The sequence below is a fragment of the Arenimonas terrae genome (assembly GCF_006265115.1).
GTDB lineage: Bacteria > Pseudomonadota > Gammaproteobacteria > Xanthomonadales > Xanthomonadaceae > Arenimonas > Arenimonas terrae.
This window is the reverse complement of record NZ_SMDR01000001.1, coordinates 281745-395201: the sequence shown is the minus strand read 5'-3', so window position 1 is coordinate 395201 and position 113457 is coordinate 281745. Positions and strand designations below refer to the sequence as shown.

The 113457-nt window shown below is 69.0% G+C and carries 106 protein-coding genes, 1 other RNA gene and 1 pseudogene (1 of these 108 cut by a window edge); 59 read left to right on the top strand and 49 right to left on the bottom strand.

Features of this window, described 5'->3' with window-relative positions:
- The 3 genes from E1B00_RS01870 to dapB form a co-directional block, all read right to left on the bottom strand.
- On the bottom strand, positions 1-36 hold the 5' end (the start) of the coding sequence (locus tag E1B00_RS01870) for an alpha/beta hydrolase family protein (protein WP_139445055.1). 1881 nt of this gene lie to the left of the window's left edge; 36 of the gene's 1917 nt are visible here — the first part of the coding sequence; its start codon is at positions 34-36; its stop codon lies beyond the left edge, outside the window.
- A gap of 20 nt (positions 37-56) precedes the next feature.
- Positions 57-1184, bottom strand: coding sequence for a glutamine-hydrolyzing carbamoyl-phosphate synthase small subunit (gene carA / locus E1B00_RS01865; protein WP_139445052.1), 1128 nt, complete (start codon positions 1182-1184; stop codon positions 57-59).
- 153 nt (positions 1185-1337) lie between these two features.
- Positions 1338-2075, bottom strand: a complete 738-nt coding sequence (gene dapB, locus E1B00_RS01860; RefSeq protein WP_139445051.1) for a 4-hydroxy-tetrahydrodipicolinate reductase — start codon at positions 2073-2075, stop codon at positions 1338-1340.
- 79 nt (positions 2076-2154) lie between these two features.
- Here dapB and E1B00_RS01855 point away from each other — a divergent pair, with 79 nt between their 5' ends.
- The 3 genes from E1B00_RS01855 to E1B00_RS01845 are packed head-to-tail and all read left to right on the top strand — an operon-like array spanning position 2155 to position 5377.
- Entirely contained in the window at positions 2155-3987 is a 1833-nt protein-coding gene (locus E1B00_RS01855; protein WP_176693083.1) for a CHASE2 domain-containing protein, read from the top strand.
- Between the two features lie 17 nt (positions 3988-4004).
- A complete protein-coding gene (locus tag E1B00_RS01850; RefSeq protein ID WP_139445047.1) occupies positions 4005-4538 on the top strand; it encodes an SH3 domain-containing protein in 534 nt (177 codons plus the stop codon).
- Entirely contained in the window at positions 4535-5377 is an 843-nt protein-coding gene (locus E1B00_RS01845; RefSeq protein ID WP_139445045.1) for a M48 family metalloprotease, read from the top strand. The genes E1B00_RS01850 and E1B00_RS01845 overlap by 4 nt, the downstream gene beginning before the upstream one ends.
- Before the next feature lie 77 nt (positions 5378-5454).
- Here E1B00_RS01845 and dnaJ read toward each other — a convergent pair whose 3' ends face one another.
- The 4 genes from dnaJ to hrcA all read right to left on the bottom strand — a co-directional run bounded on the left by dnaJ (position 5455) and on the right by hrcA (position 10353).
- Complete coding sequence (gene dnaJ / locus E1B00_RS01840; RefSeq protein ID WP_139445043.1) at positions 5455-6579, bottom strand: molecular chaperone DnaJ; 1125 nt, start codon at positions 6577-6579, stop codon at positions 5455-5457.
- Positions 6580-6684: 105 nt separating this feature from the next.
- Positions 6685-8607 (bottom strand): molecular chaperone DnaK, encoded by a 1923-nt coding sequence (gene dnaK / locus E1B00_RS01835; RefSeq protein WP_139445042.1) that lies wholly within the window; start codon positions 8605-8607, stop codon positions 6685-6687.
- 129 nt (positions 8608-8736) lie between these two features.
- The gene (gene grpE, locus E1B00_RS01830; protein WP_139445040.1) at positions 8737-9258 is read right to left on the bottom strand and encodes a nucleotide exchange factor GrpE; all 522 of its coding nucleotides are present in this window, start codon (positions 9256-9258) and stop codon (positions 8737-8739) included.
- A gap of 45 nt (positions 9259-9303) precedes the next feature.
- Positions 9304-10353 carry a heat-inducible transcriptional repressor HrcA gene (gene hrcA / locus E1B00_RS01825; RefSeq protein WP_139445038.1) on the bottom strand — a complete coding sequence of 350 codons (1050 nt, stop codon included), beginning with the start codon at positions 10351-10353 and terminating at the stop codon, positions 9304-9306.
- Between the two features lie 131 nt (positions 10354-10484).
- Between hrcA and recN the strand changes: the two genes are divergently transcribed.
- Positions 10485-12158, top strand: a complete 1674-nt coding sequence (gene recN / locus E1B00_RS01820; protein ID WP_139445036.1) for a DNA repair protein RecN — start codon at positions 10485-10487, stop codon at positions 12156-12158.
- 12 nt (positions 12159-12170) lie between these two features.
- Here the strand turns inward: recN and fur are convergent, their stop codons facing one another.
- Positions 12171-12578, bottom strand: a complete 408-nt coding sequence (fur, locus tag E1B00_RS01815) for a ferric iron uptake transcriptional regulator (RefSeq protein ID WP_139445034.1) — start codon at positions 12576-12578, stop codon at positions 12171-12173.
- 91 nt (positions 12579-12669) lie between these two features.
- On the opposite strand from fur, the gene E1B00_RS01810 reads away from it, so the two are divergent.
- Positions 12670-13068 (top strand): outer membrane protein assembly factor BamE, encoded by a 399-nt coding sequence (locus E1B00_RS01810; protein WP_139445032.1) that lies wholly within the window; start codon positions 12670-12672, stop codon positions 13066-13068.
- Here the strand turns inward: E1B00_RS01810 and E1B00_RS01805 are convergent.
- Together E1B00_RS01805 and E1B00_RS01800 are read right to left on the bottom strand one after the other, a co-directional pair.
- Entirely contained in the window at positions 13055-13354 is a 300-nt protein-coding gene (locus E1B00_RS01805) for an RnfH family protein (RefSeq protein WP_139445031.1), read from the bottom strand. The two genes, E1B00_RS01810 and E1B00_RS01805, sit on opposite strands and share 14 nt — an antisense overlap.
- 1 nt (position 13355) lies before the next feature.
- Positions 13356-13781, bottom strand: a complete 426-nt coding sequence (locus E1B00_RS01800; RefSeq protein ID WP_139445029.1) for a type II toxin-antitoxin system RatA family toxin — start codon at positions 13779-13781, stop codon at positions 13356-13358.
- Between the two features lie 68 nt (positions 13782-13849).
- Between E1B00_RS01800 and smpB the strand changes: the two genes are divergently transcribed.
- On the top strand, positions 13850-14362 hold the full coding sequence (smpB, locus tag E1B00_RS01795) for an SsrA-binding protein SmpB (RefSeq protein WP_139445027.1): 513 nt from the start codon (positions 13850-13852) through the stop codon (positions 14360-14362).
- Between the two features lie 325 nt (positions 14363-14687).
- Positions 14688-15039: a transfer-messenger RNA gene (gene ssrA / locus E1B00_RS01790) on the top strand.
- Between the two features lie 55 nt (positions 15040-15094).
- Here the strand turns inward: ssrA and msrB are convergent.
- The 10 genes from msrB to E1B00_RS01740 all read right to left on the bottom strand — a co-directional run bounded on the left by msrB (position 15095) and on the right by E1B00_RS01740 (position 25329).
- The gene (gene msrB / locus E1B00_RS01785; RefSeq protein ID WP_139445025.1) at positions 15095-15541 is read right to left on the bottom strand and encodes a peptide-methionine (R)-S-oxide reductase MsrB; all 447 of its coding nucleotides are present in this window, start codon (positions 15539-15541) and stop codon (positions 15095-15097) included.
- An 87-nt stretch (positions 15542-15628) separates the two neighbouring features.
- Positions 15629-16111, bottom strand: a complete 483-nt coding sequence (locus E1B00_RS01780; protein ID WP_139445023.1) for a hypothetical protein — start codon at positions 16109-16111, stop codon at positions 15629-15631.
- A 77-nt stretch (positions 16112-16188) separates the two neighbouring features.
- Positions 16189-17547 carry an NAD-dependent succinate-semialdehyde dehydrogenase gene (locus tag E1B00_RS01775; RefSeq protein WP_139445021.1) on the bottom strand — a complete coding sequence of 453 codons (1359 nt, stop codon included), beginning with the start codon at positions 17545-17547 and terminating at the stop codon, positions 16189-16191.
- Between the two features lie 3 nt (positions 17548-17550).
- A complete protein-coding gene (locus tag E1B00_RS01770; RefSeq protein WP_246048447.1) occupies positions 17551-18396 on the bottom strand; it encodes an ABC transporter permease subunit in 846 nt (281 codons plus the stop codon).
- A complete protein-coding gene (locus E1B00_RS01765) occupies positions 18393-19301 on the bottom strand; it encodes an ABC transporter permease subunit (protein WP_425456464.1) in 909 nt (302 codons plus the stop codon). Before E1B00_RS01765 ends, E1B00_RS01770 begins: the two co-directional genes overlap by 4 nt.
- A gap of 5 nt (positions 19302-19306) precedes the next feature.
- Positions 19307-20455, bottom strand: a complete 1149-nt coding sequence (locus E1B00_RS01760; protein ID WP_139447632.1) for an ABC transporter ATP-binding protein — start codon at positions 20453-20455, stop codon at positions 19307-19309.
- Positions 20456-20509: 54 nt separating this feature from the next.
- The gene (locus E1B00_RS01755; protein WP_139445019.1) at positions 20510-21646 is read right to left on the bottom strand and encodes an extracellular solute-binding protein; all 1137 of its coding nucleotides are present in this window, start codon (positions 21644-21646) and stop codon (positions 20510-20512) included.
- 118 nt (positions 21647-21764) lie between these two features.
- Positions 21765-23135 (bottom strand): aspartate aminotransferase family protein, encoded by a 1371-nt coding sequence (locus E1B00_RS01750; RefSeq protein ID WP_139445018.1) that lies wholly within the window; start codon positions 23133-23135, stop codon positions 21765-21767.
- Between the two features lie 36 nt (positions 23136-23171).
- Entirely contained in the window at positions 23172-24557 is a 1386-nt protein-coding gene (locus tag E1B00_RS01745; protein WP_139445016.1) for a glutamine synthetase family protein, read from the bottom strand.
- 1 nt (position 24558) lies between these two features.
- Positions 24559-25329: a gamma-glutamyl-gamma-aminobutyrate hydrolase family protein gene (locus E1B00_RS01740; protein ID WP_139445014.1), complete on the bottom strand. Its 771-nt coding sequence runs from the start codon at positions 25327-25329 to the stop codon at positions 24559-24561.
- A gap of 237 nt (positions 25330-25566) precedes the next feature.
- Here E1B00_RS01740 and E1B00_RS01735 point away from each other — a divergent pair, with 237 nt between their 5' ends.
- The 9 genes from E1B00_RS01735 to E1B00_RS01695 all read left to right on the top strand — a co-directional run bounded on the left by E1B00_RS01735 (position 25567) and on the right by E1B00_RS01695 (position 32721).
- Positions 25567-26934, top strand: a complete 1368-nt coding sequence (locus E1B00_RS01735; RefSeq protein WP_139445012.1) for a glutamine synthetase family protein — start codon at positions 25567-25569, stop codon at positions 26932-26934.
- Position 26935: 1 nt separating this feature from the next.
- The gene (locus E1B00_RS01730; RefSeq protein ID WP_139445010.1) at positions 26936-28225 is read left to right on the top strand and encodes an NAD(P)/FAD-dependent oxidoreductase; all 1290 of its coding nucleotides are present in this window, start codon (positions 26936-26938) and stop codon (positions 28223-28225) included.
- A 110-nt stretch (positions 28226-28335) separates the two neighbouring features.
- Positions 28336-28710: an ArsR/SmtB family transcription factor gene (locus E1B00_RS01725; protein WP_139445008.1), complete on the top strand. Its 375-nt coding sequence runs from the start codon at positions 28336-28338 to the stop codon at positions 28708-28710.
- Positions 28694-29179, top strand: a complete 486-nt coding sequence (locus tag E1B00_RS01720; RefSeq protein WP_139445006.1) for an SRPBCC family protein — start codon at positions 28694-28696, stop codon at positions 29177-29179. The genes E1B00_RS01725 and E1B00_RS01720 overlap by 17 nt, the downstream gene beginning before the upstream one ends.
- 12 nt (positions 29180-29191) lie before the next feature.
- The gene (locus E1B00_RS01715; protein ID WP_139445004.1) at positions 29192-29659 is read left to right on the top strand and encodes a VOC family protein; all 468 of its coding nucleotides are present in this window, start codon (positions 29192-29194) and stop codon (positions 29657-29659) included.
- Between the two features lie 98 nt (positions 29660-29757).
- A complete protein-coding gene (locus E1B00_RS01710) occupies positions 29758-30279 on the top strand; it encodes an SRPBCC domain-containing protein (protein WP_139445001.1) in 522 nt (173 codons plus the stop codon).
- A 21-nt stretch (positions 30280-30300) separates the two neighbouring features.
- On the top strand, positions 30301-30774 hold the full coding sequence (locus tag E1B00_RS01705) for an SRPBCC family protein (RefSeq protein ID WP_139444999.1): 474 nt from the start codon (positions 30301-30303) through the stop codon (positions 30772-30774).
- Positions 30767-32305 (top strand): MFS transporter, encoded by a 1539-nt coding sequence (locus tag E1B00_RS01700; protein WP_139444997.1) that lies wholly within the window; start codon positions 30767-30769, stop codon positions 32303-32305. Before E1B00_RS01705 ends, E1B00_RS01700 begins: the two co-directional genes overlap by 8 nt.
- The gene (locus E1B00_RS01695; RefSeq protein WP_139444996.1) at positions 32302-32721 is read left to right on the top strand and encodes a GFA family protein; all 420 of its coding nucleotides are present in this window, start codon (positions 32302-32304) and stop codon (positions 32719-32721) included. Before E1B00_RS01700 ends, E1B00_RS01695 begins: the two co-directional genes overlap by 4 nt.
- A 16-nt stretch (positions 32722-32737) precedes the next feature.
- Here E1B00_RS01695 and E1B00_RS01690 read toward each other — a convergent pair whose 3' ends face one another.
- On the bottom strand, positions 32738-34240 hold the full coding sequence (locus tag E1B00_RS01690) for an aldehyde dehydrogenase (RefSeq protein ID WP_139444994.1): 1503 nt from the start codon (positions 34238-34240) through the stop codon (positions 32738-32740).
- 10 nt (positions 34241-34250) lie between these two features.
- Complete coding sequence (locus E1B00_RS01685; RefSeq protein ID WP_139444992.1) at positions 34251-34796, bottom strand: cupin domain-containing protein; 546 nt, start codon at positions 34794-34796, stop codon at positions 34251-34253.
- Between the two features lie 137 nt (positions 34797-34933).
- Between E1B00_RS01685 and aptA the strand changes: the two genes are divergently transcribed.
- The 5 genes from aptA to speB all read left to right on the top strand — a co-directional run bounded on the left by aptA (position 34934) and on the right by speB (position 40624).
- Positions 34934-36301 (top strand): omega-aminotransferase AptA, encoded by a 1368-nt coding sequence (aptA, locus tag E1B00_RS01680; protein WP_139444990.1) that lies wholly within the window; start codon positions 34934-34936, stop codon positions 36299-36301.
- Positions 36302-36352: 51 nt separating this feature from the next.
- Complete coding sequence (ald, locus tag E1B00_RS01675; protein WP_139444988.1) at positions 36353-37468, top strand: alanine dehydrogenase; 1116 nt, start codon at positions 36353-36355, stop codon at positions 37466-37468.
- A 52-nt stretch (positions 37469-37520) separates the two neighbouring features.
- Positions 37521-39032, top strand: coding sequence for a CoA-acylating methylmalonate-semialdehyde dehydrogenase (locus tag E1B00_RS01670; RefSeq protein WP_139444987.1), 1512 nt, complete (start codon positions 37521-37523; stop codon positions 39030-39032).
- An 8-nt stretch (positions 39033-39040) separates the two neighbouring features.
- Complete coding sequence (locus tag E1B00_RS01665) at positions 39041-39565, top strand: YqhG/Tai3 family protein (RefSeq protein ID WP_139444985.1); 525 nt, start codon at positions 39041-39043, stop codon at positions 39563-39565.
- 84 nt (positions 39566-39649) lie between these two features.
- Positions 39650-40624, top strand: a complete 975-nt coding sequence (gene speB, locus E1B00_RS01660) for an agmatinase (protein WP_139444983.1) — start codon at positions 39650-39652, stop codon at positions 40622-40624.
- A gap of 69 nt (positions 40625-40693) precedes the next feature.
- On the opposite strand, the gene gstA is transcribed toward speB, so the two are convergent.
- From gstA to E1B00_RS01590, 14 genes are all read right to left on the bottom strand, one after another.
- On the bottom strand, positions 40694-41308 hold the full coding sequence (gstA, locus tag E1B00_RS01655) for a glutathione transferase GstA (protein ID WP_139444981.1): 615 nt from the start codon (positions 41306-41308) through the stop codon (positions 40694-40696).
- Between the two features lie 81 nt (positions 41309-41389).
- Positions 41390-42016 carry a peptide-methionine (S)-S-oxide reductase MsrA gene (gene msrA / locus E1B00_RS01650; protein WP_139444979.1) on the bottom strand — a complete coding sequence of 209 codons (627 nt, stop codon included), beginning with the start codon at positions 42014-42016 and terminating at the stop codon, positions 41390-41392.
- A gap of 97 nt (positions 42017-42113) precedes the next feature.
- The gene (locus E1B00_RS01645) at positions 42114-43031 is read right to left on the bottom strand and encodes a rhodanese-like domain-containing protein (protein WP_139444978.1); all 918 of its coding nucleotides are present in this window, start codon (positions 43029-43031) and stop codon (positions 42114-42116) included.
- A gap of 96 nt (positions 43032-43127) precedes the next feature.
- Positions 43128-43451, bottom strand: coding sequence for a low molecular weight protein tyrosine phosphatase family protein (locus E1B00_RS01640; protein ID WP_139444976.1), 324 nt, complete (start codon positions 43449-43451; stop codon positions 43128-43130).
- A 16-nt stretch (positions 43452-43467) separates the two neighbouring features.
- Positions 43468-44925 carry a WS/DGAT/MGAT family O-acyltransferase gene (locus E1B00_RS01635; RefSeq protein ID WP_139444974.1) on the bottom strand — a complete coding sequence of 486 codons (1458 nt, stop codon included), beginning with the start codon at positions 44923-44925 and terminating at the stop codon, positions 43468-43470.
- Positions 44926-44973: 48 nt separating this feature from the next.
- The gene (locus E1B00_RS01630; RefSeq protein ID WP_139444972.1) at positions 44974-46422 is read right to left on the bottom strand and encodes a cryptochrome/photolyase family protein; all 1449 of its coding nucleotides are present in this window, start codon (positions 46420-46422) and stop codon (positions 44974-44976) included.
- 7 nt (positions 46423-46429) lie between these two features.
- The gene (locus E1B00_RS01625; RefSeq protein ID WP_139444969.1) at positions 46430-47170 is read right to left on the bottom strand and encodes an SDR family NAD(P)-dependent oxidoreductase; all 741 of its coding nucleotides are present in this window, start codon (positions 47168-47170) and stop codon (positions 46430-46432) included.
- Between the two features lie 32 nt (positions 47171-47202).
- Positions 47203-48774: a cryptochrome/photolyase family protein gene (locus E1B00_RS01620; protein WP_139444967.1), complete on the bottom strand. Its 1572-nt coding sequence runs from the start codon at positions 48772-48774 to the stop codon at positions 47203-47205.
- Positions 48775-48851: 77 nt separating this feature from the next.
- On the bottom strand, positions 48852-50027 hold the full coding sequence (gene alr / locus E1B00_RS01615; protein WP_139444966.1) for an alanine racemase: 1176 nt from the start codon (positions 50025-50027) through the stop codon (positions 48852-48854).
- A gap of 131 nt (positions 50028-50158) precedes the next feature.
- Positions 50159-51547, bottom strand: a complete 1389-nt coding sequence (locus E1B00_RS01610) for a replicative DNA helicase (RefSeq protein WP_139444964.1) — start codon at positions 51545-51547, stop codon at positions 50159-50161.
- Between the two features lie 692 nt (positions 51548-52239).
- A complete protein-coding gene (gene rplI / locus E1B00_RS01605; RefSeq protein WP_139444961.1) occupies positions 52240-52689 on the bottom strand; it encodes a 50S ribosomal protein L9 in 450 nt (149 codons plus the stop codon).
- 61 nt (positions 52690-52750) lie between these two features.
- Positions 52751-52981: a 30S ribosomal protein S18 gene (rpsR, locus tag E1B00_RS01600; RefSeq protein WP_026816203.1), complete on the bottom strand. Its 231-nt coding sequence runs from the start codon at positions 52979-52981 to the stop codon at positions 52751-52753.
- A 14-nt stretch (positions 52982-52995) separates the two neighbouring features.
- On the bottom strand, positions 52996-53391 hold the full coding sequence (gene rpsF, locus E1B00_RS01595) for a 30S ribosomal protein S6 (protein ID WP_139444959.1): 396 nt from the start codon (positions 53389-53391) through the stop codon (positions 52996-52998).
- A gap of 276 nt (positions 53392-53667) precedes the next feature.
- On the bottom strand, positions 53668-53997 hold the full coding sequence (locus tag E1B00_RS01590; RefSeq protein WP_139444957.1) for a HesB/IscA family protein: 330 nt from the start codon (positions 53995-53997) through the stop codon (positions 53668-53670).
- A gap of 121 nt (positions 53998-54118) precedes the next feature.
- On the opposite strand from E1B00_RS01590, the gene asnS reads away from it, so the two are divergent.
- The 13 genes from asnS to E1B00_RS01525 all read left to right on the top strand — a co-directional run bounded on the left by asnS (position 54119) and on the right by E1B00_RS01525 (position 67503).
- Complete coding sequence (gene asnS / locus E1B00_RS01585) at positions 54119-55516, top strand: asparagine--tRNA ligase (protein WP_139444955.1); 1398 nt, start codon at positions 54119-54121, stop codon at positions 55514-55516.
- 4 nt (positions 55517-55520) lie between these two features.
- Positions 55521-55817 carry a hypothetical protein gene (locus tag E1B00_RS01580; RefSeq protein ID WP_139444953.1) on the top strand — a complete coding sequence of 99 codons (297 nt, stop codon included), beginning with the start codon at positions 55521-55523 and terminating at the stop codon, positions 55815-55817.
- Between the two features lie 10 nt (positions 55818-55827).
- The gene (locus tag E1B00_RS01575; protein ID WP_139444951.1) at positions 55828-56172 is read left to right on the top strand and encodes a hypothetical protein; all 345 of its coding nucleotides are present in this window, start codon (positions 55828-55830) and stop codon (positions 56170-56172) included.
- Position 56173: 1 nt separating this feature from the next.
- A complete protein-coding gene (locus E1B00_RS01570) occupies positions 56174-56809 on the top strand; it encodes an FMN-binding negative transcriptional regulator (protein ID WP_139444949.1) in 636 nt (211 codons plus the stop codon).
- A 4-nt stretch (positions 56810-56813) separates the two neighbouring features.
- Entirely contained in the window at positions 56814-57602 is a 789-nt protein-coding gene (locus E1B00_RS01565) for an SDR family oxidoreductase (RefSeq protein WP_139444947.1), read from the top strand.
- A gap of 9 nt (positions 57603-57611) precedes the next feature.
- Positions 57612-57902 (top strand): PilZ domain-containing protein, encoded by a 291-nt coding sequence (locus tag E1B00_RS01560; protein ID WP_139444945.1) that lies wholly within the window; start codon positions 57612-57614, stop codon positions 57900-57902.
- A 40-nt stretch (positions 57903-57942) separates the two neighbouring features.
- The gene (gene nei / locus E1B00_RS01555; protein ID WP_139444944.1) at positions 57943-58755 is read left to right on the top strand and encodes an endonuclease VIII; all 813 of its coding nucleotides are present in this window, start codon (positions 57943-57945) and stop codon (positions 58753-58755) included.
- Positions 58756-58808: 53 nt separating this feature from the next.
- Positions 58809-60254, top strand: a complete 1446-nt coding sequence (locus tag E1B00_RS01550) for an aldehyde dehydrogenase (RefSeq protein ID WP_139444942.1) — start codon at positions 58809-58811, stop codon at positions 60252-60254.
- 4 nt (positions 60255-60258) lie between these two features.
- On the top strand, positions 60259-60921 hold the full coding sequence (gene can / locus E1B00_RS01545) for a carbonate dehydratase (protein ID WP_139444939.1): 663 nt from the start codon (positions 60259-60261) through the stop codon (positions 60919-60921).
- Positions 60918-61349, top strand: a complete 432-nt coding sequence (locus E1B00_RS01540; protein ID WP_176693066.1) for a RidA family protein — start codon at positions 60918-60920, stop codon at positions 61347-61349. The genes can and E1B00_RS01540 overlap by 4 nt, the downstream gene beginning before the upstream one ends.
- Position 61350: 1 nt before the next feature.
- Positions 61351-61872: a 3-hydroxyanthranilate 3,4-dioxygenase gene (locus tag E1B00_RS01535; RefSeq protein WP_139444936.1), complete on the top strand. Its 522-nt coding sequence runs from the start codon at positions 61351-61353 to the stop codon at positions 61870-61872.
- A gap of 242 nt (positions 61873-62114) precedes the next feature.
- On the top strand, positions 62115-67091 hold the full coding sequence (locus E1B00_RS01530) for an RHS repeat-associated core domain-containing protein (protein WP_139444935.1): 4977 nt from the start codon (positions 62115-62117) through the stop codon (positions 67089-67091).
- A 208-nt stretch (positions 67092-67299) separates the two neighbouring features.
- Complete coding sequence (locus tag E1B00_RS01525; protein WP_139444933.1) at positions 67300-67503, top strand: hypothetical protein; 204 nt, start codon at positions 67300-67302, stop codon at positions 67501-67503.
- Positions 67504-67532: 29 nt separating this feature from the next.
- Here the strand turns inward: E1B00_RS01525 and E1B00_RS01520 are convergent, their stop codons facing one another.
- Both E1B00_RS01520 and E1B00_RS01515 read right to left on the bottom strand, forming a co-directional pair.
- Positions 67533-67817, bottom strand: a complete 285-nt coding sequence (locus E1B00_RS01520; protein ID WP_139444931.1) for a CrcB family protein — start codon at positions 67815-67817, stop codon at positions 67533-67535.
- Positions 67818-67898: 81 nt separating this feature from the next.
- On the bottom strand, positions 67899-68447 hold the full coding sequence (locus E1B00_RS01515) for a hypothetical protein (RefSeq protein ID WP_139444929.1): 549 nt from the start codon (positions 68445-68447) through the stop codon (positions 67899-67901).
- A gap of 85 nt (positions 68448-68532) precedes the next feature.
- Here E1B00_RS01515 and E1B00_RS01510 point away from each other — a divergent pair, with 85 nt between their 5' ends.
- From E1B00_RS01510 to E1B00_RS01470, 9 genes are all read left to right on the top strand, one after another.
- Positions 68533-69540 (top strand): amidohydrolase family protein, encoded by a 1008-nt coding sequence (locus tag E1B00_RS01510; RefSeq protein WP_139444926.1) that lies wholly within the window; start codon positions 68533-68535, stop codon positions 69538-69540.
- Positions 69537-70805, top strand: coding sequence for a kynureninase (gene kynU / locus E1B00_RS01505; protein WP_139444924.1), 1269 nt, complete (start codon positions 69537-69539; stop codon positions 70803-70805). The genes E1B00_RS01510 and kynU overlap by 4 nt, the downstream gene beginning before the upstream one ends.
- Positions 70806-70807: 2 nt before the next feature.
- Positions 70808-71815 (top strand): GGDEF domain-containing protein, encoded by a 1008-nt coding sequence (locus tag E1B00_RS01500; RefSeq protein ID WP_139444921.1) that lies wholly within the window; start codon positions 70808-70810, stop codon positions 71813-71815.
- A gap of 21 nt (positions 71816-71836) precedes the next feature.
- The gene (locus E1B00_RS01495) at positions 71837-73204 is read left to right on the top strand and encodes an FAD-dependent oxidoreductase (RefSeq protein ID WP_139444919.1); all 1368 of its coding nucleotides are present in this window, start codon (positions 71837-71839) and stop codon (positions 73202-73204) included.
- Positions 73205-73310: 106 nt separating this feature from the next.
- Positions 73311-74750 carry an exodeoxyribonuclease I gene (gene sbcB, locus E1B00_RS01490; protein WP_139444917.1) on the top strand — a complete coding sequence of 480 codons (1440 nt, stop codon included), beginning with the start codon at positions 73311-73313 and terminating at the stop codon, positions 74748-74750.
- On the top strand, positions 74747-75430 hold the full coding sequence (locus E1B00_RS01485) for a DUF2461 domain-containing protein (protein WP_139444914.1): 684 nt from the start codon (positions 74747-74749) through the stop codon (positions 75428-75430). The genes sbcB and E1B00_RS01485 overlap by 4 nt, the downstream gene beginning before the upstream one ends.
- 309 nt (positions 75431-75739) lie before the next feature.
- The gene (locus E1B00_RS01480) at positions 75740-76594 is read left to right on the top strand and encodes an alpha/beta hydrolase family protein (protein ID WP_139444911.1); all 855 of its coding nucleotides are present in this window, start codon (positions 75740-75742) and stop codon (positions 76592-76594) included.
- A 3-nt stretch (positions 76595-76597) separates the two neighbouring features.
- Positions 76598-77842, top strand: a complete 1245-nt coding sequence (locus tag E1B00_RS01475) for a DUF4785 domain-containing protein (RefSeq protein WP_139444908.1) — start codon at positions 76598-76600, stop codon at positions 77840-77842.
- A gap of 75 nt (positions 77843-77917) precedes the next feature.
- Complete coding sequence (locus tag E1B00_RS01470) at positions 77918-79054, top strand: MFS transporter (RefSeq protein WP_176693081.1); 1137 nt, start codon at positions 77918-77920, stop codon at positions 79052-79054.
- An 83-nt stretch (positions 79055-79137) separates the two neighbouring features.
- Here E1B00_RS01470 and E1B00_RS01465 read toward each other — a convergent pair whose 3' ends face one another.
- The 4 genes from E1B00_RS01465 to E1B00_RS01450 form a co-directional block, all read right to left on the bottom strand.
- A complete protein-coding gene (locus E1B00_RS01465) occupies positions 79138-80064 on the bottom strand; it encodes a 5'-nucleotidase (protein WP_139444905.1) in 927 nt (308 codons plus the stop codon).
- A 43-nt stretch (positions 80065-80107) separates the two neighbouring features.
- The gene (locus E1B00_RS01460; RefSeq protein ID WP_139447630.1) at positions 80108-80878 is read right to left on the bottom strand and encodes an NAD kinase; all 771 of its coding nucleotides are present in this window, start codon (positions 80876-80878) and stop codon (positions 80108-80110) included.
- A 155-nt stretch (positions 80879-81033) separates the two neighbouring features.
- Positions 81034-85947 (bottom strand): NAD-glutamate dehydrogenase, encoded by a 4914-nt coding sequence (locus E1B00_RS01455; protein WP_139444903.1) that lies wholly within the window; start codon positions 85945-85947, stop codon positions 81034-81036.
- Between the two features lie 132 nt (positions 85948-86079).
- A complete protein-coding gene (locus E1B00_RS01450) occupies positions 86080-87243 on the bottom strand; it encodes an acyl-CoA dehydrogenase family protein (protein ID WP_342774270.1) in 1164 nt (387 codons plus the stop codon).
- Positions 87244-87387: 144 nt separating this feature from the next.
- Between E1B00_RS01450 and E1B00_RS01445 the strand changes: the two are divergent.
- Both E1B00_RS01445 and metH read left to right on the top strand, forming a co-directional pair.
- A pseudogene (locus E1B00_RS01445) lies at positions 87388-88314 on the top strand (ArsR/SmtB family transcription factor); the annotation flags it as partial.
- On the top strand, positions 88314-92072 hold the full coding sequence (gene metH, locus E1B00_RS01440; protein ID WP_220396222.1) for a methionine synthase: 3759 nt from the start codon (positions 88314-88316) through the stop codon (positions 92070-92072). The pseudogene E1B00_RS01445 and the gene metH, both read left to right, overlap by 1 nt.
- Before the next feature lie 69 nt (positions 92073-92141).
- Here metH and E1B00_RS01435 read toward each other — a convergent pair whose 3' ends face one another.
- The 5 genes from E1B00_RS01435 to E1B00_RS01415 all read right to left on the bottom strand — a co-directional run bounded on the left by E1B00_RS01435 (position 92142) and on the right by E1B00_RS01415 (position 96161).
- The gene (locus E1B00_RS01435) at positions 92142-92885 is read right to left on the bottom strand and encodes a DUF2058 domain-containing protein (protein WP_139444896.1); all 744 of its coding nucleotides are present in this window, start codon (positions 92883-92885) and stop codon (positions 92142-92144) included.
- Between the two features lie 16 nt (positions 92886-92901).
- Positions 92902-93150: a SlyX family protein gene (locus E1B00_RS01430; protein ID WP_139444894.1), complete on the bottom strand. Its 249-nt coding sequence runs from the start codon at positions 93148-93150 to the stop codon at positions 92902-92904.
- A 13-nt stretch (positions 93151-93163) separates the two neighbouring features.
- Entirely contained in the window at positions 93164-94504 is a 1341-nt protein-coding gene (locus tag E1B00_RS01425) for a UDP-glucose dehydrogenase family protein (protein WP_139444891.1), read from the bottom strand.
- A gap of 87 nt (positions 94505-94591) precedes the next feature.
- Positions 94592-95392: a BamJ family beta-barrel-assembly machinery protein gene (bamJ, locus tag E1B00_RS01420; protein ID WP_139444889.1), complete on the bottom strand. Its 801-nt coding sequence runs from the start codon at positions 95390-95392 to the stop codon at positions 94592-94594.
- 196 nt (positions 95393-95588) lie between these two features.
- Positions 95589-96161, bottom strand: a complete 573-nt coding sequence (locus E1B00_RS01415; RefSeq protein WP_139444887.1) for a glutathione peroxidase — start codon at positions 96159-96161, stop codon at positions 95589-95591.
- 139 nt (positions 96162-96300) lie between these two features.
- Between E1B00_RS01415 and E1B00_RS01410 the strand changes: the two genes are divergently transcribed.
- The 6 genes from E1B00_RS01410 (at position 96301) to E1B00_RS01385 (ending at position 100192) form a co-directional block, all read left to right on the top strand.
- Positions 96301-96564, top strand: coding sequence for a hypothetical protein (locus E1B00_RS01410; protein ID WP_139444885.1), 264 nt, complete (start codon positions 96301-96303; stop codon positions 96562-96564).
- A gap of 1 nt (position 96565) precedes the next feature.
- Positions 96566-96934 (top strand): GntR family transcriptional regulator, encoded by a 369-nt coding sequence (locus E1B00_RS01405; protein ID WP_139444883.1) that lies wholly within the window; start codon positions 96566-96568, stop codon positions 96932-96934.
- Positions 96931-97788 carry an ABC transporter ATP-binding protein gene (locus E1B00_RS01400; RefSeq protein WP_139444881.1) on the top strand — a complete coding sequence of 286 codons (858 nt, stop codon included), beginning with the start codon at positions 96931-96933 and terminating at the stop codon, positions 97786-97788. Before E1B00_RS01405 ends, E1B00_RS01400 begins: the two co-directional genes overlap by 4 nt.
- On the top strand, positions 97785-98774 hold the full coding sequence (locus tag E1B00_RS01395) for a hypothetical protein (RefSeq protein ID WP_139444879.1): 990 nt from the start codon (positions 97785-97787) through the stop codon (positions 98772-98774). Before E1B00_RS01400 ends, E1B00_RS01395 begins: the two co-directional genes overlap by 4 nt.
- 78 nt (positions 98775-98852) lie before the next feature.
- Positions 98853-99437: a YggN family protein gene (locus E1B00_RS01390; RefSeq protein ID WP_139444877.1), complete on the top strand. Its 585-nt coding sequence runs from the start codon at positions 98853-98855 to the stop codon at positions 99435-99437.
- Positions 99434-100192, top strand: a complete 759-nt coding sequence (locus E1B00_RS01385) for a DUF4097 family beta strand repeat-containing protein (RefSeq protein ID WP_139444876.1) — start codon at positions 99434-99436, stop codon at positions 100190-100192. Before E1B00_RS01390 ends, E1B00_RS01385 begins: the two co-directional genes overlap by 4 nt.
- Positions 100193-100198: 6 nt before the next feature.
- On the opposite strand, the gene E1B00_RS01380 is transcribed toward E1B00_RS01385, so the two are convergent.
- A complete protein-coding gene (locus E1B00_RS01380) occupies positions 100199-101605 on the bottom strand; it encodes a class II fumarate hydratase (RefSeq protein ID WP_139444875.1) in 1407 nt (468 codons plus the stop codon).
- A gap of 146 nt (positions 101606-101751) precedes the next feature.
- On the opposite strand from E1B00_RS01380, the gene purB reads away from it, so the two are divergent.
- From purB to pilH, 8 genes are all read left to right on the top strand, one after another.
- A complete protein-coding gene (purB, locus tag E1B00_RS01375) occupies positions 101752-103119 on the top strand; it encodes an adenylosuccinate lyase (RefSeq protein ID WP_139444874.1) in 1368 nt (455 codons plus the stop codon).
- Between the two features lie 7 nt (positions 103120-103126).
- Positions 103127-104317, top strand: a complete 1191-nt coding sequence (locus E1B00_RS01370) for a cupin domain-containing protein (RefSeq protein ID WP_139444873.1) — start codon at positions 103127-103129, stop codon at positions 104315-104317.
- A gap of 3 nt (positions 104318-104320) precedes the next feature.
- Positions 104321-105280, top strand: coding sequence for a GNAT family N-acetyltransferase (locus E1B00_RS01365; RefSeq protein WP_139444872.1), 960 nt, complete (start codon positions 104321-104323; stop codon positions 105278-105280).
- Between the two features lie 206 nt (positions 105281-105486).
- Positions 105487-108312 (top strand): 2-oxoglutarate dehydrogenase E1 component, encoded by a 2826-nt coding sequence (locus E1B00_RS01360; protein WP_139444871.1) that lies wholly within the window; start codon positions 105487-105489, stop codon positions 108310-108312.
- 28 nt (positions 108313-108340) lie between these two features.
- Positions 108341-109516, top strand: a complete 1176-nt coding sequence (gene sucB, locus E1B00_RS01355) for a dihydrolipoyllysine-residue succinyltransferase (protein ID WP_139444870.1) — start codon at positions 108341-108343, stop codon at positions 109514-109516.
- 14 nt (positions 109517-109530) lie between these two features.
- Positions 109531-110955 carry a dihydrolipoyl dehydrogenase gene (gene lpdA / locus E1B00_RS01350; RefSeq protein WP_139444869.1) on the top strand — a complete coding sequence of 475 codons (1425 nt, stop codon included), beginning with the start codon at positions 109531-109533 and terminating at the stop codon, positions 110953-110955.
- Positions 110956-111028: 73 nt separating this feature from the next.
- The gene (locus E1B00_RS01345) at positions 111029-112021 is read left to right on the top strand and encodes a YhdH/YhfP family quinone oxidoreductase (protein WP_139444868.1); all 993 of its coding nucleotides are present in this window, start codon (positions 111029-111031) and stop codon (positions 112019-112021) included.
- A 62-nt stretch (positions 112022-112083) separates the two neighbouring features.
- Positions 112084-112452: a twitching motility response regulator PilH gene (gene pilH / locus E1B00_RS01340; RefSeq protein ID WP_139444867.1), complete on the top strand. Its 369-nt coding sequence runs from the start codon at positions 112084-112086 to the stop codon at positions 112450-112452.
- A 59-nt stretch (positions 112453-112511) separates the two neighbouring features.
- Here the strand turns inward: pilH and E1B00_RS01335 are convergent, their stop codons facing one another.
- Positions 112512-113399 (bottom strand): DnaJ C-terminal domain-containing protein, encoded by an 888-nt coding sequence (locus E1B00_RS01335; protein WP_139444866.1) that lies wholly within the window; start codon positions 113397-113399, stop codon positions 112512-112514.
- Positions 113400-113457: the final 58 nt, after the last annotated feature.

Here is a 113457-nt window from a genome sequence, read left to right as displayed (position 1 = left end):
GCTCATTGCAAGGGCAAAACGGCGCAGCATCTTCATTGTCTACCTTCCCCAAGGTTTCAGTTTTTTTCAGACATCATCGTTATGAACTTGTCGAACAGGCCCGAGACGTCGTGCGGGCCCGGACTGGCTTCCGGGTGGCCCTGGAAGCTGTAAGCGGGGGCATCGGCCAGCTCGATGCCCTGGTTGGAACCGTCGAACAGCGAACGGTGCGTGACCCGCACGTTGCCCGGCAGCGTGGTTTCGTCCACGGCAAAACCGTGGTTCTGGCTGGTGATCATCACGCGCCTGCTGCCCAGGTCGATCACCGGGTGGTTGGCGCCGTGGTGGCCGAACTTCATCTTCAGGGTCTTCGCGCCGGCCGCCAGGCCGAGCAGCTGGTGGCCCAGGCAGATGCCGAACACCGGGATCTTCGCCGCCAGGAACTCGCGGATGGCGGCGATCGCGTAGTCGCAGGGCTCCGGGTCGCCCGGGCCGTTGGACAGGAACACGCCGTCGGGCTTTTCCGCCAGCACCTGGGCGGCCGGGGTCTGCGCCGGCACCACGGTGATGCGGCAGCCGCGTTCGGCCAGCATGCGCAGGATGTTGCGCTTGACGCCGAAGTCGTAGGCCACGACGTGGAAACGGGCGTCGGCGCGGCGGAACTGGTTGCGGTCCAGGTCGAGCTCGCCCTCGGTCCAGCTGTAGCGCTCGCGCGTGCAGACTTCCTTGGCCAGGTCCATGCCCTTGAGGCCCGGGAACTTGCGCGCGGCCTCGATGGCGTGTTCGGCGTCGAGGCCCTCGCCCGCCACCAGGCAGCCGTTCTGGGCGCCGCGGTCGCGCAGCAGGCGGGTGAGCTTGCGGGTGTCGATGCCGGCGATCGCGACCACGCCACGCGCGGCCAGCCATTCCGGCAGGGCCACCTGGCTGCGCCAGTTGCTGGGGCGGCGCGGCACGTCGCGCACGATCAGGCCGGCGGCCCAGACGCGCTCGGCTTCGTCGTCCTGGGCGGTCATGCCGGTATTGCCGATGTGCGGATAGGTCAGGGTGACCATCTGGCGGGCGTAGGACGGGTCGGTCAGGACCTCCTGGTAGCCGGTCATGGCGGTGTTGAACACCACCTCGCCGACGCTCGTTCCGGGCGCGCCGACGGAAACGCCCTCGAACACGGTGCCGTCTTCGAGCGCGAGGATTGCGGGTTGGGTCACGGAGAATCGCCTTGCTATGGGGGAACCCGGTTCGCTGGGTGTGCGAGCACCCGCGGACAGGTCGAAACCGTGTCCGTACGGGAGGGGGTTCAGGCGAGCCGGAATTTTAGCGGCACGGGGGGCAAAAGGGAAACGCGGCGGAGAAATCCGGCCTCAGCGCGCGGATCCGCCCAGCAGCAGCGCACCCAGGCCGACCCGCCCCGGCCCGCGCCCGGCCATGCGCAGCGCGGCTTCCAGCGCACCACGGGCGAAAATGTCCCGGTTCGTGGCCCGGTGCACCAGCTCCAGGCGCTCGCCGGGGCCGGCCAGCTGCACCGTGTGTTCACCGACGATGTCGCCGGTACGCAGGCTGGCGTAGTGCGGCGCCCTGCCCCGGCCGGCCTCGACGGCTGCACCCAGGTGCAGGGCCGTGCCCGAGGGCGCGTCCTTCTTGTGGATGTGGTGGGCCTCGACGATGTCGGCGTCCCAGCCCGGCAGCGCCGCCGCCGCCTGGCGAACCAGCTCGGTCAGCACGGCGACGCCCAGGCTGAAGTTCGGCGCCCAGAGCACGGCGATCCGGGCCGCGGCGGCATCGAGGGCCGAATACTGGCCGCCGGACAGGCCGGTGGTGCCGCTCACCAGGGCCGCTCCGCGCTCGCGGCACAGGGCCAGCAGCGGGTCGAAGGCTTCGGGAAGGCTGAAGTCCACCGCGACGTCGAAGGCCGGCACCTCGGCCAGCCGGCTGGCGGGAAGCACCGGAACGGCGCCGGCTTCGGCCAGCGCCGCGCCGCGCGCGCTGACTGCGGCCACCACGACCAGGTCGCCGCGTTCGGCGGCCAGGCGCAGCAGGGCGCGCCCCATGCGGCCGCTGGCGCCGTGGATCAGGACTCGGGCAGGAGCAGACGTATTCATCGCCCGGACGCTATCGGAAACCGCCCCGGCCTGGCAAACCGCTAGACTCCGTCAGGAACCCGACCACAGCATCGGCCGCATGCCCAGATCGCCACGCACGCCCCTGCGACTGCCCCTGCTCGCCCTGCTGCTGGCGGCGCTGGCCCTGCACTTCTCCGGCCTGCTCGACCGCGCCGACGATGCGCTCGCCGACCGCATGCTGTCCCGCCACGCGCAGTCGCGCACGCCGCCGGCCGACATCGTGCTGGTGGCCATCGACCAGAAGAGCCTAGAGGACCTGAACGAGATCGCGGGCTCGTGGCCATGGCCGCGCGCGATCCACGGCGAGCTGCTCGACGGCCTGGCGCGCTGGCGGCCGAAAGCCGTCGCCTTCGACGTTATGTTCAACGAATCAGACGCCTTCCGCCCCGACAGCGACGCGGTGTTCCGCGAGATCGTCAAGGGCCAGGACAACCTTTTTTTCGCTTCCCTCCGAATGCCCGACGGCAACGCCTTCCCGCTGGACCAGCTGCCGCCGCGCTTCGGCGCCGAACGCGGCGCGAACGCTGCGCCGGGCGCCGGCGCACCACTGCTGCTGCCGCAGGTGCTGGCGCCAGAGAGCTGGCAGGGCGGCCTGATCAACTTCGAGGCCGATGCCGACGGCAGCGGCCGCCACTACCGGCTGTTCGCCGAGACCGGCGGCTGGCGCCTGCCTTACATGGGCGCCAGCATCGCCCGCGCCGGGGGCGCCGCGCTGCCGCCGGACCCGCGGATCCGCCTGAACTGGTTCGGCGCCGCGCCCCGCACGATCTCCTTCAGCGACCTGCTCGACGACCTGGGCCAGCGCGAGCCGAAGATCGCGCCGACGCTGGCCGACAGCATCCTCATCGTCGGCGCCACCGCGCCGGGCCTGAACGACATGCGGCCGACGCCGCTGGGCAAACTGACGCCCGGCGTGTACGTGATCACGACCGCCATCGCCAACCTGCGCGCCGGCGACTGGCTGCGCGACCTGCCCCTGCGCTGGCCGCTGGCGGCCCTGCTGGCGGCGGGCCTGGTCGCCGGATTCCTGCGCCGCAAGCGCAGCCCGCTGGTGATCGGCCTGTGGCTGGCCGCGGTCAGCCTGGCCTGCCTGGCCGGCGCCTATGGCGCCTACGGCTACCAGCTGCATGCGCCGGTCGGCGGGGCGCTGATGCTGGCCTGGCTCGGTTTCGGCCTGCTGACGATCGAGGCGCACCGGCAGGAACGGCGCGAGCGCGAGGCGACCATCGGCATATTCGGCCGCTTCCTGGACCCGCGCGTGGTCGAGGGCCTGGTCGAGACCGGCGAACTGAGCCGCGAGCGCAAGCCCGAGGCGCGCCAGATCTCGATCCTGTTCTCCGACATCCGCGGCTTCACCACCCTGTCGGAAACGCGCACGCCCGAGGCGGTGGTGGACCTGCTCAACCGCTACTTCACCCGCCAGGTGGACGTGATCTTCCGCAACGGCGGCACGCTAGACAAGTTCATCGGCGACGCCATCATGGCGTTCTGGAACGCGCCCACCGACACGCCCGGACACGCCGAACAGGCGGTGGCCGCGGCGGTCGAGATGACGCTGGCGCTGGACGCCTTCAAGCGCGACCTCGCCGCCCGCGGCGAGGGCCTGGGCGACTTCGACGTCGGCATCGGCGTGCATACCGGGCCGGCCGTGGTCGGATTCCTGGGCAGCGATTCGCGCATGGAATACACCGCCATCGGCGACACCGTGAACCTGGCCAGCCGCATCGAGGGCACCACCAAGGGCGTGGCGCGGGTGCTGGTCTCGGACGCGACGCGCGCCGCCTGCGGCGAGACCGGCCGCTTCCGCTTCGTCCACCGCGGCCAGTTCCACGTCAAGGGACGCGAACAGCCGGTGGACCTCTACGAACCCATGCTCCATTCCGCTTCGTGACACAGGAGGACGAAACGATGCAATCGAATCCCAGGACTCCACGCCCGCACGTGCTGGCGCTGGCGCTCGCTGGCGCGCTGGCCACCGGCGCGGTGCTGGCCGAGACCGGCACCGTGCTCAAGGACTCGCCGGTGCTCAAGGAACCGATGGGTTCGGCCGAGGTGCTGGCCCAGCTCAGCGCCCGCGAAACCGTCGAGATCACCGCCCGCCAGGGCGCGTGGGCCGGCGTCACCACGCCGGCCGGCGTCGCCGGCTGGACGCGCGTGCTGAACCTGCGCACCGGCTCCGGCCTGCCCGGCAATGACGGCGGCGGTTCGCTGGTGGCGGCCTTCCGCACCGGTTCGAGCAGCAACGCGGTCAGCACCGGCGTAAAAGGCCTCTCGGCCGACCAGCTGATGAACGCCTCGGCCAACACCGCCGAAGTCGCCCTGCTCGACAGCTTCGCGGCCAATCCCGGCCAGGCGCAGCAGTTCGCCGCGCAGGCGCCGCTGTCGGCGCAGAAGGTGAATTACCTGGAAGAAGGCCGCGGCGGCCGGAGGAGGCAGCGATGAAAACGTCCACCCAACTGCTGGCCGCGGCACTGGTGCTCGCACTAGCCGCCCCCGCGCACGCCTTCGGGCGCCTGGGCGAGGCCGAGAATCTGTTCAAGTTCGGCAAGAAGGCCGCCGACGCGAGCCAGGAAATCACCCAGGACGAAGAGATCCAGCTCGGCCGCGGCATCGCCGCCAACGTGCTGGGTGCCGCGCCCCTGGTCAAGGACGAGGCCCTGCAGCGCTATGTCAACCAGGTCGGCTTCTGGCTGGCGCTGCAGACCGAGCGCCCCGACCTGCCCTGGCGCTTCGGCGTGGTCGAGAGCACCGACGTCAACGCCTTCGCCCTGCCCGGCGGCACGGTGCTGATCACGATGGGCCTGTACGAACGCCTTCGCGACGAGAGCGAACTGGCCGGCGTGCTCGGCCACGAGATCGCCCACGTCGTGCAGAAGCACCAGGTGAAGGCGATCAAGGGCGCGATGGGCCGCGATTTCGCCACCGAGATCGCCGGCGAGGCCGCGGGACGCAGCGACAACGTCCTGGTGCAGCGGTTCGGCAGCAAGGCCTTCTCGGTCGGCACCCAGGTGCTGGCGCGCGGCATCGACAAGAACGACGAGTACCAGGCCGACCAGCATGGCGTGGTGATCGCCGCGCGCGGCGGCTACAACCCGTTTGGCCTGGTCGGCGTGCTGCAGACGCTCGACAGCGCCGCGCCGAACGACCGTGCGATGGGCCTGCTGTTCTCCACCCATCCGACCCCGTCCAGCCGCATCGAACGCCTGGGCGGCACGATGGGCGAGAAGCTCGACGCCTATGCCGGCAATGCGCCGGCGCGGCCGCTGTACCGGCCGAAGTAGGCCCGAACGCTGCGCGGAAAAGGAAACGCCCGGCGCGAGCCGGGCGTTTTCATTTGCCGGGACCGTGTCGGGACGATTCAGGAGGTCATGCGGTCCCAGAACGCCTTCACGCTGTCGAGGAAGCCGCTGGAGCGCGGCGAATGGCGGGCGCCGTGCTCGCCGTCGAAGGTCGCCTCGAATTCCTTGAGCAGCTCGCGCTGGCGCGCGGTCAGGTTGACCGGGGTTTCCACCACGACCCGGCACAGCAGGTCGCCCGGGGCATGCGCGCGCACCGATTTGACGCCCTTGCCGCGCAGCCGGAACAGCTTGCCGGTCTGGGTCTCCAGCGGCACCTTGATCAGGGCCTCGCCACCCAGCGTGGGCACGACGATGTCGGCACCCAGCGCGGCCTGGGAGAAACGCACCGGCACCTCGCAGTACAGGTCGTTGCCGTCGCGCTGGAACACCGCGTGCTCGCGCACGCTCACCTCGACGTACAGGTCGCCGGCCGGCGCGCCCGGCGGACCGGCCTCGCCTTCGCCGGAGAGGCGGATGCGGTCGCCGTTGTCGACGCCCGCGGGGATCTTCACCTGCAGCACCTTCTCTTCTTCCACCCGGCCGTTGCCGTGGCAGCTCTTGCAGGGCCTGGCGATGGTCTGGCCGCGTCCGCCGCAGGCCGGGCAGGCCTGCTGCACCGCGAAGATGCCGCGCTGCATGCGCACCTGGCCGCGGCCGGCGCAGGTCTTGCAGGTCTCGACCTTGCCGTCCTCGGCGCCGCTGCCGCCGCAGGGCTTGCAGGCCACCAGGGTCGGCACGTCGATGCGCTTCTCGACGCCGAACACCGCTTCTTCCAGATCCAACTCGACCACGTAGCGCAGGTCGGCGCCCCGGCGTGGCGCACGCTGGCGGCCGCCGCCGAAGATGTCGCCGAAGATGTCGCCGAAGATGTCGTTGACGTCGCCGAAGCCGGGGCCGCCGTTGCCGCCGCCCATGCCGTGCTCGAAGGCGGCGTGGCCGTGCTGGTCGTACATGCGGCGCTTGCCGCCGTCCGACAGCACTTCGTAGGCCTCCTTGGCCTCCTTGAAGCTGGCCTCGGCAGCCTTGTCGCCCGGATTCCGGTCCGGGTGGTGCTTCTGGGCGGCGCGCCGATAGGCTTTCTTCAGCTCGTCCTCGGTCGCGCTGCGCGACACGCCCAGCACTTCGTAATAGTCACGCTTGCTCATCTGAAATCCGGGTTGCCCTGCAACAAAACGCCCGCGCCGACCGGGATCTCCGGCCCGACGCGGGCAGCCGTCCCGTCCGCGCGCTGCGCGGACGGGCTTTGCTCATCACGACTTGCGGTCGTCGTCCTTGACCTCGGTGAACTCGGCGTCGACCACGTCGTCGGCCTTGCCCGACGGACCCGGCTGGCCCGGGTCCTGCGGACCCTGGTTCGCCGCCGCGGCCGCCGCGTACAGCGACTGCGCCGCCTGCTGCAGGGCTTCGGTGCGCGCTTCGATCTGCGCCTTGTCGTCGCCCTTCATGGCAGTGTCGAGCTCGGACAGCGCGGTCTCGATCGCCGCCAGCTGCTCGCCCGGCACCTTGCTGCCGTGCTCCTTCACCGCCGTGCGGGTGGCGTGCAGCAGGCCGTCGGCGGCGTTGCGCGCAGTCACCAGCTCGTGGAACTTCTTGTCCTCCTCGCGGTGCGCCTCGGCGTCCCGCACCATCTGCGCGATCTCCTCCTCGCTCAGGCCCGAACCGGCCTTGATCTCGACCTTCTGCTCCTTGCCGGTCTTCTTGTCCTTGGCCGACACGTGCAGGATGCCGTTGGCGTCGATGTCGAACGACACCTCGACCTGCGGCATGCCGCGCGGCGCAGCGTCGATGCCGCTGAGGTCGAACTTGGCCAGCGACTTGTTGAAGCGGGCCTGCTCGCGCTCGCCCTGCAGCACGTGCACGGTCACCGCGGACTGGTTGTCCTCGGCGGTCGAGAAGGTCTGCGAGGCCTTGGTCGGGATGGTGGTGTTCTTCTCGATGATCTTGGTCATCACGCCGCCCAGGGTCTCGATGCCCAGGCTCAGCGGGGTGACGTCGAGCAGCAGCACGTCCTTGACGGTGCCGCCGAGCACGCCGCCCTGGATCGCGGCGCCGATGGCGACGGCCTCGTCCGGGTTGACGTCCTTGCGGGCTTCCTTGCCGAAGAACTCGGCCACGGCCGCCTGCACCTTGGGCATGCGGGTCTGGCCGCCGACCAGGATCACGTCGCCGATGTCGCTGGCGCGCAGGCCGGCGTCGTTCAGCGCCACGCGGCACGGCTCGATGGTCTTGCGGATCAGGTCGTCCACCAGCGCCTCGAGCTTGGCCCGGGTCAGCTTGATGTTCAGGTGCTTCGGACCCGAGGCGTCGGCCGTCACGTACGGCAGGTTCACTTCGGTCTGCTGGTTCGAGGACAGCTCGATCTTGGCGCGCTCGGCGGCGTCCTTCAGGCGCTGCAGGGCCAGCGGGTCCTTGCGCAGGTCGATGCCCTGCTCCTTCTGGAACTCCTCGACGAGGTAGTCGATGACGCGCTTGTCGAAGTCTTCGCCGCCCAGGAAGGTGTCGCCGTTGGTGGCCAGCACTTCGAACTGCTTCTCGCCGTCGATCTCGGCGATCTCGATGATCGAGACGTCGAAGGTGCCGCCGCCCAGGTCGTACACGGCCAGCTTGCGGTCGCCGCCCTTCTTGTCCATGCCGTAGGCCAGCGCGGCCGCGGTCGGCTCGTTGATGATGCGCTTGACGTCCAAGCCGGCGATGCGGCCGGCGTCCTTGGTGGCCTGGCGCTGGCTGTCGTTGAAGTAGGCCGGCACGGTAATGACGGCTTCGGTGACCGTCTCGCCCAGGTAGGCTTCGGCGGTCTTCTTCATCTTCTCGAGCACGCGCGCGGAGATTTCCTGCGGCGCCATCTTCTTGCCGTCGCTGGTCGCGACCCAGGCGTCGCCGTTGTCGTGTGCGACGATGCCGTAAGGCACCAGGTCGAGGTCCTTCTTCACTTCGGCGTCGGTGAACTTGCGGCCGATCAGGCGCTTCACCGCGTAGAAGGTGTTCTTGGGGTTGGTGACGGCCTGGCGCTTGGCCGACGCGCCGACGATGACTTCGCCGTCCTTGGTGAAGGCGACGATGGAGGGCGTGGTGCGGTCGCCCTCGGAGTTTTCGATGACCTTGGCCACGCCGCCTTCCATGACGGACACGCAGCTGTTGGTGGTGCCCAGGTCGATGCCGATGATCTTGCCCATGGTGTTACTCCCTCAGTCTCTGAATTCGTGGATGGCGGCGCGGGCCGCGGCTGGTTTCAAAATGGGGGCCACAGCGTTGCGTTCAAGGGCTTGCGTGGCGCCCCTCGGGCCGGGGTGCGGCCCGGCCGGTCAACCGGCGGCGACCACCACCAGCGCGGGGCGCAGCAGGCGGTCGTTGAGCACATAGCCCTTCTGGAATACCTGGACCACGGTGTTGGGCGCGGCGTCGGGGGCGGCGATCTGGCTGACCGCCTGGTGCCAGGCCGGGTCGAAGTCCTCGCCCTGCGGGTTGAGCTGGCGCAGGCCGTTGTCTTCGCCGACCTTGAGCAGCTGGCGCAGGGTCAGCTCCAGACCGTCCTTGAGCGGGCCGGACTCTGCGCCGGCGGCGGCCAGGCCGGCGTCCAGGCTGTCGAGCACGGGCAGCAGCTGCGAGAGCAGCTTCTCGTTGGCGAAACGGCGGGCCTGGTCGACGTCGCGGGCCAGGCGCTTGCGCTGGTTGTCGAGCTCGGCGCGTTCGCGCAGGGCTTCTTCGCGCAGGCTGCCCAGCGCGTTGCGAAGCTGTTCGAGCTCGGCGCCGAGGTCGCCCGTGGATTCGGGGGCGAGGTCGTCGGCGGGCGCCTGGGCGCCCGGGAGGGGATCGTCGCGATGCATGGGTTTTTCCGGTGTGGGCCCCGCGTCCTGCGGGGGTCGGTGGGCTTATGGGGCCGGGGCGTCGGGATTCAAGGCGGCGCCGAGCAGGTCGGCCGTGGCCTGGACCATCGGGATGACCCGGTCATAGGCCATGCGCGTGGGGCCGATCACGCCCAGCACGCCCAGCACCCGGCCGTTGGCACCGTAGGGCGCGGTGACCACCGTGCAGGCGTCCAGCGGCGCCAGGCCGGTTTCTTCCCCGATGAAGACCCGTACGCCCTGGGCGTGCAGGGTGCGCTCGAGCAGCTGGAGGATCTCGCGCTTGCGGGAAAATGCCTCGAAAAGCTCGCGCAGCCGCTCCAGGTCCGACAGCTCCTGCACGCCCATCAGCCGGGTCTGGCCGGCCAGCAGCATGTCGTCCTGGCTGCCGGGCGCGCCGCCCAGGGCCTGTTCGGACAGCTCGACCGCGGCCGAGAGCAGCCGGTCCATTTCGCTGCGGGTCTCGCGCAGGTCTCGCAGCAGGGTGGCGCGGATCTCGTGCAGGGGCCGGCCGGCGAAATGGGCGTTGAGGTAGTTAGCAGTCTGTTCCAGCTCGGACGGCGTGTAGGGCCGGCGCGGCGTGATGATGCGGTTCTGGACCTCGTTGTCGGTGAACACCAGGATCACCAGCACCCGGTTGCCGTCCAGGGCCACGAAATCGATATGGCGGAAGGCGAACTGGCCGCGCTGGGGCACGGTGACCACGCCGACGAACTGGCTCATCGCCGACAGGATCTCGCTGGTGTTCGACAGCAGGGCCTGGGTGCCGGCACCGGCCGGCAGCTGGGCGCGCAACTGGCTCACTTCGGCGTCCTGCAGCGGCTTCATCTGCAGCAGGCTGTCGACGAAGACGCGGTATCCCTGGGCGGTCGGCACCCGGCCGGCCGAAGTGTGCGGGGCCGACACCAGGCCGATCTCCTCGAGGTCGGACATGATGTTGCGGATGGTCGCCGGGCTCACGTCCAGGCCCGAACTGCGGGCCAGCGTGCGCGAACCCACCGGCCCGCCGTCCCGGATGTGCTGGGAGATGAGCGTGCGCAGCAGGCGCCGGGCGCGGGGGTCGAGGCTGAGGTCCATGTTCCCTTGATAAGGCCGGCCAGGGTCCGGCGCAAGCCGGCATTGTCCTACGTCCGGCCTGGCCGTGGTCGGCTGGTGGGGCGACGGGGGGCAGCGAAACCTTGGCCCTTTCAGGCAAAATCGCCCGGCCCATGATCAGCCTGCTCAGCCTCAAGGATTTCGCCGTCGTCTCCGCTGCCGAACTGGCCTTCGGGCCGGGCATGACCGTGGTTTCCGGCGAAACCGGCGCCGGCAAGTCGCTGCTGGTGGACGCCCTGATGTGGCTGACCGGCGCGCGCGCCGACGCCGGCATCGTCCGCCACGGCGCCGAGCGGGCCGAACTGGCCGCCGAATTCGGACTCGCCGACGCCCCCGCCGCCCTGGCCTGGCTGCGCGAAAACGAGATGGACGACGGCAGCGACTGCCAGCTGCGCCGCGTCATCCGCGCCGACGGTGGCTCCAAGGCCTGGATAAATGGCCGCCCCGCCACCCTGGCCCAGCTCTCCGAGCTGGGCGCCCTGCTCGTCGAGATCCACGGCCAGCACGAACACCAGGCCCTGCTCGACCGCGGCCAGCAGCTCGCCCTGCTCGACGCCTTCGGCCGCCACGACCCGCTGCTGGCGGAGGTGCGCGAACACGCCCGCCGCTGGGCCGAACTCGACCGCGAGCTGGGCGACCTGGCCCGCGCCGGCGACGTCGGCGAACGTGTGGCCTGGCTGCAGCACCAGGTCGACGAACTGGCCCGCGAGAACCTCGACCCCGCCGACCTCGACCAGCTGCAGGCCGCGCACCGCCGCCAGGCCAATGCCGCCGGCCTGCTGCAGGGCTGCGAATCCGCCCTCGCCCGCCTCGCCGGCGACGACGGACTGTCGCTGTCGCGCGCCCTGCACCAGGTCAGCGCCGACCTGGCGCGCCTGAGCAGCGACGAACCGCGCCTGGCCGAAGTCGTGGCCCTGCTCGAATCGGCCGACATCCAGCTGGCGGAAGCCGGCGCCGGCCTCGAGCGCATCCGCGACGACTTCGACCTCGACCCCACGCGCCTGCAGCAGCTCGAAGACCGCCTGGCCCGCCTGCACGAACTCGCCCGCAAGCACCGCCTGCCGATCGAAGGCCTGGCCGGCCGCCGCGACGCCCTGCAGGCCGAGCTCGAGGGCCTGGCCGACGCCAGCGGCCGGGCCGAACGCCTGGGCCGCGAGCGCCAGCAGGCCGCCGCCGACTGGGCCGCCGCCGCCGCGAAGCTGTCGAAATCCCGCGCTACCGCCGCCGCGAAGCTGGGCCAGGCGGTCGCCGCATTGATGGCCGAACTGGGCATGGGCGGCGGCGTGTTCAGCGTCCTGCTCGATCCCCAGGATTCGACCCGGCCCCTGCCCCAGGGCGCCGAGCGCTGCGAGTTCCAGGTCTCCGCCAACCCCGGCCAACCGCCCCGCCCCTTGCGCAAGGTCGCCTCGGGCGGCGAACTGGCGCGCATCAGCCTGGCCATCGAAGTGGCCGCGCTGGGCCTGGACGCGGTGCCGACCATGGTCTTCGACGAAGTCGACACCGGCATCGGCGGCGCCGTGGCCGAGGTGGTCGGCCAGAAGCTGCGGGCGCTGGGCGCCGAACGCCAGGTGCTGTGCGTGACCCACCTGCCCCAGGTCGCGGCCCAGGGCCACCATCATTTCCAGGTCAGCAAGGCCGTGGCCGGCGCCAGCACGCACAGCGCGGTGACGCCGCTGGACGACAAGGCGCGCGTCGAGGAGCTGGCCCGCATGCTGGGCGGCGTCGAGATCACCCGCGAAGTGCGGGCCAACGCGAAACAGATGCTGTCCCGCGCCCAGGCCGGCTGAGCCGGCGCTGCGTTATTTCTTCTTCTTGGGCCGCACGTAGAGCACCAGCGAGTGCTCTTCGATCACGTAGCCGTGTTTGGCGGCGATCTCGGTCTGCAGCCGCTCGATCTCGGGGCTGGTGAACTCGATGACCTTGCCCGACTCCACATCCACCATGTGGTCGTGGTGCACGCCGCGGTCGAGTTCGTAGACGGCCTGGCCGCCCTCGAAGTTGTGCTTGAGCACCAGCCCCGCCGCCTCGAACTGGGTCAGGACGCGGTAGACGGTGGCCAGGCCGATGTCGTCGCCCTTGTCCAGCAGGTGCCGGTAGATGTCCTCGGCCGTCAGGTGCCGGGGGCTGGACGACTCGAGCACGTCGAGGATGCGGATGCGGGGATGCGTGACCTTGAGGCCGGCCTTGCGCAGGTCCTGCGATTCCATGGGATCTCCTGAATGCTTTCCGTCGCGGCCGACTGGCGGCTGCGGGCGGTAGTGTATCATCGGCCCGACTTCGATCCGGATCACCACCGCAATGCGCAAGGCCTTCACGCTCGCCCTCGCCGCCCTCCTGATGACCGGTTGCGGCATCGTCTACCGGCAGCCCGTGTTCCAGGGCAACCTGCTGGAATCCAAGAACGTCGAGCAGCTCAAGGAAGGCATGAGCCGCCAGCAGGTGTTCAGCCTGCTCGGTTCGCCGCCGGTGGCCGATCCCTTCCACCAGAACCGCTGGGACTACGTCGCCACCGAGCGCCGCCGGGTCGGCAAGACCGAGATCAAGACCCTGACCCTGCACTTCGAAGGCGATGCGCTGGCGCGCTGGGAAGGCGAATATTTCCCGGAGGCCGACAAGGCCCTGTCGGCGGAAATGCGCCGCTTCGGCAACCTCGCCCGCGACAAGGACAAGCCGCGCGTGCGGCCTAGCGGCGGCTGAGTTTCGCCGCGGTCTGGGCGCGCTTCCGGCGCGCCTGTTTCGGATCGGCCAGCAAAGGCCGCAGGATTTCCACCCGGTCGCCGTCATGCAGCGGCGTCTGTGGCGTCGCGGCGTTGCCGAACACCGCCAGCCGCGCCGGGTCCACCACCAGCCCCGGCACCCGTTCCGGCATGTCCGCGGCGGCCAGCGCATCGGCCACCGTGGCGCCCGCCGGCAGTTCGACGGTCACCCGGAAGCAGCGCTCCGGCAGCGCGTAGACCACGTCGATGCGCAGCGGCGCGGCCATTTCAGGCCCGGTCCGCCTCGCGGCAGAAGTCGTCCACCATCTTGTCGGCCAGGCCCTGGAAGCCGATCGCCAGGGCCGTGCCCAGCACCGCGCCCGCCACGTCGAAGTCCAGGGTCAACGAGACCTTGCAGGCGTCCTCGGCCAGGCTGTGGAAATGCCAGGCGCCGGTGAACTTGCGGAACGGCCCCTCGACCAGCTTGAGTTCGATCGAGGTCGGCGCCACCAGGGTGTTGCGGGTGGTGAAGCTGGTGCGCAGGCCGGCGACGGTGAGGTCGAGCCGGGCCAGCATGTGGGTGTCGGACTCTTCCAGCACGGCGGAGTCTTCGCACCACGAAAAACGCGCCGGATAACTGGCGACGTCGTTGACCAGGGTGTACATGCGCAGGGCCGAGTGCCGGACCAGCGCGTGTCGGTGGATGCTCGTCATCGGGCTCCGTCTGCCTGCCCTCCCCCAGCCGGCCCGCGATGGGCGACAATGCCCGCCAAGGAAGGAACATGTCCAAGAAGAACGACGCCAAGAATACCGGAAGCGGCAAGGACAAGGCGGCCAACAAGACCATCGCCCTGAACCGCAGCGCGCGCCACGACTACAGCCTCGAGACCCGCTACGAGGCGGGCATCGCCCTGCAGGGCTGGGAACTCAAGTCCATCCGCGCCGGCCGCATGAACATGGGCGACGCCTACGCGCTGGTGAAAGCCGGCGAGATCTTCCTGTTCGGCGCCCAGATCACCCCGCTCAGCCAGGCCTCTACCCACGTGGTGGCCGACGACCGCCGCACGCGCAAGCTGCTGATGCACCGGCACGAGATTGACAAGCTGGTCGGCAAGGTCGAGCGCGACGGCTATACCCTGATCCCGACCGCGGTGTACTGGAAGGGCAACAAGGTCAAGCTCGAGATCGCGCTGGCCAAGGGCAAGCAGAGCCACGACAAGCGCCAGGCCAGCAAGGACCGCGACTGGCAGCGCGAAAAAGAGCGCACCATGCGCCGGCACAATAAAAATGCGTAGTCGTTCGGCATTCGCCGAATGACTACCCCACCCTTCGCTATGCGAAGGGCGGGCACCGGCTCATCACTTCCGATCCCCGCGCCTTCGGCGCGCCCCCTTACCAAGGGGGAGTAGTTCCAGGGCATTCGCCCTGGAACTCCCACGATCCGCTGCGCGGATCGCGGGCCCCGGCTCATCACTTCCGATCCCCGCGCCTTCGGCGCGCCCCCTTACCAAGGGGGCTGTCCTCCAGATCGTTGGCGGGCATTCACCACCTGCCCTTGTGATGGCCTGGCAGCGGCCCCATACTCTCGGCGTCGGTTGATTCAACGATTTCCGCGTTTCCGGGGGTGTCCTGGCTTCGACGGGGGTTGCGAAGTCGACTGGTGCATGCCGAGGGGGCCGCTTTCCTCGTTAATCCAGCTGCAAACTTTAGTTGCCAACGACGACAACTACGCTCTCGCCGCTTAAGGCGTAAGCCCCGAACCCACTTGTGCCCGTGCTCGTGGATGTAGGGTCATTATCACGGAACAGCTGCCGGCGGCGACCCGCCAACCAGCAGTGAACTTAGCGGGTGTGTTTGCCGGTGCGCTTCGCACGTTGTGTTGCCGGCCGACGAGATCGAACAACGAGCTAAGCATGTAGTACCGGAGATGGAGTGCTCTCGGACGGGGGTTCAACTCCCCCCACCTCCACCAACCAACAACAACGCCACCCTCGGGTGGCGTTGTTGTTTGTGGCGTTTGCGGAGGGTCAGCCCTTCGACTTCTCCAGCGACAGCGCGTTGATGCAGTAGCGCAGGCCGGTGGGCGGCGGACCGTCGGGGAAGACGTGGCCCAGGTGCGCGTCGCAGGTGGCGCAGGTGGCTTCGATGCGGACCATGCCGTGGCTGCCGTCGTTGAGGTAGTTCACGACGTTGTCCTGCAGCGGCTGGGTGAAGGACGGCCAGCCGCTGTGCGACTCGAACTTGTGGCTGGCGTCGAACAGCGGCGTGCCGCAGCCGGCGCAGTCGTAGATGCCCGGCTCGAACAGTCCGCACATCTCGGAGCTGAAGGCCCGCTCGGTGCCGGCCTGGCGCATCACGCGGAACTGGTCCGGCGTCAGCTGTTCGCGCCACTGGGCTTCGCTCTTCTCGACGCGACGGTCGGGCGCGGCGTTGCCGCGGGCCGCGCGTTCGATGACCAGCTTCCAGGTGTGCATGCGGGTGGCTCCGTCGCGAAGGGATGGCCCTGATCTGGGGCCGCGGGCGCCGACCTGCAAGCCTGGCCGGGCCGGCCAGAACCCCGCTCAGTTGGCCGGCGTATCGCCGAGGTAGGCGGCGGCGCTGGCGGACGCGGCTTCGACGGCGGTATTGGCGGCCGCCAGCTTGGCCTGGTTGCCGGCGATCTCGGCTTCGACCGCGGCGATCTCGGCGCGGACCGCGGCCACCGCCTCGGAGGCCTTGTCGGCCAGGGCGCGGTCGGCATCCACCTGCTCGCGGGTCAGGCGGCCGCGGGCGGCGCCGGTTTCGCTGGCCTTGAGGCGCTTCTCGGCGTCCAGGCGGGCGGTGTCGGCCGCCTCCAGATTGGCGCGGGCGGCCACCAGCTTGGCCTGGCTGCTTTCCAGGGCGGTGCTCGCGTCCTGCACGGCCGACAGGGCCGCCTGCAGCTCGGCCACGGCCTTGGCGCGCTCTTCGGGCGTGCCCTGCTGGGCGGACGCGGGCATGGCGGCCGCGGCCAGGGCCATGGCCAACAGCCAGGCCATCGGGCGGTGGATCGGAAGATGGTCCATTCGGAAACTCCCCGGGGGGTGGGCGGATCGGGTTGGGCGGCCAGTCTAGCGGCTGGCGCGTCTTTCCGTCTCGGCGCTCAGTCCACGACCACGGTCTTGATGTTCATGAACTCGTGGATGCCGTGTTCGGCCAGCTCGCGGCCGAAGCCCGAGGTCTTGGTGCCGCCGAAGGGCAGGCGCACGTCGCTGCGCACGATGGTGTTGACGAAGCAGGCGCCGGCGGCGATCTGCCGGGCGACCTGGTCACCGCGCGCCTTGTCCCGGGTCCAGACGCTGGCGCCCAGGCCGAAGGCGGTGTCGTTGGCGACCCGGATGGCCTCGGCTTCGTCGCGGACGCGGATGATGCTCGCGACCGGCCCGAACAGCTCCTCGTGGTAGGCCGGCATGCCCGGCTTCACCCCGTCGAGGATCGAGGCCGGATAGACGGTCGCGCCCTGCCCCGGCGTGCAGCCCAGCAGCGGCGTCGCGCCCCTGGCGATGCTGGCCTGCACCTGCTTGTGCAGCTCGTCGCGCAGGTCGGCGCGGGCCATGGGGGCGATGCCGGTGCCGTCGGCGTTCGGGTCGCCCGGCTGCAGGCGGGCCGCCGCCGCGGCGAACCGCTCCACGAAGGCGTCGGCGATGGCTTCCACCACGATGAAACGTTTGGCGGCGATGCAGGTCTGGCCGGCGTTGCCGTAGCGCGACAGCACGGCCATGGTCACCGTGCGGTCCAGGTCCGCGTCTTCGAGCACCACGAAGGGGTCGCTGCCGCCCAGCTCCATCACGCATTTCTTCAGGTGCTGGCCGGCGGTGGCGGCCACCGAGCGGCCGGCGCGTTCGCTGCCGGTCAGGGTGACGGCCTTGATGCGCGGGTCGCCGATCACTTTGGCGGTCTGCTCGTTGTCGATGTGCAGCACGGCAAACACGCCGGCCGGAACACCCGCCTCCGCCAGCACGTCGGCGATGGCGTCGGCGCACTGCGGCACATTGGTCGCGTGCTTGAGCACGGCGACATTGCCGGCCATCAGGCCCGGCGCCAGGAAGCGGAACACCTGCCAGATCGGGAAATTCCACGGCATGATCGCCAGCACGCAGCCTATGGGCTCGTAGCGCACGTAGCTCTTCGCCGCCTCGGTCGGGATGACCTGGTCCTCGAGATAACGCGCCGCGTTGTCCGCGTAGTACTCGCAGGCCGCCGCCGATTTTTCGATTTCGCCCAGCGCCTCGCGCCGCAGCTTGCCCATGTCCTGGGTCATCAGGGTCGCAATGGACTCGCGGCGGGCGCGCAGCGACGCGGCGATCTTCCGCAGGTAGGCGCCCCGCCCGTCCACGCCCAGCGCGACCCAGGCCGGGAAGGCGGCGTCGGCCGCGGCCAGGGCCCGCTCGATGCCGGCGGCGTCGATCTTTTCATGCCGGCGGATCTCGCCGGTCCAGGGATCTCGGTTCTCGACCGTCATGTCTCAGCCCTTCTGCAGCGCCATCTGCATGTCGCGCTGGCGCTTCTTGTCCTCGCGGGTCATCACCCACCAGCCGATCAGGGCGGCGACCGACACCGCCAGGATCATCAGGGTGGCCAGCGCATTGATCTTCGGGCTCACGCCCAGGCGCACCGACGAGAACACCTTCATCGGCAGCGTGGTCGAAGACGGGCCCGAAACGAAGCTGGCGATCACCAGGTCGTCCAGCGACAGGGTGAAGGCCAGCAGCCAGCCGGAAATCAGGGCCGGGGCGATGATCGGCAGCGTGATCACGAAGAACACCTTCAGCCGGTTCGCGCCCAGGTCCATCGCCGCCTCTTCCAGCGAGCGGTCCAGCTCCTGCAGGCGCGAGGAGATCACCACGGTGACGAAGGCCATGCAGAAGGTGACGTGGGCGATCCAGATGGTCAGCATGCCGCGCTGCTCGCCGATGCCGATCACCGGCCCCAGGGACACGAACAGCAGCAGGATGGACAGGCCGGTGATCACCTCGGGCATCACCAGCGGCGCCGTGATCAGGCCGCCGAACAGGGTCTTGCCCGGGAACTGGCGGAACCGGGTCATGATCATCGCCGCCATCGTGCCCAGGATCACCGACGCGCAGGCGGTCCAGAACGCGACCTGGATGCTGACCCAGGCCGCCGCCATCATCTGCTGGTCGCGGAACAGCTCGCCGTACCACTTCACCGAGAAGCCCGACCACACGGTGACCAGGCGCGATTCGTTGAACGAATACACCATCAGGCTGAGGATGGGCGCGTACAGGAACACGAAGCCCAGCACCAGCATGGTGCGGGTGAAGCCGGAATTGCCGCGGCCCGCGCTCATGTCAGCTTCGACTCCATTTCCCTGGACTGGTAGCGGTGGAAGATCGTGATCGGCACGATCAGCAGCACCAGCATCACGATCGCCACCGCCGAGGCCACCGGCCAATCGCGGTTGTTGAAGAACTCCTGCCACAGCACCCGGCCGATCATCAGGGTGTCGGCGCCGCCCAGCATCTCCGGGATCACGAACTCGCCCACCACCGGGATCAGCACCAGCATGGCGCCGGCGATGATGCCGGCCTTGGACAGCGGCAGCGTAATGGTGAGGAAGGACTTCCAGGGCCGCGCGCCGAGGTCGTTGGCGGCCTCGAGCAGGCGGTGGTCGTGCTTGACCAGGTTCGAATACAGCGGCAGCACCATGAACGGCAGGTAGGCGTAGACGATACCGATGTAGACCGCCACCGGCGTGTGCAGTATCTGCAGCGGCTCGTCGATCAGGCCCAGTCCCATCAGGAAATTGTTGAGCAGGCCGTTGTTCTTGAGGATGCCGACCCAGGCGTAGATGCGGATCAGGAACGAGGTCCAGGACGGCAGGATCACGAGCATCAGGGCGATGTTGCGGTTGGCGGGCTCCATGCGTGCGATCGCATAGGCGATCGGGTAGCCCACCAGCAGGCACAGGAAGGTCGACACCACCGCGATCTTCAGCGAGCTCAGGTAGGCGTTGACGTAGAGGCTGTCGCGCAGCAGGAACAGGTAGTTGCCGGTGTTCAGGCTGACCTGCAGCTTGTCGCCGGCCCAGCTGAACAGGTCGGTATAGGGCGGCATGGCGATCGCGGCGCTGGCGAAGCTGATCTTGAGCGCGATGGCGAACGGGATGGCGAAGAACAGCAGCATCCACAGATAGGGCACCGCGATCACCAGCCAGCGCGGGCCGGGCAGGCGCTTGCGGATCGAGGTGGCCAGGCGCTTCACGAGGTCAGCACCACGCCGGCCTGGTCGCCCCAGCTCAGCCAGACGCTGTCGTTCCAGGTGAACTTCTCGCTGGCCCAGCGCTGGCTGTTGATCATGTTCGCCAGGATCTTGGTGCCGCCGGGCAGGCGCACGTGGAAGACCGAGTGGCTGCCGAAATAGGCGATCTCTTCGATGGTGCCGCGAACCTTGTTGTGCGGCTGCGCGGGCTCGTCCTTGTCGACGTGGATCTTCTCCGGGCGCAGCGCCAGCGCCACGTCCTGACCCTCGAAGCCGGTGACGCCGTGGCCCACGTAGGCCAGGCAGTCCAGGGCCGGGCTGGCGATGGTGATGAAGTCCTTCTCGTCGTCCTTGATCTTGCCCTCGATCAGGTTCACCGAGCCGATGAACTCGGCGGTGAAGCGGCAGTTGGGCTGTTCGTAGATCTCGTCGGGCGTGCCGACCTGGCGGATCCAGCCCGAGTCCATGATCGCGATGCGGTGGGCCATGGTCATGGCCTCTTCCTGGTCGTGGGTGACCATCACGCAGGTCACGCCCAGGCGTTCTACGATGTTCACGAGCTCGAGCTGCATCTGCGAGCGCAGCTTCTTGTCCAGCGCGCCCATCGGTTCGTCCAGCAGCAGCAGCTTCGGGCTCTTGGCCAGCGACCGCGCCAGCGCCACGCGCTGCTGCTGGCCGCCGGACAGCTGGTGCGGGCGGCGCTTGGCGTACTTGCCCATCTGCACGAGGCTGAGCATCTCCTCGACGCGGCGGGCGATGTCGGCCTTGGCCATGCCGTCCTGCTTGAGGCCGAAGGCGACGTTCTGCTCCACCGTCATGTGCGGGAACAGCGCGTAGGACTGGAACATCATGTTGATCGGCCGCTCGTAGGGCGGCAGCGCGACGATGTCCTGGCCGTCGAGGACGATCTTGCCCTTGGTCGGCCGCTCGAAGCCGGCCAGGCAGCGCAGCAGGGTCGACTTGCCGCAGCCGGAGGCGCCCAGCAGCGCGAAGATCTCGCCCTTGCGGATGTTCAGGCTGACGTCGTCCACGGCCACGAAACCGTCGAATTCCTTGCGCACCGCCTCGATGCGCAGGTAGTTGTCGGCGCCCAGCTTGTCATCCTTCTTGGGCGCGCCCGAAGCCGCGCCATTGCCCACTGCTGCCATCGTCATCGTCCAATGAGGAGGGGCGGACCGCGACGGCCCGCCCCTCGTGTGGTCTTACTGCCCCGTCTTGAGCGTGGTCCAGTGCCGGGTGAACAGGCGGTCGACCTCGGGCGGCAGCACCGCCAGGGTGAACAGGCCCTTCTTCGCGTCTTCGGTCGGGTAGATGCCCGGGTCCTCGAGGATGGCCTTGTCCACCATCGGCAGCGCCGCCTGGTTGGCGCTGGCGTAGGCGACGTAGTTCTGGATGCCGGCCATCACCTCGGGGCGCATCAGGTAGTCGAGGAACAGGTAGGCGTTGTCGATGTTCTTGGCGTCCTTGGGGATCGCCAGCATGTCGAACCACATCGGCGCGCCTTCCTTGGGAATGCTGTAGGCGATGTCGACGCCCTTGGCGGCTTCCTCGGCGCGGGCCTGGGCCTGGATGATGTCGCCCGACCAGCCCACGGCCACGCAGATGTCGCCGTTGGCCAGGTCGTTGATGTACTGCGAGGAATGGAAATAGGTGATGTGCGGGCGCAGCTGCTGCAGCCGGTCCACGCCCTTCTGGATCACCGCCTCGTCGAAGCTGTTGGGCTCCTCGCCCAGATAGCGCAGCACCGGCGGGATGATCTCGGACGGGGTGTCGAGGAAGGCCACGCCGCAGCCCTTGAGCTTGGCCAGGTTCTCCGGCTCGAGCACCAGGGCCCAGCTGTCCACCGGCGCGTCCTCGCCCAGGGCTTCCTTCACCTTCTCGACGTTGTAGCCGATGCCGGTGGTGCCCCAGAGGTAGGGGATGGAGTGCGCGTTGTCGGTGTCGTTCTGGGCCAGCAGGGCCATGAAGGCCGGGTCGAGGTTGCCGTAGTTCTTGAAGCGGGCCTTGTCCAGCGGCAGGAACACGCCGGCCTGGATCTGGCGCGAGAGGAAGGTCAGCGAGGGCACGACGATGTCGTAGCCGGTGTTGCCGGCCATGAGCTTGGCCTCGAGGACTTCGTTGGAGTCGAACACGTCGTAGGTGACCTTGATGCCGGTCTCCTTCTCGAAGTTCGCGATCGTGTCCTCGGCGATGTAGTCGGACCAGTTGTAGACGTTGAGCACCTTCGAGGCTTCCGCGGCCGGCGCGGGGTCGGCGGTGGCGGCCGGATCGGCGGCCTGTTCGCGGCCGCAGCCCGCGGCCAGCAGGGCGAGTAGCAAGGCAGACATCCTGAGCTTCATCGAACTTCCCCTTCGAGGTGGATGGATCAGTGTGAACCTGCGGTTTCCATCATACACAGCGGACCTGCTCTGACGAGCCCGCTCGGGCCAGCCTGCGCCCGGATTCCCGAGCCGTTGCTCAGCCGGTGGCGATGCCCAGCTCCTTCGCGGTCTGGTCCAGCGACTTCCAGGCCTTTTCGGCCAGTTCGTCGACCTGGGCGCGGCTGATCACCAGCGGCGGCGACAGCAGCATCGAGTCGTTGGTGGCGCGCAGGATCAAACCGTTCTTCAGGGCGATGTCACGGCACAGCTGCCCCACCCTGCCCCGCTCCGGGAAGAACTCCCGCGACGGCTTCCGGGGCACCAGCTCCAGCGCACCGACCATGCCGGCGATGCGGGCCTCGCCCACCAAAGGGTGCTCGCCCAGCGCTTTCCATTTCGCCGCGAGATAGGGGCCGGTATCGTCGCGGCAGGTGTCGACGATCTTCTCGTCCTGCAGGATGCGGATGTTCTCCAGCGCCACCGCCGCGCAGACCGGGTGGCCGGAATAGGTGTAGCCGTGCGCGAGTTCGCCACCCTTCTCGGCCAGCACCTTGGCCACGCGGTTGTTGAACATCACCGCGCCCAGCGGGATGTAGCCGCTGGTGATGCCCTTGGCCAGGGTCATGATGTCGGGCTGGAAGCCGAAGTACTGGCTGGCGAACCACTCGCCGGTGCGGCCGAAACCGCAGATCACCTCGTCGGCGACCAGCAGCACGTCGTACTTGCGGCAGATGCGCTCGATCTCCTTCCAGTAGTTCTTCGGCGGGATGTAGACGCCGATCGCGCCCATGATCGGTTCGCCGATGAAGGCGGCGACGCGGTCCGGGCCCAGCTCCAGGATCTTGTCCTCGAGCCGCTTGGCGCAGAGCAGGCCGTACTCCTCCTCGCCCATCTCGCCACCGTCGCCGAACCAGAACGGCGGGTCGATGTGGGCGATGTCGGGGATCGGCAGCCCGCCCTGCTTGTGCATGCCCTTCATGCCGCCCAGGCTGGCGCCGGCCACGGTGGAGCCGTGGTAGCCGTTGTGGCGGCCGATGAAGATGTTCTTCTGCGGCTTGTCCTGCACCGCCCAGAAGTGCCGCACCATGCGCAGGATGGTGTCGTTGGCCTCGGAGCCGGAGTTGGAGAAGAAGGCGTGGTCGAGGTCGCCCGGGCACAGCTCGGCCAGCTTGGCCGCCAGGTGCACGGTCGGCTCGGTGGTGCAGCCGAAGAAGGAGTTGTAATAGGCCAGCTGCGTCATCTGCTTCGAGGCCGCCTCGCCCAGCTCCTTGCGGCCGTAGCCGATGTTCACGCACCACAGGCCGGCGAAGGCGTCGAGCAGCTTGTTGCCCTCGGCGTCCCAGACGTAGCAGCCCTCGCCCCGGGTCAGGATGCGGGTGCCCTTCCTGGCCAGGGCGGCGTTGTCGTTGAACGGGTGCAGGTGGTGGGCGGCGTCGAGCTGCTGGAGCGTGGTGTGGGTGCTGTCCATGGAGAGTTCCGTAGTAGACGTTGGCAAGGTCGGGGGTCAGACGTTGAGCAGCAGGAACTCGCGCTCCCAGCTGCTGATCACCCGCAGGTAGGTCTGGTGTTCCTTTTCCTTCACCGAGGTGTAGGCCTTCACGAAGCGCTCGCCCAGCAGCTGGCGCAGCGGCTTGCACTTGCGCAGCAGGACGATGGCCTCTTCCAGCGAGCGCGGCAGGTCGTAGCCCTTGGCGTGGGCGCTGCCGGCCAGCGGCTGGGTGGGCTCGAGCTTTTCCTTGATACCCAGGTAGCCGCAGGCCAGGGTCGCCGCCAGGGCCAGGTAGGGATTGACGTCGGAGCCGGCGAAGCGGCTCTCGACGCGGGTGTTCTCCGGCGTGTCCAGCGGCACGCGCAGGCCGCAGGTGCGGTTGTCGTAGCCCCACTGCACGTTCTTGGGCGAGACCTCGCCGAAGGCCAGGCGCCGGTAGGAGTTCACGTTCGGCCCGAAGATCGCCATCGCCGCCGGCACGTACTTCTGCAGGCCGCCCAGGTAATGCATGAAGGTCTGGCTGTGCTGGCCCTTGCGGGCGCCGGCGAAGACGTTCCGGCCGGTCTCCGCGTCCACCAGGCTCTGGTGGATGTGCATCGAGCTGCCCGGTTCGTTCTCCATCGGCTTGGCCAGGAAGGTGGCGTAGATGCCGTGGCGCATCGCCGCCTCGCGCATCGTGCGCTTGAACAGGAAAACCTGGTCGGCGCGCGACATCGGGTCGGCGTGCTCGAAGTTCACTTCCAGCTGGGCGGCGCCGGACTCGTGGATCAGGGTGTCCACGTCCAGCTCCATCGCCTCGCAGTAGTCGTACATCAGGTCGAGGATGGGGTCGAACTCGTTCACCGCGTCGATCGAATACGACTGGCGCGCGGTTTCCGGGCGGCCGTTGCGGCCGGCCGGCGGCTGCAGCGGGAAGTCCGGGTCGGTGTTGCGCTGGACCAGGAAGAATTCCAGCTCCGGCGCGATCACCGGGTTCAGGCCCATGTCGGCATACAGCGCCAGCACGCGGTGCAGCACGTTGCGCGGCGCCAGTTCGTGGCGTTCGCCGGACTTGGTGAAGCAGTCGTGGATGATCTGCGCGGTCGGGTCGGTGGCCCAGGGCACCATGCGCACGGTGTCGGCGTCGGGCCGCAGCAGCATGTCCGAATCCGAGGGCGAGACCAGGTCGTCGTAGTTGTCGGGGTAATCGCCGGTGACCGTGGTGGCGAAGATGCCTTCGGGCAGCCGCGTGCCGTAGTCGTGCGAGAACTTCGCGGCCGGGATGATCTTGCCGCGGGCGTTGCCGGTGATGTCGGGCACCAGGCACTCGACCTCGGTGATGCGACGGTCCTTGAGCCAGCGTTTGAGCGTGCTCTCCTGCTGTTCTTCCGGCGTCTGTTTCGGTTCTTTCTTCTTGGACATGTCAGGCTCGCTGGTGGGCGCGTTCGCGGCAGGCGGCCGCGAAGGCCTGGAAGAGGCCCAGGTAGAAGGGATTTTCGGTGACCCTCCACTCCGGGTGCCACTGCACCGCCACCAGGAAGGGCCCGGGATCCTCGTCGCGCGCCGATTCGTAGCGCACGGCCTCGACCAGGCCGTCGGGCGCGGTCGCCTCCACCATCAGGTTGCGGCCGAGCTTCTTGAGCCCCTGCCCGTGCAGCGAATTGACCATTGCCTGCCGCGCCCCGGCGATGCGGGCGAGCACGCCGCCTTCGGCCAGTTCGACCGGGTGCGAGGGCGCGTACTGCACGCCCAGCGGGTCGTCGGTGTTCTCGCGGTGGTCGTCGAAGCCGGGAATGTCGTGCACCTTCTGGTGCAGGCTGCCGCCGAGCGCGACATTGACCTCCTGCAGGCCGCGGCAGATCGCCAGCACCGGCACGCGCATCTCGATCGCCAGCGGCACGATGCCCAGGGTGGTCGCGTCGCGCGCCGGGTCGTGCAGGTTGCCGGCATAGCTGGGGTCGCTGCCGTAGTGATGCGGTTCGATATTGCTGTAGGCGCCGGTGAGCAGCAGGCCGTCGAGGGATTGCAGCAGCGCGCGCAGGTCCAGCGGCGGCGCCAGCGAAGGGATCAGGACCGGCAGGCAGCCGGCCCCGTCCACCACCGCGCGTATGTATTTCTCGCCCACCGCCTGGAAGGGGTGATGCCCGATCTGTTTGCGATCCGAAGGCAGACCGACCAGCGGGGTTCGACGCATAGGCGCCTCGCGAGGAGATGCCCGACCTTACTCCGGGCGTTTGATTTTATCAACGCGGTTTGCGGTTTCTCGCACGGGTCGCTGGCCACCCGCGGGGCCCACAGGGCGCTTTGGAGCCCTTTCCGGCCGCACCCGGCCGGGACCCCGGAACGCCGGCGACTTTCGATGATGAGGATTTTTTACAGCCTCTTGCGGCCAGTGCTAGTATCCGGCGACCCCAGCGGATGCCCGTCCATCATGACCTCGTCTTCCCTTCCGGCTGCCGACGCCGCCGTGCTCGAACAGCTCCACGGCTGCGAACAGATCGACCTGCTGCTGCCGGACATGAACGGCCTGCTGCGCGGCAAGCGCATCACCCGCGACGCGCTGGAGAAGGTCTACAAGAACGGTGTCTGCCTGCCGATGTCCCTGATCGCCACCGACATCACCGGCAATACCGTGGAAGAGACCGGCCTGGGTTACGACATCGGCGACGAGGACCGCATCTGCCGCCCGGTGCCGGGCAGCCTGCGCCCCATCCCCTGGCAGCACAGGCCGATGGCCCAGCTGCTGCTGCAGATGGAGGACGGCAAGGGCGGCCTGTTCGCCGCCAATCCGCGCGAGGTGCTCAAGCGCATCGTCGCGCGCTTCGCCGAACGCGGCCTGACGCCCGTGGTGGCGGTCGAACTGGAGTTCTACCTGCTCGACGCCGAACTCACCCACGACGGCCGCCCGCAGACCTCGGTCAACCCGAGCACCGGCGAGCGCAACACCAATACGCAGGTCTACTACATGCAGGACCTGAACGACTACCAGCCCTTCACCGACGCGGTCGCCGACGCCTGTGCCGCCCAGCAGATCCCCGCCGACACGGCGGTGGCCGAATACGCGCCGGGCCAGTTCGAGATCAATCTCAAGCACCGCGCCGACGCGGTGGCCGCCTGCGACGACGCCCTGCTGCTGCGCCGCGTGATCAAGGCCACGGCCGAGGACCAGGGCATGATCGCCAGCTTCATGGCCAAGCCCTTCGTCGACCAGGCCGGCAGCGGCACCCACATCCACGTCAGCGTGCTCGACAAGAAGGGGAAGAACATCTTCGCCTGCACGCCGGAAACGCCTTCGGAAACCCTGCGCCACGCCGTGTCCGGCCTGCAGCGGGCCAGCCGCGACTGCATGCTGATGTTCGCGCCGCACGCCAACAGCTACCGGCGCTTCGTGCTCAATGCCTTCGTGCCGCTCAACGACGCCTGGGGCTTCAACAACCGCACCGTGGCCATGCGCATTCCGCACAGCGACCCGGAGAACATCCGCATCGAGCACCGCATCGCCGGCGCCGACGCCAACCCCTACCTGGTCACGGCCGCGGTGCTGGCCGGCATCCTGCAGGGGCTGGAGGACAAGGGCGACCCGGGCGCGCCGATCACCGGCAACGCCTACGAACAGACCGAACACCGCGAACTCTACTGGCGCGACACCATCCGCGATTTCCAGGCCAGCGATTTCGTCGCCCGGCACTTCGGCGAGTCGTTCCGCCACATCTACGGCCAGCAGAAGCTCAAGGAGCTGCGCAGCTTCAGCCGCGAAGTGACCACGCTGGAATACGCCTGGTACCTGCGGCAGGTCTGACATGAGCGTGCGCAACCCGTCCGCGCACGTCGACTCCTGGTACTCGCGCACCGCCGCGCCGGCGCCGGAACATCCGCGCCTGCAAGGCCGCGAGACTGCGGACGTGGTCGTTCTCGGCGCCGGACTGACCGGCCTGTCGGCCGCGCTGGAACTGGCGCAGGCCGGCCTGAAGGTGATCGTGCTCGAGGCCCGCCGCGTCGGCTGGGGCGCCTCGGGCCGCAACGGCGGCCAGGTGATCTTCGGCTACGGCTGCGACCAGTCGAAGATCGCCGCCCTCGTCGGCATCGAGGATTCGCGCCGCCTGTTCGACTGGTCGCTGGAGGGCGTGCGCCTGGTGCGCGAGCGCATCGCCGCCCACGGCATCGACGCGCACTGGCGCGACGGCCACGCGCACGCGGCGATCAAGCCGCGGCACATCGACGAACTCCGGGCCTGGCAGCGGGACCTCGCGGAAAACTACGGCTACGACGTCGCCTGGTGGGACCGCGAGCGCCTGCAGGCCGAGCTGCCCAGCCCGCGCTATATCGGCGCCCTGTACGACCCGCAGTCGGGCCACCTGCATCCGCTGAACTACACGCTGGGCCTGGCCCGCGCCGCGGTCGCCGCCGGCGTGCGCATCTTCGAGAACACCGAAGTCACCCGGCTCGATCGTGGCGCCAAGCCCATGCTGCGTTGCGCGCAGGGCGAAGTGCAGGCCGATTTCGTCGTGCTGGCCGGCAACGCCCTGGTGCATGGCATCGCGCCCGAACTCGACAGCCGGATCATGCCGGTCGGCACCTATGTCGGCGCCACCGAACCGCTGGGCGAAACCCGCGCCCGGGACCTGATCCGCAACGGCATGGCCGTGGCCGACATCAACTGGGCGCTCGATTATTTCCGACTCAGCGCCGACCACCGCCTGCTGTTCGGCGGCCGCGCGAGTTATTCCACCCTGCCCCCGCCCGACCTGCCCGGCACGATGACGCGGCGCATGACCCGCGTCTTCCCGCAGCTCAGGGGCGTGAAGTTCGAGGACGTCTGGGGCGGATACGTCGACATCAGCCTCAACCGGGCCCCGCACTGGGGACGCCTCGGCGACAACGTCTACTTTGCGCAGGGTTTCAGCGGCCACGGCGTCGCCGCCACCGGACTGGCCGGCCGCGTGATCGCCGAGGCCATCCGCGGCCAGGCCGGCCGCCTGGACGCCTACGCGAAGATCCCGCACCGCCCCTTCCCCGGCGGCCGCGCCCTGCGCACCCCGCTGCTGGTCGCGGCGATGGCCTGGTTCAAGCTGCGCGATGCGCTCTGGTAGGCCGGCAAGGCCGACGCCGCTGAATTGAATCGATAACTTCGACCCGCTTGACCCGCGGGTTCGACCGGCGTACAAAACCAATCAGTTAATTAGCTGACTGGTTAAGCTCCATGCCCGCCGACCGCCTCAGCGACACCTTCGCCGCCCTGGCCGACCCGACCCGCCGGGCCATCCTGGCGCGTCTGATCCAGGGCGAGACCTCGGTGACCGAGCTCGCCCAGCCCTTCCACATGAGCCTGCCGGCCGTGTCCAAGCACCTGAAGGTGCTGGAAAAGGCCGGCCTGGTCAGCCGAGGCCGCGAGGCCCAGTGGCGCCCGTGCAAGCTCGATGCCGGCCCGCTGAAGGACGTCACCGACTGGCTCGAGCCCTACCGGAAGCTCTGGGAAGCCCGCTTCGACCGGCTCGAGGCCTATCTGCAGAAAGTCCAGGCGGAAGAATCCGCCATCCCCAACCCGAAGGAGAAGCCCGATGGCGATCGCCCCTGACCTGATTGCGACGCCCGGCGTCGTCGACCTCAGCTTCCGGCGCCTGCTGCCGGCCCCGCGCGCCCGGGTCTGGGCGGCCTGGACGGAAGCGGCGCGGTTCGCGCAGTGGTTCGGCCCGCACGGCTCGCGGGTCGACCCCTGCGAAGTGGATGCGCGGGTGGGCGGCCGGCTGTTCTTCTGCCACCGCCATCTGGACTACCCCGACGTCTGGGTGCTCGGCGAATACACCGAGGTGGTTCCGATGGAGCGCCTGGTCTTCACGGTCGGGTTCGCCGATCCGGACGGCCAGCCGCGCCCCCGCGACAACTTCGCCGCACAAAGCCGCATCGAGGTCGTGCTGAGCGACCACGCCGCCGGCACCGAAATGCGCATCCGCCACACCGGCCTGAGCTCGGACCAGGGCGAAAGCATCGGCTGGCGCCAGAGCCTGGAGCGCCTGGAATCCCTTTTCCGCACCGACCCCGCCTGAAAGGAACGAACGATGGCCATCACCGCGATCCACCCCTACCTGAACTTCAACGGCAACTGCGAAGAAGCCTTCGCGCACTACGCCAAGGTGCTCGGCGCGACCAACACCGGCATCTTCCGCTACGGCGACGCGCCGCCGGAGCCCAACGAGCAGTCGCATTCCTCGCCCGAGGGCTGTAATCCGCAGCTGCCGCCCGGTTTCGAGAACAAGGTAATGAACACCGCGCTCCAGCTCGGCGAAATGTTGATCATGGGCAGCGACTGTCCGCCGTCGATGTGGAAGGATGGCGGACAGAACCACACCGTGTCGCTGCAGGTCACGGACGAAGCCGAAGCCGAGCGCCTGTTCGCCGGCCTGATGGAAGGCGCCAGCCAGATCCAGATGCCGATGGGCGAAACCTTCTGGGCCAAGCGTTTCGGCATGGGCGTGGACCGTTTCGGCACGCCGTGGATGGTCAACTGCAGCCGCGACATGGGCTGAGCCACTGGGCAGGACGCGGGGTCGGCCCGACCCCGCGGCGACGCGGGCTGGCGAATCCCGCCCGCCGACCGACGGAAACCGCCCCGGAGATTTCCCCGATGAACAAGCACACTGCCCTTCAGGTCGACCTTGCCGAGAAGCGGCTGACCCTGAGCCGCGATTTCGACGCGCCGCCCGCCGCGGTTTTCGCGGCCTGGACCGACCCGGCGGCGCTTGCCGCCTGGTGGGGCCCGCACGGTTTCCGCACGGAGGTGCGCGCCTGCGACGTGCGCCCGGGCGGGGCCTTCCACGTGGTGATGGTCGACGGCGAAGGCCGGCAGTACCCGGTGGTCGCCACGTTCGCCGAAGTATCGCCGCCGCACCGGCTGGTGATCATCGAGGACTGCGCCAGCATGGGCGAGGAATGGACGCGGCAGGTCGCGCCCGGCATCGTCGCGGCCGGCGGCCGGGTCGAATGCGTGTGGACCGTCGATTTCCAGGACCTCGGCGGCCGCACCCGACTGCTGCTCGACTTCTCCTGCCCGACCGCCGCGATGCGCGACAGCCTGGTGGAGATCGGCATGGTCGAAGGCTGGGGCGAATGTTTCGAGAAGCTCGACCGGCTGTTGGCCGCGCACTGAACAAAACACGGAGACAATGGCATGTCCGCCAGCCTCAAGCCCCCGGCGCTCGCGCACGACGATGAACTCATCATCGAACGCGAGTTCGACGCCCCGCGCGCGGCGGTGTTCAAGGCCTGGACCGATCCGGCGGCGCTGGCGCTGTGGTTCTGCCCCGAAGGCTGCGACGCGCCGTTCCAGCGTTTCGACCCCCGCGTGGGCGGCAGCTACCGGGTCTGCCTGCGCGGCAAGGAAAGCGGCACCGAGTGGTGGATGCAGGGCGAATTCCTGGAGATCGTGCCGCCCGAGCGCATCGTGCTGACCCACGTCTGGGACGATGTCGCCCGTCGCCCGGACGAGGATTCCGTGATCACCGTGCGCTTCGAAGACCTGGGCGGGCGCACGCGCATGCATTTCCACCAGGTTCGCTTTGTATCCGTGGCCGAACGCGACGACCATCGCGGCGGCTGGAACAGCTGCTTCAACCGTCTGCAGGGACTGCTCGACCATGACTGAACCCCACGTTGTCGGCCCCAAGGCCACCCGTCGCGAATGGATCGGCCTGGGCGTGCTGGCCCTGCCCTGCCTGATCTATTCGATGGACCTGACGGTTCTCTACCTGGCCATTCCGTCCATCGCCGCCGAGCTGCGGCCCAGCGCCGGGCAGATGCTCTGGATCGTCGACATCTACGGTTTCCTGCTCGCCGGCTTCCTGATCACGATGGGCACCCTGGGCGACCGCATCGGCCGCCGCAAGCTGCTGCTGATCGGCGCCGCCTGCTTCGGCGGCGCCTCGGTGCTGGCGGCCTTCTCCACCAGCGCCGAGATGCTGATCGCCAGCCGCGCCCTGCTGGGCATCACCGCCGCCACGCTGTCGCCGTCCACGCTGTCGCTGATCCGCAACATGTTCCTGGACGACAGGGAGCGCATGCAGGCGATCGGCATCTGGATCGCCGCCTTTTCCGCCGGCGGCATCCTGGGCCCGGTGATCGGCGGCGTGCTGCTGCAGTGGTTCTGGTGGGGGTCGGTGTTCCTGCTGGCGGTGCCGGTGATGCTGTTGCTGCTGATTGTCGGCCCCAAGCTGCTGCCGGAGTTCCGCGACGAGAGCGCCGGACGCATCGACTTCGCCAGCGCCCTGCTGTCGGTGGCTGCCGTACTAGCCGTCATCTACGGCATGAAGCGCCTGGCCGAACACGGCTTCACGGCGGCGCCGTTCGTGATCATCGCGGCCGGCCTGGCCATCGGCGGGCTGTTCGTGCGCCGGCAGCGGCGCCTGGCCGACCCCATGATCGACCTGTCGCTGTTCCGCGCCCCGGCCTTCGGCACCGCGCTGGGCTGCAACGTCCTCACCATCTTCATCGCCTTCGGCTTCTTCCTGTTCATCGCCCAGTATTTCCAGCTGGTGCTGGGCATGACGCCGCTGGAGGCCGGGCTGTGGACCGCGCCGTCCGGCGTCGTCTTCGTGGTGGGATCGATGCTGGCGCCGAAACTGGCGCAGCGCTGGCCGGTCGCGCGCGTCGTCGCCGGCGGCATGGCGGTGTCGACGCTCGGTTTCGGCCTGCTCACCCAGCTCGGCTCCCTGCCCTTCCCGCTGCTGATGCTGGGCTACACGCTGTTCTGCGCCGGCCTGGCGCCGATCGGCGCGCTGACCACCGACCTGGTGATGAATTCCGCGCCGCCCGAACGCGCCGGCGCGGCTTCGGGCATCTCCGAGACCAGCTTCGAGTTCGGCGGCGCGCTGGGCATCGCGGTGCTGGGAAGCGTCGTGATGGCCATGTACCGCAGCGGCATCGTCGACGCCGTGCCGCCCGGGCTGCCGGCCGACGCCGTCGCCGCGGCGCGCGACACCCTGGGCGGCGCGGTGGATGCGGCCCGCGCCCTGGGACCGAACGGCGACGCATTGCTGCTGGCCGCCCGCGACGTCTACGTCGCCACGCTGGAAAAAGCCGCCTGGATATGCGCGGGCCTCAGCCTGTTCGCCACCTTCCTGATCCTCGCCCTGGAAAAGCGCCTGTCCGACACGCTGCAACCGGAGCCCGCCGCATGAAGAAGACCTACCACGGCAGCTGCCACTGCGGCGATGTGCGCTACCGCGTGCAGCTGGACCTGGCGGCCGGGAGCCGCCGCTGCAACTGCCGCTTCTGCCTGAAGACGCATTTCTGGAAGGCCTTCGTGATGCCGGCCGACCTGGAGCTGCTGCAGGGCGCCGACCGGCGCACCGACTACCGCGGGCCGGAAAGCCAGTGGCCCGAGGGTCACGTGCACCACTGGTTCTGCCGGCGCTGCGGCGTGCGCTGTTTCACCGACGGGTTCCTGGTGGAATTCGGCGGCGACTTCCACTGCATCAACCTGTGCACGCTGGATGACGCCAGCGACGAAGAGCTGGCGGCCACGCCGATCCAGTACGAGGACGGCCGCTGCGACGCGCAGGAGCGCCGGCCGGCGATCACGTCCTTCCTTTGACCTAGCCGTCGCCGGCTCAGGGATCGAGGTTGATCCAGGTCGCCTTGACCTCGGTGTATTTCTCGAAGGCGTGCAGGGACTTGTCGCGGCCGTTGCCGCTCTGCTTGTAGCCGCCGAAGGGCGCGGTCATGTCGCCGCCGTCCCAGTAGTTGACCCAGACGCTGCCGGCCCGCAGTTTGCGCGCCACGCGGTGGGCACGGCTGATGTCCGAGGTGAACACGCCGGCGGCCAGGCCATAGTCGGAATCGTTGGCCATGCGCAGGGCCTCTTCCTCGGAATCGAAGGCGATCACGCTCAGCACCGGCCCGAAGATCTCCTCGCGGGCGATCGTGTGGCCGTGTTCGACGCCGTCGAAGATGGTCGGCGCGATGTAGCAGCCGCCCTCCACGGTCTGCAGGCGCTCGCCGCCGATCACCACCCGGCCGCCTTCGGCCCGGCCCTTGGCGATGTAGTCGAGCACGCGCACGGTCTGCGACTCGTCCACCATCGCGCCCATCGGCGCGCCGGGCTCCAGCGGATGTTTCGGTTGCATCTTCTTTCCGAACTCCGCGACCCTGGCCACGAACTGGTCCTTGATCCCGCGCTGCACGAACAGGCGCGAGGCCGCAGTGCAGACCTCGCCCTGGTTGTAGAAGATGCCGCTGGCCGCGGCCTGCGCGGCGCGGTCCAGGCTGGGCGCGTCGGCGAAGACCAGGTTCGGGCTCTTGCCGCCGCACTCCATGTAGGCGCGTTTCATGTTCGATTTGCCGGCGCAGACCAGCAGGTGCTTGCCGACCGCGGTCGAACCGGTGAAGACCAGGCCGTCCACGTCCATGTGCAGGGCCAGCGGTTCGCCGGCGTCCTTGCCGAAGCCGGGCAGCACGTTGAACACGCCGGCCGGCATGCCGGCCTCGATCGCCAGCTCGGCCAGGCGCAGCGCCGTCAACGGGGATTTTTCCGAAGGCTTGAGCACCACCGAGTTGCCCATCGCCAGCGCCGGCGCCAGCTTCCACACCGCCATCAGCAGCGGGAAGTTCCAGGGCACGATCGCCGCGACCACGCCCAGGGGCTCGCGCGTCACCAGGCCCAGTTCGTCCGGGCCGGTGGAGGCGACTTCGCCGTAGACCTTGTCGATGGCCTCGCCGGTCCAGGACATGCAGCGCACCGAGGCGGCCACGTCCACGTTCAGCGCGTCGCTGACCGGCTTGCCCATGTCCAGCGATTCGAGCAGGGCGAGCTCCTCGCCGTGCTCGTGGATCAGCTGGGCCAGTTTCACCAGCACCTTCTTGCGGTGCGTCGGCCGCGCGTTCGACCACTTGCCGGCGTCGAAGGCCTGGCGCGCCGCTTTCACCGCGCGGTCCACGTCCTCGGCGCCGCATTCGGCCACTTTCGCCAGCACGCGGCCGTCGATCGGGCTGAGGCAGTCGAAGGTCTTGCCGCTGGCGGCGTCGACGTACCTGCCGTCGATGAAGGCCTGGCGGCGGATGGTCAGGGCGGCGGCACGCTGCAGCCAGTCTTCGCGGGTCTTGGGCTTGGTCATGGCAGGGAACTCAGAAGGTGGGCGGCGTATTGGCGCTGACGAGGATGGCCTCGTCGCTGCCGACGTTGCGGAAGCGGTGCGGCTGGCGGCTTTCGAAGTAGTAGGCCTCGCCGGGGCCCAGCACACGCACCTGGTCGCCGACGGTGATCTCGACCCGGCCCTGCACGATCACCCCGCCCTCTTCGCCGTCGTGGCTGAGCATGGTCTCGCCGGTGTCGCTGCCGGGCGGCATCACCTCGCGCAGGATGCACATCTGCCGGTTGCGCCGGTGCTGGCCGACCAGGAAGTAGTGGATGTCGTTGTTGCCGACGTCGGGCTGTTCGCCGGACGGATAGAAGGGACTGTCGCCGGTGTCGGCCAGGTCCATGGTGAAGAAGTCGGCCAGCGAGATCGGGATGCCGTCGAGCACCTTCTTCAGCGACGAGATCGAGGGGCTGACCTTGTTCTGCTCGATCAGGGAGATGGTGGAGTTGGTCACGCCCACGCGTTTGGCCAGCTCGCGCTGGCTCAGGCCCTTGCTCTTGCGCACCGCCTGCAGCCTGACTCCGATGTCCAAGCGCCTACCTCAACAAAATGATGCGGGATATTTAACACCGCACCCCAGCCCGGTCAATTAAACCGGGCATTCCGGGCCGATTGTAAATTTTATTCAACGCTGATAGCGTTCCGGCCATCCCCTTGCGAGCCGCCGCCATGTCCGTTTCCGACCCGCACGCCAGCCTCGAATCCTATGCGGCCCAGGCGACCGCGGCGCCGGAGCAGACCGACGCCTTCTGGATGCCGTTCACCGCGAACCGGCAGTTCAAGAAGACCCCGCGCCTGCTCGCCAGCGCCGAGGGCATGTATTACCGCAGCACCGACGGCCGCGAGATCCTCGACGGCACCGGCGGCCTGTGGTGCGTCAACGCCGGCCATGCCCGGCCGCGCATCGTGCAGGCGATCCAGCAGCAGGCGGCGACGCTCGATTTCGCCCCGACCTTCCAGATGGGCCATCCCCTGCCCTTTGTGCTGGCCGAGCGCCTGGCGGGAATCGCCCCGGCCGGGCTGGACCATGTCTTTTTCACCAACTCCGGATCGGAGTCGGTCGATACCGCGCTGAAGATCGCCCTGGCCTACCACCGCGTGCGCGGCGAAGGCCAGCGCACCCGCCTGATCGGCCGCGAGAAGGGCTACCACGGCGTCGGCTTCGGCGGCATCGCGGTCGGCGGCATGGTCAACAACCGCAAGTTCTTCGGGCCGATGCTGCCGGGCGTGGACCACCTGCGCCACACGCTGGACCTGCAGCGCAATGCCTTCAACCGCGGCCTGCCCAAACACGGCGTCGAGCTCGCCGAGGATCTCGAGCGGCTGGTGCAGCTGCACGACGCCAGCACGATCGCCGCCGTCATCATCGAACCGATCTCCGGCAGCGCCGGCGTGGTGCTGCCGCCCGAGGGCTACCTCAAGCGCATCCGCGAGATCTGCGACAAGCACGGCATCCTGCTGATCTTCGACGAGGTCATCACCGGCTTCGGGCGCGTCGGCCAGGCCTTCGCGGCGCAGCGTTTCGGCGTCACGCCGGACCTGATCACCACCGCCAAGGGCCTCACCAACGGCGCCGTGCCGATGGGCGCGGTGTTCGCCTCGGGCAAGATCCACGACGCCTTCATGCACGGCCCCGAGGGCGCGATCGAGCTCTTCCACGGCTACACCTATTCCGGCCACCCGCTGGCCTGCGCCGCGGCCCTGGCCACGCTCGACACCTATGCCGAGGAGAACCTGTTCCAGAAGGCGATCGAGCTGGGCGGCTACTGGGAGGACGCGATCCATGCCCTCAAGGGCCTGCCCAATGTCATCGACATCCGCAATTTCGGCCTGATCGGCGCGGTCGAGCTGGCGGCCCGGCCGGACGCCCCGGGCAGCCGCGGCTACGAGGTCTTCAGCCGCGCCTTCCACGAGCAGAACCTGATGGTGCGCTGCACCGGCGACGTCATCGCGCTCTCGCCCCCCCTGATCCTGAACAGGGAGCACATCGACCGGATTTTCGACCGGCTGGCCGCTACCATACGCGCCACCGCCTGACCGGGCGGCCGACCCCACAAGAACAGAAATCCGCCCCGGGAGGGCAGTTCCATGCTTATCGGCGTCCCCAAAGAGATCAAGAACCACGAATACCGCATCGGCCTGACCCCGGCCGGCGCCCGCGAGCTGACCTCGCACGGGCACCAGGTCTGGGTGCAGCGCGACGGCGGCAAGGCGATCGGCCTGACCAACGAGATGTACGAGAAGGCCGGCGCCAAGATCGTGGACACGGCGGCGGAGATCTTCGCCAAGGCCGACATGATCATCAAGGTGAAAGAGCCCCAGCCCGTCGAGTGCGCGATGCTGCGCCCGGGCCAGCTGCTCTACACCTACCTGCACCTGGCGCCGGATCCGGAGCAGACCAAGGCCCTGGTGAAGTCGGGCGCCACCTGCATCGCCTATGAAACCGTCACCGACCGCAAGGGCGGCCTGCCGCTGCTGGCGCCGATGAGCGAAGTCGCCGGCCGCATGTCCATCCAGGCCGGTGCGCACGCGCTGGAGAAGGCCCAGGGCGGCTCCGGCGTGCTGCTGGGCGGCGTGCCGGGCGTGAAGCCGGCGGAAGTGCTGGTGATCGGCGGCGGCGTGGTCGGCATCAACGCCGCGCGCATGGCCATGGGCATGAACGCCCGCGTCACCATCCTCGACCGCTCGCTCGATCGCCTGAAGTACCTGGACGAGCTCTACGGCGACAAGATCACCACGCTGTACTCCACGATCGACGCGATCGAAGAGCTGCTGCCGCAGTCGGACCTGGTGATCGGCGCCGTGCTGATCCCGGGCGCCGCCGCGCCCAAGCTCGTCTCGCGCAAGCAGCTGGGCCTGATGAAGCCCGGCTCGGTGCTGGTGGACGTCGCCATCGACCAGGGCGGCTGCTTCGAGACCTCGAAGGCCACCACCCACCAGGTGCCGACCTACGAAGTCGACGGCATCATCCACTACTGCGTGGCGAACATGCCCGGCGGCGTGGCGCGCACCTCCACCTTCGCGCTCACCAATGCCACCCTGCCCTATGCGCTGCAGCTGGCGAACAAGGGCAAGCAGGCAATGCTGGACGATGTCCACCTGCTCAACGGCCTGAACGTGCACGCCGGCAAGATCACCTACGAAGCGGTCGCCAAGGACCTGGGTTACGACTACGTACCCGCGGCCCAGGCCCTGCAGTCCTGAGTTGTTTCCCGGCCCCGGCGCGCGAGCGCCGGGGTTTTCTTTTGGGGTATCCATGAATCACGCGCTCCGCACCGCCCGCATCCTGCACTTCATCCAGGGCCAGGCCCGCGACGGCGGCAGCGGACGGTACGGCGACGTGTTCGACCCGGCCACCGGCCAGGTGCAGGCCCAGGTCGCGCTGGCCTCGACCGCCGACGTCACCGCCGCCGTGGATGCGGCGCAGGCCGCCTTTCCCGCCTGGGCCGCGACCACGCCGCTCAACCGCGCGCGCATCCTGTTCAAGTTCAAGGAACTGCTGGAGCGGCACGCCGACGAGATCGCCGCCTGCATCACCTCCGAACACGGCAAGGTACTGGCCGACGCCCGCGGCGAACTGACCCGCGGCCTGGAAGTGGTGGAGTTCGCCTGCGGCGCGCCGCACCTGCTCAAGGGCGAACACTCGATCAACGTCGGCCGCGACGTCGACTCCTACACCGAATACGCGCCACTGGGCGTGGTGGCCGGCATCACGCCGTTCAACTTCCCCTGCATGGTGCCGATGTGGATGTTCCCGGTGGCCCTGGCCTGCGGCAACACCTTCGTGCTGAAGCCTTCGGAACGAGATCCCGGCACGCCGATGATCCTGGCCCGGCTGCTGAAGGAGGCCGGCCTGCCCGACGGCGTGTTCAACGTCGTGCATGGCGACAAGGAGGCCGTGGACGCGCTGCTGGACGATCCGCGTGTGCAGGCCTTGAGCTTCGTCGGCTCGACGCCGATCGCCGAGTACATCTATTCCCGCGGTTCCGCCAACGGCAAGCGCGTGCAGGCCCTGGGCGGCGCCAAGAACCACATGGTGGTGCTGCCCGACGCCGACCTGGACCAGGCCGCCGGCGCCCTGCTCGGCGCGGGCTACGGCTCGGCCGGCGAACGCTGCATGGCGATCTCGGTGGCGGTCTGCGTGGGCGAGGCCACGGCCGATGCGCTGGTGTCGCGCCTCAAGCCCATGGTCGAAACCCTGAAGATCGGCCCGGGCTGCCAGGGCGATCCCGACATGGGCCCGCTGGTGACTGGGGCGCACCGCGACAAGGTTCGCGGCTACGTGGATGCCGGTGTCGCCGAAGGGGCGCGCCTGGTGGTCGACGGCCGCGGCCTGGAGGTGCCCGGCGCCGAGGCCGGCTTCTTCCTCGGCGGCTGCCTGTTCGACCACGTCACCGCCGACATGCGCATCTACCGCGAGGAGATCTTCGGGCCGGTGCTGTGCGTGGTGCGCGTGCCGGACTTCGAGGCGGCGCTCAGGCTCGTCAACGAGCACGAGTACGGCAACGGCACCGCGGTCTTCACCCGCGACGGCGATGCCGCGCGCCAGTTCGCGCACCGGGTGCAGGCCGGCATGGTCGGCATCAACGTGCCGATCCCGGTGCCGATGGCCTTCCACAGCTTCGGCGGCTGGAAGCGCAGCCTGTTCGGCCCGCTGCACATGCACGGCCCGGACGGCGTGCGCTTCTACACCCGCCTCAAGACCATCACCGCACGCTGGCCCACCGGCGTGCGCGACCCCGAATTCGTGATGCCCACGATGAAGTGAGGACCTGCATGTCGCCCCCCCGTACCCTGCTGTTCGCCCTGCTGCTGGCTTCGACGCTGCCCGCCGCGGCCGCCGGAAACCCCGCCAAGCTGCTGCGGACGTTCCTCGACACCCACGGCAACCAGTCGGGCCTGCCGACCGGCGACAAGGCCGCGGCGATCGCGCCCTATCTCAGCCAGGCCCTGAACGACGCGATGGCCCGCGCCCGCCAGGAGCAGGAAGACTTCATCGCCCGCCACCCGGACGAGAAGCCGCCGTGGATCGAAGGCCCGCTCTTCCACTCGTCCGGCGCCGAGCCCTTCACCGCCTACGCGATCGTGCTGCCGCTCGGCGGCTGCCCGGAGGCGCGCTGCGTGATCCGCGTCGACATGGTCGACACCGTCGCCAGCCCCGACGTGCTCTGGTACGACGAGTTCGTCGTGGTGAAGGAAGACGGCGGCTGGCGCGTCGACGACGTGAACTACCGCGCCGGCTTCGCTTTCGGCAACCAGGGCACGCTGCGCGGAAACCTGGAGGCCGACCCGGCCGAATGACCGTCCCGCCAGACCGGTGACCCTCGTCCCGGCGATGCCCCAGGGCAGGAACGACGAGTGGACTTCCCTTGGGAGCCCTCGTCCATGGCCACGGAAAAATCGCCCGCCACCGCCAGCACCACCGACCTCGCCTTCACCCGCAGCACGCCCTACGGCAGCCAGTCCGAGCCGACCTATTCGGGCGCGCTGAGTTTCCTGCGCCGCCGCTACAGCAAGGACCTCGCCGGCGTGGACGTCGCCGTGGTCGGCGTGCCCTTCGACCTGGCCACGACCAATCGGCCCGGCACGCGCCTGGGCCCGCGGGCGATCCGCGCGGCTTCGGCGTCGCTGGCCTGGTGCCCGCCCTATGCCTGGGACTTCGATCCGCTGGATCGCCTGCACGTGGTGGACTGGGGCGACGTCTATTTCGACCCGGGCCGCCCGCACGAAGCCCCCGAGGCGATCACGGCCGCCTACGCCGGCATCCTCGCCAGCGGCGCCACCCCGCTCACCCTCGGCGGCGACCACTTCGTCAGTTTCCCGATCCTGCGCGCCCTGCATGCGATCCACGGGCCGCTGGCCCTGGTGCACTTCGACGCGCACAGCGACACCTGGCGCGACGAGGACGGGCGCATCGACCACGGCACGATGTTCTTCCACGCCGCGCGCCTGGGGTATGTCGATCCGGCGATTTCGGTGCAGCTGGGCATGCGCACCTTCAACGCCGAGACCCACGGCTACCGCGTCATCGACGCCCGCGAGCTGCACGGCGCCGGACTGGACGCGGCCATCGCCGAGATCCGCGCGCGCGTCGGCGCACGCAAGTGCTACGTCAGCTTCGACGTCGACTTCCTCGACCCGGCCTTCGCGCCCGGCACCGGCACGCCGGTGGTGGGCGGCTTCAGCACGCACGAGGCCCTGCGGCTGGTGCGCGGCCTGGCCGGACTGCGCATCGTCGGCGCGGACGTGGTCGAGGTCAGCCCGCCCTACGACCACGCCGAACTCACCGCGCTGGCCGGCGCCTCGGTGGCGCAGGAACTGCTGGCCGCGATCGCGTCGACCCGCGCCGCGGCGGAGTGACCGGAACCGTCCGCCCAAAATGACGGGGCCGCCCGAAGGCGGCCCCTCCCGCTTCCCTGCGGCCGGAACTCAGGCGTTCTTGCCCGTGCCCTTCTCGGCCTGGCGCGCCGCCTGCACCGCGGGGCGCGCGGCGACGCGGGCGTTGTGAGCGGCCATCGCCGGCCACTGCGCGAGGTCGATCTTGAAGCCGGCGAGCCAGCTCAGCACGACGTAGAGGTAGGCGTCGGCGACGGTGAACTTGTCGCCCACCAGCCACTCGCGGTCGCCGAGCTGGGCGCTGAACTGTTTCAGGCGCAGGTCGAGCTTGGCGAGCACCGCCTCGCGCGCGTCGTCGGCCAGCGCCGGGTTGAACAGGTTGCTGATCAGCTTGTGCAGCTCGCCGTTGATGAAGGTCAGCGTGGACTGCAGGCGGTAGCGGTCGAGGCTGCCGTTGGCCGGCGCCAGGCCCGCTTCGGGCTTGAGGTCGGCGATGTACTGCACGATCGCCGGGCCCTCGAGCAGCACGGTGCCGTCGTCGAGCTGCAGCACCGGCACGTAACCGTAGGGATTGATGGCCAGGAAGTCCTGCCCGTCTTCGGTCTTCTTGTCGCGGCCGACCTTGACCAGGTCGAAGTCCAGGCCCGCCTCGCGCAGGGCGATATGCGGGGACAGCGAGCATGCGCCGGGCATGTAGTAGAGCTTCATGGTTGACTCCAGTGGCAAAGGGGTCCTGCAACAATGGGCGCCCGCGCCGCGGGGCCCAAGCCCCGCGGGTGCAACGTAGCGTTATCGCAGCTTGTCCGGGAACGCGTGCTCGAGCTTCTCGACCTTGGGCAGGGACACGAAGCGGATGTAGGGCTGGCCGGGATTTTTCGCCGCGTAGTCGTGGTGGTAGGCCTCGGCGACGAAGAAGGCCTCCAGCGGTTCGATCGTCGTTGCCAGCGGCGACCCGAACACGCCCTCGGCGGCCAGCTGGTCCATGTAGGCGCGCGCGACGCGGCGCTGCGCCTCGTCCACCGGGAACACGGCGGAGCGGTACTGCGTGCCGACATCGTTGCCCTGGCGGTCCTTCTGGGTCGGGTCGTGCGCGACCGCGAAGAACACCTTCAGCAGTTGCCCGTAGCTGATACGGGCGGGGTCGTAGGTGATGCGGATCACTTCGGCATGGCCGGTCTCGCCGCTGCAGACCTTCTTGTAGTCGGCGGTGTCGGCGCTGCCGCCGGCGTATCCGGGCTGGACCTCGTCCACGCCGTCGAGGCGGCGGAACACGGCCTCGGTGCACCAGAAGCAGCCCCCGGCCAGCACCGCTTCGCCGCGATCGTCGGCGGCGGCGATGTCGAGGGCGGGATCGGGCACCTGGCCGGGGGAAACGCGCAGGCCCAGGCCGGGCAGTTCGCAGACGGGGTTGGACATGGGGGTTCTCCGGTTCGGGGATGGACTATCCCCGCAGAGGCGCTAAATGGGCGCGAAGGTGCGCGAAGCCAAGCCGGCGTTCAGCGGCGGGCCGGTTTCAGGCCTCGCGCGCGACCTCGTGGCCTTCGGTCATCCAGGCGTGGAAACCGCCGGCCAGCGGCCGCACGCGGCCGAAGCCGCGGCTGCGCAGCTGCTTGGCCAGGATCGCCGCCGACGCCTCGTTCGGGCAGTCGCAGTAGACGATGACCTCGTCGTGCGGCTCGAGGTCGGCCTCGGCCAGGTTGGCCACGAAACGTGCGCCGGGAATCCAGCCTTCGGCGCGCTGCTTGGCCGAACGCACGTCGAGGATGAGCGGCCCCCGGCCCTCGCTGATCAGCTGGTGCAGTTCGGGCACCGAGATGCGCGCCATTTCGATCTCTTTCAGGAAACGCCGGCGCTGCCACCACTTCCAGGCGACGAAGGCGGCGATGAGCCCGACCAGGATCGGCAGGCCCCAGCGCCCGAACTCTTCCAGGCGCAGCAGCACCTCGTTCACTGCCTCGTGGAAGACCGCGCCCAGCAGCACCGCACCGCCGGCCCAGAGCAGCGCGCCCAGGGCGTCGAAGAACAGGAAGCTGCCGAACTTCGTGCGGTTCTCGCCGGCCAGCGTGGTCGCGACGGCCGCGAACCCCGGCACGAACTTAGCGCCGATCAGCGAGGGCGCGCCCCAGCGCGTGTAGATGTCGCGGGTCATCGTCACGCAGGAGTCCGGCGACAGCGACAGCTTGCACATCAGCCGCAGCAGGGCCACGCCGAAACGCCGGCCGCCGAAGAACCACAGGATGTCCGCCAGGACCGCCGCCACGGTCGCGACGGCGAGAATGGCCAGCACCGATTCGCCGCGGTCCACCGCCAGCGCGGCGGTGACGATCACCGGCGGGTAGGCCGGCACCGGCAAGCCGCCCTGGTCGAGGAACACGGCCACGAAGACGACCAGCAGGCCATAGGTGGCGATCAGGGCGAGCAGCGTTTCCATGGCGGGATCCCGGAGGCGGACGCCAGCTTAGATCAAGCCGCGTCCGCGGGCGGCGGCACGGCGGGAACGATGTGTTGGCGGTGCCGCACCCGCGGTTCAACCGGGCAGGTGCCGCGCCATCCGGGCCTCGAGCAGGCGCACCAGTTCGGGAGCCATGAAGTCGTACTCGTCCGGGATGTCCAGGCTGACGACGCGTTTGTCGCGCAGCGCGGCCGCGAACCGCGCCGACAGCTTGCCGCGATGGGCGCGCTCCATCACCACCACCAGGTCCGCCCAGCCCAGGAGCTCCGGGGTCACCGGTTCGTCGGCGTCGTGGCTGACGCCCGCAGAGGCCGTGGCGACGCCGGGCCGGCCCGCGAACACCTGCTCCGCGGTCGGACTGCGCAGCCGGTTCTTGCCGCAGACGAACAGGATGTTCACCGCCGCCCCCGCCGGATCAGGCGTCCGCTTCCTGCATCAGCGCTTCGGCCGCTTCGGCGCAGAACTCGCCCTCCCACTTGGCCATCAGGGCCAGGTAAAGCAGCTTCTCGAACTCGGGGCGGAAGCGCCGGATCACCGAATCCGGGTCCGGCATCAGCTTGGCGTCGGCGATCAGGCCGAAATGCACGGCGCCGTTGTAGCTCAGGATCGAGATGCCCAGGCCGATCGAGCCGGTCTGCGGCACCCAGAACATCAGGTCCTTGATCTTGCTGCCGCCGAAAAAAAGCGGCATCTGCGGGCCCGGCACATTGGTGGCCACGGCCGAGGCCTTGCGGCTGAACATCTCCAACGCGAAAGCCTGCACCGCCGGCGGCGCCATGCCCACCGCCGCCAGCGCGCCGAAGGTCGCCACGGCCTGGCGCGACTTGCGCAGCACCTTCATCGAGGCGGCAACACGCTCGAGCCGGCGCATCGGATTGGGTTCGCCCACCGGCAGGTCGAGGAAGACCAGGCCGAAGTGATTGCCCAGTTGTTTGGCATGTTCCAGCGGCCGCAGGTTCACCGGCACCGTCGCGCGGATGGTGATGCCGTCGAGCTGCTCGCCGCGCTCGATCATGTAACTGCGCAGCGCGCCGCTGGCCGAGGCCAGCAGGATGTCGTTGACGGTGCAGCGCAGGGCGCGGCTGACCGACTTCACTTCATCCAGCGCCAGCGGCTCGGCCCAGGCGACGCGCTTGCTGACGCCCAGCCGGCCCTTGAGCACGGTTTCGGGATCGTCGGAAAGCGCCAGCGCCAGGCCGACTTCTTTCGCGATGTCCACGCCCTCGCTGGCCAGCACCGCGGCCAGGGTCGGGTCGCGGTAGATGTCCATGCCCTTTTCGACGAGCTTCCCGCCGAGCTGCATGTAGCGGTCGATAGCGCCGACGCGCTTGGCGACGGGGGCGTGCTCTTCCTTCTTCAGCCAGCGCTTGGCCAGCGCCGCCTTGCGCTTGTCGTCGATGCCCATCTCGGTGAGCGAGAGCAGCACCTGCACCAGGGCGATGCCGTCGGCGTAGCAGTGGTGGATGCGCGAGATCAGCGCGGAGCCGCCGCCGAACTTCTCGACGAGATGGAATTGCCACAGGGGCTTGGTCTTGTCCAGGGGCGTCGACGCCATCTGGCTCGTCAGCCGCTCCAGCTCCTTCTTGCCGCCGCGGCCCGGCAGCGCCGTCAGGCGCACGTGCCAGTCGAGGTCGAAGTCGGCGTCGTCCTGCCAGAACGCGCCGGTCGGCGTGTCCACCGCCTTCTGGCGGAAGCGCGGATAGGACAGGAACTTGGTCTCGATCACCTTGCGCAGGGTTTTGATGTCGAGCGGCGTCTCGAACATCATCACGCCGGTGATCATCATCAGGTTGGTGGGCCGCTCCATGCGCAGCCACGCCGTGTCCACGCGCGACATCGGCGACTTGCGGATCCTGGTGCGCGCCTCGGCCATGTCCCCTCCCCGGTCTTCACGCAGGATGCCGCCTGCGGCGCGGGGGCGTCAACGCTCGGGCGGCGGCTTGCTCTTGGGCCCCGAGTAGGCGGCCAGCGCCGCCTCGCGGCTGGCCTTGAGGTCGACGATGGGCCGCGACGGGTAGCCAGGCGCGAGGCGGCGGACCAGGTCGGGCTGCTCCCAGGGCGCAGCCAGCGCCGATTCCGGCAGCGTCGCCAGTTCCGGCAGCCAGCGCCGGATGTACTTGCCCGCCGGGTCGAACTTCTGCGCTTGGGCGATGGGGCTGAAGATGCGGAAATACGGCGCGGCGTCGGCGCCGGTGCCGGCGGTCCACTGCCAGCCCTGGGTGTTGTTGGCCAGGTCGGCGTCCACCAGGGTGTCCCAGAACCAGTCGGCGCCGTGTTTCCAGTGGTAGCGCAGGTTCTTGGTCAGGAAGCTGGCCACGACCATGCGCACGCGGTTGTGCATCCAGCCGGTGTGCCAGAGTTCGCGCATGCCGGCGTCGACGATCGGCACGCCGGTGCGGCCGCGCTGCCAGGCGGCCAGGTGCGCCGGGTCGGGCTTGGCCCAGCGGAATTCGCTGAACTTCGGGTTGAGGTTCTCCTGCGCGGTGTGCGGTAAGTGGAACAGCAGGTGGTGGCTGAACTCGCGCCAGCCCAGCTCGCTCAGGAAATGGTCGATGTCGCCCTGCACCGCCGCCGGCCAGACCTGCCCCAGCACCCGCGCCACGACCTGGCGCGGCGAGATCTCGCCGAAGTGCAGGTGCGGCGACAGCTTCGAGGTGGCGATGCGGTCGGGGTAGTTGCGCTGCTCCTTGTAGCCGTGCGCGGCGCCGTCGAGGAAGGCGTCGAGCATCTCGCGCGCGCCGGCTTCGCCGGGCTGCCAGTGCTGCCAGAAACCCGCGTCCCAGCGCGGCTCGGGCGGCGCGGGCTCCAGCTTCAGGTCTTCGATGCCCAGGCCGGCGAGCAGCACCGGCGGCTCGGGCAGGCGCGCCGGCGCGGTCGGCGGCGCGGCGGCCACCAGGCGCGTGCGGGCGTTTTTCCAGAAGGGGGTGAATACCCGATAGGGATCGCCGCTGCCGGTCTGCACCGTCCAGGGTTCGACCAGCAGGGCGGCGTTGTGGCTCTCCACGGTCAGGCCCCGCGATTTCAGGCCCTGCTTGATGCGGGTGTCGCGGGCGATGGACGCCGGTTCGTACAGGCGGTTCCAGTGCAGCGCTTCCGCCCGGGTCTCGGCGATGAGTTTTTCCAGCTCGGACAGGCTGTCGCCGCGGCGGACGATCAGGCGCGAGCCGCGGGCGCGCAGGTCCGCGTCCAGGGCCTGCAGCGAGCGGTGCAGCCAGGCGTTCGTGGCCGCGCCCGGCGCCCAGGGCGCCTCTTCGTCCGGCGCGTGGATGTAGACCGGGATCGGCGCGTGGCCGGCGCGCAACGCGGCCTCGAGCGCCGGGTTGTCGTCCAGGCGCAGGTCGCGGCGGAACCAGATCAGGGCGTGGGACATGCGCGGCTCAGGCGGATTTGACGTAGGGTCGCACCGCACCGAAGCCGCCGTCGAGGCCGATGACCTGGCCGTTGATCCAGCCCGCCGCGTCCGACAGCAGCAGGGCCGCCAGCGCCGCCGCATCGGCGGCCTCGCCGTGGCGGCCGACCGGATACTGGGCGGCGATGGCCTTGGCGGCGCTGGGATTCGACAGCAGGCGCTCGGTCGCCGGCGTGCGCATCAGCCCGGGCGCGATCGCGTTCACCCGCAGGCCGCCCGCGGAAAAATCGGCGGCCAGCGAACGTACCAGGCCTTCGATGCCGCCCTTGGCCACGGCGATCGCGGCATGGTTGGCGACGCCGATGCCGGCCGCGACCGAGCTGAAGAACAGCAGCGATCCCGGCTGCTTCGCGGCCTGCATCCGCGGCGCGTAGGCCTTGGCGATGAAAAAGGCGCTGTCGAGGTTGGCCGCCAGGCATTCGCGGTACTGGGCTTCGGTGGTGCGGCCGATCGGCGAGATCAGGATGGCGCCGGCGCAGTGGGCGACGGCATCGGGAGGCTGGCCGAAGGCGGTGACCGCCGCGGCCACCGCCGCTTCCGCACCGGCTTCGGTAGCGACGTCGGCTTCGATCACCGGCTCGCCGGGCGCGGCCGTCACGCGCGCACCTTCCCGCGTCACCAGGGCCAGGCGCCAGCCGGCCTGGCGCAGCACATCGGCCAGGGCGCGGGCGACGCCGCCGGAGGCGCCGGTGATCAGGCAGGTCTTCATGCGGGGGCTCGGATCCGGAGACAGGGCGCCACTTAGCCACCGCCGGCGTGTGAAGACCGTGAATCCGGCGCCAGCGCCGCGCGCAGCGTTTCGGCCTGCGCGCGGATCGCGGCGAGCTCATGGGCCGGCTTGCGGCCCAGGTTCTTCCACTGCAGGGCGGTGCGCGGAAGCCGCGCGAAGCGCGCCTCGTGCCGCGCCAGGAAGTCCCAGTACAGGGTGGTGAACGGACAGGCCCTTTCACCGGTGGACTCGCCGGGCCGGAAGCGGCAGCCGGCGCAGTGGTTCGACATCTTCTGGATATATGCGCCCGAGGCCGCGTAAGGCTTGCTGGTCATGCGCCCACCGTCGGCGTACTGGCTCATGCCCAGCACGTTCGGCAGCTCCACCCATTCCACCGCGTCCACGTAGACCGCCAGGTACCAGGCATGCACCTCGCGCGGGCGAACGCCGAGCAGCAGGGCGAACAGCCCGGTCACCATCAGGCGCTGGATGTGGTGGGCGTAGCCCAGGTCCAGGGTCTGCCGCAGCGCGTCGCGAAGGCAGGCCATGTCGGTGTCGCCGGTCCAGTAGAACGCGGGCAGCGACGCCTGGGCATCGAGCGCGTTCTCGTCCAGGAAGCCCGGCATGCGCTGCCAGTAGACGCCGCGCACGAACTCGCGCCAGCCCAGGATCTGCCGCACGAAACCCTCCACGGCCTCGATCGGCGCCCTGCCCTCGCGCCATTCGCGCACGGCGGCGGCCACCACCACGCGCGGCGACAGGAGCTTGAGGTTCATCGCCGCCGACAGCCGCGAATGGTAGAGCCAGGGCTCGCCCTGCCAGATCGCGTCCTGGTAGCGGCCGAACAGCGGCAGCCGGTGCGCGATGAAATCGTCGAGGGCTTCGCGCGCCTGGTCCGCGTCCAAAGGCCAGTCGAACGCATCGAGGCGACCGGGATGCGCGGCGAAGCGCTCGCGCACCAGGGCGAGCACCTCGCGCGTGCCCGCGTCGGGCGCGAAGGCGCGCGGGGCCGGCAGCAGGCCGGGACCGCGACGGTCGAAGCTGCCGCGGTTGTCGGCGTCAAAGTTCCACTGCCCACCGACCGGCTTCCCAGCGTCCATCAGCACGCCCTCGCGCTTGCGCAGCCAGCGGTAGAAGAACTCCAGGCGATAGTCCTTCCGGTTGCCGGTCCAGTCGGCGAAATCGTCGGCATCGCAGTAGAAGTGTCGGTCGGGATACTCGATCCAAAGCAGGCCGGCGGCGGCGCAGGTGGCCGGCAGCGACTGCGCCAGGCGCCATTCGCCGGGTTTGACGGCGAGGAGCTTGGCCGGCGTCAGCGCCACGAGGTCGGCGGCGAGCGCCGCTTCCAGGGTCGGGAAATCGTGTTCGTCCAGCGCGCGGTAGTGCACCGTCCAGCCGCGCGCGCGCAGGCGGTCGCGGAAACGGCGCATCGCGGCCAGGAAGATCGCGATGCGCGGCTGCGTGCTCCAGACCTGGGTGGCCTCGTGCGCGACCTCGGCCATCCAGACGGCGTCGCGGCCGGGATCGAAGTCGTCGAAGACCGCCGATTCGGCGTCCAGCTGGTCGCCGAGGACGAGGACCAGATGTCGGAGGGTGGAAGGCATGCGCCGAGTCTGGCGCGGCGCCCGTGCAGGGAATGGAAACGCGGAAGGGCGGCCGCCGCACCGGCGGGCGGCAGGTCTTACCGGGACCCGGGTTCCTGCGCCCCGCCCACGTATTCACGCGGGATGCGGCCGTTGAGGCCCACCAGGATCTCGTAGGGAATGGTTCCCGCCGCCTGAGCCACCGCCTCGCAGCCGATCGCCTGGTCGCCCTGGCGCCCGATCAGCACCACCGCGTCCTCGTTGTAGGCGGTGCCCTGCGGGCCGATGTCGACCATGAACTGGTCCATGCAGATGCGCCCGACGATGGGGTGGCGCCGGCCGCGGATCAGCACCTCGCCGCGCGAGGACAGCGCGCGCGGGAAGCCGTCGCCGTAGCCGATCGGGACCGTGACCACGCGGGTGTCGGCCTTCGGCGCCCAGGTCGCGCCGTAGCTGACCGGGTGCCCTGCCGGCACCACCTTGAAGTAGACGACCTGCGAGACCAGGGACATCACCGGGCGCAGGGCCACCGTGGGCTGCGCCGCCGGATCGGGCAGCACGCCGTAAAGCGCGATGCCGGGCCGCACCATGTCCAGGTGCGTCTCGGGGAAATGCAGCAGGCCGCCGGAATTGGCCAGGTGGCGGAGCGGCATCGGCGCACCGATGCGCTCGAAGTGCGCGCAGGCCTCCAGGAAGCGTCCGAGCTGCTGCCGCGTCATCGGCGAGGCGGGATCGTCGGCGCAGGCCAGGTGCGAATACACGCCCTTCACCCGGCACCAGCGCGAGGCGACCGCGGCCTCGATGAAGGGGCCGGCGTGGTAGCTGTGCACGCCGATGCGCTCCATGCCGGTGTCGATCTTGAGGTGGATCGTGGCCTGGCGGCCCAGCGCCTGCGCCGCCGCCTCGACCTGGCGCAGCTTGTCGATCGAGGACACGGTGATCTCGAGGTCTTCGGCGATCAGCTGCGCAGCCTGGGGACCGAAGATGCCGCCCATCACCAGGATCGGCAGGGTGATACCGGCCCGGCGCAGCGCCACGCCTTCCTCGAGGAAGGCCACGCCCAGCTGTTCGGCGCCCTGCGCCTGCAGGTGCCGCGCGACCGGCACCAGGCCGTGCCCGTAGGCATTGGCCTTGACGATGCCCATCACCGGCACGCCGGCGTGGATCCGCAGCGCGTGCAGGTTGTGGCTGAGCGCGTCGAGGTCGACGACGATCCGGGTCGGGCGCTGGCCGACCTCGTCCGCGCGGACCGCGGCGTCGGGAAGCGTCGTCATGATTGGGCGGGCCAAGCCTTGGGCATGGCGCGATTGTAGCCCGCCCTTCCGGGCCGGCCAGCCCCGGAATGTGGCAATTCGCGGGCAATTCCGCCGCCGCCCCGGACCGTGGCCCGGCCCGGCGGCCGGGCTTATTCGAAGCTGCCGACGCTGTCGCGGGCGAGATTGTCGAAGCGGGTGTATTCGCCGAAGAACTTCAGCTTCACCGTGCCGGTCGGGCCGTTACGCTGCTTGCTGATGATGACCTCGGCCAGGCCCTTGTCCGCCGAGTCCTTGTGGTAGTACTCGTCGCGGTAGATGAACATGATGATGTCGGCGTCCTGCTCGATGGCGCCCGATTCGCGCAGGTCGGACATGACCGGGCGCTTGTCGGTGCGCGATTCCAGGCCGCGGTTGAGCTGGGACAGCGCGATCACCGGAACCTTCAGCTCCATGGCCAGGGCCTTGAGCGAGCGCGAGATCTCGGAGATCTCGTTGGTGCGGTTCTCGGCCGAGCCCGGCACCTGCATCAGCTGCAGGTAGTCGACCACGATCAGGCCCAGGTCGTGTTCGCGCTTGATGCGGCGCGCCTTGGAGCGCAGCACGTCGGGCGACAGCGCCGGCGTGTCGTCAATGAAGACCTTCACGTCCGACAGCATCTTGATCGCCATATTCACGCGCGACCAGTCCTCGTCCTCGAGCTGGCCGGTGCGCAGGCGGGTGGCGTTGATGCGGCCGATCGACGACAGCAGGCGGAAGGCCAGCTGCGAGGCCGACATTTCCATCGAGAACACCGCGACCGATTTTTTGGTCTTGAGCGCGCCGTATTCGGCGATGTTCAGCGCCAGCGTGGTCTTGCCCATGGCCGGACGCGCCGCCAGGATGATCAGGTCGGACGGCTGCAGGCCGGCGGTCATCTCGTCGAGGTCGTGGAAACCGGTCGGCAGGCCGGTGACGCTGCCCTGGTTCTCGTAGCGCTCCTGCAGGATCTGGAACGCGTCCTTCATCGCCTCGCGCAGGGGCACGAAGTCGGCGCGGCCGCGGCGGCCCTGCTCGGCGATCTTGAAGACCTTCATCTCGGCCGCCGACAGCACTTCCTGGCTGTCGCGTCCCTCGGGCTGGAAGCCGTCGTTGACGATCTCGGTGCCGGCCTCGATCAGCTGCCGCATCACCGCCTTCTCGCGCACGATCTCGGCATAGGCCTTGATGTTGGCGGCCGAGGGCGTGGTCGAGGCCAGTTCGATCAGGTAGCCGGTGCCGCCGATCTGTTCGGACAGGCTGTTGGCCTCGAACCACTCGCCCAGCGTGACGGCGTCGAAGGGGCGGTTCTTCTCGCTCAGGTCGCGGATGGCGCGGTAGATCAGCCGGTGGTCGCGGCGGTAGAAGTCGTGTTCGGTCAGGAAGTCGCCGACGCGGTCGAGCGAGTCCGGGGCCAGCATCAGGCCGCCGATCACCGCCTGCTCGGCTTCGACCGACTGGGGCGGGACGCGCAGGGCATCGATCTTGGCTTCGGTGCGGAAGGATTCGGAACGAGCGGGCATGGTCGCCTTGTCGATGGGGCGCAGCGGTGTGGGCGGACGGTAAGCCGGGTCGGTCATCGTAACGATCCCTCGGACGGTGCGACAGGCATAACCCTGTGCATAACCGGTGGAGATCTCTTACCCCGGCCCTGTCTCATGGATTGAGATCGGTCACGTTGGAGAGCAGATCGCGCGGGATGAGTCCTGGCGAGGGGCGGCAAAGGTCAGGGACCATGCCCGACACTCCGTGAATCCATCCATGGAGGCTCATCGGCGACGTCCCTGTCGCCGATGGTCGGTCATGGTCCCTGGCCTTCGCCGCTTGCAGGTCTCTTGGCGCGCGATCCATAAGCAAGGATGCCGCGACGGTCCTTCAGAAATCGCCTTTGGTGACTGCACCACGGCACCCCACTTCGCAACCAAACAAAAAGGACGCCGCCCGTACCCGGCTTCAAGCCGCTTGTGCCTTTGACTTCTCTATCGGTACCCCGGGACCTTTCGGAGAGGTGACGTGTATCCCCCTCGGCCGACCATCGGCGACACGGACGTCGCCGATGAGCCTCCAGGGATGGATTCACGGCGTGTCGGCCGAGGGGGATGCACGTCGCCTCTGCGCCAGAATGCACCGCCTTACGAGCATTTGGGCGCTAGAACCCTGAAACGAAACGGGCGCCCGAAGGCGCCCGTCTGGGTCTTGCCGGGAACCTGACGGATCAGGCTTCGGCTTCGACCAGCACCTTGACGGTGGTGTGGACGTCGGCGTGCAGGCGCACTTCGATGTCGAACTCGCCGGTGCGGCGCAGCGGGCCTTCGCCCATGACCACCTCGCCCTTCTCGAGCGGGAAGCCGGCGGCGGTGAAGGCCTCGGCGATGTCGCGCGGGCCGACCGAACCGAACAGCTTGCCTTCGGTCGAGGCATTGGCCGGGATCGTGACGGTGGCGCCTTCCAGCTTGGCCTTGCGGGCTTCGGCATCGGCCAGGACCTGGTTGGCCTTGGCTTCGTACTCGGCGCGCTTGGCTTCGAAGGCCGCGATGTTGGCCTGGGTGGCCGGCACGGCCTTGCCGTAGGGGATCAGGAAGTTGCGGCCGTAGCCCGGCTTCACGTTGACCTTGTCGCCCAGGCCGCCGAGGTTGACGACCTTCTGCAGGAGGATCAGTTGCATGCTTGTAGCTCCTTTACGTTAGCGGGGCGCGCGGCCCCGCAACGGTGGCTGTCCGTAAGGATCAGTTCTGGTGGTTGTCGGTGTACGGGATCAGGGCCAGTTCGCGGGCGCGCTTGATCGCGGTCTGCAGCTGGCGCTGGTACTTGGACTTGGTGCCGGTGATGCGGCTCGGAACGATCTTGCCGTTCTCGGTCAGGTACTGGCGCAGGGTGTTGAGATCCTTGTAGTCGATCTCCTTGACGCCCTCGGCCGTGAACTTGCAGAACTTGCGGCGGCGGAAAAACTTGCTCATGTCGGTCTCCGGTCTCAGGCGGCGTCGTCGGCGGCGATGCCGACGCTGTTTTCGTCATCGTCGCGGCGCGGGCGGCGCTCGCCCTTCTCGTCCTTGCTCTTCATGATCAGGGACTGCTCGGTGACGGCCTCTTCGCGGGCGATGACCATGTGGCGCAGCACGGCGTCGTTGAAGCGGAAGCCGTCGACCAGCTCGGTCAGGGTCTTCTGGCCGCACTCGACGTTCAGCAGCACGTAGTGGGCCTTGACCAGGTTGTCGATGGAATAGGCCAGCTGGCGGCGGCCCCAGTCTTCCAGACGGTGGATCTTGCCGTTGTCGCCTTCGATCAGCGCCTTGTAGCGCTCGATCATGGCCGGCACCTGCTCGCTCTGGTCCGGATGGACCATGAACACGATTTCATAGTGACGCATGGGTTTGTTCCTTGTGGATGCGGCCGGTGATTCGGCCTGGCAGCCCCCGGCGCGAGGCCGTGGAGCAAGGTCTCCCGGGGATCGGGAGCCGCGCATTATGCCCGAGCCCCCCTTTCCCGCGCAACTCAAGGACTTACCCCCGGCCGGACGCCCCGGGCAGGGAAAGCCCCCGTGGCAAGGGGGCGCGCCGACAGGCGCGGGAAATCCGGGGTCAGAGTGCATTTATCTTCTGGCCGGGCCTGAAGATAAATGCACTCTGACCCCGGATCTGATGCCTCAGGTCGTGGTCGTGAAGGATTCGCCGCAGCCGCATTCGGCCGCCACGCGGGGGTTGCGGAACACGAACTGCTGGTTCAGGCCCTGGGCCACGAAGTCTATCTCGGTGCCGTCCACCTGGGGCAGGCTGTCGGCGTCGACCCGGACGGCCACGCCGTCGGTCTCGAACACGGTGTCGTCCGGCCCCGGGGCCTTGGCGATGTCCACCACGTAGGCAAAGCCCGTGCAGCCGGACTTGCGGACCCCGAAGCGCAGGCCGATGCCGCCCGGCGTTTCGGCCAGGTAGCTGCGGATGCGGTCGGCGGCGGCGGGGGTCAGGGTGACGGCCATGGGTTTCGGGTCTCGGGCTTCGGATCGGGACGGCTGCAGTATACCGGCGCTGCGTGAATGCGAGCCTGGGTTATCCTTGCGCTCTTCACCAGATAGGCCCGTCCGGGCAGGGATTCAAGGCATGGCAGTGGTCAGCGTCCAGCAGGCGCTTTCGGGGTCGATCGCCCCGGGCAGCGAAGTCACCGTCCGCGGCTGGGTCCGCACCAACCGGGCCTCGAGCGCGCTGAACTTCGTCAACGTCAGCGACGGCTCGTGCTTCGACCCGATCCAGGCGGTGGCCACCGAGGCCCTGGCCAACTTCGAGACCGAGGTGAAGAAGCTCTCGGCCGGCTGCTCCGTCATCGTCACCGGCACCCTGGCGCCGTCCCAGGGCAAGGGCCAGAAATTCGAGATCCAGGCCACGGCCGTCGAAGTGTGCGGCTGGGTCGAGGACCCGGAAACCTACCCCATCCAGCCCAAGCCGCACTCGCTGGAGTTCCTGCGCGAAGTCGCCCACCTGCGTCCGCGCACCAACCTGTTCGGCGCGGTCACGCGCATCCGCCACTGCCTGGCCCAGGCGGTGCACCGCTTCTTCCACGAGCAGGGCTTCTACTGGATCAGCACCCCGATCGTGACCACGTCCGACGCCGAGGGCGCGGGCCAGATGTTCCGCGTCTCCACGCTCGACCTGGCCAACCTGCCGCGCGACGCCAAGGGCGGCGTGGATTTCAGCAAGGACTTCTTCGGCAAGGAGACCTTCCTCACCGTCTCCGGCCAGCTCAATGTCGAGGCCTACTGCCTGGCGCTGAGCAAGGTCTACACCTTCGGCCCGACCTTCCGCGCCGAGAACTCGCACACCACGCGCCATCTCGCCGAGTTCTGGATGATCGAACCGGAGATCGCCTTCGCCGACCTCAACGACGACGCCAACCTGGCCGAGGCCTTCCTGAAGTACCTGTTCAAGGCCGTGCTGGCCGAGCGTTTGGACGACCTGGCCTTCATCGCCGAACGCGTGGACAAGACCGCGATCAGCAAGCTGGAGGCCTTCGTCAACGCGCCCTTCGAGCGCATCGACTACAGCGAGGCGGTGTCGCTGCTGCAGAAATCCGGCCAGAAGTTCGACTTCCCGGTCGAATGGGGCCTGGACCTGCAGACCGAACACGAGCGCTGGCTGACCGAACAGCACGTCGGCCGCCCGGTGGTGGTGATGAACTACCCGGAGCAGATCAAGGCCTTCTACATGCGCCTGAACGACGACGGCCGCACCGTCGCCGCGATGGACGTGCTGGCCCCGGGCATCGGCGAGATCATCGGCGGCAGCCAGCGCGAGGAGCGGCTGGACGTGCTGGACAAGCGCATGGCGCAGTTCGGCCTGGACCCGGAACACTACGGCTGGTACCGCGACTTCCGCCGCTACGGCACCGTGCCGCACGCCGGCTTCGGCCTGGGCTTCGAGCGCCTGGTGGTCTACGTCTGCGGCCTGTCCAACATCCGCGACGCCATCCCCTACCCGCGCGCGCCCGGCCAGGCGACGTTCTGAGGCCGTGGGCACCGGCGCCGGCTCGCTGCTGCTGTTCCTGTTCCTGGGCCTGGCCGGTTCGGCGGGGCCGGCGCATTTCGGTTTCCGCGTGCTGGCCTACCGGCACCAGCTGGACCGGGGCATCAACTTCGCCCCGGGCACCGAGGACGGCGGCTGGGGCTACAGCTGGTGGCTGATGCGGTGGCGGCACCGCGCGGCCGGCGACAAGAACCTGGATTTTTTCGGCGGCATCACCGCCGGCAGCGGCTGGCTCACCCTGGCCGGCGCGGCCGGCGTGATCGCCCTGATCGCACTGCAGTAAGGATCACCCGATGAGCGAACACGACGAAACGAATCCCGGCGAAGGCCGCCGCGAACAATGGTGGCTGGCGGTGCTGCCGCGCATGCTGGTCTGGTCGCGCCTGCGCGTGCTCGACAGCGGCGTGGCCGAGGTCTTCGACTGCGACGGCCGCATCAACATCTACGAAAGCGAGGACATCGCCCGCGCCCAGCTGCTGGACGCCGATTTCCGCGCGCTGGAGGGCATGGACGCGGACGACGCCGAGGCCTGGGGCCTGGACCTCGAGGAGATCGAGCCGCCGCGCGGCGAGGACGACGAGGAACTGCGCGAGCACATGATCCAGCCGCTCAAGAACCCGCTGACCGGCCGCGACTGAGATGTACACGCCCCGCCATTTCGCCGAGACCGAACTCGCCGGACTGGACCGGCTGATGGCGCGCGACGCCTTCGCCACCCTGGTCACGGTCGCCGACGGCCTGCCCTTCGTCAGTCACCTGCCGGTGCTGTACCGGCGCGATGGCGACACGATCGAGCTGCGGGGCCACTGGTCGCGCGCCAACCCGCAGTGGCGGCATACGGGCCCGGCGCTGGCGATCGTGCATGGGCCGCACGCCTATGTGTCGCCCGGCTGGTACACCGACAAGGTCGCGCAGGCGCGCGTGCCGACCTGGAACTACGCCGTCGCCCACCTTTCGGGCACGCTGGAGGTCCATGAGGAACCGGATTTCCTGGCCGCCGTCGTCGCCGACCTGAGCGAACGGCACGAAGCGGCGGTCGGCAGCGACTGGCGCTACGAACCCGACAACGCCGCGCACGTCACCCAGCTCCGGGGCATCGTCGGTTTCCGCCTGGCGGTGACGGCGGTGGAACTGAAGTTCAAGCTCAGCCAGAACCACCCCGAAGCGAACGTGCGCAAGGCCGCCGCCGCGCTGGCGGCCAGCCCGCGCGAGGCCGACCGCGAGATCGCCACCCTGATGACCGAGCGCCTGCACCGGCGCGAACAAGGAAGCTGAGACCATGACTGCCGATCTGCGCGGAAAACACGCCCTGGTCTGCGGCGGCTCGGAAGGCATCGGCCGCGCCTCGGCCGAAGCGCTGGCCGCCCTGGGCGCCGACGTCACCGTGCTGGCCCGCCGCGCCGAGCGCCTGGCCGAAGTGGCCGCCGCCCTGCCCCGCCCGCATCCGGACCAGCAGCACCGCCACGTCGCCGCCGATGTTTCCGACGCCGCTGCCCTGGCCAACGCGGTGACGGCGCTGTGCGCCAAGTACCCGGTGCACATCCTGGTGAACAACACCGCCGGCCCGCCCGGCGGCCCGGCGCATGCCGCCGCGCCCGAGGACTACGTCAACGTGTTCCGCCAGCACCTGGTCGCCGGCCAGGTGCTGGTGCAGGCGGTGCTGCCGGGCATGAAGGCCGCCGGCTGGGGCCGCATCGTCAACATCATCTCGACCTCGGTGAAGGAGCCGATCGCCAACCTGGGCGTGTCCAACACGATCCGCGGCGCGGTCGCCGGCTGGGCCAAGACGCTGTCGAGCGAGCTCGCGCCCTACGGCATCACCGTCAACAACGTGCTGCCCGGCTACACCCGCACCCAGCGCCTGGACCAGATCCTGGCCGAACGCGCGGCGGCCACCGGCAAGTCCGCCGACGACGTCGCCAGGGGCATGCTGGCCACCGTGCCGGCCGGCCGCTTCGCGGAACCCGCGGAGATCGCCGCCGCGGTGGCGTTCCTCGCCTCGCCGGCCGCCGGCTACGTCAACGGCATCAACCTGCCGGTCGACGGCGGCCGCACCCGCTCGCTCTGAGGTCCGGACATGGCCGCCAGCGATCATCGTTTTTCCGACCGCGTGCCCTACGCGGCCCGGGTCATGGTCATCCGCGGGCCGCAGGCCTGGCTGGGCGAGGTCAAGGACCTGTCCGAAGGCGGCTGCGGGCTGTTCCGGCCCGCCGACTGCGTGCTGGACGTCGCCGAGATCGTGCAGCTGGTGTTCTTCGAGGAGCCCGGCCCGGCGGTGGTCGTGGACGCGCGGGTCGCCCGGGTCGAAAACGGATCCCTGGGTTTCGAGTACCACGAACCGCAGGCCGTGCCGCCCATCCGCGGCTGACTGCACGCGGCCTGCACGCAGCCGCCGTCATCCTGTCGCCATGCCCGAAGGTCCTGAAATCCGCCGCACCGCCGACCAGCTGGCGGCCGCCGTGGTCGGCCGGCCGCTCACCGCCGCCTGGTTCCACTTCCCCGAACTCAAGCGCTACCAGCGCGACCTGGTCGGGCGCCGCATCACCGCGATCGCGCCGCACGGCAAGGCCCTGCTGACCCATTTCGAGCACGGGCTGACGCTGTATTCGCACAACCAGCTCTACGGCGTCTGGACCATCGCGCCGGCCGGGCCGCGGCCCGACAGCGGCCGCTCGCTGCGCGTGGCGCTCGAGACCGAGGCCAGCGCGATCCTGCTGTATTCCGCGTCCGAGGTGCAGATGTGGAAAACCGCCGAGCTCGAACGTCATCCCTTCCTCTCGAAGCTCGGCCCCGACGTGCTCGACCCGGCGCTCAAACCCGCGGCCGTGGCCAAGCGGCTGCAGGAGCCGCGTTTCGCCGGCCGCTCGCTGGTCGCCCTGCTGCTGGACCAGGCCTTCCTGGCCGGCATGGGCAACTACCTGCGCTCGGAGGTGCTGTTCACCGCCGGTATCGCGCCGCAGCGGCGCCCGGCCGACCTGTCGGCGGTCGAACGCCAGCGCCTGGCCAAGGCCCTGCTCGACGTGCCGCGCGCCAGCTACCGAACCCGCGGCATCGAACCGGCGGCGGGCATGCGCAGCGACTACCTCACCGACACGCCGGCCGGTTTCCGCTTCCAGGTCTTCGACCGCGAAGGCCAGCCCTGCCCGCGCTGCGGCGACCTGGTTGTGCGGCACGAACTCGGTGGCCGGCGGCTCTACTGGTGCCCGCTCTGCCAGCGCTGAATGGCCAGGCCGAACCTGTCCGTACGGGCGCGACGGCGGTTAAGCTTGGCGGCATGAGCCTGCGGCTATCCCATCTGATCGGCGGCCAAGCGGTGACCGCTACACGCGGCGCCTGGCTCGATGTCTTCGAACCGGCCACCGGCCAGGCTTACGCGCAGTGCCCGGACGGCGACGCCGACGACGTGGCGGCCGCCGTCGCAGCCGCGCGGCAGGCCTTCCCGGCCTGGTCGGCCCTGCCCGCCAGCGACCGCGCCGCCTGGATCGAACGCCTGGCCGATGCGCTGGAGGCGCGCCTGGATGAGTTCGCCGCCGCCGAATCGCGGGACGTGGGCAAGCCGCTGGCGCTGGCGCGCAACCTCGACATCCCGCGCGCGGTCAGCAACCTGCGCTTCTTCGCCGCCGCCGCCACCCAGTTCGCCAGCGAATCGCATTCGGCGCCGGGCATCGTCAACTACACCCTGCGCCAGCCGCTGGGCGTGGTCGGCGTGATCAGCCCCTGGAACCTGCCGCTGTACCTGTTCACCTGGAAGTTCGCGCCGGCCCTGGCCGCGGGCAACTGCGTGGTCGGCAAACCCTCGGAAGTGACGCCGGTGACGGCGTGGATGCTGGGCGAAGTCGCGCGCGAGATCGGTTTTCCGCCCGGCGTGTTCAACATCGTGCAGGGCCGCGGCGCCGCCGTCGGCCAGGCGCTGGTGGACCACCCCCAGGTCAAGGCGATCAGCTTCACCGGCAGCACGGCGGTGGGCACGCGCATCGCGGAGAGCTGCGCGCGTTCGCTGAAGAAAACCTCGCTCGAACTGGGCGGCAAGAACCCGACCCTGGTGTTCGCCGACGCGCCGAAGGCGAAGCTGCTCGACACCGTCGTGCGCTCGGCCTTCCTCAACTCCGGGCAGATCTGCCTGTGCGGCTCGCGCCTCCTGGTCGAGCGCGGTTATTACGGCGAGTTCCGCGACGCGCTGGTGGCGCGAGCCAAGGCGCTGGTGGTCGGCGATCCGCAGGACCCCGCCACCACCACCGGCCCCGTCGTCTCGAAACCGCACTTCGACAAGGTGATGGCCTGCATCGCGCTGGCGAAGGCCGAAGGCGGCCGGGTGCTCTGCGGCGGCGACGCGGTGCAACCCGCCGGCCGCTGCGCCGACGGCTGGTTCATCGCCCCGACCGTGATCGAGGGGCTGGGCCCGGATTGCCGCACCAATACCGAAGAGATCTTCGGCCCCGTCGTCACGCTGCAGGCCTTCGACACCGAGGACGAAGCGCTGGCCCTGGCCAATGCCGTGCCCTACGGCCTGGCCGCCAGCCTCTGGACCTCGGACCTGGGCCGCGCGCACCGCCTCGCCGACCGCATCGAAGCCGGCGTGGTCTGGGTCAACACCTGGATGAACCGCGACCTGCGCACGCCCTTCGGCGGCGTGAAGCAGTCGGGACTGGGCCGCGAAGGCGGCTGGGAAGCCCTGCGCTTCTTCACCGAAGCCAAGAACGTCACCATCGACCTGGGATGATCCGATGCCACTGAAGGAACTGCTCGACAGGAACCGCGAATGGGCCGCCAGGGTGCGCGCCGAGGACCCGCAGTTCTTCAAGCGCCTCTCGCAGCTGCAGGCGCCGAAGTACCTGTGGATCGGCTGTTCGGACTCGCGCGTGCCGGCCAACCAGATCACCGGCCTGCAGCCGGGCGAAGTGTTCGTGCACCGCAACGTCGCCAACGTGGTCGTGCACACCGACCTCAATTGCCTGAGCACGATCCAGTTCGCGGTGGACGTGCTCAAGGTCGAACACATCCTGGTGGTCGGCCACTACGGCTGCGGCGGCGTGCATGCGGCCCTGACCGGCACCCGCGTCGGCCTGGCCGACAACTGGCTGCGCCACGTCGCCGACGTCGGCCACAAGCACGCAGCCCTGCTGGCGGAAGTCGAGCTCGAATCGCTGCGGCATGCGCGCCTGTGCGAGCTGAACGTGGTCGAGCAGGTCGTCAACGTCTGCCAGACGACCATCGTCCAGGACGCCTGGGCCCGCGGCCAGAAACTGAGCGTGCACGCATGGGTCTATTCCCTGCTCGACGGCCGCGTCCGCGAGCTGGGCATGGGCGTGGATTCCAACGACGAGCTGCCGGTCGCCTACGGCATGGCGATGGACCACATCCGCGGCAAACTCAAGGACGACCGGTGAGCGAGATCATCCACGCCAGCGGTGCGCCGCTTCCCGTCGGGCGCTATCCGCACGCGCGCCGGGTCGGCAACCTGCTGTTCCTCTCCGGCATCGGGCCGCGCACGCCCGGCACCAACGAGATTCCCGGCAACGTCTACAACGCCGCCGGCCGGCTTGTGGACTACGACATCGTGACCCAGTGCCATTCGGTGTTCGCCAACGTGCGCGCCGTGCTCGAGGCCAGCCACTGCCGCTGGGACTGGCTGGTGGACGTCACCGTCTACCTGACCGACATGCAGAGCGATTTCCACGCCTACAACGGCGTCTGGGCCGAATATTTCCCCGACGTCAACAAGGCGCCCTGCCGCACCACGCTGGGCATCACCGCCCTGCCCACGCCGATCGCGATCGAGCTCAAATGCGTGGCGGCCTTCCCGGAGTCACGCTGACATGCTCACCCCCGCCTTCAACCTGCAGCAGTGGATCGACGAGCACCGGCACCTGCTCAAGCCGCCGGTGGCCAACAAGTGCATCGTCGACGGCGATTTCATCGTGATGATCGTCGGCGGCCCGAACGCCCGCACCGACTACCACCACGACGAAGGCCCGGAATTCTTCTACCAGCTCGAGGGCGAGATGGTGCTGAAGATCCAGGAGGACGGCGCCGTGCGCGACATCCCGATCAGGGCCGGCGAGGTCTTCTACCTGCCACCGCGCGTGCCGCACTCGCCGCAGCGTCTGGCCGGCGGCATCGGCCTGGTGATCGAACGCAAGCGCCTGCCGCACGAGAAGGACGGGCTGCTGTGGTACTGCGAGAAGTGCAACCACCCGCTGTACTCGGAGTTCTTCGCCCTCGAGGACATCGAGACCCAGTTCCCGGCGGTCTTCGAGCGCTTCTACCGCTCCGCCGAACTCCGCACCTGCACCGCCTGCGGCCACCTGAACCCGGCGCCGGCGAAGTTCCAGGGCTGACGAAGCCGCAGTCGCCCTCCACTTCGTCGGCGTTCCGCCCCAGCAAAGAAGGCGGACTGAACATCTGAGAACACGGTCACAAAACCGCGAGCCAGGGGCCTGATCCGCTGTCCGGTATCTGGGGACACGTCCGTTACCCGGAAGTCGCGCAGCTGAGCTCGCGCGATTGCGGAACGCTATGCCCCAGTTTTATCCGTCGCCCGACATACTTGCTTGTATTGAGCCCCGGAACCAGGAATCCGATGAACCTCCTCTCGAAACGCTTCCGTTTTGGCGCCCATAGCGTCGTCATCGCCTTCCAGATTCTCGCGGCCTGGCTTCTCTTGAATCCGACCGTAGCGGCGCAGGACATCTGGTCTTATTCCTTCAATGGCGGCGTTTACGACAGTCGCGATGAAGCAGTATCTGCCATGCGCGCCAGCCATCCGCATGGCTCACTTCTTCAGCCAGAGTCCACCCGGGTGATCAACTACGGTGCCTCAACCGTCCTGAGGACGACCTACTCTGTCCCGTATCAGCCGCCCCAGGTCATCTCGGAGCCGTCATACACGATTGGCGGCTGGGGGCCCGCGCAAGGAATATGCGCCCCCAGCTCGGCGGACCCCACCCGGTGCGCCAACGAAGCAGAAATGATGGCTGGAAAGTTTGCGCACTACCAGCAGGCATATCCCACCTGCACTATCACCCCCTACTACGCAACGGGGTCGTACGCCAGCCCATATCACACCGTGAGCCAGTACTCCGGCCATCCTCAGTCGGCGCGGATCCAATACACGTTTCCCAGCACTGAACACAAGCGACTGATGGAGTTCGACATGACCTGCGGTGATGACGACGAACCGAATCATCACGAAGACTGGATGTCGATGGAAGCCAGCATGACCTGCCCTTCCGGCATGGTTGCCCGCTCCGGCAAGGCCCCGGCTTACAGCGACGGGAACAACGAGGTGGCGCCGCACCAGATGTGCCGGTCCACCGCTGCCAAGCCCTATATCGACTCGACCGTTCTTCAGGTGGCCTGCGAGCCCGGCAACTGCAACCCCGTGTATCCAGGCACAGGGGACAAAGCCCGGTTCGAGACGGACTTCGTTTTCGCTGGAAGGGAATTCGGTCGTAGCTACCACTCGCTTCAACAGGAAGATCCGACCCGGACCATTGACATCTCGGGGACGTCCGATCCGATGCGCACGCTCGCCCCCGGATGGCAACACTCCTACACCGACAAGCTTTATGCCGAGCGCAACCCGAAGACTCTGTACAGCGACCGAGGCTACTACGACTTCTTCCGGAGCGTTGCGACCGGAATCTTCCGATCCGAGACAAATCCGGACAAGGTTCTTCGGGACTTCGGGGGCGGTTATCGCCTGATCGAACCCGACGGGTCAACCAAGGAGTTCGACTACGACGGGAATCTGACGCGCGTCTATCATCCCGACGACCTGGCCAATGCGGTGACTCTGGCCTACGACGGCATGGGACGCCTGACCACGATCACCGACGCGAAGGGCCGGGCGCTGACCTTGCTTTACGACCCCGGAAGCCGCTTGCTCGCGACGCGTACGGACATGGGCGAAGAGACGCTGTATGGCTACGACGCCAACGGCAACCTGACATCGGTCGAGCGCCCCGATGGAAGCGTGCGCGTTTATCACTATGGCGAAACCGGCCTGGCGCCGGCGGGATTCAAACACCACCTGACAGGCATCACCGATGAACGCGGAAACCGAATGGCGACATTCGGGTACGACAACCGTGGCCGGGCGATTCTAAGTCGACTCAACACCGGGAATCCTGGATCTCCGACGCACGATATGACGACCGTCGCCTATACCGGCGGCTTCGCGGCGACGGTCACCCGCGCGACCGGGGAATCGGTCGATTACACGTTCTCTTCGCACCGTACACGACGCACGCTTTCACGAACCGATGGCGATGGTGAAGTGGAGAAGACGTACGACAGCACGGCGAGATTGTTGTCGCTAACGGAGGCGGATGGAACAACGACCACGTTCGGATACGCAGACACCTACACGAACTCCGTGACGGAATCGGTCAACCTAGAGAGCGAGCGTCGCAGGCTCATGGCGCGTGACGCCAGGCACCGGATCATATCTACTGAGGTCCAGAGTAAGGTCGCCGGAGTTTTCGACACCGAATCCCTGCTAACTGCGGCCTACGAAGCTGCCGGACAGATCCGCGCCTCCTGCGCCATTGATCCCGACTCGGCAAATGCCAGCTACGTCTGCGGAAGCTTGGCGTCCGCGCCCAGCGGCGTTCGACAGACCCTGTATGCCTACTGCGACGCCACCGACGTGGCCGCCCCCAACAGCACCTGCCCCATCCTCGGCCTGCTGAAATCGATGGATGGGCCCCGCACCGATGTGGCCGACACCGCCAGCTTCGAGTACCGCAGCGCGGACGACCTGACAGGCTGCAGCACCGGCGGCGCCTGCCACCGCAAGGGCGACCTGTACCGGGTCACCGACGCCACGGGCGCGGTGACGACCTACAGCCGCTACGACCTGGCCGGCCGGCCGCTCCAGGTCGTCGATGCCAACGGCATCGTGACGGATCTGGAATACAACGTCCGCGGCTGGCTCACCGCCCGCAAGGTCCGCGGCGCCGACAACGGCACCGAGGCCGACGACGCCATCACCCGGCTGGACTACGACAACGTCGGCCAGGTCACCAAGGTCACCCAGCCCGACGGCGCCTTCGTCGAGTTCAGCTACGACCAGGCCCATCGCCTGACCGGCATCGAAGACAACTTCGGCAATACCGTCAGCTACACGCTCGACGGCGCCGGCCACCGCATCAGCGAAGAGACCCGCGACGCCGGCAACGTGCTCAGGCACAGCCTCAGCCGCGTCTACGACCAGCTCGGCCAGCTCGAGACCCTGGCCGACGCGCTGTCCACGCCCACCGACTTCACCTACGACGCGGTGGGCCAAGTGGACACGGTCACCGACGCCTTCGGCCGCACCACCGACCACGACTACGACCCGCTGGGCCGCCTCAAGCGCAGCATCGCCAATGTCGGCGGTACCGGTCCCGAGCGCGCCGAGACCCAGTTCCAGTACGACGCCCGCGACAACCTCACCGCCGTGATCGACCCCAAGGGCCTGACCACCAGCTACGGCTACAACGGCCTGGGCGACCTGGTGACGCTGGCCAGCCCGGACACCGGCACCACCACCTACACCTACGACGCCGCCGGCAACCGCGCCAGCCAGACCGATGCCCGCGGTATTACGACGATCTACGGCTACGACGCCCTGAACCGCCTGACCGCCCTCGACCTGCCCACGCCCGGCCAGGACATCGGCTTCAGCTACGACACCGCACCCACCGTCTGCGTCCCCGGCGAGACCTTCGCCAGCGGCCGCCTGTCCGGCTTCACCGACCCCAGCGGCAGCACGGCCTACTGCTACGACCGCCGCGGCAACGTGGTGCGCAAGCTGCAGTCGGTGACGGGCACGCCCGACGCCACCGTCGGCTACACCCACAACGCCGCCAACAGGTTGGTGGCGATGACTTACCCCAGCGGCGCCGTCGTCACCTACCAGCGCGATGCCGCCGGCCGCATCACCGGCGTGATGGCCCAGCCGACGGCGGGCAGCGCGGCCGTCACCGTGGTCTCGGACGTGGACTACCTGCCCTTCGGGCCCGCGACGGGGGTGACCTTCGGCAACGGCCGCACGCTGGACAGGACCTACGACGGCAACTACGGCATCGCGGCCATCGCCGACAGCGCCGTGGATGGCCTGGCCCTGGACTACACCCTCGACGCCGTCGGCAATGTCACCGGGCTGGACGAGCGGCTGGCCGGGGGCGGCACCGCCACGCGCAGCATCGACTACGACGCCCTCGACCGGCTCGAAGCGCTGAAGAATGGCGCCACCCCGATCCAGGCCTTCACCTACGACGCCACCGGCAACCGCCAGAGCAAAACCGCCGGGACGACCGAGGCCTACACCTACCCCACCACCAGCCACCGCCTGACCCAGACCGGCGCCACGGCCCGCGGCTACGACGCCGCCGGCAACACCACGACGGTCGGCGCCAGCCGCGTCTTCACCTACGACGACCGCGGCCGGATGAGCCAGCTCACCGACGGCGGCGTGCTGACCCGGGAATACGGCTACAACGCCCGCGGCGAGCGGGTGGTCAAACGCAACCCCACCGTCACCGGCGGCGATGTCACTTTCGTTTACGACGAAGCCGGCCGCCTGCTGGGCGAATACGACGACGCCGGCGCCCGGATCCAGGAATACGTCTGGCTCGACGACACCCTGGTGGCGGTGCTGGGCAGCCATGCCGGCAGCAGCCACCAGTACGTGCTGACCGACCACCTGGGCACGCCGCGGGCCATCGTACATCCCGGCACCAACGCCGTCGTCTGGCGCTGGGACCTGACGGGCAGCGCGTTCGGCGACCATGCCGCGAACGAAGACCCGGACGGCGACACCGTCGCCTACACGTTCAACCTGCGCTACCCCGGGCAGTACTTCGACGAAGAGACCGGGCTGCACTACAACTACTTCCGGGATTACGATCCGGGCACCGGGCGGTATGTGCAGTCGGATCCAATTGGGTTGGCGGGGGGAGCCTCGACCTATGGCTATGCCGGAGGAAATCCGGCTGTAAACTTCGACCCCAGAGGTCAGTACTGCGTCTCTCACCGAGGGGACACCTTATGCCACTATCCGGGCGGGCCTATGTTCATGGTCCCGACTCCGAAGGGGTTTCCCGAGCACATCAACTCGAATGGCGTCCGAAACGCTCTTCTCTATCATCGTTATGACGTCACCCGGAATATTGGATGTAAAGACCCAGCCTCGGTGATGAACGGGCTGATCAACCGCCCCACACCAGATGCTGGCGGGCCCCGCCCGGCAACCACGGGAGGAACGGCGAACAATGCGGCCGTTGTCCCTCTAATGAGCAATCCAGTGACGAGCTATCTGACAGAAGATCTGATTACAGGCGATCCGCTCGTCGTAAACATGGCGGGAAGCGACGGGTTTTTTGAACCTGGATACGCCGCGCGGACTGTTCGGAACGGGGTCGCGCACACGTATGGCGAGGGACTTAACCCGCTTCAAAGTCCAGCGCTTACGTTTGGACCGCTTCCAAACTACCTTGCCAACGAGTTGATATGGGGCTCACAAATGTCCGACATCATCTCCAGCGCCAGCGGATGTGGTTGCAGTGAGTAAGGTCTCTAATTGCGGCCTGCTGGTGTTCAGCACGCTAGTTGCCTCAGCGGCCTCCGCATCGTCGGTTTCGTTGCTTCTTTCGTTGGCTACCTGGGGACCATGGAAGCTGGGGCACGTGGTGCTCTACACGATCGCTCTCTTTCCGGGATGTTTCTTCGCAGTAGCTGCCCTCGGGGTGCCTGGGTTCATGCTTGCCCGTGCGTTTCGAATGGACTCCATCCTGTCAGCCGCGCTTTATGGAGCCGGGTCAGGGTTTGTAATCGGCTACTGGATTGGCGGAATGGCTGTCACCATGGCGCTTGCTCTCTACGCTGCTCTCGGCATAACAGCAGGTGTGATGTTCATCTGGACGCAAAAGAAAACGACGGCAATCAACCATCGTTTAACCGCTGAATCGCTCTGGACTCCTTAAACACGTTTTCGTTCTACCTCGCCGGGGCCTCAAACCGTCTTGGCGACGTCTGCCAAACGCGCCCCCACCCAAACCATCGCGAACCCACCTACCAGCGTCAGCCCGAGATACCCCGCCAGCACATCGGCCTTCGCCCCGCGCGCCATCACCAGGCACTCCAGCATCAGGGCCGAATAGGTGGTGAGGCCGCCGAGCACGCCGACGATCAGGAAGGCGCGCAGGGTCAACGCGCTGGGGCCGCGGCCTTCCAGCCACACCAGCAGGAAACCCGCGGCGAAGCTGCCCAGCGCGCCGGCGTGCCCAAGGCATGCCATTGCTGAGCTGGCGCAACAGCCAGCCGCCGATGACGCCCCCGGCAACCGCACCGGCAAGACCGCCGGCAGGCCCGAGGCCGATCAGCCGCCGGATGACTCGATACGCGTATAGACGATGGCGGCTTCAGCTCCGGCCGCGGCGGCCGCTTCGGCGCGCTCATCCGCTGTGGCCTGATTGCCCACATACGTCTCACTGCGCGAATACGTGCCCTCGCCTATCCGGGTGACGAACGCGTGCTGGTGCGAGCGGTCCGGCAGGTCCAGTCCGGTGCCGTCGACGAAATCGAAGCGCTGCACATCCGGGTCCGGTCCCGGCACCCACTGCAACCGCGGCTGGTTGCCCTGCGGGCAGTAGTGCGTCGCCAGCAGGCGGTCGCCGTCGAGGTGATAGAGGGTCATCGACTCCCGGCCCGGGCCGAGCTGCCAGGTTTCGACCAGCACCGTGCCCGCCGCCGACAGCCGGTAGTTGACGGTGTGCCGCCGGCCGTCGGGGAACGCCCCCTGCCAGTCGCCCTGCAGGGTCTTGAGGCGCTCGAAGGCCTGTGCGGCCGGGGTCGGCACCTGCGCCAGCGCGGCGCCGGACAATGCCCACAGCAGCAGGCTCAGGAGGCTGGACGAGGCAAGGCGCATGGGTCGCTCCACGGGGCGGGCGGGTGGCGCCGAGTATAGGACCCGACCGCGCCGAGCCGCGCCAATCCCGCCTAGAATGGCGCCCATGCTCAAGATCGACACCCACGCCCATTACCTGCCCAGGACCTGGCCGAACCTGGCCGAGAAGTACGGCGACCCGCGCTTCCCGGTGATCCACCACGAGGACGGCCGCGCCCGCATCTACAAGGACGGCAAGTTCTTCCGCGAGATCTGGTCCAAGACCTGGGACCCGGCCGAACGCATCGCCGACTACGCCAGGTTCGGCGTGCAGGTGCAGGTGATCAGCACGGTGCCGGTCATGTTCAGCTACTGGGCCAAGGCGCACGAGGCGCTGGCCCTGCACGAGGCGCTGAACGACCACATGGCCGAGGCCTGCCGCGAGCACCGCCGCCATTACGCCGGCATCGGCACGGTGCCGATGCAGTCGCCGCAGCTGGCGATGCGCGAGCTCGAACGCTGCATGGACCAGCTGGGCCTGCAGGGCGTGCAGATCGGTTCGCACATCAACGACTGGAACCTGGACGCGCCCGAACTGCAGCCCTTCTTCGAGGCGGCGCAGGACCTGGGCGCGGCCATCCTGGTGCACCCCTGGGACATGATGGGCAGCGAGTCCATGCCCAAGTACTGGATGCCCTGGCTGGTGGGCATGCCGGCCGAACAGAGCCGCGCGGCCTGCGCGCTGATCTTCGGCGGCGTGCTGGAACGGTTCCCGCGGCTGAAGGTCTGCCTGGCGCACGGCGGCGGCAGTTTCCCGTACACCATTGGCCGCATCGAACACGGCTTCAACATGCGCCCGGACCTGGTCGCCACCGACAACCCGCACAGCCCGCGCAAATACCTCGACCAGCTCTATTTCGACAGCTGGGTGGCCGACAACCGCGCCCTGCGCTACCTGCTCGACACGGTCGGCGTGCCGCGGGTGATGCTGGGCACCGACTATCCCTTCCCGCTGGGCGAACAGGTGCCGGGCGCCGGCATCGCCGCGATGGGGCTGTCCGAAACCGAACAGGCCCGCCTTTACCACGGCACCGCGCTGGAATGGCTGGGCCTGCCGCGCACGAGGTTCGAATGAGCCCGACCCTGGACCAGGCGCTGGCGCTGGACGCCGCCGACCCGCTGTACGACTTCCGCGACCGTTTCCACATCCCGCAGCACCACGGCGAGGACCAGGCCTATTTCTGCGGCAACTCGCTGGGCCTGCAGCCGCGCGCGGTGCGCGCCGCCCTGGTGCAGGAGCTCGACGACTGGGCCGCGCTGGGCGTCGAGGCGCATTTCCGCGGCAAACACCCCTGGATGCCCTACCACAACGAAGTGCGCGAGGGCCTGGCCATGCTGGTCGGCGCGCAGGCCTCGGAAGTGGTGGCGATGAACTCGCTCACCGCCAACCTGCACTTCCTGATGGTCAGCTTCTACCGGCCCACGCGCGAGCGCCCGGCGATCCTGATCGAAGCCGGCGCCTTCCCGTCCGACCGCTACGGCGTCGAATCGCAGATCCGTTTCCACGGTTTCGACCCGGCCACCGACCTGATCGAACTCGAGGCGGACGAACCCGGCGGCACGATCTCGATGGCGGCGATCGAACGCGTGCTGGCCGAACACGGCCACCGCATCGCCCTGGTGCTGTGGCCGGGTGTGCAGTACCGCACCGGCCAGGCCTTCGACCTGAAGGAGATCGTGCGGCTGGGCCATGCGCAGGGCTGCGTCGTGGGATTCGACCTGGCGCACGGCGCCGGCAACCTGCGCCTGGCGCTGCACGACAGCGGCGTCGATTTCGCCGCCTGGTGCCATTACAAATACTGCAATGCCGGCCCGGGCGCCGTCGCCGGTGCCTTCGTGCACGAACGCCACGCCCGCACCGAGCGGCCGCGCTTCGCCGGCTGGTGGGGGCACGACCAGGCCACGCGCTTCCGCATGGGCCCGCAGTTCCAGCCCACGCCCGGCGCCGACGGCTGGCAGCTGAGCAATCCGCCGATCCTGGCGCTGGCGCCGCTGCGTGTGTCGCTGGAGCTGTTCGCCGAGGCCGGCATGGACCGCCTGCGCGCGAAGTCGGAGAAACTCACCGCCCACCTCGAGGCGCTGATCGCCGCCCGCTGCGCCGACGTCCTCGACGTGGTGACGCCGTCCAACCCGGCGCGGCGCGGCTGCCAGCTGTCGCTGCGCGTCGCCGGCGGACGTGCCCGCGGCCGCGAGCTGTTCGAGTACCTGGAAACCCGCGGCATCGTCGGCGACTGGCGCGAACCGGACGTCATCCGCATCTCGCCGGTGCCGCTGTACAACCGCTACGCCGACCTGCACCGCTTCGTCGACGCGGTCGAACGCTGGCGCGACGGCGGCTGAGCATGCCCACCCTGCGCCGCGACTCGTTCACCCTGCTGCGCGAGCTGATGCGCTGGCGGGTGGCGCTGGTGCTGTCGGTGCTGATCTTCGTGCTGATGATCGTGCTGGGCACGGTCAACACCCGCCTGGACCTGCCGGACACCGCGCAGCTGGCCTGGATCGTGCTGGCCATCGCCGGCGCCTGCATCGCGGCACTGCTGACGCTGCCGCGGCACCTGGGCGGCACCATCTTCTTCGTCAGCATCGCCCTGCTGCTGGTCGGGGTGATGGCCTTCGGGCTCCACCACGGCCGGCCGATGCAGCACTGGGCCTACATCTTCCCGCCGGTGATCGTCTTCCTGGTGCGTTCGGACCGCGCCCTGGTCGCAATGATCGCCTTCGGCGTCTACGCCGCGGCGATGATCGCGCCCCTGATCCCGGCCATCGACGTGATCCGCTTCGCCAGCGGCTACGGCCTGCTGGTCTGCTTCATGTTCACCTATGCCCTGCTGCAGGAGCGCGCGGCGGTGATGCTGCGCTACCACTCCGACCACGACGCGCTCAGCAACTGCCTGAACCGCCGCACCTTCAACGAGGCCGTCGAGCAGCTGGCCGGCCCGCGCGGCACCGCCGAGGCCTGCACCTTCCTGCTGATCGACATCGACTACTTCAAGGCCATCAACGATCTGCACGGCCACCTCGCCGGCGACCGCATCATCACCCAGGTCGCGGCCGAGCTGGGCCGCGCGCTGGCGCCGGGCACGCCGCTGTTCCGCTACGGTGGCGAGGAGTTTTCGGTGCTGCTGCTCGACCGCGGCCTCGACGACGGCCGCGCCGTGGCGGAAGAGCTGCGCGCCGCCATCGCCGACGCCGACTTCCAGGGCGTGCCGGTCACCATCAGCATCGGCGTGGCGCATTGGCGCCGCGGCGAAGGCAGCATCACCGCGACGCTCGACCGCGCCGACCGCGCCCTCTACGAAGCCAAACGCAGCGGCCGCAACCGCGTCGTCGCCGACGCCCCGCTCGCCTGACCCCTCCGGACCCAAGACCCCGTGCAGCCCACTCCGCAACAGAAGATCACCCTCGTGGGTGCCGGCCTCGCCGGCGCCCTGCTCGCCATCCTCCTGGCCCGCCGCGGCTGGCAGGTGGACGTGTTCGAAAAACGCCCCGATCCGCGCCGGCGTGGCTACGAGGGCGGCCGTTCGATCAACCTGGCCCTGGCCGAACGCGGCCTGCATGCGCTGCGCCTGGCCGGACTGCAGGACGCGGTGATGGCGCAGGCGGTGATGATGCGCGGGCGCATGGTGCATCCGCTGGGTGGCGAAACCATGCTGCAGCGCTACGGCCGCGACGACAGCGAGGTGATCTGGTCGGTGCACCGCGGCCGCCTGAACATCGCCATGCTCGACGCCGCCGAAGCCGCCGGCGCCCGCATCCATTTCAATCAGCGGCTGGACGGGGTGGACTTCGCGGCGCGGCGGGTGCGCTTCGTCGACGACCACGAACGCAGCGCCCGCGAGCTCCCGTTCGACGTGCTGCTCGGCGCGGACGGCGCCGGCTCCGGCCTGCGCGAAGCGCTGCGCCCGCACCTGGCCCTGGGCGAAAGTTTCGAGCCGCTGGGCCACGGCTACAAGGAGCTGGAGATCCCGCCGGCGCCGGACGGTGGTTTCCGCATCGAACCCCACGCCCTGCACATCTGGCCGCGCGGCGGCTACATGTGCATCGCCCTGCCCAATACCGAAAAGACCTTCACCGTCACCCTGTTCCTGCCCAGCCAGGGTGACCCGAGCTTCGCCACCCTGCCGGACCTGGCGGCGGCGCGCGACTTCTTCGCCCGCGACTTCGCCGACGCCCTGCCGCTGCTGCCGGAGTTCGACGCCGACTGGACCAACAACCCGATCGGCGGCCTGGGCACGCTGCGCCTGCAGCGCTGGCATCTGGACGGCCGCGCGGTGCTGCTGGGCGACGCCGCCCACGCCATGGTGCCCTTCCACGGCCAGGGCATGAACTGCGCCTTCGAGGACTGCGTGGCCCTGGACGAATGCATCGCCTCGGCGGCGGATTTCGAGGCGGCCTTCGCCGCGTTCGAGGCCCTGCGCCGGCCCAATGCCGAGGCCATCCAGGCCATGGCGCTGGAGAACTATGTCGAGATGCGCGACCGCGTGGACGACGCCGACTTCCTGCTGCAGCGCGCGCTGGAGCGGGTGCTGGCCGAGCGCCATCCGGGCCGCTTCGTGCCGCGCTATTCGATGGTCAGCTTCACGCGTACGCCCTACGCGACCGCCTTCGAGCGCGGCAAGGTGCAGCGCGCGATCCTGGTGGCGGCCACGCGCGGCGTCGCCCGGATCGAGGACGTGGACCTGTCGGCGGCGGACGCGCTGGTGCGGGAGCGGCTGGAGCCATTGGAGTCCCAGGCATGACGAACCGGCACAGGTTCCGCGCTGGCATGGGCGGGCGCGCTGTCTTCCGGCCGATCGCCGGAACCGACGGCAGGCATCCGGGCGCGCACTGGCGTGGGGCGGGTCCGTGACGACCCCGCAATTCCTTTGGTACGACCTGGAAACCTTCGGCCGCGATCCGCGGCGCACGCGCATCGCCCAGTTCGCCGCGGTCCGCACCGACCCCGAGCTCAACCCGGTCGGCGAGCCGATCAGCCTGTTCTGCCAGCCCGCCGACGACCTGCTGCCCTCGCCGGCGGCGACCCTGATCACCGGCATCACGCCGCAGCACGCGCGCAGCGTCGGCCTGCGCGAGGCCGACTTCATGGCGCGCATCGCCGAGGAGCTGGGCCAGCCCGGCACCTGCGCGGTCGGTTACAACTCGATCCGCTTCGACGACGAGTTCGTGCGCTTCGGCCTGTACCGCAACTTCCACGACCCCTACGAGCGCGAGTGGAAAAACGGCAACTCGCGCTGGGACCTGCTCGACGTGCTGCGCCTGGCCGAGGCCCTGCGTCCCGAGGGCCTGGTCTGGCCGCTGCGCGAGGACGGCGCGCCCAGCTTCAAGCTCGAGCACCTGGCCGAGGCCAACGGCGTGCGCGAGGGCGAGGCGCACGAGGCCCTGAGCGACGTGCGCGCCCTGATCGGCCTGGCGCGGCGCTTCAAGGCCGCCCAGCCGCGGCTCTGGGACTACGCGTTCGCGCTGCGCGAGAAGCGCAAGGTCGCCGCGCTGCTGGACGTGGTCAACATGACGCCGGTTCTGCACATCTCCTCGCGCTATCCGGCCAGCCGGCACTGCGCGGCGCTGGTGCTGCCGATCGCGCGGCACCCGAAGATCGACTCGCGGGTGATCGTCTGCGGGCTCGACGACGACCCGGAGGCCTGGCTGGGCCTGGACGCCGACGGGATCGCCGACCGCCTCTACACGCCCTGGGCCGACCTGCCCGAAGGCGAACGGCGCGTGCCGCTGAAGGAAGTGCACACCAACAAGTGCCCGATCCTGCTGCCGCTGGAACACCTGCGCGAAGCCGACTTCGAGCGCCTGGGCATCGACCGCGCCCGCTGCCTGGCCCACGCCGATCGCCTGCGCGCCGCGCCCGGCCTGGCGGAAACCGTGCGCCGGGTATTTGCCGCCGAGACCGCCCGCGAGCCGGCCGACGCCGACGCCGCGCTCTACGACGGGTTTCCCTCCGACGCCGACAAACGCCTTTTCCCGCGCGTGCGCAGCGCGCCGGTGGCCGAGCTGGCGCAGTTCGCCGGGCGCTTCGACGACCCGCGCTTCGCCGAGCTGCTGTTCCGCTTCCGCGCGCGCAACTGGCCCGAGTCGCTGGATGCCGCCGAACGCCAGCGCTGGGACGACTACCGCCGCCGCCGGCTGGCGCCGGGCAGCACGCTGACCGAATACGATTTCACGGGCTATTACACCGAGATCGCCACACTTCGGGCCAGCAACGAACCCGGACCCAAGCACGCCTGGCTGGACGCACTGGAGGCCTGGGGCCGCGACCTGGAGTCTTCCCTGGCATGAGCAGCTATTTCAGCGACAAGAGCTTCAAGTTCCTGCGTGCGCTGGCGCGCAACAACTCGCGCGAGTGGTTCAGCGCGCACCGCGCCGACTACGAAACGCACCTGAAGGAGCCGTTCCAGCGCCTGATCGCCGACCTGCAGCCCGACCTGCTGGCGATCAGCCCGCACTACCGCGCCGATCCGCGCGGTACCGGCGGCTCGCTGTTCCGCATCCACCGCGACACCCGCTTCTCGAACGACAAGACCCCTTACAAGACCTGGTCCGGCGCGCGCTTTTTCCACGAGCGCAGCAAGACCGTGCCGGCGCCGTCCTTCTACCTGCACGTGCAGCCCGGGAACTGTTTCCTGGGCGCCGGCATCTGGCACCCGGAGCCGGAGACGCAGCGGCGCATCCGCAACTTCATGCTCGACAACCCCGCCGGCTGGACCGCGGCAGTGCGGGCGCCGGCATTCCGGCGCAAGTACGAGATGTGGGGCGAGACCCTGGTGCGGCCGCCGCGCGGTTATCCCGCCGACCATCCGCTGATCGACGATCTCAAGCGCAAGGATTTCACCGCCGGCATGGCGCTGGAAGACAGCATCGTGCTCGGCCCGCGCCTGCGGCAGTCGGTGGTCGCGGGATTCAGGGGGCTGGTGCCGCTGGTGGACTACCTCTGCGCGGCGCTCGACCTCGAGTTCTGAACCCGCGTCCCGCTGCTGCGAGCCGCTGTCCCCGCCTCGCCCGCCTTCACGGCCAGCGCCCCGGCCCGCCTGTCCGGCCGCCCCCCGGGGCTGCACCCGCCGACAGCGATACTGCGCAACCCGGCGCGCCCGCGTACGGTGCGCGGCTCCATACCCTGCCGCATCGCAGCATCGAAATGTGTTGACGATCACGGATTTAGCCGTAGTGTGAACGGCCATACGCCGGCGCAGGGGAGCACCGGCTTCACCCGGACGTGGCGACGCAAGGACGGGGATCCGCGTTACGCATCGAGTTCCTGGGGAGGGATCGTGCGCTATCTACTCTTGGCCGCCTTGGCGGTCGTTTCGAGCGTGTGCAACGCCAACACCGGTGTCGCCTTCGTGCATGGCACCGGCAAGCAGACCAATGCCACCGCGGACTACTGGAAGCCCGAGTTCGTCAACAACGTGCGCGGCGGCCTGGTGGATCCGAACAACTACGTCGTCATCAACTGCGACTTCACCAAGTACATGTGGGACACCGCGGCGGCCGGCTGCCTGGCCGGGCAGCTGACGACCTTCATCAACAACCGCGGCATCACCCGGCTGATCGTCATCACCCACAGCAACGGCGGCAACGTCATGCGCTGGATCCTGTCCAACCCGACCTGGGACAGCCGCTATCCGAACATCATCAGCAAGACCGTGCGGGTGAACGCGCTGGCGCCGTCCTCGGCCGGCACGCCGCTGGCCGATGCGGTGATCGCCGGCAATGTCTTTGAAAGCGCGCTGGGCTGGCTGCTGGGCTACAAGAACGACGCCGTGCGCATGCAGCAGACCAGCTGGATGGCCAGCTACAACGCCAACTACCTGTACGGCACCAGCGGCCGCCCCGCCCTGCCCAAGACCTTCCGCAGCGTGGTCGGCACCGACGTGGATTCGGCGATCTGGGACGGCGACAGCTACTGCGGCGGTTACGCCGAGAACGTCGGCCTCGAAACCACCCAGCTGTGGCTCAACTCCTGCTCGGACGGCTTCCTCAACTGCAGCAGCCAGTCGGCGGCCGGCAGCGTCTGGTTCCAGGACAAGAGCCGCATGGCCGGCAGCGAGCCGCTGTCGCACAACCAGAGCCGCCGCGCCTGCTTCGGCCTGGACACCATCCTGCGCACCGACATGAGGTCCTGAGCCATGAACAAGAACCTCCTGACCTGCGTGATGAGCCTCGCCCTGGCGTCCACCGCCCAGGCCGCCAACCTGCTGCCGCCCGGCGACGGCGATGCCTCGCCCTCGCGCCTGGTGGCGGCGCCGCTGCCGCCCGGCGACTTCGAGCGCCAGCCGGTGTCCTTCGCCTGGGCCCTGGACCCGATGGCCGGGCTGTCGCGCCCGGCGCCCCACCTCGCGGAAAGCCGCGAGTACTGGACCCAGGTGGACGCCGCCGAACTGCAGCGCGGCATTCCCATCGACACCAGCGCGCCCGGCGCCGTGATCCGCCTGAGCCCGGTCGACGGCCGCGCCGCGGTGGATCCGTCGCTGATCCGCGTCTCCAAGTCCGGCCGCACGATCGCGCAGCCACAAAGCTTCCAGCGCACCGCCAACGCCGCCCAGCTGCGCCAGGCGGGCATGGACGTGCCCGAGGGCTCGGCGATCGTGCAGCTGGCCAAGGAGCACGGCCAGGGCCGTTTCCAGCTGCAGCTGCCCAAGGCCCGTGACCGCTACCTGGTGCATGTGTACGAACCGGAAAGCCCCTACGTGCTCAAGGCCCAGGCCGCCCGCGGCCAGCTGCTGGCCGGCGACACCCTCGAGGTGGCGGCGGTGATGCAGCGCGGCGCCAGCCCGCTGCCCGGCGGCGAACTGGAGGGCCAGCTGGTCTCGCCCTCCGGGCGCAGCTACCCGCTGAACTTCGGCGGCGGCAAGGCGCGCCTGACGGTGCCGCTGGAAGCCGGCCACGAACCGGGCCTGTGGGAAGTGCAGCTGTTCGCCGGCCAGGTGCAGGGCGGCGCCAGCGTGCAGCGTGACGCCCGAACCGCGGTGGAGATCACGCGGCCGACGGCCCGCTTCGCCGGCAGCGTGGCCTTCAACGCGGCGGCCCTGCGCTTCGACCTGCCGGTGCAGGTCGCGGCCGAGGGCCGCTACGAGCTGCGCGGCACGCTCTACGCCACCGGACGCGACGGCGTCAGCCGGCCGGTGTCGCAGGCGCAGGCGGCGACCTGGCTGCAGCCGGGCCAGCGCAACCTGTCGCTGGCCTTCCAGCGCGGGCATGTGCCCACCGGCTTCGGTGCGCCCTACGAGCTGCGTTTCCTCGAGCTCAAGGACCAGACCCGCATGGGCACCCTGGATACCCGCGAGCTGGCGGTGCGCGAACGCGGCGCCAGCCCGGTCGTGCGGCCGGTGGCTCCGGTGGTCCCGGTGCGCGGGCGCGGGGTGGAACGCTAGTTCCGGGCGCCGGGCAAACCGGCGATGATGACGGCCGGGCCTTCGGGTCCGGCCGTTTTCATTCAGGCACCCCGCATGGACGCGAGTCTCCGGCGTTTTTCCCTGTTTTATTTCTGCTACTACGCCGCACTGGGCGCCTACACGCCCTATGTCGGGCGCTGGGTGGACGCGCTGGGCCATGGCGGCTACGTCGTCGGCGGCATGCTGGGCCTGTGGTACGGCACGCGCATCCTGGCGCCGCCGGCCTGGGCGGCACTGACGGGGCGCAGCACGCAGCCGGGGCTCTGGTTCTTCGCCGGCTGCGTGCTGACCCTGGGCTGTTTCGCCGGCTTCCTGTTCACCCGCAGCGCCTGGGCCCTGCTGGCGGTGATGGCGGTGTTCGGCCTGTTCTACAACGCGGTGATGCCGCAGTTCGAGGCGATGACGCTGACCGCGCTGGGGCCGCGCAGCGACCTGTACGGGCGCCTGCGCGTCTGGGGCTCGATCGGCTTCCTGGTGGTCGCCGGCACTTATGGCGCCCTGCTCGACCGCTTCGGCGGCGATGCGTTCCCGTGGCTGTCGCTGCCGTTGTTCGCCGCGATGGTGCTGGCGGCGTGGCTGCACCGCGACGACACGCCGCCGGCGCCGGCCGATGCCGGCGGCGATGCCGGCCACCTGTGGAAACGTCCGGGCGTGCGCCGCTTCCTGGTGGTGGCGCTGCTGATGCAGATGGGCTTCGGGCCGTTCTACGTGTTCTACACCCTGCACCTGCAGGCCAACGGGCATTCGGGGGCGGTGATCGGTGGACTGTGGGCGGTGGGTGTGCTGATCGAGATCCTGATGTTCTGGCAGGCGCCGCGGCTGATCGCGCGTTACGGCGCCTCGCGCCTGCTGCTGGCCTGCCTGGCGGTAACCGTGCTGCGCTGGCTGCTCACCGCGTTCTTCGCCGATTCGCTGCCGATCATGGTCCTGGCCCAGGCCACGCATGCGCTGAGCTTCGCCACCTTCTACGCCTGCTGCATGCGCCTGATGGCGGACTTCTTCCCGGGCCGCCGCGCGGGCGCCGGCCAGAGCCTGTTCTTCGGCTTCAGCCAGGGCGTCGGCGGCGTGCTGGGCGCGGCGATGGCGGCGCTGGCGTGGGAGAGCGCCGGGGGTGGCGAGCTGGCGTTTGCGCTGGGGGCGGCGGTGACCGCGGCGGCGTGGGGTGTTTACGCGCCAAGAGCGAGGAAGTAGTGGAAAGGAAGTAGGAAGTGGAGAAGAGCTCGGCCCTGCCCGCCTTTGCCATCTCTACTTCCTACTTCCTCCCCCACTATTTCCTATCGTTCGTTGGTGACCCCAAACGGCACATGCCCGGTCGCGACGTGCCGACGCGCATTCTCGATGTTGTGCCGGCTGTCGTCGAAGAAGATGTCGGCGCCGAAGGCCTGCAGGAAGGGGCCCTTGTCGCGGCCGCCCAGAAACATGGCCTCGTCGAGGCGCACGCCCCACTCGCGCAGGGTCAGGATGACGCGTTCGTGCGCCGGTGCCGACCGCGCGGTGACCAGGGCCGTGCGGATCGGCGAGTCGTCGCCTGGCGGGAAAGCCTGCTGCAGTTCGTGCAGGGCCGCCAGGAAGCCGCGGAAGGGCCCGCCCGACAGCGGTTCGTTGACCCGGTTGGCCTCGTTGCTGTGGAAGGCGGCCAGACCCGACTCCTGCGACACCCGCTCGGACTCGTCGCCGAAGATCACCGCATCGCCGTCGAAGGCGATGCGCAGCTGCGGATGCGAAGGCTCGTAGGCCTTGGCGGGCAGGATGGTCGCGGCCGCGAAGCCGTGTTCGAGCGCGCTGCGCACCGAGGCCGGGTTGGCCGACAGGAACAGCTGCGCGCCGAAGGGCCTGATGTAGGGCCAGGTTTCGGCGCCGCTGGTGAAAACCGCTCGCACGATGCCCAGGCCGTAATGCCGGATCGAGTTGAAGATGCGCAGGCCGGTGTCGGAGGAGTTGCGCGAAAGCAGCACCACTTCCACCCGCGGCGTTTCCGGCTCGGCGCCGGCGTTGAGCGCCAGCAGCTTCTGCACCAGCGGGAAGGCGATGCCGGGCCCCAGCACTTCCTTCTCGCGGCTGCGCTGGAACTCGGCGTAGGCGTCCAGGCCGCTGGACTGGAACAGCGCGTGGCTGTCCTCCAGGTCGAACAGGGCCCGTGCGGTGATCGCGACGATCAGGCGGTCGGAGGGCTTGACGGGGGGCGAGGACAGCGGGCTCATGGGGTCCAGTGTGGCGGAACGGGGTCTCGGCGGTTGCGACGCGTCAGCTGATGAACTGTTCGTTGAGGATGCGTTCCTCGAGGTTGTGCTCGCGGTCGAACAGCAGGGTGACGGTGCGCTCGCGCGACTCGCGGATCACCACCTCGGCCACGTCGCGCACCTCGTGCGAATCGGCGGTGGCGCTGACCGGGCGCTTGTAGCCGCCCAGGACCTCCAGCTTGACCTCGGTGTCGGCCCGCAGCAGCGCGCCGCGCCAGCGCCGCGGCCGGAACGCCGCGATCGGCGTCAGCGCGATCACCTGCGAGCCCAGCGGCAGGATCGGGCCGTGCGCGGAGAAATTGTAGGCCGTGCTGCCGGCCGGCGTGGCGACCAGGGCGCCGTCGCAGACCAGTTCGTCGAGCCGCACCTGGCCGTTGAGGTAGACGCGCAGGTGCGCCGCCTGGCGGGTCTGGCGCAGCAGCGAGACTTCGTTGTAGGCCAGGGAATGCACGGTGGCGCCCGATTCGGTGGTGGCCACCATCTCCAGCGGCCGCAGCACGGTCGCCTCGGCAGCATGCAGGCGCTCGATCAGGCTCTCGGGCCGGTGCTGGTTCATCAGGAAGCCGACCGTGCCCAGCTTCATGCCGTACACCGGCCGGCCGAGCGTGCCGTGGCGGTGCAGGGTCTGGAGCATGAAACCGTCGCCGCCGAGCGCGACGATGACATCGGCTCCGTCGGGCGCGGCCTGGCCGTGCGTGGCGGTGAGTTTGGCCAGCGCCGCCTGTGCTTCCGGCGTCGGGCTGGCGAGGAAGGCGATACGCGGCTGGGCAGGCAGGCTCATGGGGCCGAGCTTACTGTAGGAGCGGCTTCAGCCGCGACCGGCTCCGGAGGGCGCCGCGACATCGCGGCCGCCTTCCCCGACCCTGCCATCACTGGCGGAGGGAAAACCCCGCGCCCACCCGTCCCGGGCGGGCGCGGTTCCAGGCGGACTCAGCGCCCGCCGGCGCTGGCGATCTGGGCCAGGCGGCGCACGGCCACCGAAAGGGTCGGATAGTCCATGCCGCGCAGGTTGCGCATGTCGGCGAACATGCCCAGCGTGTATTTGAGCGTCGCGTCGTCGCGGCCCAGCCACTGCTCCACCAGCGCCTCCGGCTTCGTGCCGGGCTTGGCAGAGGCCAGCACCTGGCCCACCAGCGCACGCTGCTGCGCCTGCAGCTCGTCGCGCAGCACGCCGCGGGCCTGAGCGTGCCAGCGGCCCTCGACCGGCAGCGCCTCGACGCTGTCCATCAGCCACTTGGTGTGCAGCGCGTCGGACAGGCCGAAATACGCCGCGGCCACGTCGGTGACCGACAGGCCCTTCTCGATCGCGACCTCGACGATGTCCAGGGCGTAGGCCAGGAACGGCAGGCTGGCGAAAGCGCCGGCCAGGTCTTCCGGGAAGCCGAGCTGGCGCCAGCGGGCCTGGTCGGCCAGCAGTTCGGCGCGCGCGCCGGCGGGCAGCACGTCGGCCATCGCCTTACGCATCGCGGCGACGCCGGCGGCGTAGCGCTCGACCTTCTCGGCGATGTTGAGGTTCTCGCCCGGACGGTTGAGCAGCCAGCGGGTCATGTTGCGCTGCAGGTGCCAGATGCCCATCAGGGCCTCGAGCTGGGCGCTCTCGGGCACCTTCAGGTCCAGGGCGTCGATGCCGGCCCACAGTTCGCGCGCGTCCAGCACTTCGCGGCTGATGGTGTAGGCCTTGGCGATCTGCGCCGGCGTCTCGCCCGTATCTTCCTGCATGCGCAGGATGAAGGTCGAGCCCATGCGGTTGACGGTGGAGTTGGTGACCGCGGTCGCGATGATCTCGCGGCGCAGGCGGTGGTTCTCCATGTCCTGGGCGTACTTCTGCTGCAGGGCGTTGGGGAAATACCGCACCAGTTCCTTGGACAGGTAGGGATCTTCCGGCACGTCCGAATCGAGCATCTGGTTGAATACGACGATCTTGTCGTAACTCAGCAGCACGCTCAGCTCCGGGCGGGTCAGGCCCTGGCCGCGCGACTTGCGGTCGTTGAGTTCGGCGTCGGTCGGCAGGAACTCGATGGCGCGGTCGAGCAGGCCCTGGCCCTCGAGCGTGCGGATGAAGTGGCCGAACGAGCCCAGGCGGGACACGCTCATGCGCTCCATCAGGCTGATGGCCTGGTTCTGGCGGTAGTTGTCGTTGAGCACGAGCTCGCCGACCTCGTCGGTCATGCTCGCCAGCAGTGCATTGCGCTGCTCCTGGCTGAGCTCGCCGCGCTTGACCGGGGCCGAGAGCAGGATCTTGATGTTCACCTCGTGGTCGGAGGTGTCCACGCCGGCGGAGTTGTCGATGAAGTCCGTGTTGACCAGCACGCCGGCCATGGCGGCCTCGATGCGGCCGCGCTGGGTCATGCCCAGGTTGCCGCCCTCGCCCACCGCCTTGCAGCGCAGTTCGTTGCCGTTGACGCGCAGGCCGTTGTTGGCGCGGTCGCCCGCGTCGGCGTGGGTCTCGCTGCTGGCCTTGACGTAGGTGCCGATGCCGCCGTTCCACAGCAGGTCCACCGGCGCCTTGAGGATGGCGTTCATCAGCTCCATCGGCGTCATCTGCTCGGTGCCCTCGGGCAGGTCAAGCGCCGCGCGCACTTGCGGGGTGATGGCGATGGACTTGACCGAACGCGGGTAGATGCCGCCGCCGGCCGAGATCAGCGACTTGTCGTAGTCCTCCCAGCTCGAGCGCGGCACCGCGAACATGCGCTCGCGCTCGACGAAGCTGCGCGCAGAATCCGGATTCGGGTCCAGGAAGATGTGGCGATGGTCGAACGCGGCGACCAGGCGGATGTGCCTGGACAGCAGCATGCCGTTGCCGAACACGTCGCCGGACATGTCGCCGATGCCGACGCAGGTGAAGTCCTGCGACTGGCTGTCGATGCCCAGCGCGCGGAAGTGGCGCTTGACCGACTCCCACGCACCCTTGGCGGTGATGCCCATGCCCTTGTGGTCGTAACCCACCGAACCGCCGGAGGCGAAGGCGTCGCCCAGCCAGAAGCCGTGCTCGGCCGAGATGCCGTTGGCGATGTCGGAGAAGGTGGCGGTACCCTTGTCGGCGGCGACCACCAGGTACGGGTCGTCGCCGTCGTGGCGAACCACATCGACCGGGTGAACGACCTCGCCATTCACCAGGTTGTCGGTGATGTCGAGCAGGCCGTTGATGAACCGCTTGTAGCAGGCGATGCCTTCGGCCAGCTGGGCGTCGCGGTCGCCGCCGACCGGCGGACGCTTGACCACGAAACCGCCCTTGGAACCGACCGGCACGATGACGGTGTTCTTCACCATCTGCGCCTTCACCAGGCCCAGCACTTCCGTGCGGAAATCCTCGCGGCGATCGGACCAGCGCAGGCCGCCGCGCGCCACCGGGCCGAAGCGCAGGTGCACGCCCTCGACAAAGGGAGAGTAGACGAAGATTTCCCGATAGGGCCGCGGTTTCGGCAGGTCCGGCACCTTCGAAGGATCGAACTTGAAGCTGATGTAGTCGCGGTGCGCGCCGCCCTTCTTCTGGTAGAAGTTGGTGCGCAGGGTCGCGTTGATCAGGGCCTCGAAGCCACGCAGGATGCGGTCGTCGTCGATGCTGGTGACGACGCTGTCGAGCAGGATCTCCAGCGCGTCGGTGCAGGCGTCGATCTGGGCGTTGCGGTCCAGGGCGCGGGCCGAGGCGATTTCCTGCGGAATGGTGTCGAGCGCGGCGCGGCGGTCCTTGGGCAGCAGCCAGGCGATCTGGTCGTGCAGGGCCTTCTGACCGGCGGCGTCGAGCGGCCGCTCGCGGCCCGGCTCGAAGCGGGCGGCGAACAGTTCGTACAGCAGGCGCGCGATCACCGGATAGCGCTGCAGCGCGTCTTCCATGTACGGCTGCGAGAACGGCACGCCGGTCTGCAGCGAGTACTTGGCGTAACCGCGCAGCATGGCGATGTCGCGCCACTCCAGGCGCGCGCTGGGCAGCAGGCGGTTGAAGCCGTCGTTCTCGGCGTCACCGCGCCAGACCGCGGCGAAGGCTTCCTCGAACGGAACGCGGGCGGCATCCACGTCGATCTCGCCACGCAGCGACTGCACTTCGAAGTGCTGGATCGAGATACGCTCCTCGTCGACCAGAAGTTCGTAGGGATGCTCGGCCAACACGCGCAGGCCGAGGTTCTCCATCACCGGAAGCACGTCGGAAAGCGCGATCTCGCTGCCCTTGCGGATCAGCTTGAAGCCGAGGGTCTCGCCCTCACCGCGGGAGAACACGATGCGCAGGTCGCTCTGACCATGCAGCTTGGACGCCTGCAGAACATCGGCCGCCGCGTTTTCGGCGCTGACCGCCTCGACGTAGCCGGCCGGGAGTCCGCGCCCATAGCGCTGGAACAGCCGCAGGCCCTGCTCTTCGCCGTGCTGGCGGACCAGGGTCTCGCGCAGCTCGTCGTGCCAGTCGCGCACGATGCCGGCCAGCGCCGCTTCCAGTTTGTCCTGGTCGAATTCGACCGGCGCGCCGGCCTTGGGGCGGATCACCAGGTGCAACTGCGCCAGCGGCGACTCACCGATCTGCACGCTGTGGTCCAGTCGCTCGCCGTTGAGCTCCTGCATGAGCAGCGCTTCGATGCGCTGGCGGATGCCGGTATTGAACCGGTCGCGCGGGATGTACACCAGGGCGGAGAAGAAGCGGCCGTAGCGGTCGCGGCGCAGGAACAGGCGCGTGCGCGCGCGCTCCTGCAACCCCAGGATGCCCATCGCGGTGCGCTGCAGTTCCTCGGCGCTGGACTGGAACAGCTCCTCGCGCGGCAGGGTTTCCAGGATGTGGCGCAGGGCCTTGCCGCTGTGGCTGGTCAGGGCCAGTCCCGAAGCCGCCATCACGTGTTCGTGGCGCTGGCGCACCAGCGGGATTTCCCACGGGCGGCGGTTGTAGGCACTGGAAGTGTAGAGACCGAGGAAGCGCTGTTCGCGCACCGCGATGCCCTTTTCGTCGAACACCAGCACGCCGATGTAGTCCATGTACCCCGGACGGTGCACCGTGGCGCGGGCATTGGTCTTGGTCAGGATCAGGGCGTCGAGCTTCTGGCCCGGGGCCAGGTCGGCCGCGGCCAGCCCGGTGATCGGGCGCGGCTGCACCAGATGGTCCTTGCCGCGCAGCAGCCCCAGGCCGCTGCCCTGCACCGCCGCCAGCTTGCGGTCGACGACTTCGTACTCGCGGTAGCCGAGGAAGGTGAAGTGGTTGTCGGCGGCCCAGCGCAGGAAAGCCTGCGCCTCGGCGCGACCGGCGGCGTCCACCGGCATCGGCCGCGAGCCGAGGTCTTCGGCGATGGCCAGCATCTTCGCGCGCATCGGCTGCCAGTCGGCGACCGATTCACGCACGTCAACCAGCGCGGCCTCGATGGCCTGGCCGATCGCCGCCATGGCCTGCGCGTCGGCCTGGCGGTCGATCTCCAGGTGCATCAGCGATTCGGCGGCGCCTTCGCCCACGGCCTGCAGATTGCCGGCGGCATCGCGGCGCATCGGCATCACCGGGTGCGCGATCTGGTGCAGGGTCAGGCCGAACTGCGACAGCGCCATGCGCACCGAGTCGACCAGGAAGGGCATGTCGTCGTTGGCGATGCGCACCACGGTGTGCGTGCTCTCGAAGCCGTCGGCGGCCTGGGTCGGATTGAGTACCGCGACCTTGGCGCGGCCGGCCTCGCGCTGGCCGGCGAAGGCCAGGAAGGAACGGGCTACTGCGGCCCAGTCGGCGGCCGGCCGGGACGCCAGCTCGTCCTCCGGCAGCCGCTCGAAGAAGCTTCGGGCGAAACGCTCCAGCAGGGCCTTCTCGGCGGCAGGGAGGCCGGCCGGCAGGGCGGCGATGACGGCATCGAGGGTATCGGCGGAAGCCAGGGCGTGGACGTTCATTGACCGCGTTCTCGCAGGACGTGGATAAAGTGCGAAATTGTAGCCCTGCGGGCAGATATGGGCCAGCTTGGGCCGGGCAAAAAAAAGCCCCGCTTCAGCGGGGCTTCGGGTACGCCGGGGTACGGAACCGGCTCAGCGCAGGCCGGTCTCGTTGCGGGCGATGACCAGGCGCTGGATCTCGCTGGTGCCTTCGTAGATCTCGGTGATCTTGGCGTCGCGGAAGTACCGTTCCAGCGGCATTTCCTTCGAATAGCCCATGCCGCCGTGGATCTGCACCGCCTGGTGGGTGATCCACATCGCCGCTTCCGAAGCGGTGAGCTTGGCGATCGCGGCCTCGGTGCTGAAACGCTGGTCCTGGCCCTTGACCCAGGCGGCGCGCAGCGTGAGCAGCAGGGCCGCGTCGAGCTTGCACTTCATGTCGGCGATCTTGGCCTGGGTCATCTGGAACGCGCCGATCGGCTGGCCGAAGGCCTTGCGCTCCTTCACGTAGGCCAGCGTGGCCTCATAGGCCGCGCGGGCCACGCCGATGGCCTGCGAGGCGATGCCGATGCGGCCGGCGTCGAGCACGCCCATCGCGATCTTGAAGCCGTGGCCTTCGTCGCCCAGCACATCCTCGGCGCCCACCACGTAGTCCTGGAACTCGATCTCGCAGGTGGCCGAGGCGCGGATGCCGAGCTTGGGCTCGGTCTTGCCGCGGTGGAAGCCGGGCTTGGTGGTGTCGATCATGAAGGCGGTGATGCCGCGCGCGCCCTTGTCCGGGTCGGTCATCGCGAACAGCACGATGTACTTGGCGACCGGGCCCGAGGTGATCCAGCTCTTCTTGCCGTTGATCACGAAGCTGCCGTCGGCCTGCTTGACGGCCTTGCAGCGCATCGCGGTGGCGTCGGAACCCGACTGCGGCTCGGTCAGCGCGAAGGCGCCGATTTCCTTGCCTTCGGCGATCGCACGCACGTACTTCTGCTTCTGCGCTTCCGTGCCGAACTTGAGGATGCCGTTGCAGAACAGCGAATTGTTCACCGACACGATGGTCGAATGCGCGCAGTCGGCGTGGGCGATCTCGACCATGGCCAGCACGTAGCTGATCGGGTCCATGCCGGCGCCGCCGTATTCGGCCGGCACTTCGATGCCCATGAGGCCGTTTTCGCCCAGGGTGCGGATGTTTTCCAGCGGGAACTCGCCGGTACGGTCGTGGTGCTCGGCGCTGGGCGCGATCTTCTCCTGCGCGATGCGCCGGGCCACGTCCTGGATCATCAGCTGCTCTTCGGTGAATCGGAAATCCACGGCATGCCCTCGAATTGGATACGGCGAAGGCCGCAATTGTAGCCGCTGGCGCCGCCGGGCACAGGTGCGCGCGGCGTGAAGCCGGACCCGTGCGCCTTGACGCCCCTGTGCAGCAGGCCTAACCTTTCCATATCTTTGAATCCGGATGAAAGGATAAATATGGACCTCGAAGCCTGGTCGGCCTGTCTGAAGGTCCTGGCCGACCCGACCCGGGTCCGGCTGCTGGCCCTGCTTGAGCGGGAGGAACTGACCGTCGCCGAGCTGTCCTCGATCACCCGCCTGGCCCAGCCCCGGGTCTCGACCCACCTGGCGCGGCTCAAGGAAGCCGACCTGGTGCGCGACCGCCGCGCCGGCGTCTCCGCCTACTACCGCTTCAACGCCGAGTCCCTGGACCCGGCCGAGCGACGCCTGTGGGAGGCCCTGCGCGACAGCACCGACGACCCCCTGCTGCGCCAGGACGCCGAGCACCTGCCGGCCGTGCTGGCCGCGCGCGCCTCGGACCAGAACTGGGCCGACTCGGTCGCCGGCGACATGGAGCGCCACTATTCGCCCGGCCGCACCTGGGAAGCCCTGGCCCGATCCACCCTGCCCCTGCTCGAGCCCGGCGACGTGCTCGACGTCGCCTCGGGCGACGGCGTGCTGGCCGAACTGCTGGCTCCGCACGCCCGCCGCTACGTCTGCGTTGACTCCAGCGCGCGCGTGGTCGGCGCGGCGCGCGAGCGCCTGAAGAAGTACCGGCATGTCGAGGTGACCGAGGGCGACATGCAGGCGCTGACTCAGCCCAACGCCAGCTTCGACCTGGTGCTGCTGATGCACGCGCTCACCTACGCCGCCAAGCCGGGCCTGGCCATCGCCGAAGCGGCGCGGGTGCTGCGCCGCGGCGGCCGCCTGGTCGCCACCTGCCTGGGCAAGCACGAACACCAGGCCGCGGTGACGCCCTATGGCCACGTCAATCTCGGCTTCACCGTAAAGGACCTGCGCCGCCATGCGGAAAAGGCGGGGCTCGAGGTCACCGTCTGCGAGGCCGTCACCCGCGAGAAGCGCCCTCCGCATTTCGAAGTGCTCACCCTGCTGGCCCGCAAACCTTGAAGACCCTGCCCTGGCACAACCCGGCCCGCACCGCGGCGCTGCTCGAGGCCCTGTCCCGCCGCATCCTGGTCATTGACGGCGCGATGGGCACGATGATCCAGCGCCATTCGCTGGACGAATCGGCCTATCGCGGTGAACGTTTCGCCCGGGGTTACGATGGCCTGCGTTTCTCCGAGGGCCATGCGCACGGCGCGGGCTGCGGCTGCGAAGGGCACGACCTCAAGGGCAACAACGACCTGCTCACGCTCACCCGCCCCGACGTGATCGCCGGCGTGCATCGGGCCTACCTGGCCGCGGGCGCCGACCTGATCGAGACCAATACCTTCAATTCCACGGCGGTGTCGCAGGCCGACTACCGGCTCGAACACCTGGTGCCCGAACTCAACCGCGAGGCCGCAAAGCTGGCCCGGGCCTGCTGCGACGAGTTCGAGGCGAAGGATCCGTCGCGCCCGCGCTACGTGGTCGGCGTGCTGGGCCCGACCAGCCGCACGGCCTCGATCAGCCCCAGGGTCGAGGACGCGGGCTTCCGGAACATCCACTTCGACGAGCTGGTCGCCAACTACATCGACGCCGGCCGCGCCCTGGTCGAGGGCGGCGCCGACCTCCTGATGGTCGAGACGGTGTTCGACACGCTCAACGCCAAGGCGGCGCTGTATGCGATCGAGGAGCTGTTCGAGCAGCTCGGCGCGCGCCTGCCGGTGATGGTGTCGGGCACCATCACCGACCGCAGCGGCCGCACGCTCTCGGGCCAGACCGCCGAAGCCTTCTGGTATTCGCTCCGCCACGCCCGCCCGCTGTCGATCGGCCTGAACTGCGCGCTTGGCGCGCGCGACCTGCGCGCTCACGTGGACATGCTGTCCCAGGTCGCCGATACCCACGTCAGCTGCCATCCCAACGCCGGCCTGCCGAACGCCTTCGGCGGCTACGACGAGGGCCCGGCCGAAACCGCGGGCGTGCTGCGCGAGTTCGCCGAAGCGGGCCTGCTGAACATCGTCGGCGGCTGTTGCGGCACCACACCCGAGCACATCGCGGCGATCGCCGAAGCGGTGGACGGCCTGCGGCCGCGCGCGATCCCGGCAGTTGCGCCGTACACGCGGCTGGCGGGCCTGGAACCCTTCGTCATCACGCCGCAGACGAACTTCGTCAATGTCGGCGAGCGCACCAATGTCACCGGCTCGATCCAGTTCAAGAAGCTGATCCTGGAGGGCCGCTACGACGAGGCCCTGGTCGTGGCGCGCCAGCAGGTCGAAAACGGCGCCCAGGTCATCGACGTCAACATGGACGAGGGCATGCTGGATGCCGAGGCTGCCATGGCGCGCTTCCTCAACCTGATCGCCGCCGAACCCGACATCGCCCGCGTGCCGGTGATGATCGACAGCTCGAAGTGGAGCGTGATCGAGGCGGGCCTGAAGTGCGTGCAGGGCAAGGCCATCGTCAACTCGATCTCGATGAAGGAGGGCGAGCAGGCCTTCCTCGAGCACGCCGCCAAGGTGCGCCGCCACGGCGCCGCGGTGGTGGTGATGGCCTTCGACGAGGTCGGCCAGGCCGACACCTACGAACGCAAGGTCGAGATCTGTTCGCGGGCGCATGCGCTGCTGACCGACGCGGGCTTCCCGCCCGAAGACATCATCTTCGACCCGAACATCTTCGCCATCGCCACCGGCATCGAGGAGCACGACGGTTATGCCGTGGCCTTCATCGAGGCCACGCGCGAGCTGAAGAGGCGCTTCCCGCTGAGCCACGTCTCCGGCGGTGTGTCGAACGTGTCGTTCTCCTTCCGCGGCAACAACGCCGTGCGCGAGGCCATCCACGCCGTGTTCCTGTACCACGCCATCCGCGAGGGCATGGACATGGGCATCGTCAACGCCGGTGCGCTGGCGCTGTACGACGACCTGGACCCGGCGCTGCGCGAAGCGGTCGAGGACGTGGTGCTCAACCGCCGCGGCGACGGCACCGAGCGCCTGCTGGCCGAGGCCGAGAAGCACAAGGCGAAGAAGGGCGAGGTCAAGACCGAGGACCTGGCCTGGCGCGGCTGGAGCGTCGAGGAGCGCATCAAGCATGCCCTGGTGCACGGCATCGACAAGTTCGTCGAGGCCGACACCGAGGAGGCCCGCCTGCAGGCCCCGCGCCCGCTGGCGGTGATCGAGGGCCCGCTGATGGCCGGCATGAACGTGGTCGGCGACCTGTTCGGCGCGGGCAAGATGTTCCTGCCCCAGGTGGTGAAGTCGGCACGCGTGATGAAGAAGGCGGTCGCCATCCTCATCCCCTACATCGAGGCCGAAAAACTGCTCAACGGCGACAGCGGAAAGCCCAAGGGCAAGGTGCTGATGGCCACCGTCAAGGGCGACGTGCACGACATCGGAAAGAACATCGTCGGCGTGGTGCTGGCCTGCAACAACTTCGACGTGGTGGACCTGGGCGTGATGGTGCCGGCGCAGACGATCCTGGACCGCGCCCGCGAGGAAAAAGTCGACATCATCGGCCTCTCGGGCCTGATCACGCCGTCGCTGGAGGAGATGAGCCACGTCGCGAAGGAGATGAAGCGGCAGGGTTTCGACATCCCTCTGATGATCGGCGGCGCGACCACCTCGCGCGCGCACACCGCGCTCAAGATCGACCCGCACTACGCCTCGCCCGTGGTCTGGGTGAAGGACGCGTCGCGCGCGGTCGGCGTCACCCAGTCCCTGCTCAGCGCCGACCTGCGCGCGCCCTTCGTCGCCGCCAACGAGGCCGACTACGCCGACGTGCGCGCCCGCCACGCCAACCGTGGCGAAGCCAAACCGCTGATGCCGCTCGAGCGCGCCCGCCGCAAGAAGTTCGACGGCGGCTGGGAGCAGTACCTGCCACCGGCGCCGCTGAAGCCCGGCCTGACCGTGTTCGACGACTACCCGCTGGACGACCTGCGCGGCGTGATCGACTGGACGCCCTTCTTCCAGACCTGGGAGCTTGCGGGGCGCTATCCGGCCATCCTCGACGACGCCGTGGTCGGTGCGCAGGCGCGGGAACTCTTCCGCGATGCCAGGGCCATGCTCGACCGCATCATCGGCGAGAAGTGGCTGACCGCGAAGGCCGTGGTCGGCCTGTGGCCGGCGAACGCCGTCGGCGACGACATCCACCTGCAGGCCGGCGACCACTCCGCCGTGCTGCACTGCCTGCGCCAGCAGGCCGACAAGCCCGACGACCGGCCGAACCTGTGCCTGGCCGATTTCATCGCGCCCAAGGACAGCGGCCGCCAGGACTGGGTCGGCGCCTTCGCGGTGACCGCCGGCCTGGGCATCGAACCGCACGTGGCCCGCTTCGAAGCCGACAACGACGACTACAACGCCATCCTGCTCAAGGCCCTGGCCGATCGTCTCGCCGAGGCCCTGGCCGAACGCCTGCACCAGCGCGTGCGCACCGAACTCTGGGGCTACGCGCCGGACGAGGCGCTGGACAACGAGTCGCTGATCCGCGAGCAGTACCAGGGCATCCGCCCGGCCCCGGGTTATCCGGCCTGCCCGGAGCACAGCGAGAAGGCGACGATCTTCCGGCTGCTGGAGGCCGAAAGACACACCGGACTGATGCTGACGGAGAGCTTCGCGATGTATCCCGCGGCGGCGGTCAGCGGCCTGTACTTCTCGCACCCGGGCAGCCAGTACTTCGTGGTGGGCCGCGTCTCGCGCGAACAGGCCGCCGACTACGCCCGCCGAAAGGGCGTCAGCCTGACGCAAGCCGAGCGCTGGCTCGCGGCCAACCTCGACTACGACCCCGAATGAGTGCAGGGGTCAGACCACCTTTTCCGGCTCCATGGAAAAGGTGCTCTGACCCCGGATTTCACCGCCGGTTCACCACACCAGGTCGTCAGGCACCTGGTACTGCGGGTCCGCATACGGGTCGTCGCCCGCGGGCGCATCCGGGTCCACGCGCAGCGCCAGCGCCGGCGCGAAGATCGCCTCGACCTCGGCCAGCAGCGCCGCCGGCACCAGCAGGTAGCGGCCATCGAGCTGCACGACGCCCAGTTCGCCGGCGTTGAGCGCCTTGAGCTGGGCCTCGGTGACATGGACGCGCTTGATCTTGCCGCCATAGGGGAAATGCCGGGCGATCTCGGCCGCCGGGTCGTTGACCGACTTGTCCTTCAGGAACTCGGCGAGCCGCGCCTTGGCTTCGCGGCGCAGGCGGGCTTCTTCCTGGCGCAGGCGTTCGGCCTCGATGCGCTCTTCCTTTTCCTTCTGGGCGCGGATGGCGTAGGCCTTGCCCAGGTCGATCTCTTCCTGCGTGCGCGGCCGGGACGGCCGCGGCTTGCCGCTGCCCTGCCCCGGCTTGCCAGCGGGTCGGCCGTTCGATTCGCCGGGTTTGCCGGCGGGACGGCCGTGCGGCGCACCGGGCTTGCGATCGGGCCGGCCGCGCGATTCGCCGGGCTTGCCGGCGGAACGCGGACGGCCGTCGCCGCGGCGTTCACCGGGCTTGGCGTTCTTTCCGGCATCGGCCTCGGGACGACGGTCCTGGCGCGGGCGCGGCTCGGGCTTGCGCTCCGGCTCGGGCGCCTTGAAGCCCAGGCCCAGCAGTTTTTCGCGCAGGGAATTGCTCATCGTGACGTGCCTTCGTTCAGTAGTGCGGCGGCGGCGGTTCGTCGCCGGGGTCCGCATAGAGCAGCGTGCGGACCTGCTTGAGGTCGGCCAGCGCGCGCTGCAGCATTTCGCTGTTCCGGGTCGATTCCAGGCGCGTTTCCGCGAGCGCGTCGCTCATTTCGGACAACGCATGCTCCTGGAAGGCGACGCGGGTTTCCAGCTCGGCCAGGCGCGCTTCGATGGCGCTGGCGGCCGGGGACGGCAGGGAATCGTTCGACGACGGCATCAGGGGCTCCGGTTCAGTCCTTGCGCAAGCTGCGGCCGCGACCAATACCGTAGTAGGCCAGGCCCGCCGCCTCGACCGAAGCCGGATCGTAGATGTTGCGGCCGTCGAACACCGCGCGTTCGCGCAGGGCGCCGGCGAGTGCGGCGAAATCCGGATTCCAGAACGCCTTCCACTCGGTGACCACCACCAGCGCATCGGCGCCCTGCAGGGCTTCGGCCGGCGTCCTGCAGAAGACCAACCCGGGATGCTCGCCGAAGATCCGCCGGGCCTCGTCCATCGCCTCGGGGTCGTGGGCGCGCACGGTGGCGCCGGCGGCCTGCAGCTGCTCTATCAGGGTACGGCTCGAGGCCTCGCGCATGTCGTCGGTATTGGGCTTGAACGCCAGGCCCCAGACCGCGAAGCAGCGGCCGGAGAGCCGGCCGTCGAAATGCCGCTGCAGAAGTTCGAAGAGCTTGGACTTCTGACTGTGGTTGACAGCTTCCACCGCCTCCAGCAGCCGGGCGTCGTAGCCGTACTGGCGGGCAGTGCGGCCCAGCGCCTGCACGTCCTTTGGGAAACACGAGCCGCCGTAACCGGCGCCCGGGTAGATGAAGTGGTAGCCGATGCGCGGATCGGAGCCGATCCCGTGCCGGACCATCTCGATGTCGGCGCCGACACGCTCGGCGATGTTCGCCATCTCGTTCATGAAGCTGATCTTGGTCGCCAGCATGGCGTTCGCGGCGTACTTGGTCAGCTCGGCCGAACGCTCGTCCATGACCACGATGCGCTCGTGGTTGCGGTTGAAGGGCGCGTAAAGGCGCTTCATGCGCTCGATCGCCGCGGGGCTGCGCGAGCCCAGCACGATGCGGTCCGGGCGCATGCAGTCGTTGACCGCGGCGCCTTCCTTGAGGAATTCAGGGTTGGACACCACGTCGAAAGCGATCGTCGCACCACGCGCGGCCAATTCGGCGTCGATCGCCGTGCGCACGCGATCGGCGGTGCCGACCGGCACGGTGGACTTGTTGACCACGATCGCGGGCCGCACCAGGCTCTGGCCGATCGTGCGCGCTACGGCCAGCACGTACTGCAGGTCGGCGCTGCCGTCTTCGTCGGGCGGCGTGCCGACCGCGATGAACAGGATCTCGCCGTGCGCGATCGCGCTGACCGGATCGGTGGTGAACGCCAGGCGCCCGGCGCCGTGGTTGGCCAGCACCATATCTTCGAGCCCCGGCTCGTAGATCGGCACCACGCCGCGGTTCAGACCTTCGACCTTGGCCTCGTCGATGTCCACGCAGACCACGTCGTGCCCGACTTCGGCCAGGCAGGCGCCAGTGACGAGGCCGACATAACCGGTTCCGAATACGGTGACTTTCATGCGTCTACCCCGCGAACCCGGGGCATCCTGCCCCCGAAAACAAACCGGCGCCGGGAAGCCTCCCGGCGCCGGCCGATGTTGGCACGATTACTTGACGATCTCGATCAGCTCGACTTCGAAGGTCAGCATCGAGTTCGGCGGGATCGGGCCGCCGCCGTTCTCGCCGTAGCCGAGTTCGGACGGGATCCAGAAGGTGTACTTGCTGCCGACCGGCATCAGGGCGACGCCCTCGGACCAGCCCGGGATGACCTGGTTGAGGCCGAACTCGGCCGGCTGGCCGCGCTCGTAGGAGCTGTCGAACACGGTGCCGTCGAGCAGGGTGCCCTTGTAGTGGACGCGCACGACGTCAGTGGCGGCGGGCTGCGGGCCGTTGCCGGCGCGCTCCACGCGGTACTGCAGGCCGCTCTCGGTGGTCTTGACGCCCGGCTTGTCCTTGTTGGCGACCAGGAACGCCGCGCCCTCTTCCTTGCCCTTGGCCGCCTTGGCGGCCTGTTCGGCGGCCTGCTTGGCCTGCAGCTTGGCGGTGAAGGCTTCCTGGATCTTGAGCGACTGCTCGTCGGTCAGCTTCGGAGTTTCACCGGCGAAGGACGCGGCCATGGCCTCGGCGATCACCTCCACATCCAGGTCGTCCTTGATCGGCGCCAGCGACTTGGCCATGTCCAGGCCGATCATGTAGCTGACCTGCTTCTTCTCGGTCTCCAGGCCCTCGATGCCGGCGACGGCGGGCGCGCCCGGTTCGGTCTTGGCGGCCTCGTCGGTCGTGGCCGCAGCGGCGGTCTCGGTCCCGGCCTCGCCCTCGTCCTTGTTCTCGGACTTGTTGCAGGCACTGAGGGAGAGCACCAGGCTGGCCAGGACCAGCGGCGCGGCGAATCGCAGGGCGGAATTCATTGCAGAAGCACTCCTGAAAGGGCGGGCCGGGTCGGCACGTCGGCGGCTATTGTCGCGGCGCGCAGCCGCTACGGCAATCGTGGCCGTTGTAGCGGTTCAGGCGGGGCCCCGGGTGGGAGCCACGGGCGAAGCTGTACCTCGCGCCTTTTGCCCACCGCTCACCGCCGCCCACTGGAGACGGTGCCGCCAACCGGCCTCAGGACTTGCCGGCAGGCTTCGCGGGCGCGGGCGCGGCCAGCAGCTTCTCGATCTCCGCCACCAGCTTCGGATCATCAGGCGTCGTGCGGCTGCCGAAGCTGGCCACGACGTCGCCGTTGCGGTCGATCAGGTACTTGTGGAAGTTCCAGCCCGGCGCTTCGCCCGTGGCCTTGGCCAGGTCCGCGTAAAAGGGCGTGGCTTCGCCGCCGCGCACCTGCACCTTCTCGAACATGGGGAACTTCACGCCATAGGTGAGCGTGCAGAACTCCTGGATCTGCTCTTCGCTGCCCGGCTCCTGGCCCATGAAATCGTTGGACGGAAAGCCGAGCACGGCGAAACCGCGATCCTTGTACTTGGCATGCATGGCCTCGAGCCCCTCGTACTGGGGCGTGAAGCCGCATTTGCTGGCGGTATTGACCACCAGCAGCACCTGGCCGCCATAGGTCGCCTGCAGGTTCACGGTTTCCTTGCCCGCCAGCCGGCGGAAATCCCGATCCAGCAGGGAATCCCCGGCCAGGACGGGGGTTGCGGCCAGCAGGCCGGTCAGCACCAGGGTTGCCCAAGACTTCATTTGACGCCCTCCCCCGGCCCACGCCGGTCTATGCCATCAGTTTGGCCCCGAAAGTGTGCACGGGGTGTTGACAGGGCGAAATCTAGTGTTATAGTTACCTACAACACCTGATCGTTACCTCACCAAGACGGGAGGCGGTATGTACCCCAAATTCAAGATCAACCTGATCGGACTGGCCGTGGCACTGGGCTTCGTTCTGGCCGGCTTCGGGCTGGGCGAACCGCCCCGCGCCTCCGCCGACCTCGGCGCCTCGCCGGCGTCGCTGATCCAGGCCAGCGCCCAGTCGGTCATCGAGGCCGAAATCCCGGCCTCGGTCCGCACGGTCCGCCGCGGCGCCCTGAAGCGGCACCTGGCGATGCCCTACGTTTCTTTCGCGGCCCTGACGCCGCGCCAGGAGTCCTGAGATGAATATCGCCTGGAACGACAGCGCGCCCATCTACCGGCAGCTCAAGGACAAGGTCGTGGCGATGATGCTCGACGGCGTCCTGCAGCCCGGCGAGGCCCTGCCCTCGGTGCGCCAGATCGCCGCCGAGTACCAGCTCAATCCGATCACTGTCTCCCGCGCCTACCAGGAGCTGGCAGACGAAGAACTCGTGGAAAAACGAAGGGGACTTGGCATGTACGTCACTGAAGGGGCCCGTGAAAAGCTGCTGGCATCCGAGCGCGACCGCTTCCTGAAGGAAGAGTGGCCGCTGGTCGTGGAGCGCATCCAGCGCCTGGGCTTGGACATCGAGAAGCTGATGAACAGCGCCGACAAGGAGAGCAAGCGATGAGCGCCGTGATCTCCGCCAAGAACCTCCGCAAGTCGTACAAGGGCAAGGCCGCGGTCGACAACATCAGCTTCGAGATCCCGGCCGGCCGGATCGTCGGCCTGATCGGCCCGAACGGCTCGGGCAAGACCACCACCCTGAAGGCGGCCCTGGGCCTGGTGCCCTTCGAGGGCGAGCTCAAGGTGCTCGGCAAGGACCCGCGCGGCCAGCGCGACGAGCTGATGCAGGACGTGTGCTTCATCGCCGACGTGGCCGTGCTGCCGCGCTGGCTGAAGGTGAAGGACGCGGTGGACTTCGTGGCCGGCGTGCACCCGCGCTTCGACCGCAAGAAGGCCGAGGCCTACCTGGCGCACACCAAGCTGACGCCGGGAATGAAGGTCAAGGAGATGTCCAAGGGCATGATCGTGCAGCTGCACCTGGCGCTGGTGATGGCGATCGACGCCAAGCTGCTGGTGCTGGACGAGCCGACCCTGGGCCTGGACATCCTCTACCGCAAGCAGTTCTACCAGAACCTGCTGGAGGACTATTTCGACGAGCAGAAGACGATTGTCGTCACCACGCACCAGGTGGAAGAGATCGAACACATCCTCACCGACCTGATGTTCATCCGCGAAGGCAAGATCGTGCTTTCCGCCAGCATGGATGACGTCGGGGAGCGCTTCCACGAAGTGATGGTCCCGGCCGACAAGGCAGAGGCCGCCCGCGCCCTCAAGCCGATAGACGAGCGCTCGGTGTTCGGCAAGGCCGTGATGCTGTTCGACGGCATCCCCCGGCAGCAGCTCGCCGAGTACGGTGAGGTGCGCAACCCCGGCATCGCCGACCTGTTCGTCGCCACCATGAAAGGAACCTACGCATGAACACCTTCAACTGGCTGCTCAAGCGCGAATACTGGGAACATCGCGGCGGCTTCTTCTGGGCCCCGCTGGTGACCGGCGCCATCTTCCTGCTGCTGAGCATCATGGCGATCATCGCCGGTGAAAGCGTCCGCCGCTCGGTCGAGAACAGCGACGGCATCCAGATGAACGGCGTCGAGCTGTCCCAGCTCACCAAGACGCTGTCGCCGAAGGAAATGGCGGAACTGGGCGGCGGCCTCGACCTGGGTACGCTGGCCGCGGGCTCCTGGCCCTTCATCGTGCTGGCGTTCGTGGTGTTCTTCTACTGCCTCGGCGCGCTGTACGACGACCGCAAGGACCGCAGCATCCTGTTCTGGAAGTCGCTGCCGCTGTCCGATGGCCAGACCGTGCTGTCCAAACTCGCCAGCGCCCTCGTGGTCGCCCCGGTGATCGCCACCGTCGCCGCCATCGGCACCGCCTTCGGCTTCCTGGTGATCCTGAGCGCCTATGCCGGCATCTACGGCGGCAACCCGTTCGAGCTGATCTGGGGGCCGGCCAGCCCGCTCAACGTCGCCTTCAGCCTGGTCGCCGCACTGCCCGTCTATGCGCTCTGGGCTCTGCCCACCGTCGGTTGGCTGCTGCTGGTCTCGGCCTGGGCGCGCACCAAGCCCTTCCTGTGGGCGCTGCTGGTGCCGCTGTTCTCCGGCGTGCTGGTCAGCTGGTTCGACGTGATGGAAATGTTCGGCCTGAAGGCCGAGTGGTACTGGGCCCACGTGGTCGGCCGCCTGCTGACCGGCACCGTGCCGGGCATGGACATGATCTACCGCGGCGCCAACGACCCGGCGATGGCGAACTTCAACCCGGACGGCCCGCAGGACATCGTGGCCCTGTTCTCGGCCCAGAACACCTGGGGCGCCTTCGCCACGATCGACCTCTGGGTCGGTGCGGCGGCCGGCGTGGCGATGATCTTCGCCGCCGTCTACTTCCGCCGCTCCCGCGACGAAGGTTGACATGAGTGCAGCGGGAGGCCTGCGCGCCTCCCGCTGCCGTTCCAGCAAGTGGCGTTTCGCAACCGAGGAACCGTCCCTATGAACCGAACGCTCCAGACCGCCGCCTTCGCCCTGCTTGCCACGGCCGTCCTAGCCGCCTGCGGCCGCGAGACACCGGCGGAATCGCAGGATGGCTTCAACCGCATCGCTGACCGCGCGGTCAACGAAATCCGTGAAGAAATGGCCACCGAGAACATCAGCCTCGGCCGGGGCCATTCCGATCTGCCCGAGGCCGAACTCACGCCCCAGGGCGACCTGGTCATCGACGGCAAGACGCTGGTCCTGGATCCCAAGCAGCGCGAACTGGCCCTGGCCTACCGTCGCCAGCTGGCCCGGGTCGCGGAAACCGGCGCCCGGGTGGGCATCGAGGGCGCCAAGCTGGCCAGCAAGGCCATGGCCGAAGCCGCCCGCGCCATGGTCAACGGCGAGGACCGGGACGCGGAGGCACGCATCGAAGCCGACGCGGCGGCCGTTCGCGCCGGCGCCAAGGCGCTCTGCGAACACCTGCCGGCCCTGCACGCAGCCCAGCAGGACCTCGCCGCCGCCGTACCGGAATTCGCGCCTTACGCAACCATGGACCGCAAGGAATTCGACGACTGCCACGCCGAGGTCGCCAAGTCATGAAGAAGCTGCTCCTGCTCGCCCTGCTCAGCCCGGGCCTGGCCTGGGCCTCGGACTGCGAACACAGCCAGGATCGTTCGCTCGAGCTCGACCTCGCCGGCGTGCGCGCCGTGCGCATCGAGATCGGCGCCGGCAACCTGCGCCTGGCCCCGTCCGGCCCCACCGGCGCGCGTTTCGGTGCGCGGGCCTGCGCGTCCTCGCCGGAACTGTTCGGCCAGCTCACGCTGGAGCAGCGCCGGGACGGCGATCGGCTGGTCATCGTCGCGCGCCGCGAGGGCTATTCGATCGGCTGGAACATTCCCAAGTACGCCTATCTGGACATCGACGCCCAGCTTCCAGCCGACCTGGCCTACGAAGTGAAGGTCGGGTCCGGCGACGCCGAGGTATCGAACCTGCGGACGCTGCGGGCCGATGTCGGCTCCGGCGACCTGGACGTGCGCGGCATCGCCGGCCTGTTCGAGGTCGAAGTCGGCTCGGGCGACGTGATCGCCGCTGACGTCGGCGAACTGCGGGTCTCCTCGGTCGGCTCGGGCGACCTGGAAGTCGCCGGAGTGCGCGGCAACGTGATGGTCCACGACATCGGTTCGGGCGACGTGGACCTGCGCCGGGTCGGCGGAAACGTCGAAATCGCCTCGATCGGCTCCGGCGACGCCGACGTCGACGAAGTCACCGGCGACCTGCGCGTCGTCGAGGTCGGCAGCGGCGACGTGTCCCCCAGCCGCATCGGCGGCCGCACCCAGCTGCCCGCCGACGACTGAGCCGGGTCAGCCGGCGCCGCCGCCCGGCTTGCCGTGGATGCCGCCCTTGGCCAGGGCGGCCGGATCCAGCAGTTCGCGCAGTTTTTTCTCGGGCAGGCCCGTGGCTTCACGGGCCACGTCGAGCACCGGCCGACCCTCGCGGTAAGCGCGCTTGGCGATCGCCGCCGCCTTCTCGTAGCCGATCACCGGATTGAGTGCGGTGACCAGGATCGGGTTGCGGCCCAGCGCCTGTTCCAGTCGGTCGCCGCGCACGGCGAAACCCGCGATCGCCGTGTTGGCCAGCAGGCGCGACACGTTGGCCAGCAGCCCGATCGACTGCAGCAGGTTGTGCGCGATCACCGGCAGCATCACGTTGAGCTGGAAATTGCCGCTGGCGCCTGCCACCGTCACCGTCGTGTGGTTGCCCATCACCTGGGCGCAGACCATGCACGCGGCTTCCGGGATCACCGGGTTGACCTTGCCGGGCATGATCGAGCTGCCCGGCTGCAGGGCCGGCAGCTCGATCTCGCCCAGCCCCGCCAGCGGCCCGGAGTTCATCCAGCGCAGGTCGTTGCCGATCTTCATCAGGGCGACGGCCAGCACGTTGAGCTGGCCCGAGAGTTCCACCGCCGCATCCTGCGAGGCGATGCCCTCGAACAGGTTGTCGGCCTGCACGAAGCGCGCGCCCGACAGCCGCGACAGCGCCGCCGCCACCCGCTTGCCGAAGCGCGGATCGGCATTGATGCCGGTGCCGACCGCGGTACCACCGATCGGCAGGCGCTGCATGCGCTTGAGGCTGTCCTGGATACGCTCGGTGCCGCTGGCGAGCTGCGCCGACCACGCGCCGAGCTCCTGCGCCAGCGTCAGCGGCATGGCGTCCATCAGGTGGGTGCGGCCGGTCTTGACCACCTTGCCCAGGCCCCGGGCCCGCTTGTCGATGGTGGCGCGCAGGTGTTTGAGCGCCGGCAGCAGGCGCTCCCGGCAGGCCAGCACCGCGGCGACCTGGATCGCGGTGGGGACCACGTCGTTGGAGCTCTGGCCCATGTTGACCTGGTCGTTGGCGTGCACCGGCTTCTTCTGCCCGCGCGAGGCCAGGCTGGCGATCACCTCGTTGGCATTCATGTTGCTCGAGGTGCCCGAGCCGGTCTGGAACACATCCACCGGGAACTGGCCGTCCAGGTCGCCGGCCGCCACCTGCAGCGCCGCGGAACGGATGGCCGCGGCCGCGCCTTTCGGCAAGTGGCCCAGGCCGGCGTTGACCTCGGCGGCGGCCGCCTTGACCAGGCCCAGGGCGCGGATGAAGTCGCGCGGCATGGGCAGGCCGGAGATCGGGAAGTTCTGCACCGCGCGCTGGGTCTGGGCGCCATAAAGGGCCTCGGCCGGAACCTGCAGCTCGCCCAGGCTGTCGTGTTCGAGGCGGGTCCGATGGGCCATGGCGGCGCTCCTTTCAAGAGGCCCCGAGCATAACGCGACAAGGCGGAGCGCAAAGTGCGGGGTCGGATGAACTTAACGTTTGAAACGTTAAGTTCATCCGACCCCGCGCTGTAGAATGGCGGCCTTGCCTCCGCCCGAGCCCGCCGATGTCCGACCACACTCTCACCGCCCTCTCCCCGCTCGACGGCCGCTATGCCGCCAAGGCCGAGGCCCTGCGGCCGATCTTTTCGGAGTACGGCCTGATCCGGGCCCGGGTGCGGGTCGAAGTCGAGTGGCTGCTGGCCTTGGCCAGCGAATCGCACGTCGTCGAGCTGCCGCCCTTCTCCGGCCCCGCCATCGACCGCCTGCGCGCCCTCGTCGACGGCTTTTCGGTCGCCGACGCCGCCCGGGTCAAGGAGATCGAGCGCACCACCAACCACGACGTCAAGGCGGTCGAATACTTCATCAAGGAGCGCCTGAAGGACGACGCCGAGCTCGGCCCGGCGCTGGAGTTCGTGCATTTCGCCTGTACGAGCGAGGACATCAACAACCTCAGCTACGCGCTGATGCTGCACGAGGCCTACACCACCGTCGTGGCGCCCAGGACGCAGGCCGTGGTGGACAAGCTGCAGGCGATGGCGCACGAACACGCCGCCCTGCCGATGCTGTCGCGCACCCACGGCCAGACCGCCTCGCCGACCACGGTGGGCAAGGAAATCGCCAACGTGGTCGCGCGCCTGCAGCGCCAGGTGGCGGTGATGCACGGCATCGAGTTCCCCGGCAAGATCAACGGCGCCGTCGGCAACTACAACGCCCACGTCGTCGCCTACCCGGACGTGGACTGGCCGGCGCTGGCGCAGCGTTTCGTCGAATCGCTGGGCCTGGACTTCAACCCCTACACCACCCAGATCGAGCCGCATGACGGCATCGCCGAGCTCTGCGACGCCCAGCGCCGCATCAACACCGTGCTCGTGGACCTGTGCCGCGACGTCTGGGGCTATATTTCCCTGGGCTACTTCAAGCAGGCGGTGAAGGCCGGCGAAGTCGGCAGCTCGACCATGCCGCACAAGGTCAATCCGATCGACTTCGAGAACGCCGAGGGCAACTTCGGCCTGGCCAACGCCCTGCTCGGCCACTTCAGCGAGAAGCTGCCGATCAGCCGCTGGCAGCGCGACCTCACCGACTCCACCGTGCTGCGCGCGCTCGGCACCGCCTTCGGCCATTCGATCATCGCGCTCGACGCGCTGCAGCGCGGCCTGGGCAAGCTCAGCGCCAACCCCGAGCGCCTGGCCGCCGACCTCGACGCCGCCTGGGAAGTGCTGGCCGAGCCGGTGCAGACCGTGATGCGCCGCCACGGCCTGCCCAATCCCTACGAACAGCTCAAGGCGCTCACCCGCGGCCAGGGCATCACGGCCGAGTCCATGCGCGCCTTCATCGAAGGCCTGGAGCTGCCGGCCGCGGCCAGGCAGCGCCTGCTCGCGATGACGCCCGCCAGCTACACCGGCCTGGCCGAACGCCTCGCCCGCGAGGTCTGAGCCCGCCATGGCCCGGCTTCCGATCGAGATCGACGGCGCCGGCCTGCCGCCGCTGGGCATGGCGCCGGAGAAATTCCTGCGCGACTACTGGCAGAAGCGCCCGCTGCTGGTCCGCAACGCCTTCCCCGGCTTCGTGTCGCCGATCACGCCCGAGGACCTGGCCGGCCTGGCCTGCGAGGAGGCCGCGCTCGCCCGCATCGTGCTGCACGACCGCAGGCGCGACCGCTGGGAGCTGCGCAACGGCCCCTTCGCCGAGGAATCCTTCCCGAAACTGCCGAAGACCGACTGGACCCTGCTGGTCCAGGATGTCGACAAGTGGGACATGGACGTGCGCGCCCTCCTTGGCGCTTTCCGCTTCCTGCCGTCCTGGCGGCTGGACGACATCATGGTCAGCTTCGCGGCGCCGGGCGGTTCGGTCGGCGCGCACGTGGACCAGTACGACGTCTTCCTGCTGCAGGCCCACGGCCACCGCCGCTGGCAGATCGATACCGACCCCGGCGCGCCCCGGGATTTCCGGCCCGACGTCGAGCTCAAGCTGCTGCGCGAGTTCAACCCGGACCACGACTGGGTGCTGGCGCCGGGCGACATGCTCTACCTGCCGCCGGGCGTGCCGCACCACGGCGTGGCCGAGGACGCCTGCCTCACGTTCTCGGTCGGCATGCGCGCGCCTTCGCGTTCGGAGCTGATGCTGGACTTCGTCGAAGAGCTGGCTGCGGGCACGGCGGAGGAGTCGCGCTACGCCGATCCGGACCTGGCCCTGCCCGCCGATCCCGCCGAGATCGATGACGCCGCGTTCGCGCGCGTGCGCGCCGCGCTGGCCGACCTGCAGTCGCTGGACGAGGCCACCCTGCGCCGCTGGTTCGGCCGCTTCATCACCCAGTACCGCGCGGCCGGCGAACTCGCCCGGCCGGCACGCGCTCCCAGCCTGGCGGCGGTGGCCGAGACCCTGGCCCGTGGCGGCCGCCTGCACCGCCATCCGCACGCCCGGCATGCCTGGGCGCGCGAGGGGCGGCGCGCCCGCCTGCACGCCAACGGCCTGGCCTATGCCATGGGCGTGGCTTCGGCGCGCCTGCTGGCCGGCGCCGACGTCATCGACCAGGGCACGCTGGCCGCGCTCGACGCCGACGGCCGCGCGGCGCTGGAATCCCTGCTCGCGCAGGGCCACTATCATGTGGAAAAACCACCGCGCCGCCGCTGACCCATGATCGAAAGCGACTTCCGCGTCGAACCCGCCGACTACCAGGCCGACTTCCAGGACCTGCGCCTGGTGCGCGAGACCGTCTTCGTGCTCGAACAGAAGGTGCCGATCGAGGACGAGTGGGACGAACTCGATCCGCGCTGTCGCCATGTGCTGGCCCGCGACAACCACCACCGCCCGATCGGCACCGGCCGACTGACCCCCGAGCGCAAGATCGGCCGAATGGCCGTGCTGCCGGAATGGCGCGGCAAGGGCGTCGGCGACGCCATGCTGGTCGCGCTGATGGACCAGGCCCGCGCCCAGGGCTGGACCGAGGTCCGGCTCAATGCCCAGGTCAGCGCCGAACGTTTTTACGCCCGCCATGGCTTCGAGCCCTACGGCGAGCGTTTCATGGAAGCCGGCATCGAGCACCAGGCCATGCGCCGCGCGCTCGAGCCCCTGACCCGCCCGGAACGGCCGGCCGCTGCGCCGCGCGGCCCTTCGGTGCCGGCCCGCGAGTTCGATGGCCTGGCGGCCGCCACCGAGGCGACGCTGGCCCTGGTCCAGGGCGCGCGCCGCGAACTCTGGCTCTACAGTCGCGACCTGGAGCCCGCGCTGTACGCCCAGCCTGCCGTGCTCGAGGCGTTCAAGCAGTACGCCATCGCCGGCCGCGGCGGCGTGGTCCAGGTGCTGGTGCAGGAACCGGCCACCCTGCTGGGCAGCGGCCATCCCCTGCTCGGCCTGGCCCAGCGCATGAGCACGGTGTTCCAGTTCCGCACGCCCACCGACCCGGTGGACCAGCAGTATCCCTCGGCTTTCCTGGCCAACGACCGCGACGGCTACCTGTTCCGCCTGCTCGGCAGCCGCTTCGAGGGCGACTGGAGCCCGGCGCAGCCGGCGCGCGCGCGCCAGCTGGCCGAACACTTCGGCCGCGTCTGGGAGCGTTCCCGGCCCTGCACCGAGCTGCGGGTGCTGGGCATCTGAGCCCACCGCCGGCCTGAACCGCGACGCACCGGCGCGGCGGATGCGACCAAAGCAGGGGGCGCAAATGCCCGTTCCGGACCTCATCTCGGGTTCTAAAGCCGGTGCGTGCCGGCTATAATCGCGGGCCTTGTCGCCGCCCGGCGTCGGCATGCGACATCCCATTCCATCAATCACTTACCCGCCCTTCGGCGGGCCAGGCCAGGGTCGTGGATAGTCTGATCAAGCAGTTCAAGCAGACCTCTCAGCTTGCCGGCGGCAACGCCGCCTTTATCGAAGACCTGTACGAGCAGTACCTGGTCGATCCCGACAGCGTTCCCGCGACCTGGAAAACCTACTTCGACGGCTTCAAGGGCCGCGAGGCCGGCGATGTGCCCCACTCGGCCGTGATGGCCCGGGTCCAGGCCGCCGCCCGCGCCGGCGCCCCGGCCGGCACCCTGGACGACGAAACCGCCCGCAAGCAGGCGGCCGTCGGCAAGCTGATCACCGCTTACCGCTCCCGCGGCCACCTGGGCGCGAAGCTCGACCCGCTGGGCATGATGGCCAAGCAGGACGCGCCGGACCTCGACCTGGCCTTCCACGGCCTGAGCGACGCCGACCTGGACCAGGAGTTCAGCGTCGACACCTGGTACCCGGAAAAGAAGTTCAAGCTGCGCGACCTGCTGGCCCGCCTGCGGGCGTCCTACTCGGGCAGCATCGGCGCCGAGTTCATGCACATCTCCGACGCCAACCAGCGCCGCTGGATGCAGCAGAGGCTCGAAGGCGCTGCCGGCAAGTACGGCTTCGGCGCCGACGCCAAGAAGCGCCTGCTCGAGCGCGTCACCGCCGCCGAGGGCCTGGAGCGCTACCTGCACACCAAGTACGTCGGACAGAAGCGCTTCTCGCTGGAAGGCGGCGATTCGCTGATCCCGCTGATGGACACGCTGATCCGCCGCGGCGGCAGCGACGGCATCAAGGACGTGGTGATCGGCATGGCCCACCGCGGCCGCCTCAATGTGCTGGTGAACACGCTGGGCAAGCCGCCGCTCAAGCTCTTCAACGAGTTCGAGGGCAAGTACGACCACCCCGACACCCCCGAACACTCCGGCGACGTGAAGTACCACATGGGCTTCTCCGCCGACGTCGCCACCCCCGGCGGCCCCGTGCACCTGGCCCTGGCCTTCAATCCCTCGCACCTTGAAATCGTCGACCCCGTGGTCGCCGGCTCGGTGCGCGCGCGCCAGATGCGCCGCGAGGACGCCAAGCGCCAGCAGGTGCTGCCGATCCTGATCCACGGCGACGCGGCCTTCGCCGGCCAGGGCGTGATCATGGAGCTGTTCCAGATGTCGCAGGCCCGCGGTTTCGCGGTCGGCGGCACCGTGCACGTGGTCATCAACAACCAGGTCGGCTTCACCATCAGCCGCCAGGACGACGCGCGCTCGACCTTCTACTGCACCGACCCGGCCAAGATCATCGGCGCACCGGTGCTGCATGTGAACGGCGACGACCCCGAGGCCGTGGCCTTCTGCGCCCAGCTGGCCTTCGATTTCCGCAAGGAATTCCGCCGCGACGTGGTGATCGACCTGGTCTGCTACCGCCGCCACGGCCACAACGAAGCCGACGAGCCGGCGGCCACGCAGCCGCTGATGTACCAGAACATCCGCGCCCGCAAGACCACCCGCGAGCTTTACGCCGAGCAGCTGGCCGCCGAGGGCGTGCTCGACGCCGCCGGCGCCAAGGCCCTGGTCGACACCTACCGCGACAAGCTCGACAAGGGCGAGGTCACCACCGAACTGGCCAAGGTCGGTCCGGATCCGTTCGCAGTCGACTGGTCGCCGTGGCTCAAGGGCAAGCTGTCGGACGCCGTGGACACCGGCCTCAAGCGCGCCACCATCGATGCCCTGGCCGCACGCATCAACACCCTGCCCGAGACCCTGAAGCTGCATCCGCGCGTGGCCAAGATCTACGAGGACCGCCGCAAGATGCTCGCCGGCGAGATTCCGATGGACTGGGGCTTCGCCGAGAACCTGGCCTACGCCAGCCTGCTGGCCGAAGGCTACAAGCTGCGCGTGGTCGGCCAGGACGCCGGCCGCGGCACCTTCTTCCACCGCCACGCGGTGCTGCACGACCAGGTCACCGGCGAGGCCTACCTGCCGCTGCGCGGCCTGGCCGCCAACCCCGAGCACGTGATGGTGATCGACTCGCTGCTGAGCGAGGAAGCGGTGATGGCCTTCGAATACGGCTATTCCACCGCCGAGCCGACCACGCTCAACATCTGGGAAGGCCAGTTCGGCGACTTCGCCAACGGCGCCCAGGTCGTCATCGACCAGTTCATCACCTCCGGCGAATCCAAGTGGGACCGCCTGTGCGGCCTGGTGCTGTTCCTGCCGCACGGCTACGAAGGCCAGGGCCCGGAACACAGTTCGGCGCGCCTGGAGCGTTTCCTGCAGCTGTGCGCGCTCGACAACATCCAGGTCTGCACGCCGACCAGCCCGGCCCAGATGTTCCACATGCTGCGCAGGCAGATGCAGCGCGCCATCCGCAAGCCGCTGGTGGTGATGACGCCCAAGTCGATGCTGCGCCACAAGCTCTCGGTCTCGAGCCTGGACGACCTGGCCAAGGGCCACTTCCAGAACCTGATCCCGGACAGCACCGCCAAGGACGCCAAGAAGGCCAAGCGCGTCGTCGTCTGCGGCGGCAAGGTCTATTACGACCTGGTCGAAGCGGCCGAGGCGAAGAAGATCACCGACGTCGCCATCGTGCGCGTCGAGCAGCTCTACCCGTTCCCGCGCCCCGAACTGGCCGCCGAGCTCAAGCGTTTCGCCGGTGCCAAGGAAGTGGTGTGGTGCCAAGAAGAGCCGATGAACCAGGGCGCCTGGTACCAGATCCGCCACCATCTGGACTTCTGCCTGGGCAAGGGCCAGTCGCTGAGCTACGCCGGGCGCGCGCGCTCGGCCGCTCCGGCCGCCGGCCACCTGAGCACGCACAACGTCGAACAGGCGAAGCTGATCGAGGATGCCCTCGTCAACGCGCCCAACACCCACACCGCCGAATAACCCCATACCAAGCCACAGGACCTCGTCCATGAGCATCGAAGTCAAAGTCCCGGTCCTCCCGGAATCCGTTTCCGACGCCACCATCGCCACCTGGCACAAGAAGGCCGGCGACAGCGTGCGCCGCGACGAGAATCTGCTCGACCTCGAAACCGACAAGGTGGTGCTGGAAGTGCCCTCGCCGGTCGACGGCGTGATCAAGGAAATCAAGTTCAAGGAAGGCGACACCGTCACCAGCCAGCAGGTCGTCGCGATCATCGAGGAAGGTGCGGTCGCCGCCGCGCCGGCCCCGGCCGCTGCGGCGCCTGCCGCGGCTCCGGCGGCCGCCCCCGCCAAGGCCGCCGCTCCGGCGCCCGCCGCGAAGACCGGCGGCAGCGAACTGCCCCCGGGCGCCGCGGCCCACGCGGCCCGCAACGACGTCAACCCGGCCGATGTCGCCGGCACCGGCCGCGGCGGTCGCGTGACCAAGGAAGACGTGGTCAACCACATCAAGGTCGGCGGCGGCGCCCGCCCCGAGCAGCGCGTACCGATGACCCGCATCCGCCAGCGCATCGCCGAGCGCATGATGCAGTCCAAGAACTCCATCGCCATGCTGACCTCGTTCAACGAGGTCAACCTGTCGAAGGTGATGGCCATGCGCAAGGAGCTCGGCGAGGGCTTCGAGAAGTCCCACGGCATCAAGCTCGGCTTCATGAGCTTCTTCGCCAAGGCCGCGGCCAATGCGCTGCAGAAGCACCCGATCGTCAACTCCTCGGTCGACGGCACCGACGTGATCTACCACGGCTACGCCGACATCTCGATCGCGGTCGCCACCGACAAGGGCCTGGTGACGCCGGTGCTGCGCAACGTCGAGAACATGAGCTTCGCCGACGTCGAGGGCGCCATCGCCGGTTACGCCAAGGCGGCCCGCGAGGGCGGCCTCAAGCTCGAGGACCTGCAGGGCGGCACCTTCACCATCACCAACGGCGGCACCTTCGGTTCGCTGATGTCCACGCCGATCGTCAACCCGCCGCAGTCGGCCATCCTGGGCATGCACGCCATCAAGGAGCGCCCGATCGCCGAAAACGGCCAGGTCGTGATCGCGCCGATGATGTACATCGCGCTCAGCTACGACCACCGCATCATCGACGGCAAGGACGCGGTGCTGTTCCTGGTGGACATCAAGAACCAGCTGGAAAACCCGCACCGCATGCTGCTTGGCCTGTAAGGAAGGACTCCGCCATGTCTGAGCAATTCGACGTCATCGTCATCGGCGCCGGCCCGGCCGGTTACCACGCCGCCATCCGCGCCGCGCAGCTGGGCCTCAAGACCGCCTGCATCGACGCGGCCCTGGGCAAGGACGGCAAGCCGGCGCTGGGCGGCACCTGCCTGCGCGTGGGCTGCGTGCCCTCGAAGGCGCTGCTCGACAGCTCGCGCCAGTTCCACAACCTCCAGCACCTGTTCGGCGAGCACGGCATCACCGCCAAGGACGCCAAGATCGACGTCGCGACGATGGTTGGCCGCAAGGACAAGATCGTCAAGCAGTTCACCGGCGGCATCGCCATGCTGTTCAAGGCGAACAAGATCACGCCCTACTACGGCTTCGGCACCCTGCACCCGGGCAAGGTGGTCAAGGTGAAGCAGCACGACGGCAGCGAGGTCGAGCTGCAGGGCAAGCACGTCGTGATCGCCGCGGGTTCGGATTCGATCGAACTGCCGTTCGCGAAGTTCGACCAGAAGAACATCGTCGACAACGTCGGCGCGCTCGACTTCACCGAAGTGCCCAAGCGCCTGGGCGTGATCGGCGCCGGCGTGATCGGCCTGGAACTCGGCAGCGTGTGGAAGCGCCTGGGCGCCGAGGTCACCATCCTCGAGGCGCTGCCGGACTTCCTGGCCGCCGCGGACGCCGAAGTGGCCAAGACCGCGCTGAAGGAATTCAAGAAGCAGGGCCTGGACATCCGCCTCGGCGCCAAGGTCAGCAAGGCCGAAGTGAAGAAGGACGGCGTGCACCTGACCTACAACGACGGCAAGGCCGACGTTGAACTGGTCGTCGACAAGCTGCTGGTATCGGTCGGCCGCCGCGCGGCGACCAAGGGCCTGCTGGCCGAAGGCACGGGCGTGAAGCTCGATGCCCGCGGCATGGTCGAAGTGGACGAACACTGCTTCACCGGCGTCGAGGGCGTGTGGGCGGTCGGCGACTGCGTGCGCGGCCCGATGCTGGCGCACAAGGGCTTCGAGGAAGGCATCGCCGTGGCCGAGCTCATCGCCGGCCTGCCGGGCCACGTCAACCTCGACACCGTGCCCTGGGTCATCTATACCGAGCCGGAAATCGCCTGGGTCGGCAAGACCGAGCAGCAGCTCAAGGCCGAAGGCACCCCGTACAAGACCGGCAGCTTCCCGTTCGCCGCGATCGCACGCGCGGTGGCGATGGGCGAGCCCGCCGGCTTCGTGAAGGTGATCGCGCACGAGGAAACCGACCGCATCCTGGGCATGCACCTGGTTGGCGTCGGTGTCTCCGAGCTGGTGCACGAAGGCGTGCTGGCGATGGAGTTCCACGGTTCGGCCGAGGACCTGGCACGCATCTGCCACGCCCATCCGACCCTGTCGGAAGCCATCCACGACGCCGCGATGGCCGTGGACAAGCGCGCCATCCACAAGGCCAACTGATCCGCCTTGCCCGCAGGCACGAGGCGCCCCCGGGCGCCTCGTGTCGTTTCAGGACCCGCCAGAGGACCCGCGCATGACCGTTCCCGCCAGCTTCCGCGCCTTCCGCATCCACGACGACGGCGGCCATCGCGCCGGGATCGAATCGGTCTCGCTCGATGACCTGAGCCCGGGCGAAGTGGTGATCAAGGCCGAATGGTCGAGCGTCAACTACAAGGACGCGCTGGCCGGCACCGGCACCGGCAAGATCCTGCGGCGTTTCCCGCTGGTGGGCGGCATCGACGTCGCCGGCCGGGTCATCGCAAGCACCGACCCGCGCTTCAAGGAAGGCGACGCCGTGCTGTGCACCGGCAGCGGCCTGTCGGAGACCCGCGACGGCGGCTACTCGGAAATCGTGCGCCTGCCCGCCGAGTGGACCATTCCCCTGCCCGCCGGCCTGGACACGCGCGAGGCCATGGTGCTGGGCACCGCCGGCTTCACCGCCGGCCTGTCGTTGCTGCGCATGGAGATGAACGGGCAGACGCCGGCCATGGGCCCGGTCGTGGTCACCGGCGCCACCGGCGGCGTCGGCAGCCTGGCCATCGACATCCTGACCCGCGCCGGCTACGAGGCCCACGCCATCTCCGGCAAGGCCGAACACGCCGACTACCTGCGCCGCCTGGGCGCGCGCGAGATCTTCCCGCGCGACACGCTCGACAGCGCCAAACGGCCGATGGAGAACGCGCGCTGGGCCGGCGCCATCGACAACGTCGGCGATCCGGCCCTGGCCGCGCTCACCCGCGTCATCCAGCCCTACGGCAACATCGCCAGCTGCGGCCTGGCCGGCGGGCACGGTCTCGCAACGACTGTGATGCCCTTCATAATCCGGGGCGTCTCCCTGCTCGGCATCGCCTCGGCCGGCACCGCCCGCGGCCAGCGCGAACAGGTCTGGGAACGCCTGTCCGGCGCCTGGAAACCGGCCCACCTGGACGCCATCTGCGCCCGGGAAACCACGCTGGACGGCCTTTCCGGGGTATTCCCGACCATGCTGGCCGGCGGATCCTTCGGACGAACGGTCGTCCGGCTCTGACTCCGGCTTGCACCTTTGCGGCCGCCACGGCATACAATCACCTACCCGTTGGAGGCCCATTCATGGCACGCATCCTGATCGTCGACGATTCCCCGTCCCAGCTGATGGGCATGAAGCGCATTGTTGAAAAGCTGGGGCACGAAGCCCTGACCGCCGAAGACGGCGCCGCCGGCGTCGAAGCCGCCAAGGCGCAGAAGCCCGACCTGATCCTGATGGACGTGGTGATGCCGAACCTCAACGGTTTCCAGGCCACCCGCGCGATCTCGAAGGAAGCGACGACGGCCCACATCCCCATCGTCCTGGTGACCACCAAGGACCAGGAAACCGACAAGGTCTGGGGCATGCGCCAGGGCGCCAAGGCCTACATCACCAAGCCCTTCAACGAGAACCAGCTGATCGAAGTCATCCAGGGCCTGCTGGCCGGCGGCTGACCCGCCCCCGCTGGAAGAGAGAGGCCCGCCATGAGCGGGCCTTTTTCATGGCGCGCGGCTCAGGCCTTGCGCGGGTCGAAGTCGAAGGCGTCGGACATTTGCCGATACAGCTCCTTCTGCGCCTCGGTGTCGGCGCGCGGCGCCCGCACCTCGATCTCGACGATCTGGTCGCCGGCCGCGGGTTTCCCCGGCAGGCCGCGGCCGCGCAGGCGCAGCTTGCGGCCGGTGTCGGAGTCCGCGGGCACACGCAGCTCCACCGCGCCGCCCAGGGTCGGCACGCTCACCGTCGCGCCCAGTGCGGCCTGCCATGGCGCCAGCGGCAGCGTGTAGAGCACGTTGCGGCCGTCCACCTCGAACTCGCCGTGCGGCCGGTAGTCGATCTCCAGCAGCAGGTCCGAGGCCGGGCCACCGCCGCGCCGGCCCTGCCCGGCCAGGCGGATCACCTGGCCCGGCGCGATGCCGGCCGGCACGTTCACTTCCAGCGTGCGGCCGTCGACATTGATGCGCTGCTTGCCGCCGGTGTACGCCTGCTCGAGCGTGATGGCCAGCTTCGCCCGCACGTCGCCCTGCGGCGGCTGCGCGCGTCCGGTGCGGCCGCCGCCGAACAGCGATTCGAAGAAGTCGCTGAAGCCGCCGCCGCTGCCGAAGTCCTGCTCGAAGCGGAAGCCGTTGCCGCCGAAGCCCCCGGGATGGAAACCCGGCGGCGGGCGGAACTCTTCACCGGGCCGGTAGCCGTGGGCGCGCAGCTGGTCGTATTCGGCGCGCTTGTCCTTGTCGCGCAGCACTTCGTAGGCCTCGTTGACGGCCTTGAAGCGCTCTTCGGCGCCCTTTTCCTTGCTCACGTCCGGGTGGAACTTGCGCGCCAGGCGGCGGTAGGCGGTCTTGATCTCCGCCTCGCCGGCCGTCGGCTCCACGCCGAGGATTTCGTAGTAGTCCTTGAACTGCATCGTCTGCCTCTGGCAACGGAAAACCCGCGGGATCGCCGCGGGTTGGATTGTACGCTGC

Excerpts from the sequence above, each read along its gene's own strand:
- dapB (WP_139445051.1), bottom strand. The coding sequence starts at position 2,075 with ATGAATACGTCTGCTCCTGCCCGAGTCCTGATCCACGGCGCCAGCGGC.
- E1B00_RS01855 (WP_176693083.1), top strand. The coding sequence starts at position 2,155 with ATGCCCAGATCGCCACGCACGCCCCTGCGACTGCCCCTGCTCGCCCTG.
- E1B00_RS01850 (WP_139445047.1), top strand. The coding sequence starts at position 4,005 with ATGCAATCGAATCCCAGGACTCCACGCCCGCACGTGCTGGCGCTGGCG.
- E1B00_RS01845 (WP_139445045.1), top strand. The coding sequence starts at position 4,535 with ATGAAAACGTCCACCCAACTGCTGGCCGCGGCACTGGTGCTCGCACTA.
- dnaJ (WP_139445043.1), bottom strand. The coding sequence starts at position 6,579 with ATGAGCAAGCGTGACTATTACGAAGTGCTGGGCGTGTCGCGCAGCGCG.
- dnaK (WP_139445042.1), bottom strand. The coding sequence starts at position 8,607 with ATGGGCAAGATCATCGGCATCGACCTGGGCACCACCAACAGCTGCGTG.
- grpE (WP_139445040.1), bottom strand. The coding sequence starts at position 9,258 with ATGCATCGCGACGATCCCCTCCCGGGCGCCCAGGCGCCCGCCGACGAC.
- hrcA (WP_139445038.1), bottom strand. The coding sequence starts at position 10,353 with ATGGACCTCAGCCTCGACCCCCGCGCCCGGCGCCTGCTGCGCACGCTC.
- recN (WP_139445036.1), top strand. The coding sequence starts at position 10,485 with ATGATCAGCCTGCTCAGCCTCAAGGATTTCGCCGTCGTCTCCGCTGCC.
- fur (WP_139445034.1), bottom strand. The coding sequence starts at position 12,578 with ATGGAATCGCAGGACCTGCGCAAGGCCGGCCTCAAGGTCACGCATCCC.
- E1B00_RS01810 (WP_139445032.1), top strand. The coding sequence starts at position 12,670 with ATGCGCAAGGCCTTCACGCTCGCCCTCGCCGCCCTCCTGATGACCGGT.
- E1B00_RS01805 (WP_139445031.1), bottom strand. The coding sequence starts at position 13,354 with ATGGCCGCGCCGCTGCGCATCGACGTGGTCTACGCGCTGCCGGAGCGC.
- E1B00_RS01800 (WP_139445029.1), bottom strand. The coding sequence starts at position 13,781 with ATGACGAGCATCCACCGACACGCGCTGGTCCGGCACTCGGCCCTGCGC.
- smpB (WP_139445027.1), top strand. The coding sequence starts at position 13,850 with ATGTCCAAGAAGAACGACGCCAAGAATACCGGAAGCGGCAAGGACAAG.
- msrB (WP_139445025.1), bottom strand. The coding sequence starts at position 15,541 with ATGCACACCTGGAAGCTGGTCATCGAACGCGCGGCCCGCGGCAACGCC.
- E1B00_RS01780 (WP_139445023.1), bottom strand. The coding sequence starts at position 16,111 with ATGGACCATCTTCCGATCCACCGCCCGATGGCCTGGCTGTTGGCCATG.
- E1B00_RS01775 (WP_139445021.1), bottom strand. The coding sequence starts at position 17,547 with ATGACGGTCGAGAACCGAGATCCCTGGACCGGCGAGATCCGCCGGCAT.
- E1B00_RS01770 (WP_246048447.1), bottom strand. The coding sequence starts at position 18,396 with ATGAGCGCGGGCCGCGGCAATTCCGGCTTCACCCGCACCATGCTGGTG.
- E1B00_RS01760 (WP_139447632.1), bottom strand. The coding sequence starts at position 20,455 with ATGGCAGCAGTGGGCAATGGCGCGGCTTCGGGCGCGCCCAAGAAGGAT.
- E1B00_RS01755 (WP_139445019.1), bottom strand. The coding sequence starts at position 21,646 with ATGAAGCTCAGGATGTCTGCCTTGCTACTCGCCCTGCTGGCCGCGGGC.
- E1B00_RS01750 (WP_139445018.1), bottom strand. The coding sequence starts at position 23,135 with ATGGACAGCACCCACACCACGCTCCAGCAGCTCGACGCCGCCCACCAC.
- E1B00_RS01745 (WP_139445016.1), bottom strand. The coding sequence starts at position 24,557 with ATGTCCAAGAAGAAAGAACCGAAACAGACGCCGGAAGAACAGCAGGAG.
- E1B00_RS01740 (WP_139445014.1), bottom strand. The coding sequence starts at position 25,329 with ATGCGTCGAACCCCGCTGGTCGGTCTGCCTTCGGATCGCAAACAGATC.
- E1B00_RS01735 (WP_139445012.1), top strand. The coding sequence starts at position 25,567 with ATGACCTCGTCTTCCCTTCCGGCTGCCGACGCCGCCGTGCTCGAACAG.
- E1B00_RS01730 (WP_139445010.1), top strand. The coding sequence starts at position 26,936 with ATGAGCGTGCGCAACCCGTCCGCGCACGTCGACTCCTGGTACTCGCGC.
- E1B00_RS01725 (WP_139445008.1), top strand. The coding sequence starts at position 28,336 with ATGCCCGCCGACCGCCTCAGCGACACCTTCGCCGCCCTGGCCGACCCG.
- E1B00_RS01720 (WP_139445006.1), top strand. The coding sequence starts at position 28,694 with ATGGCGATCGCCCCTGACCTGATTGCGACGCCCGGCGTCGTCGACCTC.
- E1B00_RS01715 (WP_139445004.1), top strand. The coding sequence starts at position 29,192 with ATGGCCATCACCGCGATCCACCCCTACCTGAACTTCAACGGCAACTGC.
- E1B00_RS01710 (WP_139445001.1), top strand. The coding sequence starts at position 29,758 with ATGAACAAGCACACTGCCCTTCAGGTCGACCTTGCCGAGAAGCGGCTG.
- E1B00_RS01705 (WP_139444999.1), top strand. The coding sequence starts at position 30,301 with ATGTCCGCCAGCCTCAAGCCCCCGGCGCTCGCGCACGACGATGAACTC.
- E1B00_RS01700 (WP_139444997.1), top strand. The coding sequence starts at position 30,767 with ATGACTGAACCCCACGTTGTCGGCCCCAAGGCCACCCGTCGCGAATGG.
- E1B00_RS01695 (WP_139444996.1), top strand. The coding sequence starts at position 32,302 with ATGAAGAAGACCTACCACGGCAGCTGCCACTGCGGCGATGTGCGCTAC.
- E1B00_RS01690 (WP_139444994.1), bottom strand. The coding sequence starts at position 34,240 with ATGACCAAGCCCAAGACCCGCGAAGACTGGCTGCAGCGTGCCGCCGCC.
- aptA (WP_139444990.1), top strand. The coding sequence starts at position 34,934 with ATGTCCGTTTCCGACCCGCACGCCAGCCTCGAATCCTATGCGGCCCAG.
- ald (WP_139444988.1), top strand. The coding sequence starts at position 36,353 with ATGCTTATCGGCGTCCCCAAAGAGATCAAGAACCACGAATACCGCATC.
- E1B00_RS01670 (WP_139444987.1), top strand. The coding sequence starts at position 37,521 with ATGAATCACGCGCTCCGCACCGCCCGCATCCTGCACTTCATCCAGGGC.
- E1B00_RS01665 (WP_139444985.1), top strand. The coding sequence starts at position 39,041 with ATGTCGCCCCCCCGTACCCTGCTGTTCGCCCTGCTGCTGGCTTCGACG.
- speB (WP_139444983.1), top strand. The coding sequence starts at position 39,650 with ATGGCCACGGAAAAATCGCCCGCCACCGCCAGCACCACCGACCTCGCC.
- gstA (WP_139444981.1), bottom strand. The coding sequence starts at position 41,308 with ATGAAGCTCTACTACATGCCCGGCGCATGCTCGCTGTCCCCGCATATC.
- msrA (WP_139444979.1), bottom strand. The coding sequence starts at position 42,016 with ATGTCCAACCCCGTCTGCGAACTGCCCGGCCTGGGCCTGCGCGTTTCC.
- E1B00_RS01645 (WP_139444978.1), bottom strand. The coding sequence starts at position 43,031 with ATGGAAACGCTGCTCGCCCTGATCGCCACCTATGGCCTGCTGGTCGTC.
- E1B00_RS01635 (WP_139444974.1), bottom strand. The coding sequence starts at position 44,925 with ATGGCCGAGGCGCGCACCAGGATCCGCAAGTCGCCGATGTCGCGCGTG.
- E1B00_RS01630 (WP_139444972.1), bottom strand. The coding sequence starts at position 46,422 with ATGTCCCACGCCCTGATCTGGTTCCGCCGCGACCTGCGCCTGGACGAC.
- E1B00_RS01625 (WP_139444969.1), bottom strand. The coding sequence starts at position 47,170 with ATGAAGACCTGCCTGATCACCGGCGCCTCCGGCGGCGTCGCCCGCGCC.
- E1B00_RS01620 (WP_139444967.1), bottom strand. The coding sequence starts at position 48,774 with ATGCCTTCCACCCTCCGACATCTGGTCCTCGTCCTCGGCGACCAGCTG.
- alr (WP_139444966.1), bottom strand. The coding sequence starts at position 50,027 with ATGACGACGCTTCCCGACGCCGCGGTCCGCGCGGACGAGGTCGGCCAG.
- E1B00_RS01610 (WP_139444964.1), bottom strand. The coding sequence starts at position 51,547 with ATGCCCGCTCGTTCCGAATCCTTCCGCACCGAAGCCAAGATCGATGCC.
- rplI (WP_139444961.1), bottom strand. The coding sequence starts at position 52,689 with ATGCAACTGATCCTCCTGCAGAAGGTCGTCAACCTCGGCGGCCTGGGC.
- rpsR (WP_026816203.1), bottom strand. The coding sequence starts at position 52,981 with ATGAGCAAGTTTTTCCGCCGCCGCAAGTTCTGCAAGTTCACGGCCGAG.
- rpsF (WP_139444959.1), bottom strand. The coding sequence starts at position 53,391 with ATGCGTCACTATGAAATCGTGTTCATGGTCCATCCGGACCAGAGCGAG.
- E1B00_RS01590 (WP_139444957.1), bottom strand. The coding sequence starts at position 53,997 with ATGGCCGTCACCCTGACCCCCGCCGCCGCCGACCGCATCCGCAGCTAC.
- asnS (WP_139444955.1), top strand. The coding sequence starts at position 54,119 with ATGGCAGTGGTCAGCGTCCAGCAGGCGCTTTCGGGGTCGATCGCCCCG.
- E1B00_RS01575 (WP_139444951.1), top strand. The coding sequence starts at position 55,828 with ATGAGCGAACACGACGAAACGAATCCCGGCGAAGGCCGCCGCGAACAA.
- E1B00_RS01570 (WP_139444949.1), top strand. The coding sequence starts at position 56,174 with ATGTACACGCCCCGCCATTTCGCCGAGACCGAACTCGCCGGACTGGAC.
- E1B00_RS01565 (WP_139444947.1), top strand. The coding sequence starts at position 56,814 with ATGACTGCCGATCTGCGCGGAAAACACGCCCTGGTCTGCGGCGGCTCG.
- E1B00_RS01560 (WP_139444945.1), top strand. The coding sequence starts at position 57,612 with ATGGCCGCCAGCGATCATCGTTTTTCCGACCGCGTGCCCTACGCGGCC.
- nei (WP_139444944.1), top strand. The coding sequence starts at position 57,943 with ATGCCCGAAGGTCCTGAAATCCGCCGCACCGCCGACCAGCTGGCGGCC.
- E1B00_RS01550 (WP_139444942.1), top strand. The coding sequence starts at position 58,809 with ATGAGCCTGCGGCTATCCCATCTGATCGGCGGCCAAGCGGTGACCGCT.
- can (WP_139444939.1), top strand. The coding sequence starts at position 60,259 with ATGCCACTGAAGGAACTGCTCGACAGGAACCGCGAATGGGCCGCCAGG.
- E1B00_RS01535 (WP_139444936.1), top strand. The coding sequence starts at position 61,351 with ATGCTCACCCCCGCCTTCAACCTGCAGCAGTGGATCGACGAGCACCGG.
- E1B00_RS01530 (WP_139444935.1), top strand. The coding sequence starts at position 62,115 with ATGAACCTCCTCTCGAAACGCTTCCGTTTTGGCGCCCATAGCGTCGTC.
- E1B00_RS01525 (WP_139444933.1), top strand. The coding sequence starts at position 67,300 with ATGGACTCCATCCTGTCAGCCGCGCTTTATGGAGCCGGGTCAGGGTTT.
- E1B00_RS01520 (WP_139444931.1), bottom strand. The coding sequence starts at position 67,817 with ATGGCATGCCTTGGGCACGCCGGCGCGCTGGGCAGCTTCGCCGCGGGT.
- E1B00_RS01515 (WP_139444929.1), bottom strand. The coding sequence starts at position 68,447 with ATGCGCCTTGCCTCGTCCAGCCTCCTGAGCCTGCTGCTGTGGGCATTG.
- E1B00_RS01510 (WP_139444926.1), top strand. The coding sequence starts at position 68,533 with ATGCTCAAGATCGACACCCACGCCCATTACCTGCCCAGGACCTGGCCG.
- kynU (WP_139444924.1), top strand. The coding sequence starts at position 69,537 with ATGAGCCCGACCCTGGACCAGGCGCTGGCGCTGGACGCCGCCGACCCG.
- E1B00_RS01500 (WP_139444921.1), top strand. The coding sequence starts at position 70,808 with ATGCCCACCCTGCGCCGCGACTCGTTCACCCTGCTGCGCGAGCTGATG.
- E1B00_RS01485 (WP_139444914.1), top strand. The coding sequence starts at position 74,747 with ATGAGCAGCTATTTCAGCGACAAGAGCTTCAAGTTCCTGCGTGCGCTG.
- E1B00_RS01475 (WP_139444908.1), top strand. The coding sequence starts at position 76,598 with ATGAACAAGAACCTCCTGACCTGCGTGATGAGCCTCGCCCTGGCGTCC.
- E1B00_RS01470 (WP_176693081.1), top strand. The coding sequence starts at position 77,918 with ATGGACGCGAGTCTCCGGCGTTTTTCCCTGTTTTATTTCTGCTACTAC.
- E1B00_RS01465 (WP_139444905.1), bottom strand. The coding sequence starts at position 80,064 with ATGAGCCCGCTGTCCTCGCCCCCCGTCAAGCCCTCCGACCGCCTGATC.
- E1B00_RS01455 (WP_139444903.1), bottom strand. The coding sequence starts at position 85,947 with ATGAACGTCCACGCCCTGGCTTCCGCCGATACCCTCGATGCCGTCATC.
- E1B00_RS01435 (WP_139444896.1), bottom strand. The coding sequence starts at position 92,885 with ATGAGCAATTCCCTGCGCGAAAAACTGCTGGGCCTGGGCTTCAAGGCG.
- E1B00_RS01430 (WP_139444894.1), bottom strand. The coding sequence starts at position 93,150 with ATGCCGTCGTCGAACGATTCCCTGCCGTCCCCGGCCGCCAGCGCCATC.
- E1B00_RS01425 (WP_139444891.1), bottom strand. The coding sequence starts at position 94,504 with ATGAAAGTCACCGTATTCGGAACCGGTTATGTCGGCCTCGTCACTGGC.
- bamJ (WP_139444889.1), bottom strand. The coding sequence starts at position 95,392 with ATGAATTCCGCCCTGCGATTCGCCGCGCCGCTGGTCCTGGCCAGCCTG.
- E1B00_RS01415 (WP_139444887.1), bottom strand. The coding sequence starts at position 96,161 with ATGAAGTCTTGGGCAACCCTGGTGCTGACCGGCCTGCTGGCCGCAACC.
- E1B00_RS01410 (WP_139444885.1), top strand. The coding sequence starts at position 96,301 with ATGTACCCCAAATTCAAGATCAACCTGATCGGACTGGCCGTGGCACTG.
- E1B00_RS01405 (WP_139444883.1), top strand. The coding sequence starts at position 96,566 with ATGAATATCGCCTGGAACGACAGCGCGCCCATCTACCGGCAGCTCAAG.
- E1B00_RS01400 (WP_139444881.1), top strand. The coding sequence starts at position 96,931 with ATGAGCGCCGTGATCTCCGCCAAGAACCTCCGCAAGTCGTACAAGGGC.
- E1B00_RS01395 (WP_139444879.1), top strand. The coding sequence starts at position 97,785 with ATGAACACCTTCAACTGGCTGCTCAAGCGCGAATACTGGGAACATCGC.
- E1B00_RS01390 (WP_139444877.1), top strand. The coding sequence starts at position 98,853 with ATGAACCGAACGCTCCAGACCGCCGCCTTCGCCCTGCTTGCCACGGCC.
- E1B00_RS01385 (WP_139444876.1), top strand. The coding sequence starts at position 99,434 with ATGAAGAAGCTGCTCCTGCTCGCCCTGCTCAGCCCGGGCCTGGCCTGG.
- E1B00_RS01380 (WP_139444875.1), bottom strand. The coding sequence starts at position 101,605 with ATGGCCCATCGGACCCGCCTCGAACACGACAGCCTGGGCGAGCTGCAG.
- purB (WP_139444874.1), top strand. The coding sequence starts at position 101,752 with ATGTCCGACCACACTCTCACCGCCCTCTCCCCGCTCGACGGCCGCTAT.
- E1B00_RS01370 (WP_139444873.1), top strand. The coding sequence starts at position 103,127 with ATGGCCCGGCTTCCGATCGAGATCGACGGCGCCGGCCTGCCGCCGCTG.
- E1B00_RS01365 (WP_139444872.1), top strand. The coding sequence starts at position 104,321 with ATGATCGAAAGCGACTTCCGCGTCGAACCCGCCGACTACCAGGCCGAC.
- sucB (WP_139444870.1), top strand. The coding sequence starts at position 108,341 with ATGAGCATCGAAGTCAAAGTCCCGGTCCTCCCGGAATCCGTTTCCGAC.
- lpdA (WP_139444869.1), top strand. The coding sequence starts at position 109,531 with ATGTCTGAGCAATTCGACGTCATCGTCATCGGCGCCGGCCCGGCCGGT.
- E1B00_RS01345 (WP_139444868.1), top strand. The coding sequence starts at position 111,029 with ATGACCGTTCCCGCCAGCTTCCGCGCCTTCCGCATCCACGACGACGGC.
- pilH (WP_139444867.1), top strand. The coding sequence starts at position 112,084 with ATGGCACGCATCCTGATCGTCGACGATTCCCCGTCCCAGCTGATGGGC.
- E1B00_RS01335 (WP_139444866.1), bottom strand. The coding sequence starts at position 113,399 with ATGCAGTTCAAGGACTACTACGAAATCCTCGGCGTGGAGCCGACGGCC.